General features: G+C 71.0%; 71 protein-coding genes and 5 pseudogenes (1 of these 76 running past the window's edge). 31 read left to right on the top strand and 45 right to left on the bottom strand.

The window, feature by feature from the left end; genetic code table 11:
- A protein-coding gene (locus tag ABZ887_RS26045) for an AbgT family transporter (protein WP_361293515.1) crosses the window boundary here: on the bottom strand, positions 1-1,494 show its 5' portion. 78 nt of this gene lie to the left of the window's left edge; the window shows 1,494 of its 1,572 coding nt (coding positions 1-1,494); the start codon lies at positions 1,492-1,494; its stop codon lies off the left edge, out of view.
- Positions 1,494-2,759: an amidohydrolase family protein gene (locus tag ABZ887_RS26040; protein WP_361293512.1), complete on the bottom strand. Its 1,266-nt coding sequence runs from the start codon at positions 2,757-2,759 to the stop codon at positions 1,494-1,496. Before ABZ887_RS26040 ends, ABZ887_RS26045 begins: the two co-directional genes overlap by 1 nt.
- A gap of 134 nt (positions 2,760-2,893) precedes the next feature.
- On the opposite strand from ABZ887_RS26040, the gene ABZ887_RS26035 reads away from it, so the two are divergent.
- Together ABZ887_RS26035 and ABZ887_RS26030 are read left to right on the top strand one after the other, a co-directional pair.
- Positions 2,894-3,985 carry an Lrp/AsnC family transcriptional regulator gene (locus tag ABZ887_RS26035; protein ID WP_361293509.1) on the top strand — a complete coding sequence of 364 codons (1,092 nt, stop codon included), beginning with the start codon at positions 2,894-2,896 and terminating at the stop codon, positions 3,983-3,985.
- 82 nt (positions 3,986-4,067) lie between these two features.
- Positions 4,068-4,877, top strand: coding sequence for a chitosanase (locus ABZ887_RS26030; RefSeq protein ID WP_361293506.1), 810 nt, complete (start codon positions 4,068-4,070; stop codon positions 4,875-4,877).
- On the opposite strand, the gene ABZ887_RS26025 is transcribed toward ABZ887_RS26030, so the two are convergent.
- The 17 genes from ABZ887_RS26025 to eccD form a co-directional block, all read right to left on the bottom strand.
- Entirely contained in the window at positions 4,862-6,241 is a 1,380-nt protein-coding gene (locus ABZ887_RS26025) for a nucleobase:cation symporter-2 family protein (RefSeq protein WP_361293503.1), read from the bottom strand. The two genes, ABZ887_RS26030 and ABZ887_RS26025, sit on opposite strands and share 16 nt — an antisense overlap.
- A gap of 256 nt (positions 6,242-6,497) precedes the next feature.
- The gene (locus ABZ887_RS26020; protein ID WP_361293500.1) at positions 6,498-7,874 is read right to left on the bottom strand and encodes an 8-oxoguanine deaminase; all 1,377 of its coding nucleotides are present in this window, start codon (positions 7,872-7,874) and stop codon (positions 6,498-6,500) included.
- Positions 7,875-7,994: 120 nt separating this feature from the next.
- Positions 7,995-8,897 carry a factor-independent urate hydroxylase gene (gene pucL, locus ABZ887_RS26015; RefSeq protein WP_361293497.1) on the bottom strand — a complete coding sequence of 301 codons (903 nt, stop codon included), beginning with the start codon at positions 8,895-8,897 and terminating at the stop codon, positions 7,995-7,997.
- A 4-nt stretch (positions 8,898-8,901) separates the two neighbouring features.
- A complete protein-coding gene (uraH, locus tag ABZ887_RS26010) occupies positions 8,902-9,306 on the bottom strand; it encodes a hydroxyisourate hydrolase (RefSeq protein WP_361293494.1) in 405 nt (134 codons plus the stop codon).
- A 4-nt stretch (positions 9,307-9,310) separates the two neighbouring features.
- Positions 9,311-9,823, bottom strand: coding sequence for a 2-oxo-4-hydroxy-4-carboxy-5-ureidoimidazoline decarboxylase (uraD, locus tag ABZ887_RS26005; RefSeq protein WP_361293491.1), 513 nt, complete (start codon positions 9,821-9,823; stop codon positions 9,311-9,313).
- Positions 9,824-9,959: 136 nt separating this feature from the next.
- A complete protein-coding gene (locus tag ABZ887_RS26000; RefSeq protein WP_361293488.1) occupies positions 9,960-10,328 on the bottom strand; it encodes a helix-turn-helix domain-containing protein in 369 nt (122 codons plus the stop codon).
- Complete coding sequence (locus ABZ887_RS25995) at positions 10,325-10,579, bottom strand: hypothetical protein (RefSeq protein ID WP_361293485.1); 255 nt, start codon at positions 10,577-10,579, stop codon at positions 10,325-10,327. The genes ABZ887_RS26000 and ABZ887_RS25995 overlap by 4 nt, the downstream gene beginning before the upstream one ends.
- 148 nt (positions 10,580-10,727) lie before the next feature.
- Entirely contained in the window at positions 10,728-12,014 is a 1,287-nt protein-coding gene (locus tag ABZ887_RS25990; RefSeq protein WP_361293482.1) for an RICIN domain-containing protein, read from the bottom strand.
- 34 nt (positions 12,015-12,048) lie between these two features.
- The gene (locus ABZ887_RS25985) at positions 12,049-39,903 is read right to left on the bottom strand and encodes a hypothetical protein (protein ID WP_361293479.1); all 27,855 of its coding nucleotides are present in this window, start codon (positions 39,901-39,903) and stop codon (positions 12,049-12,051) included.
- 18 nt (positions 39,904-39,921) lie between these two features.
- Positions 39,922-40,287, bottom strand: a complete 366-nt coding sequence (locus tag ABZ887_RS25980) for a hypothetical protein (protein ID WP_361293476.1) — start codon at positions 40,285-40,287, stop codon at positions 39,922-39,924.
- A 7-nt stretch (positions 40,288-40,294) separates the two neighbouring features.
- Complete coding sequence (locus ABZ887_RS25975; RefSeq protein WP_361293473.1) at positions 40,295-40,744, bottom strand: YbaB/EbfC family nucleoid-associated protein; 450 nt, start codon at positions 40,742-40,744, stop codon at positions 40,295-40,297.
- Positions 40,745-40,784: 40 nt separating this feature from the next.
- Positions 40,785-43,847 (bottom strand): AAWKG family protein, encoded by a 3,063-nt coding sequence (locus ABZ887_RS25970; RefSeq protein ID WP_361293470.1) that lies wholly within the window; start codon positions 43,845-43,847, stop codon positions 40,785-40,787.
- An 86-nt stretch (positions 43,848-43,933) separates the two neighbouring features.
- Positions 43,934-44,386 carry a type VII secretion system-associated protein gene (locus tag ABZ887_RS25965; protein ID WP_361293467.1) on the bottom strand — a complete coding sequence of 151 codons (453 nt, stop codon included), beginning with the start codon at positions 44,384-44,386 and terminating at the stop codon, positions 43,934-43,936.
- Positions 44,387-44,502: 116 nt separating this feature from the next.
- On the bottom strand, positions 44,503-44,826 hold the full coding sequence (locus ABZ887_RS25960) for a WXG100 family type VII secretion target (RefSeq protein WP_361293464.1): 324 nt from the start codon (positions 44,824-44,826) through the stop codon (positions 44,503-44,505).
- Positions 44,827-44,873: 47 nt separating this feature from the next.
- Entirely contained in the window at positions 44,874-45,212 is a 339-nt protein-coding gene (locus ABZ887_RS25955) for a hypothetical protein (RefSeq protein ID WP_033285066.1), read from the bottom strand.
- A 221-nt stretch (positions 45,213-45,433) separates the two neighbouring features.
- Complete coding sequence (eccB, locus tag ABZ887_RS25950; protein ID WP_361293461.1) at positions 45,434-47,014, bottom strand: type VII secretion protein EccB; 1,581 nt, start codon at positions 47,012-47,014, stop codon at positions 45,434-45,436.
- A 54-nt stretch (positions 47,015-47,068) separates the two neighbouring features.
- A complete protein-coding gene (gene eccD / locus ABZ887_RS25945) occupies positions 47,069-48,469 on the bottom strand; it encodes a type VII secretion integral membrane protein EccD (protein ID WP_361293458.1) in 1,401 nt (466 codons plus the stop codon).
- A gap of 346 nt (positions 48,470-48,815) precedes the next feature.
- Between eccD and eccCa the strand changes: the two genes are divergently transcribed.
- Positions 48,816-52,754: a type VII secretion protein EccCa gene (eccCa, locus tag ABZ887_RS25940; RefSeq protein ID WP_361293714.1), complete on the top strand. Its 3,939-nt coding sequence runs from the start codon at positions 48,816-48,818 to the stop codon at positions 52,752-52,754.
- Positions 52,755-53,028: 274 nt separating this feature from the next.
- Here the strand turns inward: eccCa and ABZ887_RS25935 are convergent, their stop codons facing one another.
- Together ABZ887_RS25935 and ABZ887_RS25930 are read right to left on the bottom strand one after the other, a co-directional pair.
- Positions 53,029-54,318 (bottom strand): S8 family serine peptidase, encoded by a 1,290-nt coding sequence (locus ABZ887_RS25935; RefSeq protein WP_361293455.1) that lies wholly within the window; start codon positions 54,316-54,318, stop codon positions 53,029-53,031.
- Positions 54,315-57,659 (bottom strand): right-handed parallel beta-helix repeat-containing protein, encoded by a 3,345-nt coding sequence (locus tag ABZ887_RS25930; RefSeq protein WP_361293452.1) that lies wholly within the window; start codon positions 57,657-57,659, stop codon positions 54,315-54,317. The genes ABZ887_RS25935 and ABZ887_RS25930 overlap by 4 nt, the downstream gene beginning before the upstream one ends.
- Positions 57,660-57,959: 300 nt before the next feature.
- Here ABZ887_RS25930 and ABZ887_RS25925 point away from each other — a divergent pair, with 300 nt between their 5' ends.
- A complete protein-coding gene (locus ABZ887_RS25925; RefSeq protein ID WP_361293449.1) occupies positions 57,960-59,138 on the top strand; it encodes a hypothetical protein in 1,179 nt (392 codons plus the stop codon).
- 16 nt (positions 59,139-59,154) lie between these two features.
- On the opposite strand, the gene polX is transcribed toward ABZ887_RS25925, so the two are convergent.
- Positions 59,155-60,894 (bottom strand): DNA polymerase/3'-5' exonuclease PolX, encoded by a 1,740-nt coding sequence (polX, locus tag ABZ887_RS25920; protein WP_361293446.1) that lies wholly within the window; start codon positions 60,892-60,894, stop codon positions 59,155-59,157.
- Positions 60,895-61,027: 133 nt separating this feature from the next.
- Between polX and ABZ887_RS25915 the strand changes: the two genes are divergently transcribed.
- The 4 genes and pseudogenes from ABZ887_RS25915 to ABZ887_RS25900 all read left to right on the top strand — a co-directional run bounded on the left by ABZ887_RS25915 (position 61,028) and on the right by ABZ887_RS25900 (position 63,969).
- Positions 61,028-61,885, top strand: coding sequence for a TIM barrel protein (locus ABZ887_RS25915; protein WP_361293443.1), 858 nt, complete (start codon positions 61,028-61,030; stop codon positions 61,883-61,885).
- A 139-nt stretch (positions 61,886-62,024) separates the two neighbouring features.
- Entirely contained in the window at positions 62,025-62,915 is an 891-nt protein-coding gene (locus tag ABZ887_RS25910; protein ID WP_361293440.1) for a 2-hydroxy-3-oxopropionate reductase, read from the top strand.
- 224 nt (positions 62,916-63,139) lie between these two features.
- Positions 63,140-63,364 (top strand): annotated as a pseudogene (locus ABZ887_RS25905) (catalase-related domain-containing protein); the annotation flags it as partial.
- Between the two features lie 362 nt (positions 63,365-63,726).
- Positions 63,727-63,969, top strand: coding sequence for a hypothetical protein (locus tag ABZ887_RS25900; protein WP_361293437.1), 243 nt, complete (start codon positions 63,727-63,729; stop codon positions 63,967-63,969).
- Between the two features lie 199 nt (positions 63,970-64,168).
- On the opposite strand, the gene gcl is transcribed toward ABZ887_RS25900, so the two are convergent.
- Entirely contained in the window at positions 64,169-65,953 is a 1,785-nt protein-coding gene (gene gcl, locus ABZ887_RS25895) for a glyoxylate carboligase (RefSeq protein ID WP_361293434.1), read from the bottom strand.
- A 208-nt stretch (positions 65,954-66,161) separates the two neighbouring features.
- On the opposite strand from gcl, the gene ABZ887_RS25890 reads away from it, so the two are divergent.
- A complete protein-coding gene (locus ABZ887_RS25890; RefSeq protein ID WP_361293431.1) occupies positions 66,162-66,833 on the top strand; it encodes a hypothetical protein in 672 nt (223 codons plus the stop codon).
- Positions 66,834-66,879: 46 nt separating this feature from the next.
- On the opposite strand, the gene ABZ887_RS25885 is transcribed toward ABZ887_RS25890, so the two are convergent.
- Both ABZ887_RS25885 and ABZ887_RS25880 read right to left on the bottom strand, forming a co-directional pair.
- A complete protein-coding gene (locus ABZ887_RS25885) occupies positions 66,880-68,502 on the bottom strand; it encodes an AMP-binding protein (protein WP_361293428.1) in 1,623 nt (540 codons plus the stop codon).
- Entirely contained in the window at positions 68,499-70,181 is a 1,683-nt protein-coding gene (locus ABZ887_RS25880) for an AMP-binding protein (RefSeq protein WP_361293425.1), read from the bottom strand. The genes ABZ887_RS25885 and ABZ887_RS25880 overlap by 4 nt, the downstream gene beginning before the upstream one ends.
- A gap of 128 nt (positions 70,182-70,309) precedes the next feature.
- On the opposite strand from ABZ887_RS25880, the gene ABZ887_RS25875 reads away from it, so the two are divergent.
- From ABZ887_RS25875 to ABZ887_RS25865, 3 genes are all read left to right on the top strand, one after another.
- A complete protein-coding gene (locus tag ABZ887_RS25875; protein WP_361293422.1) occupies positions 70,310-71,143 on the top strand; it encodes a helix-turn-helix transcriptional regulator in 834 nt (277 codons plus the stop codon).
- Positions 71,144-71,286: 143 nt separating this feature from the next.
- A complete protein-coding gene (locus tag ABZ887_RS25870) occupies positions 71,287-74,088 on the top strand; it encodes an AAA family ATPase (RefSeq protein WP_361293419.1) in 2,802 nt (933 codons plus the stop codon).
- A gap of 204 nt (positions 74,089-74,292) precedes the next feature.
- Positions 74,293-75,084 (top strand): serine protease, encoded by a 792-nt coding sequence (locus tag ABZ887_RS25865; protein ID WP_361293416.1) that lies wholly within the window; start codon positions 74,293-74,295, stop codon positions 75,082-75,084.
- A 103-nt stretch (positions 75,085-75,187) separates the two neighbouring features.
- On the opposite strand, the gene dmpI is transcribed toward ABZ887_RS25865, so the two are convergent.
- Complete coding sequence (dmpI, locus tag ABZ887_RS25860; RefSeq protein WP_361293413.1) at positions 75,188-75,370, bottom strand: 4-oxalocrotonate tautomerase DmpI; 183 nt, start codon at positions 75,368-75,370, stop codon at positions 75,188-75,190.
- Positions 75,371-75,474: 104 nt separating this feature from the next.
- Complete coding sequence (locus ABZ887_RS25855; protein ID WP_361293410.1) at positions 75,475-76,341, bottom strand: LysR family transcriptional regulator; 867 nt, start codon at positions 76,339-76,341, stop codon at positions 75,475-75,477.
- An 86-nt stretch (positions 76,342-76,427) separates the two neighbouring features.
- On the opposite strand from ABZ887_RS25855, the gene ABZ887_RS25850 reads away from it, so the two are divergent.
- The gene (locus ABZ887_RS25850; protein ID WP_361293407.1) at positions 76,428-77,075 is read left to right on the top strand and encodes a LysE family translocator; all 648 of its coding nucleotides are present in this window, start codon (positions 76,428-76,430) and stop codon (positions 77,073-77,075) included.
- Between the two features lie 4 nt (positions 77,076-77,079).
- Here ABZ887_RS25850 and ABZ887_RS25845 read toward each other — a convergent pair whose 3' ends face one another.
- On the bottom strand, positions 77,080-78,240 hold the full coding sequence (locus ABZ887_RS25845) for a winged helix DNA-binding domain-containing protein (protein WP_361293404.1): 1,161 nt from the start codon (positions 78,238-78,240) through the stop codon (positions 77,080-77,082).
- Between the two features lie 218 nt (positions 78,241-78,458).
- Here ABZ887_RS25845 and ABZ887_RS25840 point away from each other — a divergent pair, with 218 nt between their 5' ends.
- Complete coding sequence (locus ABZ887_RS25840) at positions 78,459-79,643, top strand: magnesium and cobalt transport protein CorA (RefSeq protein WP_361293401.1); 1,185 nt, start codon at positions 78,459-78,461, stop codon at positions 79,641-79,643.
- Positions 79,644-80,275: 632 nt separating this feature from the next.
- Here the strand turns inward: ABZ887_RS25840 and ABZ887_RS25835 are convergent.
- Positions 80,276-80,494 carry a hypothetical protein gene (locus ABZ887_RS25835; RefSeq protein WP_361293398.1) on the bottom strand — a complete coding sequence of 73 codons (219 nt, stop codon included), beginning with the start codon at positions 80,492-80,494 and terminating at the stop codon, positions 80,276-80,278.
- Here ABZ887_RS25835 and ABZ887_RS25830 point away from each other — a divergent pair.
- The 3 genes and pseudogenes from ABZ887_RS25830 to ABZ887_RS25820 form a co-directional block, all read left to right on the top strand.
- Positions 80,411-80,773: pseudogene (locus ABZ887_RS25830) on the top strand (hypothetical protein); the annotation flags it as partial. The gene ABZ887_RS25835 and the pseudogene ABZ887_RS25830 overlap by 84 nt on opposite strands.
- Before the next feature lie 235 nt (positions 80,774-81,008).
- Entirely contained in the window at positions 81,009-81,548 is a 540-nt protein-coding gene (locus tag ABZ887_RS25825) for a winged helix-turn-helix domain-containing protein (protein WP_361293395.1), read from the top strand.
- Positions 81,545-81,958, top strand: a complete 414-nt coding sequence (locus ABZ887_RS25820) for a transposase (RefSeq protein ID WP_361293392.1) — start codon at positions 81,545-81,547, stop codon at positions 81,956-81,958. The genes ABZ887_RS25825 and ABZ887_RS25820 overlap by 4 nt, the downstream gene beginning before the upstream one ends.
- Before the next feature lie 3 nt (positions 81,959-81,961).
- Here the strand turns inward: ABZ887_RS25820 and ABZ887_RS25815 are convergent, their stop codons facing one another.
- From ABZ887_RS25815 to ABZ887_RS25790, 6 genes are all read right to left on the bottom strand, one after another.
- The gene (locus tag ABZ887_RS25815) at positions 81,962-82,963 is read right to left on the bottom strand and encodes a hypothetical protein (RefSeq protein WP_361293389.1); all 1,002 of its coding nucleotides are present in this window, start codon (positions 82,961-82,963) and stop codon (positions 81,962-81,964) included.
- Between the two features lie 21 nt (positions 82,964-82,984).
- Positions 82,985-84,034 carry a recombinase family protein gene (locus tag ABZ887_RS25810; protein ID WP_361293387.1) on the bottom strand — a complete coding sequence of 350 codons (1,050 nt, stop codon included), beginning with the start codon at positions 84,032-84,034 and terminating at the stop codon, positions 82,985-82,987.
- 57 nt (positions 84,035-84,091) lie between these two features.
- Entirely contained in the window at positions 84,092-85,198 is a 1,107-nt protein-coding gene (locus tag ABZ887_RS25805; protein ID WP_361293384.1) for a site-specific integrase, read from the bottom strand.
- Complete coding sequence (locus ABZ887_RS25800; protein ID WP_361293381.1) at positions 85,131-86,591, bottom strand: hypothetical protein; 1,461 nt, start codon at positions 86,589-86,591, stop codon at positions 85,131-85,133. The genes ABZ887_RS25805 and ABZ887_RS25800 overlap by 68 nt, the downstream gene beginning before the upstream one ends.
- Positions 86,588-87,874, bottom strand: a complete 1,287-nt coding sequence (locus ABZ887_RS25795) for a site-specific integrase (protein ID WP_361293378.1) — start codon at positions 87,872-87,874, stop codon at positions 86,588-86,590. Before ABZ887_RS25795 ends, ABZ887_RS25800 begins: the two co-directional genes overlap by 4 nt.
- A gap of 123 nt (positions 87,875-87,997) precedes the next feature.
- Positions 87,998-88,159 carry a hypothetical protein gene (locus tag ABZ887_RS25790; RefSeq protein WP_361293375.1) on the bottom strand — a complete coding sequence of 54 codons (162 nt, stop codon included), beginning with the start codon at positions 88,157-88,159 and terminating at the stop codon, positions 87,998-88,000.
- Between the two features lie 186 nt (positions 88,160-88,345).
- On the opposite strand from ABZ887_RS25790, the gene ABZ887_RS25785 reads away from it, so the two are divergent.
- Positions 88,346-88,489: a hypothetical protein gene (locus ABZ887_RS25785; protein WP_361293372.1), complete on the top strand. Its 144-nt coding sequence runs from the start codon at positions 88,346-88,348 to the stop codon at positions 88,487-88,489.
- 23 nt (positions 88,490-88,512) lie between these two features.
- Here the strand turns inward: ABZ887_RS25785 and ABZ887_RS25780 are convergent, their stop codons facing one another.
- Entirely contained in the window at positions 88,513-89,022 is a 510-nt protein-coding gene (locus ABZ887_RS25780; RefSeq protein WP_361293369.1) for an SUKH-4 family immunity protein, read from the bottom strand.
- 131 nt (positions 89,023-89,153) lie between these two features.
- Positions 89,154-91,478 (bottom strand): FG-GAP-like repeat-containing protein, encoded by a 2,325-nt coding sequence (locus ABZ887_RS25775; protein WP_361293366.1) that lies wholly within the window; start codon positions 91,476-91,478, stop codon positions 89,154-89,156.
- A 667-nt stretch (positions 91,479-92,145) separates the two neighbouring features.
- Here ABZ887_RS25775 and ABZ887_RS25770 point away from each other — a divergent pair.
- From ABZ887_RS25770 to ABZ887_RS25755, 4 genes and pseudogenes are all read left to right on the top strand, one after another.
- Positions 92,146-92,343, top strand: a complete 198-nt coding sequence (locus tag ABZ887_RS25770) for a hypothetical protein (RefSeq protein ID WP_361293363.1) — start codon at positions 92,146-92,148, stop codon at positions 92,341-92,343.
- Positions 92,344-92,611: 268 nt separating this feature from the next.
- Complete coding sequence (locus ABZ887_RS25765) at positions 92,612-93,163, top strand: DUF308 domain-containing protein (RefSeq protein ID WP_361293360.1); 552 nt, start codon at positions 92,612-92,614, stop codon at positions 93,161-93,163.
- Between the two features lie 638 nt (positions 93,164-93,801).
- A complete protein-coding gene (locus ABZ887_RS25760) occupies positions 93,802-94,944 on the top strand; it encodes an AI-2E family transporter (RefSeq protein ID WP_361293357.1) in 1,143 nt (380 codons plus the stop codon).
- Between the two features lie 94 nt (positions 94,945-95,038).
- Positions 95,039-95,312 (top strand): annotated as a pseudogene (locus ABZ887_RS25755) (transposase); the annotation flags it as partial.
- Between the two features lie 341 nt (positions 95,313-95,653).
- Here the strand turns inward: ABZ887_RS25755 and ABZ887_RS25750 are convergent.
- Together ABZ887_RS25750 and ABZ887_RS25745 are read right to left on the bottom strand one after the other, a co-directional pair.
- Entirely contained in the window at positions 95,654-96,580 is a 927-nt protein-coding gene (locus ABZ887_RS25750) for an AraC family transcriptional regulator (protein WP_361293354.1), read from the bottom strand.
- A 395-nt stretch (positions 96,581-96,975) separates the two neighbouring features.
- Positions 96,976-97,764 carry an acetoacetate decarboxylase family protein gene (locus ABZ887_RS25745; RefSeq protein WP_361293351.1) on the bottom strand — a complete coding sequence of 263 codons (789 nt, stop codon included), beginning with the start codon at positions 97,762-97,764 and terminating at the stop codon, positions 96,976-96,978.
- 1,366 nt (positions 97,765-99,130) lie between these two features.
- On the opposite strand from ABZ887_RS25745, the gene poxB reads away from it, so the two are divergent.
- The 7 genes from poxB to ABZ887_RS25710 all read left to right on the top strand — a co-directional run bounded on the left by poxB (position 99,131) and on the right by ABZ887_RS25710 (position 107,227).
- On the top strand, positions 99,131-100,861 hold the full coding sequence (gene poxB / locus ABZ887_RS25740) for a ubiquinone-dependent pyruvate dehydrogenase (RefSeq protein WP_361293348.1): 1,731 nt from the start codon (positions 99,131-99,133) through the stop codon (positions 100,859-100,861).
- A 219-nt stretch (positions 100,862-101,080) separates the two neighbouring features.
- Positions 101,081-101,419 carry a hypothetical protein gene (locus ABZ887_RS25735; protein ID WP_361293345.1) on the top strand — a complete coding sequence of 113 codons (339 nt, stop codon included), beginning with the start codon at positions 101,081-101,083 and terminating at the stop codon, positions 101,417-101,419.
- Between the two features lie 178 nt (positions 101,420-101,597).
- A complete protein-coding gene (locus ABZ887_RS25730; RefSeq protein ID WP_361293342.1) occupies positions 101,598-101,804 on the top strand; it encodes a hypothetical protein in 207 nt (68 codons plus the stop codon).
- A 621-nt stretch (positions 101,805-102,425) separates the two neighbouring features.
- Positions 102,426-103,607: a helix-turn-helix domain-containing protein gene (locus tag ABZ887_RS25725; protein ID WP_361293339.1), complete on the top strand. Its 1,182-nt coding sequence runs from the start codon at positions 102,426-102,428 to the stop codon at positions 103,605-103,607.
- Between the two features lie 476 nt (positions 103,608-104,083).
- Positions 104,084-104,269, top strand: a complete 186-nt coding sequence (locus ABZ887_RS25720; RefSeq protein ID WP_361293336.1) for a hypothetical protein — start codon at positions 104,084-104,086, stop codon at positions 104,267-104,269.
- Positions 104,270-104,584: 315 nt separating this feature from the next.
- Positions 104,585-105,402 (top strand): IS5 family transposase gene (locus tag ABZ887_RS25715; RefSeq protein ID WP_361293333.1). Its coding sequence is split into 2 segments (ribosomal slippage): positions 104,585-104,933 and positions 104,933-105,402, totalling 819 coding nucleotides; the frame shifts between segments, so codons are not numbered across the junction.
- A gap of 679 nt (positions 105,403-106,081) precedes the next feature.
- On the top strand, positions 106,082-107,227 hold the full coding sequence (locus tag ABZ887_RS25710) for a helix-turn-helix domain-containing protein (protein WP_361293711.1): 1,146 nt from the start codon (positions 106,082-106,084) through the stop codon (positions 107,225-107,227).
- 201 nt (positions 107,228-107,428) lie between these two features.
- Here ABZ887_RS25710 and ABZ887_RS25705 read toward each other — a convergent pair whose 3' ends face one another.
- From ABZ887_RS25705 to ABZ887_RS25690, 4 genes are all read right to left on the bottom strand, one after another.
- Complete coding sequence (locus tag ABZ887_RS25705; protein ID WP_361293330.1) at positions 107,429-108,694, bottom strand: lanthionine synthetase C family protein; 1,266 nt, start codon at positions 108,692-108,694, stop codon at positions 107,429-107,431.
- Positions 108,691-111,393 (bottom strand): lantibiotic dehydratase, encoded by a 2,703-nt coding sequence (locus tag ABZ887_RS25700; RefSeq protein ID WP_361293327.1) that lies wholly within the window; start codon positions 111,391-111,393, stop codon positions 108,691-108,693. Before ABZ887_RS25700 ends, ABZ887_RS25705 begins: the two co-directional genes overlap by 4 nt.
- Positions 111,394-111,543: 150 nt before the next feature.
- Positions 111,544-111,777, bottom strand: a complete 234-nt coding sequence (locus tag ABZ887_RS25695; RefSeq protein ID WP_361293324.1) for a hypothetical protein — start codon at positions 111,775-111,777, stop codon at positions 111,544-111,546.
- Positions 111,750-111,872 (bottom strand): hypothetical protein, encoded by a 123-nt coding sequence (locus ABZ887_RS25690; protein WP_361293321.1) that lies wholly within the window; start codon positions 111,870-111,872, stop codon positions 111,750-111,752. Before ABZ887_RS25690 ends, ABZ887_RS25695 begins: the two co-directional genes overlap by 28 nt.
- A 1,005-nt stretch (positions 111,873-112,877) precedes the next feature.
- Here ABZ887_RS25690 and ABZ887_RS25685 point away from each other — a divergent pair.
- Together ABZ887_RS25685 and ABZ887_RS25680 are read left to right on the top strand one after the other, a co-directional pair.
- Positions 112,878-113,048: a hypothetical protein gene (locus ABZ887_RS25685; protein ID WP_361293318.1), complete on the top strand. Its 171-nt coding sequence runs from the start codon at positions 112,878-112,880 to the stop codon at positions 113,046-113,048.
- Between the two features lie 455 nt (positions 113,049-113,503).
- A pseudogene (locus ABZ887_RS25680) lies at positions 113,504-113,686 on the top strand (CorA family divalent cation transporter); the annotation flags it as partial.
- 518 nt (positions 113,687-114,204) lie between these two features.
- On the opposite strand, the gene ABZ887_RS25675 reads toward ABZ887_RS25680, so the two are convergent.
- Entirely contained in the window at positions 114,205-114,828 is a 624-nt protein-coding gene (locus ABZ887_RS25675) for a hypothetical protein (protein ID WP_361293315.1), read from the bottom strand.
- Positions 114,813-115,343 (bottom strand): annotated as a pseudogene (locus tag ABZ887_RS25670) (transcriptional regulator); the annotation flags it as partial. The pseudogene ABZ887_RS25670 and the gene ABZ887_RS25675, both read right to left, overlap by 16 nt.

The following is a 115,343-nucleotide window of genomic DNA, read 5'->3' as shown; positions in this document are numbered from 1 at the left end:
CACCAGGAACGGCACGGTGAAGATCGCCAGCCGGGAGATGAGGGTGCCGAGCCGGGCGTCGGGTTCGTAGCGGCGGAGCATCGCGAGGAGCAGGAAGACGTACGGGTTCATCGGCGTGATGATGCCGGTGGCCGAGTCGCCGATGCGGAACGCCGCCTGGCTGAGGGCCGGGCTCATGCCGAGCAGCATGAACGCCGGCACGAACACCGGCCCCACCAGCGACCACAGCGCCGACCCGGAGACGATGAACAGGTTCAGGCAGGCGGCGAGGAGCACGAACGCGACCAGCGCCCAGAAGCCCGTCAGGCCGATCGCGTCCAGACCGGCGGCCGCCTTCACCGCCAGCAGGATGCCCACGTTGGACCAGTTGAACAGGGCGATGACCTGGGAGGCCACGAACATCAGGACGATGTAGCCGGCCATGTTCTGCACGGAGCCGGTCATCGCGGTGACCACGCCCTCCGAGCCGCTGAGCGCCTTGACCGTGAAGCCGTAGGTCAGGCCCGCCAGCAGGAACGCCCCGAACAGCACCGGCACGATGCCGGTGAGCAGCGGGGAGGGCACCAGCGCCCCGCCGTCGCCGCGCAGCGGGGCGCCCTCGGGCAGCCACAGCGACAGCACCGCGGCCGTGTACGCGAGGACGACGAGCGCGGTGTACAGCAGGCCCCGGCGCTGGACGGGGGTGAGGGCCAGGTCCTGCTCCTCCTCCGGCTCGTCGGCGGAGGGCTCGTAGACGCCCAGGCGGGGCTCCAGGACACGGCTGATGAGGAACCCGCCCAGCAGACCGAGCACCAGGCTGCTGGAGGCGGTGAAGAAGTAGTTGACGAGAAGGTTCAGGTCGAGGCCCTTGGCCGCCGGCAGGACCGAGGCGGCCTGCTGGGTGATGCCGATGTAGAGGGCGTCCAGCGAGCCGATCGTGAACCCGGCCGCATAGCCCGCGCCGACACACGCGAAACCGCCGATCAGACCGGCCACCGGATGGCGGCCCGCGCTCTTGAAGACCACGGCGGCCAGCGGCGGCAGCACGATCGCGGCCACGTCGCTGATCATGTGCGCCTGGCAGGCGACCAGCGCGACCAGGTACGGCAGCAGCGCCCGGGGCGCACGGGCCAGGGTGGCCCGCATGACCGTCTCCAGGAGCCCGGCCTTCTCCGCGACCCCCACCGCCATGATCATGAGCAGGACGGCGGCGACGGGCGGGAAGGTCGCGAAGTTGGTGACGAGGTTCTCCGTCAGCCAGCGCACGCCCTCGCCGGTGAACAGCCCGGTGATCGGCTTGGTGTCGGTGGTGCCGGGGACGGTGACGTGCACGTCGCCGAGCGCGAGTGCCGTGGAGACCACGGCCAGCAGCAGGAAGAGGGCGGTGAACAGCAGGATCGGGTTGGGGAGCGCGTTGCCGACGCGTTCGATCAGCGCGAGCACCCGGTCGACGCCGCTGGGGCGCCGTCTGTCCGGGGACTCGCTCGGGGCGGGGAGGTCGGTGAGTGAGGACATCAGAGCCGCCCTTCCGGCGTTGCTGGCAGGAGATCCTTGCGTACGACGCCGTCCTGGACGACGCAGACGATGTTGGCGGGGTCGCCGAGGACGCCGATGTCCCGGAGCGGGTCCCCGTCGCAGACGACCAGGTCGGCGGTGCGGCCCTCGGTGAGGGTGCCCAGCCGGTCGGCGACGCCGAGGAGTTCGGCGGCGGTGCGGGTGCCGGCGACGATGGCGGCCATCGGGTCCATGCCGAGGTCCACCAGGTAGGAGAGCTCCATCAGGTTGACCCCGTGCGGGCCGACGGCCGCGTCCGTGCCGAGGGCGATCCGGGCACCGTACTCGATGGCCCGCGCGATGTTCTCCTTGGTGACTCCGGACCAGCGGGTCTTCTTCTGGTAGTGGTAGTCCGGCATCGTGTCCTTGTTGATGCCGGCGTAGACGGTGGACAGCGTCGGTACGACGAACACCCCGCGCTCGCCGGCCAGGTCGAGGGCGCGCTCGTCGAGACCGTAGCCGTGCTCGATGCTGGTGACGCCGCCGCGGATCGCGTTGAGGATGCCCGCGTTGCCCTGGGCGTGCGCGGCAACGGGCTTGCCGCCGTGCCGCCGGGCCTCGTCCACGACGGCCCGGATCTCCTCCTCGAGGAGTCCCTCGTCGTCGGGATCGTCATAGGGGCTGCCCATGCCGCCGGTGGCGCAGACCTTCACCAGGTCGGCGCCGTCACGCAGCACCCGGCGCACCGCGAGCCGGGCCGCCGCCGTGTCGTCGGCGATCTCGGACATCCCGGCGCTCAGGTCGGTCCCGTCGGGCAGCCGGACGTCGGCGTGGCCGCCGGTGTGGCTGATGATGCGTACGGCGGTGTGCAGCCGGGGTCCGACGACGCGGCCGCTCTCCACGGCCGTCCGGAAGCCCGCCGACAGGCCGCCGAGGTCACGGGCGGTGGTGATGCCGGCGTCCAGGGTCTGGCGCAGCCGGGTGACGGTGTCCAGAGTGACGAGGACCGGGTCGAGTTCGGCACGCCGCCCGGGATGCGCGGCATGTGCGTAGGCGAGGTGGACGTGACAGTCGAAGAAACCCGGCAGTACGGTTCGGCCACCGGCGTCGACGCTCCGCTCGTCGTCGGCGGCGGGCGGAGCGGTCGCCGCGGGACCGGCGTAGACGATGGAGCCCTGGGCATCGATGGTGACTACGGCGTCGTCCACCGGGGCGGCGCCGGTGCCGTCGATGAGGCGGGCGCCTTGGATCCGCAGAGCGGTCTGGGGGGCGTCGGTTTCCGTCATGGGATGCGGTCACTCCTCCTCTGTCGAGAACAGTCGGGGACGGGAGAAGGGAGTGTGGAATGCTGAGGAAAACCTGGTGTGACGATGCAGACTTCGCGCCGGATTCCCGCGCCGCGTGCAGAGAAGCGCCGCCCATGGGCGTGCAGGATCGTGCCGCCCCGGAGCTCGACGAGCTGGACCGGTGTGTCGTGCACGCCCTGCAGATCCATCCCCGGGCGCCGTGGACGCTCGTCGGCGAGGTGCTCGGGGTCAACCCGGTCACCGCGGCCCGGCGCTGGCAGCGGCTCCAGGAAGCGGGCCTGGCCTGGGTGACCGCCTACCCCCGGCTGTACGACCCGCGGATCGTGGTCACCGCGACCGTCGAGGTGGACGCCGAGCCGGGTGCCGCCGAGGACGTGGCGCAGGCCATCGCGCGGGACCCGGCGGTGCCCAACATCAAGCTCACGGCGGGCGGCCGGGACCTGGTGGCCGCGGTGCAGACCCGCAGCCTGGACGAGCTGGCCCGGCTCACCACCTCGCTCTTCCAGCGGACTCCGGAGGTGCGGGCGACCCGTACGCACGTCTCGACCGGCGTCTCGACGGAGGGCAGCCGGTGGCGGCTGCGCAGCCTGGACGAGGCCCAGGCGGCCCGCCTCGAAGCGGCGCTCCCGCCGTCCGGCCTGCCGGCGACCCCGGCCGAGTCGCGCTGGGACGAGCTGGACACCCGCCTGCTCGAACTCCTCAGCGTGGACGGCCGGATGTCGTTGCGCGACCTGGCGGCGGCCACCGGGACCAGTCTCACCACCCTGCGCCGCCGGGTGCAGTCGCTGCTCGCCTCCCGGCTCTGCCTGCGCTGCGACCTGGCGCGGCCGCTGTCGGGCTGGCCGCTGTCCGCGGTCTACTTCGCCTCGGTGCCGGGCCAGTACGTCGAGGAGACCAGCAGGGTGCTGGCCGGGGTGCGCGAGGTCCGCTCGTGCTCGATCTCGGCCGGGCCGTACAACCTGATGATCGACGTCTGGCTGCGCGATCTGCGCGACGTGCACGCGTTCGAGGCCCATCTCTCCCGCAAGCTGCCCCGGCTGACCGTCGCCGACCGCTCGGTGGTGCTGCGCACGGTCAAGCACATGGGCCGGCTGCTCGACCACGACGGCCGCTGCGTGGGGGTGGTCCCGCTGCAGCCGCCGTCGCTGAAGGACTCGGCACAGCTCCACTCGTTCGTCGCGCGTTCCCCCGCCGGCTCACAGTGACTTCCTACCGTCACCCCATCGCTTTCCCAAGTTGCCGCGCCAGTCTCAACATCGTTTGACAGCCCCCTGCTTGGGAGTACCTGTGCCGATCCCGCACCTCAGAGCCGCCCGCCGCACCCTGCTCGCCGCCGCGGGCGCCGCGTTGCTGACCTCGCGCCGGCCCTCGGCCGAGGCGGCGGACGCGACCGGGCTGGCCGACCCGGTCAAGAAGGACATCGCGATGCGGCTGGTGAGCAGCGCGGAGAACTCGTCCCTCGACTGGCAGGCGCAGTACAAGTACATCGAGGACATCGGGGACGGGCGCGGCTACACCGGCGGGATCATCGGCTTCTGCTCCGGTACGGGCGACATGCTGGCGCTGGTCGAGCTGTACACGGAGTGGGACGCGGACAACCCGCTGGCGAAGTATCTTCCCGCGCTGCGGGCGGTGAACGGCACCGCGAGCCACAAAGGCCTGGCCCCGGGCTTCCCCGCCGCCTGGCGGAAGGCGGCGAGGACGGCGGCCTTCCGCAGGGCGCAGCGCCACGAACGGGACCGCGTCTACTTCGACCCCGCCGTCGCGCGCGCCAAGAAGGACGGTCTCGGCACGCTCGGGCAGTTCGTCTACTACGACGCGATGGTCATGCACGGCCCCGGCGCCGGCACCCTCGCCTTCGGCGGCATCCGCGCCCGGGCCCGCAGGCACGCAGCGACCCCGGCGGACGGCGGCGGGCAGCGGGCGTACCTCGGCGCCTTCCTCGACGCCCGCGTGTGGGCGATGCGGCAGGAGGCCGCCCACCGGGACGTCAGCCGGGTCGAGACCGCCCAGCGGGTGTTCCTCAAGGCGGGCAACCTCGACCTGCACACCCCGCTCAAGTGGAAGGTGTACGGGGACAGTTACGAGATCGACTGAGGCGCGGCGAGGGGTACGGCGGCCTCCGTCGTGCCCCTGCCTGCCGCGCGCCGCCGGCCGAGGTGGTTGAAGACCAGGTTCAGCAGCACGGCCGCCACGCAGCCCGTCGAGATGCCCGAGTCGAGGACGATCCGGGCCGTCTCCGGGAAGGCGTGGTAGAAGTCCGGCGCGGTGATCGGGACGATGCCGACGGCGAGGGAGACGGCGAGGACCAGGATGTTCTCGTCCTTGTCGAGGCCCGCCCCGACCAGGGTCCGGATGCCGCTGGCCGCCACCGAGCCGAACAGCACCACCCCGGCGCCGCCGAGCACCGGGCGGGGTACGACGGCGATCAGCGAGGCGGCCGTCGGGCACAGCCCCATCAGCACCAGGAAGCCGCCGCCGGCCGCGACCACGAACCGGCTGCGGATCCGGGTCATCGCGACCAGGCCGATGTTCTGCGCGAAGGCGCTGCACATGAACCCGTTGAAGAGCGGGCTGATCGCCGAGCCGAGGGTGTCGGCGCGCAACCCCGCCGCGATCGTCCGCTCGTCGGCGGGCCGTTCGACGATCTCGCCCAGCGCCAGCATGTCCGCGGTGGACTCGGTCATCGAGACCACCATCACCACGCACATCGACACGATCGCGGCGACCTGGAACTGCGGGGCGCCGAAGTGGAAGGGCGTCGGGAAGCCGACGACGTCCGCGTCCGCGACCGGCCCGAAGTCCGTGACGCCGAACGGGATCGCGACGGCCGTGCCCGCGACCAGGCCGACGAGTACGGCGATCTGCTTGACGAAGCCGCGGGTGAACCGGCGCAGGAGGAGGACGATGACGAGCGTCGCGGCCGCCAGCCCGAGGTACTTCGCCGAACCGTAGTCGTCGGCCGTCGAGTCGGGGCCCTGCGCCCAGCCGAAGGCCACCGGGAGCAGCGAGACGCCGATGAGGGTGATGACCGTGCCGGTGACGACCGGCGGGAAGAACCGGACCGCCTTGCTGAAGAAGGGGGCGGCGAGGAAGCCGAGGAGGCCGGCGACGATCACCGCGCCGAAGATGACCGGCAGGGCGTCGGACTTGTCGTGGGTGGAGGCGGCTATCGCGGTCATCGGGGCGACCCCGGCGAAGGTGACGCCGTTGACGAAGGGCAGCCGGGCGCCGATCTTCCAGATGCCGAGGGTCTGGAGGAAGGTGGCGAGGCCCGCGGTGAAGAGGCAGGCGCCGGTGAGGAAGGTCAGTTCGGTGCCGGTGAGGCCGATGGCCGCGCCGACGATGAGGGGCGGGGCGACGACTCCGGCGTACATGACGGCCACGTGCTGGAGGCCCGTGGTGGCCATTTTCAGGGCGGGGAGTTTCTCGTCGACGGGGTGCACGGGATGCGCGGACACGGGCGGCTCCTCCGGTCGGTTGACACGTCGGCTCTGACGTGGGTTTCAGGGAGGTGGTGCGGCGGTCATGGGGGCACCTCCCGCTCGAGCGAAGCCGAGAGTGGGGGAGGGACCGAAGGACGGTGACCGTCCCGGGCGCGCGCAGGGCTGCGCACGCCCGGGAGACGGCCGCCGTGGGCCCCTTTCGGGGTCCACGGCCACCGGCCGGGAGCCGTCCCTCCCGACCGGAGCTCAGGTGACTTGCGGAGAAGCGGGGTTACCGCGCGGAGAGCTGCGCCAGCCGCTGGGCCTCGGCCCGGGTGGAGCGGGCGATCGTGTCCTCGTCGACGTGCAGCAGGCGGCCCGCCTCGACGATCTGCCGGCCGTTCACGAAGGAGGCGGTGACCGGGGCGGCCGCGCCGAGGACCAGGGCGGTCACCGGGTCGGCGATGGAGGCGTGGGCGAGGGTGTCCAGCTTCCAGAGGACCAGGTCGGCGAGCTTGCCGGGTTCGAGGGAGCCGATCTGGCTTGCGCGACCGAGGACCTGGGCGCCGCCGTACGTCCCGAGGCGCAGCGCCTGGCGGGCGGTGAGCGCGGCCTCCTTGTGCGCGCCGAGGCGGTTGATGAGGAGGGCGTTGCGCAGTTCGGTGTGGAGTTCGCCGGACTCGTTGGACGCGGTGCCGTCGACGCCGAGGCCGACCGGGACGCCGGCGGCGAGCATGTCGGGGACGCGGGCGATGCCTGCGGCGAGGCGGGCGTTGGAGGACGGGCAGTGGGCGACGCCGGTCTTCGTGCGGGCGAACGCGGCGATGTCGGAGTCGTTCATGTGGACGCAGTGCGCCATCCACACGTCCTCGCCGAGCCAGCCGGTGGACTCGAAGTAGTCGGTCGGGCCCATCCCGAACAGCTCCTTGCAGAACTGCTCCTCCTCGACGGTCTCCGAGCCGTGGGTGTGCAGCCGGACCCCGAGGCGGCGGGCCAACCGGGCGCCCTCGCGGAGGAGTTCGGTGGAGACGGAGAACGGCGAGCAGGGGGCGACGGCCACCTGGGTCATCGCGTCGAAGGAGGGGTCGTGGTGCTCCTCGACGGTGGCCTCGGTGGCGGTGAGGGCGCCTTCGAGGGTCTCGACGGCGAAGTCCGGGGGCAGGCCGCCGTCCTTCTCGCTGCGGTCCATGGAGCCGCGGGCGAGGGTGAAGCGGACGCCCGTCTCGCGGGCGGCGCGGATGATCGCGCCGGACAGGTCGCCCGAGTTCCTGGGGAAGACGTAGTGGTGGTCCATCGCGGTGGTCACGCCGCCCCGGGCCATCATCGCGAGCGAGCCCTGCGCGGCCGCGTACACCATGGGCTCGTCGATGCGCGCCCAGGTCGGGTACAGCGCGACCAGCCAGTCGAAGAGGTTGTGGTCGGTGGCCAGGCCCCGGGTGATCCACTGGTAGTAGTGGTGGTGGGTGTTGACCAGGCCGGGGGTCACCAGGTGGCCGGTGGCGTCGATCCGGCGTACGACGTTCTCCAGGCCCTCGGGGGCGCGGCCCGCGCCGAGCGACTCGATGCGGTTGCCGGCGACGACGACGTGCCCGTCGGCGTACTCGGTGTCGTGGGCGTCGACGGTCGCGATCGAACAGTTCTCGATGACGATGCGCTGGTCTGCTGCCATGGTTCGTCCTTTTCGCTCAGTGGACTTGTGATGTGGGCACGGCAGGACCCTGGAGATTTGAGTGCCGCGGCCGGGGAGCGGGAACCCCGCCGGCCGCGGGTGCCGAGGTGGGGAGTCTGGTCAGAGGTTGGTGAGGTCCACCGGGATCTTCGCCTCGCAGCCGTCCCGCAGGACGGTCGCCTCGATCAGGCCGTAGGGCCGGTCGGCGGCGTAGTACACGGCACCGTCCTCGGTGGCGTTCTTCAGCCCGAACGGCTCCAGATCCACCAGGAAGTGGTGCTTGTTCGGGAGCGAGAAGCGGACCTCGTCGATCTCGCCGCGGTTGTCGATGATCCGCGAACCCATCTGGTACAGGGTCTGCTGGAGCGAGAGGGAGTAGGTCTCGGCGAAGGCCTGGAGCATGTGCTTCCTCGTCTGCTCGTAGGACTCCTCCCAGTCGGGCGTCTCCCCTTCGTCGCCGGACCAGTTGAAGCGCCAGCGGGCGGATACCTGGGTGGCCAGGATGCGGTCGTACGCCTCGGGGAGGGTCGTGTACTTGTCCTTGACGTAGCCCCAGAACTCGGAGTCGGTCGAGTTCATCACGACCAGGTCCTTGAGTCCGGAGACGACCTCCCACTGCTCGCCGTCGTAGGTGATCTGGGCGAGCCGGGTCTCCTGGCCCTGGCGCACGAACGAATGCCCGGTGTCCGAGCCCTCGATACGCTCCCAGGCGTACTCCTCGATACGGATCCGGGCCGTCCTGATCGGTTCCTGGCTCGTCACGAAGTGCCGGGCGAGGTGGATGCCGAACTGCTCGGCGGACTCGATGCCGTGCTCCTTGGCGAAGGCGAACACCGTGTTCTTGGTGGTGTCGGTCGGCAGGACGTTGGCGTTGGAGCCGGAGTAGTGGACCTCGTCCATGTCGCCGGAGAGCGACACCGACACGTTGAGGTCCTTGATGTGGTGGGTGGCCCCGTCCCGCGTGATCTTCACGACCCGGTTCTCGGCCTTGCCGTACTGGTTCTGTCCAAGAATCGTAGGCATAGAGCTAGCTCCCTCGGTAAACGGAGTAGCCGAACGGGTTGAGCAGCAGCGGTACGTGGTAGTGCTCGCCCGGGACGACGGCGAACGTGATCGCCACCTCCGGGAAGAACACGGCCGGTCCGCTGTCCCGATTCGCGGGGGCGTCCTGCTGCGCATCGGCTTGCTTCTTCGCGGACTTCTCGAAATACGGCTCCACGGCGAAGTCGAGCCGTACGTGTGTGGTGCCCTCCGGCAGCGCCGGCAGGTCCTTGCACCGGCCGTCCGCGTCGGTGGCGGAACCGCCGAGCGCCTGCCAGTCCGCTTCCCGGCCGGCGCGGGCGGCGAGCTGGACGGCGACGCCTGCGGCGGGACGGCCGACGCTCGTGTCCAGGATGTGGGTGGACACGAAGGCGGTGGTGCTGGTGCTCATGGTGTCAGGCGTCCTCTTCGACGAGTCGGGCGAGCCGGATACGGTTGATCTTGCCCAGCTCGGTGCGGACGATCTCCCGCTCCGTCTCGGGCGGGTTGCCGATCCGCTCCTTGACCGCGTCCCGCATCTCCTCGCCGCTGCGGCCGGTGGCGCAGATCAGGAAGACATGGCCGAACCGCTCCTGGTAGGCCAGGTTGAGTTCGAGCATCTCCGCCTTGAGGCCGTCCGCGGCGCCGGCCATGCCGGACTGCTCCCGGGCCGAGGTGGGGTCGCCCGGCTTGGGACGGCCGATCGGCGGGTGCCCGGCCATGGCCTCGGCCAGGTCCGCCGTGCTCAGCTCGGCCATGGCGGCGTCGCTGGCGGAGTAGAGGGCCTGTGGGGTGGCGTAGGGGCGGGCGGCGAGCAGGCGCCGGCCCCATGCCGTGGAGGCGCACGCCTCGTGGAGGGCGGCGAGGGCCGCCTGCTCCTCCAGGTCGTTGAACCGGGCCAGGCCCGGGGGCGTGGAAGTCGACGTCACGGGAGCCTCCGTGGCCGTGGGCGGCCTTCGTGCTGAACGGGCTGCCGTTAGCTAACGCCCTGCAGAACCCGGCGTCAACACTTTGTTGAAAATTCCGCGTAACAACCCCCGGACGCACCCCGGCACACTCCGCGGGTCAGTTCTCCTTCTCGCGATTGAGGTAGTTGTAGACGGTGAAGCGGCTCACCCCGAGCGCGCTCGCCACGGTCTCCACGCCGTGCCGTACGGAGAAGGCGCCCCGCGCCTCCAGTATGCGCACGACCTCCTGCTTCGCCTTGCGGTCCAGGTCGGCCAGCGGCTTGCCCTGCTTGCGCTCCATGGCCGCCAGGATGTGATCGAGGGAGTCCGCGAGCTGCGGCAGCCGTACGGCGACCACGTCGACGCCCTCCCAGGCGAGCACGACGTCGTCGGGGCCGGCCTCGTCGGGCGGGAGCATCTCCCCGCCCATGGCGTCGACCAGCGGCTTCACGGCGGTGATGAGGGGCTCGTCCCCGTTTCCGGTCACTGGTCGCCACCCTCCCCCACCACGTTGACCTGGAGCGAGATCCGGGTGGCCCCGGCCTCCAGGGCCCTGCGCAGCAGCGCGTCCACGGCACCGAGCACGGCGTCGGAGCCGCCCTCCGCCGTGTTCCCGAACGGCCCGACGTCCACCGCGTCCAGCTCGGCCGCCTCGATGACCTCACGGGCGACCAGCGCGTGCGCAGGGGCCTCGTCGAGGTCGAAGGGCTCGGTGGTGAACTCTACTTTCAATCGCATTGCGCCCCCAGAAAACGCACCTCTGACCTGGGCTTCGGCCGACCGCCGCACAGCCGCGACACACCCCGGGCCAGTCAGTTCCACCGCGACGGAGCCGCTGCGTCCGCCACGAGCCGACCCTAACCGACCAGGGCGCCCCTCCGCCCGGTCAGCGGGTGCTCCACTTCTGGTTGTCCTGGCCGTTGCAGTCCCAGAGCTGGAGCCGGGTGCCGTTGCCGGTCTGCTCGTCCTTGACGTCCACACACTTGTTCGCCTGCGGATTGACCAGGTCGTTGCTGGAATTCAGGCGGAACTGCTGGGCCGGGTTGCCGCTGCACACCGCGAGCTGGATCACCGCGCCGTTCTGCGAGGAGCCCCAGGCGACGTCCATGCAGAGGCCCATCGAGCGGATCGTACCGTCCGAACGGAAGTCCCACTTCTGCCAGTTCTTGCCGTTGCAGTTCCAGATCTCCAGCGGCGAGCCGTCCGCGCCCTTGTGCCCCACCATCTCGATGCACCGGTTGGAGGCGTGGCTGTAGATGGTGGTGCCGGGCGCGCTGGTCACCGTGGCGGTGACCGTGGCCTTGGTGCCGGTGGTCTTCTTCTTGGAACTCCCGCCGGAGGACGCCTTCTTGGGTGCCTGCGCGGAGCTGCCCGCGACCACCCCGGCGCCCGCGCCCGCGGCCGCGGCCCCCGCACCCTTCTTCGCCGCGTTCTTCTTGCCGTCACCCGCCGGCCGCGAGGGCGACGCGGTCGGCGAGGAGGACGCCGGGTCCGGGGTGGCCGAACCGTAGGCGCCCGGACCGCCGTCCGTGGTCGCCCCGTTCAGTACGGTGCCGGCCTCGGCCGCCCGGTCCGACGTCCTCCCGTCCGAACCCGACCTGCCGAGCATGCCCGACACCAGGAACGGCACCCCGATCAACAGCGCCCCCGCGATCGCTGCTCCGGCCAGCAGCCCCCGTGAGGGACGGCCGAAGGCAGGGGCCGCCAGGACCTCCTCACCGGCTCCGCCCCCGGCCACGGCGCCGGCAGCCGTTTCGGCCTCGGTGTCGGCGTCGGCACGGCCGTCGGGTGCCGCTTCCGGGCTCGGGCCGGCGCCGGCCGCTGTCTCCGGGCCGGTGCCCGCGTCGGCACCTGCTGTCGTGGAGGCCCGCGCAGCCGGGGCCTGGGCCTCTGCCGGGGTCTCGGCCGCGGGCCGCGACCGGGCCGTGAGAGCCGCCTCCGCCCTCGCGGCGGTCTCCGTCTCACCGGGACCGGTCTCCGTCTCACCGGGACCGGTCTCCGACTCGCCGGGACCGGTCTCCGGCTCACCGCCGGCGGGCGGGGCCGCCGCTGCCGCGGCCTGGGCCGCCGGCGCACCGGCCCCGGGCGCGCTGCCCGCGGTGGGGTCCGGGGCCGCGCCCGGCTCCGTCTCGCCCGTCGTCGGCTGGTGCCGCGGGCTGTTCTTGCCGGACATGGTGTTCCTTCCGAAGTGATCGGGTGGCCACCGGTCAGTCGTCGTCCGCGGGGGGCGGAGCGACCGAGAACCGGTTGCCGTCGAAGTAGAGGGTCAGCGGGGCGCCGTCGGCCGGACCGAACCGGTGGGTGCGGTCGCCGGGGCCGAGCACCCGGACCGGTCGCCCGGTGTCCCGTGCGACCAGTGCCGCAAGGGTGGACACGTAGGAGGGGGTGTCGGGGCGGGCCAGCACCAGTGCGAGCCGTGCGGAGTCGTCCAGTCCGGCCTCGGCGACGGTCAGCGTGTCGTTCTGGAGGATCGCCTGGGCGCGCAGCGCCTCGGTGAGGGCACCGATGTGCGCCAGCGCGGCGGTCGCCAGCGCCACGTCCGGGCCCGGGAGCGCGGCGTCGTCGGGGGCCCCGTGCGCGGCCACGTCGGCCTGGGCCCAGGCGAGGAGCGCGCCGTGCGGGTCACGGGTACGGGTCCAGACCGGGGCGGTGCCGGAGGGAGCGAGCAACTCGGCCAGGGAACGGGCGAACGTCTCGGGGCGCTCCGCCCGTGACACGACGGTCCGACGACCCGCGGGCCCCTCGCCGCCCCGACCGTTCCCGCCGCTGTCGTCCTCGCCGTCGCCGTCCTCGTCGTCGCTGTCCGCGTCGTCTTCTTCCTCGCTGTTCTCGCCCCCGTCGTGGCCGTCCTCGGAATGCCTGTCGGTCCCGCCCCCGGCAACGGCCGCCTCGGTCCCCGGCTCCCGGGGCGCTTCCTCGTCCTCTTCCTCGGACTCCTCCAGCGGCTCCTGCGCCGGCTCCGCCGCCGGGCCGGCGCCGCCGCGTGCCCGGGTCGGGCGGGGGGTGCGGCGGGGCCAGCCGGCCGGGGTGGCGGCCAGGGAACCGGTGGGCAGCGGCACGGTGCCGTCGCCCGCCGCCGCCCGCCGCGCCTCCAGCAGGGCGACCACGTCGGCGAGGTCGTGCTGGGCGTTGCGCTGCCGGGCCGCCTGCGTGCCCTGCTCGGCGAGGGCCGCGTCGACCTCGCGTCCGAGGGCGTCCAGCGCCTCCTGGGCGGCGTCGCGCGCGGCGACCGCCCGGTCGTGCCGTGCGACGGCCGCGGCGAGTGCCGCGCGGGCCGTGCGGTCGGCCGTGGCCGCCGTCGCGGCCGTGTCCTGGGCGTGGGCCAGGGCCTCGGCCGCGGCGCGGGCCGCGTCCCGGGCCAGGGCGAGCCGGCGCGTGGTGTCCTCGGCGGCGTCCCGGGCGGTCTCGGCGGCGCGGTCGGCCGCCTCGGCCGCCGTCCGGGCCCGGTCCAGCGCCGTGCGCGCCCGGTTCCGGCGCGACTCGCGCCGGGCGAGGGACTCGCCCGAGGCGGCGCTGCCCGTGCTGGGGCGGCTCCCGCCCTGCGTTGCCGGGCCGGAAGCCCGCCGTACGGCCTGCTCCGCCTCCTCCAGGTCGGCCTCCGCGGTCCGGACCGCGTCGTTGGCTTCGGCGGCGGCACCGGCCGCGGCCGTGGCCCGCTCGGTCCGCTCGGCGAGATCGGCCGTCAACTCCGCCACCCGGGCGCGCCGTTCCCGGTCGGCGCGGTCGGCCGCGGTGACGGCGGTGTCGGCCACGGTGCCGGCGTCGGCAGCGGTGTCGGCCTCGGCGCGGGCGTCGGCCCGCTCCCGTTCCGCCTGTGCCACCGGCGGCAGGGCGTCGTCCCGCACGCGCTGGGCGTCTGGGATCCGTGCCTGGAGCAGAGCCTCGTGCGCGCGTGCCGCGTCCTCGGCCTGCCCGGCCTCCTCCAGCATGCGTATCTGAGCGCGTGCGGCCGTCCAGCCGTCGCCCCGGCCGTCCCGCTCGCCCTCGTCCCGGCCGTCGTCCTGGCCCCCGTCCTGGTCCTCGGCCGGTGTGAGGTCCGGGTCGCCGTCGGCGTCGAAGCGGCGGAACCGGACGCCGTCGCCGTCGCGCAGGGCCAGTTCGACCGGTCGGCGCAGGAGGGCGGCGGTGCCCGAGGCGGCGTACAGGGCGCGGGCGGTCTGCGCCGCGCTGCCGTCGACGGCCAGCCACAGCTGGACCATGCCGTCGTCGCCGTCCGGGCCCGCCCCGATGCCGTCCGCCAGCAGGGTCGGCAGGTCCCGCAGCGGCACGGTCCGCCAGTCCCGAAGCACGTCATCGGCGCGGTCGCCCGCCGCCCGCGCGTCCGCGGCCTCGCGGGCGAGGGAGGCGCCGTCGAACACTCCCGGGTCGGTACGGGGGCCGGTGACCCCGTAGCCGAGCAGATCGCGCTCCAGGGGCCGGATCCGCACGGTGCCGGACACGTACCGGACTCCGTTCGGGCCGTGCACGGTGATCAGCGCGTCCGCGAGGGTCTCGTGGCTGCGGGTGCCGCGGGAGTCCGCCGGGGTGGTGGTGTTGCCGTGCTTGAGCCAGTCCCGGCGGGCGCCGCTGACGGCGGCGCCCGTCCCGGACTGCTGCGGCTGGCGGGCCAGCACCGGCAGGGTGAAGCCGAGCAGCTGCCGGTTCGCGTCGTCGGCGCTGAAGCCGCCCTGCACCGAGAGGCTTCCGGTGAGTCCCGCCTGCGACGCGGAGCCCGCGCTCACCGTGCTGATCCGCAGCCGGTCCACCGTCACGTCGCCGGAGTCGGTCACCGGGCGCGGCCGGTACAGCTCCACGGTGAGCCGGGGCGGCGTGCCCGGACGGCCCTGGAACGGGTAGGCGCCCGGCATCACGGTGGTCACACCGGCCGGGCCGCGCGGATGGTCCAGCGAGATCGTGTCCGCCTGGACGAGTTCGCCGATCCGTACGGCGGTGGCGTCCGCGGAGTCCGAGGCGGTCAGCGACCGCCAGGAGTGGGTGAGGTCCGGGGCCACCTCGGCGAGCGCGGCGGCGAGTTCGGCACCCCCGTCGAAGCCGAACACCGGCGCGGGGCCGCCCGGCGTGAACCGCCGCCCGGTCACCGCGGGGCGCCGGTCGTGCCGTCCCACCGTCAGGGGCGCCCCGGTGGCGGGCGCGGGTTCGGCGGTCTCGCTGCCGGTGAAGCGCAGCGCGGCGGCGGCGTGCACGGTGGCGGTCCGGGCCGGCCGGCCCAGGAACAGATGCGTGATCCGGTCGGCGAGCGAGGTGTCCGCGTCGGTCAGGCTCAGCACACCGTGCTGGAGGACACTGCCGGGCAGGTCCAGCAGCCAGTCGGCGGTCGGGGTCGAGCGGACCTCGGCGACGATCCGGTACGGGACGCCCTCGAAGTCGGCGGCGTTGTCGGTGCGCAGCCAGTAGCGGTCCTCGGCGGCCCGGGTCACCCGCGCCGAGTTGCCGCGGGCCGTGTCCCCGCTGAGCAGGACGTTCGCCCGGTCGGTGCGGGGGCCGCCGGTGGGCCTCGGGATGCGCGACTGGAGCTGGACGAACCCCGAGTGCCGGACGCTGGTGGCGGTCCGGTCGGTCACCGAGGAGGGGGTGTGGCCGAGGAAGTGCTCGATCCCGGCGCCTGCCGCCGCCGGGAACCCGCGCAGCAGGCGCAGCGCGTGCTCGTCGGCGTCCGGTTCGGTCCGCAGCGTCACCTCGACCAGGCGGGCACCGCCGTGGCCGACGTGCCGGAACCGGAACCGCTGCACCCGGCCCGGTCCCCGCCCGGCCAGGGTGCGCAGCCCGGCCGTGGAGGTGAGGTCGGCGATCCTGGTCGCCACCCCCGGCAGATACGACGAGTGCCCCGGCCGGGTCGTGCCGGGGGCCTCGTCCTGCACCAGTCCGAGCAGCAGCCGCCGCAGTTCGTCGGGGCGCTGCACGGTCCGGGTGGCGTCGGTGAACTGGTCCATCGCCTGGACGCTGCCGAGGCCCACCTCGCGGGAGGCGACGAACCGGCGCGGCAGCGGCACCGAACCCGGCACCGGCGCGGGCACCGTGAGACCGGCCACCGGCGCGAACCAGGCGGCGTAGCGCCGGATCTGTGCCGGTGTGGCCAGGAACCGTACGGCGTCCGGCAGTTCCACGGCCACCGTCACGGTACGGCCCTCGCCCTGCCCGAACGCGTTGCCGACGGCGTTGCGGCGGCCCCGCCGGAACGTCACCAGCAGGAGGCCGTCGGCCGCGATGCGGTGCTGGGCGCCGCTCTCGGTGGCCGTACGGCTGACCACCGTCGAGGAGGCGAGCGCCCGGGACCGGTCGCCTCGGGAGGTACGGCTGTACCGGGCCGACGGGTTGAGGGTCGACGGCCGGTGCGCGGACGCCGTCGTGCCGCCGCCCTGCTGTTGCGCCGGGTCGTCGGCACGGCGGTGGTGCATGCCGCCGCCGTCGTCGTCGTTGCCGGCGGCCTGGTCGGAAGACGGGGTCTGCGCCGACGAGGTGTTGCGGACCGCGGTGAAACCGCCCGCCCACTGCGCGCTGCTGGAGACCCCCCGCTGCTGTCCGGCCCCGTCGCCGGCGCTCAGCCCGGTCTCGAAGTACTGCGAGATGTCGCCGGCCGCCCGCGGCCGCCGCAGGGCGCCCCGGATCTCCACCGACAGCACCTCGTCCGCGGCGAGCCCGGGCAGGGTGAGCCCCTCGATCACGTAGGCGCCCTTGAACACCTGGTGGCCGCGGGCCAGCAGGGCGGCGGGACTGCGGGCGGCGGTGAGCATCTCCGCGGCCACCGTGGTCGGGTCGGTGGCGGCGGCACCGGCCAGCGACTCGCCGACGGCCCGGCCGACGCGCGCCACCGGCGCCGGGGTGCGCGCGGCCACCGCGTCCCGTACGTCGTCCAGCAGGCCCCGGGCGGGATGCCCCGGGTAGGTGTTGCCGAGCACCGCACGGAACGCCTCGTCCAGCGCGGCCGACGCCCGGAACACCTCCACCATCGAGTCGTCCGGGAGCGGCGCCGAGTCCGGCAGCGGGGTGCCGTGCTCGTCGGTCAGGTCGAGCAGGGCGCGGTCGGCCGGGGTGGCGGCCCGCAGGGTGTGGGCCGCGGGCGCCGCCGGGGCGGGCTCGGCGGCGGGCAGCGTGCGGTGCGTCGGCACCGACAGCCGCAGCGTCCCCGGCACCCGGTCCGGCGGCGGCGGAGGCGGCGGGGCCGCCGGGTCGGCCGGCGGGGCACCGTGCGGCACGTACGGTTCGGTCACCGTCTCGTGCGCGAACCGCACCAGGGGCTGCTCCCCCGGCCCCTCGTACAGGTCCAGCGCCAGGTCGGCCGGCACCTCGAACACCTCGCTGCGCTGTCCGGCCCCGCTGCCGATGAAGAACTGGTCGTGCCCGACGGAGAGTTGCACGCTGTTGTCGTGCTGCACCTGGTGGCCGCGCACATGGTCGCCGGTGCCGCCCAGCGTCCACGCACCCCTGCGCACCGGCAGCCCGAACGAACCACCGCCGCCGTACGACACCCCGTACGACGATCCCCGCTGGTCGTTGCCGGCCGTCGACAGGGACGCCACGCCCATGCCCTGCACATCCGGCAGCACCCGGGTGTGCACGCTGCCGCCCGCCCCGCGCACCGCACTGAGCACCAGCCGCACCCGACGGCTCCCGGACAGCGTCGGGATCTCCAGGAAGAGCGGATGGCCGCCGTCGACCATGGCGTCCGTCGCGGCCCGCTGCCCCACCTGGGACCGGGCCTGTTCGAACCTGCGCAGATTGTTCAACTGGGCCTGTACCAGGGCCTCGTCGGGCAGCACCCGGTTGCGCGAGGTGGTGTCGGCGGGCAGGAAGCCCTCCCGGCGCAGCCAGTTCTCGGCATGCACGAAGAGCGGCTCGGCGCCCTCCACGCCCAACGGCGTCGTGGTGGTGCCGATCGCCTGCAGATGTTCCAACTCCGCGGGCAGCCGCCGCAGTTCCTCGGGCGATGGGGCGTGGCCGCGGGCGTCCTCGGCGGTCAGCAGCCGCAGATGCATCCCGCGCGGCCAGGCGTCAGGGGTGAAGGGCACCCGGCCACCGCCCGGCAGGTGCAGCACGAGCGCGTGCTGCACCTCGGCCGGCGCCAGCAGATGGCTCCGGTTGCTGCGCACCGCGTGCATCAGGGCCGCACTGCCGCTCTGCGCCAGCGACTCGTCCGTCCCCGCCTGGGCCGAGGCCCGCCCCAGCACACCGCCCCCGGGCCGCCGTACCGCGTCCGGGTGCCCCTCGGCGTGGTCGCCGGTGAGCGCCGGACCGAGGCTCCCGGACAGCGACAGCCCGCTGCTGAACCTCGACTGGGACTCGATCCTCACCACCTGGGTCAGATGGCTCTCCAGATTGATCTTCCCGGGGACACTGCGCCGCAGCGGATCCCCGACGGCCACCTCGGTCAGCAGCTGGAACATGCCGACCGCGCGCCCCGCCCCGTCGAGGAGCACCGGCGAGAAGACCCCCCGGTCCCGCTGCATCGGCAGAGTGCCCCGCAGCAGCGGCTCCGACAGGAACGTCTCCAGCTCCGCGAGGGAGTCCGCGTCCAGCGACCGCAGCCGCGCCCCGAAGTGCTCCAGCGCCTCCGCGAGCAGCCGTCCCGGCTCGGCCACCGTGTCCACGCCCCACACCGGAAGGTCGTCCAGGTCGGCGGCCTCCGGCAGCTCCCCCTCCTCGTCCCGCGCCAGATGCTGCGGGAACCAGAAGGTCACCGGCCCGTGCGACTGCGGCGCCCCCCAGGTGACCGGCGCGGCCAGCGCCGGGGTGTCCAGCCGCACCTCCCACTGGGCGGTGAAGTCGTACGGCTCCGACGGCTCGTTGCTGCGCTGCGCCGACGTCGTCTGCACCACCGTGGTCACCGACGACGTCGACGCGAGCTGGTTCAACGTCAGCGCGAGCGTCAGCGCGACGTCGACGCCGCGGACCGGGATCGCCCTGGTCACCGGGAACAGCCCGGTCCACGGCAGCAGCAGGGTGCGGACCGTGCCGGACGCCTCCGCCGACACCGACTCCTGGGTGCCGACGCCGCGCCGCTCCACCCGCACGTCCCGCTCGGCGCCCTCGGCCTGCCCGTACCGGGCCGCCGCCACCGGGTCCGCGAGGCGCAGCCGCAGATCCACCACCCGGTCCCGGCCGTTCACCCGCAGCGTGATCCGATGGCCCAGACTTCCACGCAGATACGGCAGGTTGAGCACCAGCTCCTCGGCGCTCGCCACGGTCCGCAACTGCTCCCGCACCGGGTGCGTGTCGGGCGCGTGCGCCAGCCCGAGCGCCGCCATGACCTGCTCGTGCAGCCCGTCCACGACCGCCGCCGACAGCGGTTCGAGGAACACCAGGCCTACGTTGCCGTCCAGTTGGGAGCCGTAGCCGAGAACGAACGTCGAGGAGGGCGGCGCGACGGGGGCCTTGGAGGCGGGCCAGGTGAGGGAGGTATCGGTGGGGATGGGGGTGGAGTCGGGGTCCTGCGTCTGACCACCTGTCAACTGGCCTGCGTGATCGTGGAGTTGCGGTCCGGCTGCCGTGACGTTCTCGATGGTGCGGAGGTAACGGCCGGGGATGCGGACCGGGCCTTGAGCGGTGTAGGCCATGAGGCCGGTGGTACGGACGGCCGTGCTGTTGGCGTGGTTGCGCAACAGGAAGTCGTTGTCGCGCTGCTCGTCGGGCAGGCCCAGGTAGTGCAGGGCCTCGTGCAGGAGGTCCGCGTCCGAGTGACCCAGGTCCAGGTGGAGTTGGTCGGCGCGGGCAGGCTTCGCCGTGTCGGTGAGGGTGATCGCCTCCGGGTGCGTCGGGTCGGCGATCAGGTTGAGCGTGACGTGAAGCTGGTCCCGTGAACCGGGCAGCTCCAGGCCCGAGTTGACGTGGGTGTCCAGCAAGCGCATGAGGCGTTCCTGGAGTCGGGCGGTGCGCTCCGGGTCCGTGGTGGTGACCGGGAGGTTGAGCGTGTAGTCGCGGACCCACTGGCCGTTGGGTGCCTGGATACGACGGATGCTCGTACGGACCAGGGTCGTCGCACCGCTGAGGACACCGGACCGGGGCGGGCTGGACTGGTCGGCGTGCGGATCGAACCGCTCGGTGGAGTGCACGGCGGGGCGAGCGTGCGGGCGCAGGCCGAACCAGGAGTCCTTGGGCGCAGGATCGGCGACATGCGACGCGGAGTGGTCGTCGTCGGCGCTGCGAGTGGGCGCGGGACGGTAACGGCCGCCCGGCATCAGGCTGTCGGCGTCCTCCGGACCCCGGGGCGCGTTCGACGGAGTGATCGTCACCGGGGTCGTACCGGCGCTCGCGTCGCTGGCGCTGTAGTGGTTGAGGCCCGTGTAGTGGACCTCCAGCGCGGGCGTGTTGGCGGCCGTCGGGCCGTAGCGCAGCACGATGCCCCGGGGGCCGCCGGTCGCGGTGGCTCCGGTGAGGGCGTCGGGCACCGGTTGGAAGACATGGATCGGGGTGCCGAGGGTGTCGGCGAGCAGCGGCAGCAGGGTGTCGCCGACCGGGTTCGCCCACTGGTCCGCCCAGTTGCCCACCACGGTGTCGAGGACCCCCGCCTCGCCCGGGGTGAGGGGGGCGGTGCTCCGGTGGTAGCCGGCGAGCAGCAGCGCCCGGCGCTCGGCAGGGGTCATGGCGGCGAGTGTCGGCAACCCGTTCACCGCACGGAGATACGCGAACATCCGCCGGTTGCTCGGTGCGCCGCCGGCCGGTGCGGGGGGTGCGCCCGGCACCGAGAGGGCTTGCAGATAGCGGGTCTGGAGGTCGACCGGGTCCAGGTCCTCGGCCTGGGTCACGCCCTGGATGCCGTAGTGGGTCAGTTGGCTGTCGACCCACGTGTCGGGGCGGTTGCGCACCTCGGTTGCGAACAAGTCGGCCAGGACACCGCGGAGTTGGCCGAGCACCTGGGGCGGGAGCGGGCGGCTGTCGTCGCGGGCCGCCGCGAGCCGGGCCAGCACCAGGTTCTGGAGGCCCTGCCGCGCGGCCCGGAGGTGACCGGAGCCCTGGTCGGTGGTCCCTGGGCGCTGCGCCACCGTCGTGAGGGTCTGGCGTACGGCGTTGGGCTGGGCAAGCCAGTTGTCGGTGCCCGCGTCGAGGGCCGGGTTCGCCCGCCGCAGGTGGGTGCGGACCAGGTCCGGCGCGCTGCCGATGACGGCGTAGAGGAGGCAGTTGCCGTCGCCGGGGGTCTGGATGGCGTTGCCGGTGGGGGTGACGTACGGGGAGAGCGGGTTGGCGGCCGGGCTGGCGGTGGTCCCGGTCCCAGTCCCGGTTCCGGTCGCGGTGGTGCCGGGGGGCGGGGGCGACTGGTCGAGCGGGGCCGCCTTGGCTTTGCCCTTGCCCTTCTCGGAACCCTTGCCCTTGTCGAGATTCTTCGCCTTGTCGAGGCCGGCGCTCGTGCTCGTCTGCTTGCCGGGCGCCGGCTTCTTGTTCTTGTCGGCCTTCTCGGGCTTGCCCGCTTTGCTGGTCTTATCTGTTTTCGCGCTGCTCGTACCGGACTTGCCCGGTCCGCTCTTCTTCGGCGGCTGCTTCGCCGGGGGCGGTGTGGGCGTGGATGTGGATGTGGCCGTAGTGGTGGCGGGCGCAGGCGTATGGGTCTGGCCGCCGGCCGGGAGGGGTGCGGTGCGGCCGTCGGGGGTCGGCCAGCGGGGCGGGGTGGTGGCGAAGGTGGTGCGCGGTGACTGCTCGGGGCTCGGGGCGCTGTCCTGGATGTCGACGGCCAGGTCCGCCAGTGCGTCGGTGGCCGAGGTCTGGTCGGCGGCTGCCTGCAACTGCGCGGTGACGGCCACGACGACCTGTCCGTTGCGCCGCGCGACCTCCTTCTCGGCCTCGGTCACCTCGTCCTGGGCGTCGGCCTCATCCTGCCTGGCGTCCCGCAGGTTGCCGGCCTGACGCACCACGTCCGCCGCATCCTGCTCCGCCTCCGCCACGGCCTCCTCATGGTTCTCCTGCTCCTCGGCGATCCGCGCCGGGCCGACCTTGACGATGTGCTGCGCCTTGGTCAACTCCACCCGCTCGGCGACGAGTTGAGCGGCAGTCTGCTGAATCGCACGGTCGGCGGCGGTGATCGCGGGGATCGTGGCCTGCACACGGGGGTCGTCGGCGACGTCGGCCGCCGGGTCGTGGGAGCGCGGGGTGCCGGGCGCGGCGGGAGCGGGGACAGGGGTCGGGGCGACACTCGACTGCCCACCCTTCGCCGCCTGTTGGGCGGCGGCACGCTCCGTGCGCACGGTGTGCTCGGCCTGCGTCAGCGCGGTCAGGGCCGTCTGGAGATCGTGGCGCCCCTTGGCCTCGTCCCGCACATGCTGCTGGATCACCGACGGCAGGGTGGCGACGGTCCGTTGGGCGTCCGCGTACTCCCGTCGCATCCGCGTGACCAACGCCTCGGCCGCGCGTTCGGCCTTCGCCGACACGGCGGCCTTCTGCGTCGCCCGCCGGTGGGCGTCGATCGCGTCCTTGACCGCGCGCTGCGCCTCCTGGTGGTCCTCCACGGCCGTGGTGTGCGCCCGGTTGGCCTGCTGGAGGGCGACGGTGAGGCGGGTCAGGAGTTGCGGGGTGTCGGCGAGGGTCTCGGCGGCGGTGTGCAGGAGTTCGGCCTGGGCGTCGAAGGCCGTCCACGCGGTGGCGAGGTCCGGGTCGTCGGTGATGAGGGCCCCGTCGGGGGTGAACTCCCAGCGCCGGATGCCCTGTTGGTCCCGGGTCATCAGCTCCAGCGGCCGGTTGCCCAGCACGGCGGCACGCGAGGCCGTGTACAGGGCCTGACCGAGCCGCTCGGCCTGCGGATCGTCGCCGAGGGCCACCCAGAGCTGGACGCCATCGCTGCCGGCCGGGATCGCCGAGTGCAGACGTTCGGGCAGGGTGTGCATCTCGGCGGTGGCCCAGTCGGGGACCAGCGCGGGCAGGTCGTGGAGGTTCGGCGGCAACTCCGCCGAGGTGAGCAGACCGTGTCCGAGGAGGTCGCGTTCCTCCACCCGGAGGGTGACCGTGCCGGTGACGTGCCGGGTGCCCTCGGGCCCCCTCACCAGCAGATGGGCATCGGCGTCGACGACGTAACTCCGCGTGCCGCGCGCCCCGTTGGCGGGCGCGGAGGTGCTGCCGGTCTTGAGCCAGTCGCGACGGCTGCCGGTGGTGGTGCCGCCGAAGGTGGAGGGCTGGGTCTGCCGCTGGGCGAGCGGCACGCTGATCCCGGCGATCTCGTGGTTGTCGTCGTCGCCGCTGAGGAGCTGCGTGTACGAGGTGGCGAGGGAGTGGTCGGCGCCGGCGGCCGTGCTCACCGTGTCGGTGGTGTTGTGGAGCTGGTCGAGGGTGACGTCGTCCGCCTGCGTGGAACGACGGGGGTTGTAGAGGGTGACCGCGATGGTCGGGGCCTGGTCGGGCGCGCCTTCGAAGGGGGCGGTGCCGGGCATCTTGCGGGTGAGGTCGGCGGCCAGCCGAGGGCGGTCCAGGGCGACTTGCCCGGCCTGGATCAACTGGCCGAGCCTGACCGCCTGTCCCTCCACCGACACGGAGGTGATCTGCGCGTGCCAGCCGCGTCCGCCACGCGGGGCCACGTCGTTGAGAGCCGTCCCCAGATGCGCCCAGCCGTCGAAGTGGAACGCCGGGGTCGGCCCCACCGGGTGGAACAGCTGCGCGTCGGCGAGATACGGGCCGGGGGCGGGGAGGCCGGCCGGCCGCACCCTGTTGCGCGGGTCGGTGCCGGAGACGGCGGACGGGGGGCTGACCCGGGCCGGGCCGCCGGGCGGGGTGGTCTCGGTGCCGGTGAAGCGCAGGGTCAGCCGGGTCCGGACGGTGCTGGTGCGCGGGTTGCCCCGCTCCAGCAGGGCCTGCGTCCAGCGGCGTACGTCGCCGTTCGCGTCGGCCCAGGCGATGACACCGTTCTGGATCAGACCGCCGATGACGTTCGGCGGCCAGTCGACGACCAGCGCCGAGCGGACGGACAGCTCGTAGTCGTACTCCAGGCCGTCGAAGTCGGCGCCGTTGTCGGTGCGCAGCCAGAACCGGTTGTCGGCGGTGGTCGCCCGGCGAGTGGAGACGCTGGTGGCCGACTGCGGGGTGAACACCGGCGCCGCGCGGTCGGTCTTGCTCGGGTCCGGGCCCTGGTTCGGTCGGAGGTATCGGGTCGTCAGGGTGACCGGGAGCTGTGTCTGGCGGACCGAGGCGCGGGTGGTGGTACGGCCGGCGGCCGTGTGCGACTGCCACTGTTCGAGGCCGGAACCCGGGGTCGAGGACCCCAGGACGCCCGCCAGGTTCTGGGTCCGCCGGGGCACGGCCGTGACCGTGAGCTCGACCAACCGCTCACCGCCGAAGCCGTGATGACGGAAGTGGAAGCGGGTCGTGGCCCGGCGCGGGGTGCCGTCCGGGCCGCGCCCGGGCAGCGAGCGCAACCCTGCGGGCGAGCTGAGCTGGGCCACCCGGCCGTGCACACCCTGCTGGTAACCGGGGTGCCCCGGGGTGACCGCGCCCGGCGCCTCGGCCTCCACCAGCGCGAGCAGCTCACGCCTGACCTGCCCGCGCCGCTCCCTCGGGTTGACCGGCCCCAGCGGGACCTGGCCGACGGTCGGCCCGGTCGTCGGGACGGGGGCCGCTGTGGGGCGGTCGTACTCGATGACGGAGAGGACTCCGCCGAGGCCCAGTTCGCGATTGCGGGTGTACGGCGCCGGGAGGGGTGCCGTCAGGGCCGGGGCGGGCGCGGGGGCGAGGCCCTGGACCGAGCCCATCCACCGTGCGTCGCGGGCGAGTTGGCCCTGGGTCATGAGGAACTGGAGGCCGTTCGGGACGTCGACCGCGAAGGTCACGGGGGCGACCGTGCCGGGCTCGCCGACGCCGTTGAGGAGCGTGCGGGAACCGGCGCGGACCGTGACCACATAGGTGACGTCGGCGACCACCCGGTGCAGGTCGCCGCTCTCGGTGGGCGTGCGGTTGACGCCCGTACTCGCGGCCAGGGTGTCGGCGGTGTCGGTACGGGAGACATGGCCGAGCCGTGCCGAGGGGTTGAAGAGGCCCTTGTACGACTTGCCCGCGGTCTGGCTGGTGGAGACCGAACCGTCCGACTCCGGGCCGGTGTTGCCCTGCCCGGCCGCGTTCGTGGGGCCCGCCGGCCGGCTCGGCGGATTCTGGGTGAGGACCCCGCTGCCGCCGAACTGATGTGACTTTCCGAGGGACTTGAGCTGCTGGGCGCTGTCGGTCGCGGAGACGCCGGTCTCCAGGTACTGCCGGGTGGTGTCCAGCAGGCGGGGCGTGTGGGCGATGGCCTGGATCTCCAGGGAGTACTGCCCGTCGGCGAGCGTCCCCGGCAGGCTGAGGCCCTCGACCACGTAGGAATTCTTGAACAGTTCGTGCCCGTGGGCGACCAGGCTGCCCGGCGTGATCGCGGCATGCCGGGTCTCGGCGGCACGGGTCGTGCTGTCCCTCAGCCCGTGTCCGGCGAGCGGGGAGATGCCGTCGCGCGCGGGGCGGGTGGGCGCGGGAGCCGGGGCCGTGCCGGTCGTCGCCGGGGCGGTGACCGGGAGGATCGGGCCGGTACCGGTGTCCGTGGTGGCGGTGGGCGTCGGCTGTGCCTGGCGGCGGATCTCGGCGGCGGCCCGCTGGAAGACCGACTCGATGGCGGCGGCCCCGCGCACGGTGTCGATCAGCGCGTCGTCCGGTATCCGCACCAGCTCCGGGCGCGGGACGCCGTTCGCGTCGGTGCCGTCGAGCCGGGCCATGTCCGTCGGGTTGGTGGGGCGCGGCGCCCCGTCGGCCGGTGCGGTGGGTGGGGTGGGGGTGGCCGAGGGCGCCTGGGTACGGCCGTGCGGCACGGCGAGGCGCAGCGAACCGGAGACCGTCGGGGGGTGGACGACGGGGGGTGCGGGGGCGGCTGGAGCCGTACCGGTAGCTGGGGCGGCAGGAGTCGTACCCGTGACGGCGGGTGCCGGGGCGCCCGGGGTGACGACCGGGGCCGGGGCCGAAGTCGAGGCCGGTGCCGGGGCCGGAGCCGCCGCCCGGTTGATGTTCTCCCCGAACCGCTCGGTGGGCCGGTCGCCGTCGTCCACGTACAGGTCCAGCGCCAGGTCCACCGGCACCTCGAACTCGTGGCTGTCCTGCCCGGTGGCGATGAAGAACTGGTCGTGCCCGGTCGCACCGCCCACGGTGTCGCCGTGCGTGATCTGCCGACCGTACTGGTAGTCGGCCCCGAAGCCGATCGACCCCCAGGTCCCGGTGGGCCCGCTGACGCTGCCCATCGGCCCGAACGCGCCGCCGTAGGACTCACCGCGCTGTTCGGCGTCGCTGCCCGCCATCTGGGCCAGGCCCATGACCTGGATGCCCGGCAGCACCAGGTTGTGGTTGCTGGCCTGCGTGGTGTCGCGGGTGGCGGTGAGGAGCAGTCTGATCCGGCGGACGCCGGTGTCGGTGCTGTTGGGCACCTCGAAGTGCAGGGCGTGCCCGCCGTCGACCATCGCGTCCGTGGCGGCGCGCAACCCGGTACGGGACCGGGCCTCGCGCAGTCGGCGCAGGTTGTTGAGCTGAGCGTGCAGCCGGATCTGGTGCTCGGGCTCGTGGTCCCGTACAGCCTGCTTGAGCCGGGCGCCGATCCCGGTGGGGCGCGCGGCCGTGGAGGCGGGCGGCAGGAAGCCCTCGCGGCGCAGCCACGCCTCGGCCTCGTCGAACAGAGCGTCCGTACCGGTCACGTCGAGCGGGGCGGTGCTCAGTCCGATGCCGTCCAACCGCTCCAGCGCGTCCGGGAGTTCGCGCGTCTCGGCGGCGGTCGGCGCATGTCCCGTGGCGTCCGCCTTGCTCAGGACCCGCAGGTCCATGCCGTGCGCCTGGGTCAGGGCCGGGGCCGCCGTCTCGGTGCCGTCCGGCCGGATCAGCGTGACCCTGTAGGTGACGCCGGAAGGGGTGAGCAGATGGCCCCGGTTGGTGCGGATGGCGTGCATCGTTCCGGCGGAACTGCTCGCGCTGTAGGTGTTGGTGACGGTCGCCTGTGTCTGCCCGCGCAGGCCCAGGCTGCCGCCGATGACGCTCGACGCGTCCGGGTGGCCCTCGCTGTGGTCCCCGGTGAGAGCGGCGGCGCCGCTGCCGCTGACCCCGATGCCGCTGGTGTACCTGGAGGACAGGTCGACCTTCGACGTGTTGACCAGGTGGCTCTCCAGGTTGATCTGCCCCGGAGTGCTCTGCCGCAGCGGCGTGCCGACGGTGGGCACGGTGACCAGGTGCAGCATGCCGACCGCATTGCCGCCGGCATCGGTGATCACGGGCGAGTAGATCCCGCCGTCCACCTGCATGGGCAGCGTCCCCCGCAGCACCTGCTCCGAGAGGAAGTCCGAGACCTGCCCCGCGGCGGTCTCGTCGAGATCCGCGCGGAAGGTCTGATGGACATGCTCGTACAGAGCGCGCGGGTCGATCACCGAGTCGACACCGTACAGCGGAAGATCGGCCACATCAGCCGGCGCGGGCAGCGAACCCGCCGCCGGATCGGCGGTCGTGAGATGCCGCGGGAACCAGATCGTGGTCGGACCGTGCGACGCCGGCCCGCTCCACCCGCCCGTCGCCGGGGCGGTGGCAGGCGCGGTGACCGCCGGGCCGTCCACGCGCACCCGCCAGTTGGTGGTGAACTCCACTGGATCGGAAGGCTCGTTGGACCGCTGGGCCGACGTCGTCTGCACGGCCTGCGTCACCGTCGTCGCATCGCTGGCCTGGTTGTGCGTGATGGCCGCCGTCAGCGAACCGTCGATGGCCCGCACCGCGGTCGGCGCCGTGATCGGCCAGGACCCGGTCCACGGCACCTGGAAGGTCCGGTACGTCCCCGACGGCTGACTGGAGAAGTTCTCCCGCGTCCCGAACCCGCGCCGCTCGACGTGCTTGTCCGGGTCCCGCGTGTCGAAACGCCCCTGCCGCAACGACTCCCGGGCCTCGGACAGCGTCAGTTGTACGTCGACGGTGTGATCGTTCCCGTCGACCCGCACCGTGATCCGGTAACCGCCGTTCGAGCGCAGATACGGCAGTTGAAGAGCAAGGCTGTCCCGGCTGAGCGCGTCCCGCACCTGGTCACGCACCGACTCCGGCGGGTTGTCCACGTCCAGCCCGAGCGCGTCGTACACCTGCCCGTGCAGCCCCTCGATCACCTCGTCGGAGAACGGCTCCGCGTAGACGAGCCCCACCGCGCCGTCCGGGACCGCGCCGTAGGAATTCACGTAGGTGGACGGGAGTTGGGTGCGCGCGGGCGGCGGAGCGGTCGGGGCCTGGGAAGCAGGCCAGGTGAGGGTCGTGTCCGCGGGGATGGGGGTGGAGTCGGGGTTCTCGATCGGGCCGTCCGCCAACTGGCCGGCGTGGTCGTGGAGTTGAGGACCGGCGGAGGTGACGTTCTCGATGGTCTCCAGGTACCGCCGGGGGATGTGGATGGGCGTGTGGGTGTCGGCCATGAGGCCGGTGGTGCGGACCGCCGTGCTGTTGGGGTGGTTGCGCAACAGGAAGTCGTTGTCGCGCTGCTCGTCGGGCAGACCGAGGTAGTGCAGGGCTTCGTGAAGGAGGTCCGCGTCCGAGTGGCCCAGGTCCAGGTGGAGTTGGTCGGCGCGGGCAGGCTTCGCCGTGTCGGTGAGGGTGATCGCCTCGGGGTGGGTCAGGTCGGCGATCAGGTTGAGGGTGACGTGGAGCTGGTCCCGTGAACCGGGCAGCTCCAGGCCCGAGTTGATGTGTGTATCCAGGAGACGGGTGATCCGGTCCTTGAACTGCTGGGTGAGAGCAGGGTCGTTGGTGGCGACCGGGAGGTTGAGCGTGTAGTCGCGGACCCACTGGCCGTTGGGCGCCTGGATACGACGGATGCTCGTACGGACCAAGGTCGTGGCACCGCTGAGCACACCGGGCCGGGGCGGGCTGGACTGATCGGCGTGCGGATCGAACCGCTCGGTGGAGTGCACGGCGGGACGGGCGTGCGTGCGCAGCCCGAACCAGGAGTCCTTGGGCGCCGGATCGGCGACATGCGACGCGGGCCGGTCGTCGTCGGCACTGCGAGTGGGCGCGGGACGGTAACGGCCGCCCGGCATCAGGCTGTCGGCGTCCTCCGGACCCCGGGGCGCGCTCGACGGAGTGATGGTTGTCGGGTCGACGACGAGGTGGCCGGCGTCCGTGGCGCTGTAGTGGTTCAGGCCGGTGTAGTGGACCTCGATGACCCGGGTCGCGGTGGCCGGTCCGATCAGGGTGACGGTGTTGGTGGTGGGCGTAGGGCCCGGCCGCAGTACCTCCACGGCAAGGCCCAGGGTGTCCGCGAGCAGCGGGAGGAACAACTCGCCCTGGTTGGTCTCATACATCTGCGCCCAGTTCCCAACGGCGCCGACCGCGTGGGCCAGTTCGGCGTCGGTGAACTGTACGGGGCTCACGGTGTAGCCGTGCCGGAGCAGCGTGCGGAGCTGTGTGTCGGAGAGGTCGTCCAGTGTGGGCAGCCGGCCGGTGTCGCGCAGATACGCGAACATGTCCCGGACGCTGGGCTCCGCCGGACCGGCTTCTTCGTCCTCGGTCAGCGCCCGGGTATAGCGCGCGTTCAGATCGTCCAGCTGCTCCGGTTCCGTCACCCCGTGGATGCTGTACTCCTGGAGGGCGGCGAGGAGTTGGGGCCGGGTCATGGGCTCCGTGTGGCCCTCGAACCACTGCGCGAGTGTCTGCCGCACCTGGCCCACCACCTCGCGCGGCAGGGGGCGGGCGCCGCGGGCCTCGAACAGTCGGGCGTCGGCGAGGTTGCGGAGCCGGTCCGCCGCGACGATCAGGTGGTGACCGGCCCGGGGCATCGGGGAGGTCCCCGGCACCCAGTGGGCGAACTCGGCCAGTCCGGCGCGGACTTGACTCGGCCGGCTGAGCCAGGCGTAGGTGTCGGGGGCCGCCTCGCGCAGTCCGGGGAGCGAGTCGCGGACGTGTTCCGGGTCGGTGCCGATGAAGGTGTACAGCATGCAGCGGCCGTCACCCCGGGTGTCGATCGCGATGCCTCGGGCCGGGCGGATCTGGAAGGAAGGGGGGAGGGACGGGATGTGATTGGTCTGGGGTGACGTGGGGGCGGTGTGGCTGGTGGGGGCGGTGGGGCTGACGCCGTCGGTGTCGTTCTGCGCGGGTGCCTTGCCCTTGCCCTTGGCGTCGCTCTTGGCCTTGGCCTCGGCCGGGGTGAGGGTGGCGGTGTCCGCCTCGTCATCGGTCGTGGTGGTGTTGCCGACCAGGACGTCGAACGCGCTCTCGTGGTCGGCGGTGGTGTCGCCGTCACCGGTCGGCGAGGTGTCCGAGGGCGGGTCGACGACGGTGGTCGTCGGGTCGACCGCAGTGGTCGTCGGATCAACGACGGTGGCCGTCGGATCGACCACAGTGGTCGTGGGATCGACAACAGTGGTCGTGGGATCGACAACAGTGGTCGTGGGATCGACCACAGTGACCGTCGGATCGACGACCGTGGTCGTCAGGCCGGCGTTCGGGTCCGCGGGGTCGTTGTCCCCGGGGTTCTCGTTCCCGGTGGTCGTGGTGTCGTGGCCGCCGGTGCTCGGGGTGTTGCCGGTCGAGGGCCCCGCCGTACGGGGGCGCCCGTAGCCCGGCCAGCGCGGGGCGACGGACGCCAGGGTCGAGCGTGAGGTGGGCAGCGCCGAGGGGCCCTCGGCAAGCACCGGGCCGGCCGCCAGGGTCAGACTCGTCTGCGCGTTCACCCGGCCGAGCGCGGCGGCGTCGCGCTCGCGCAGGGCGTTGTCGAGCCGCGTGTCGATCTCGTGGAGCGTCTGCTCCGCCTGCTCGTGCTTCTGGCGGGTGTCCTCGTGGACCCCGGCCGCGTCTTCGGCGAGTCCGCGCGCCGTGGTGGCGTCCGCGCGCGCCGTGGTGGCCGTGGCCCGCACCCCCGGAAGCCTCGTCCGCACCTCCCGCAGCGCCTGCTCGTCGCGCGCCAGGCGAGCCTCGGTCTCCCGCAGCGCACCCCGGTCCTGCCCGAGCCCGGCCCGCACCCCGCCGAGATCGCTCTCCAACGTGCCGACCTGCTCGGTGAGTCGGTCGATCCGCTGCGTGAGACCGGGGTCAACTGCGGGCGTGGGGGCGGGTGTCGTAGCCGTATCGGATGTGCCGGAGGCCTCCGACGCCGACGGCTGCGTGGCGGCAAGGGCGTTGAGGACCGTCAAATCCGTTCGTACGTTGGTGAGTTGGGCGCTGAGGCGGATCTCCTCGCGCTCCCCCGCCGCGACGGCGTCCTGGAGCGGGCCGATCGCGGCACGGGCCGTGGACACGTCGCCGATCAGCTTCGTCTCGCGGTCGACGAGGTCCTGGAGGCGCTGTTCGGCGAGGTCCGCCCGCTGCTCGGCGGTGGTCGCGGCCGTGTCGGTCCGGTGGGCGTCGGCCGCCGCGTCGGTGAGTGCGGTGGCCGCATCGTTCAGGGCGTCCTGCGCGTCGGGCCGCAGCCCCCGTTGCCGGCCCTCGTCGAGCAGCGCCGCCGCGTGCTGCTCCTCCGCCAGGTCGAACGCGGCGGCGGCGTTCTCGAAGTCCCGCCATGCCTGGTCCAGGGCCACGACACCCGTACCCGGCGCCGCGTCGTCCGTCCCCGTTCCCGTCCCCGTGCCCGGCGCCCTCGTGAGCGCCCCGTCCGGGTCGAGGGACCAGATGCGCAGCCCCTCGGGCCCCCGGGTGACCAGTTCCACCGGGTGGCCGTGGAGGCGGGCGACGCGGGAGGCGCCGTAGAGGGACAGGGCCAGGCGGGAGCCGTCGGGGTCGGGGCCGGTGGCGACCCAGAGCTGGTAGCCCTCGTCCGAGGTGTCGACGCCGGCGGCGAGGGCGGACCCTACGTCCCGCAGGGGGATCGTCGCCCAGTCCGCCGGCGCGGTGTCGGTGCCCGCGGTGAGCAGGGCGGGGAGGTCGTAGACGCGGGGTACCGGGCGGGGGTCGGTGATGCCGTGGCCGAGGGCGTCGCGCTCCTCGACGCGGATCGTGGCCGTACCGGTGACATGGCGGACGCCACGGGGGCCTGAGACCTCGATGTGGACGTCGGCCCGGACCTCGTAGCTGCGGGTGCCGCGGCCGCCGTCGGCGGGCAGGCTGGTACTGCCGGTCTTGAGCCAGTCGCGGCGGCCGCCGGAGACGGTGCTGCCGAAGTTGCTCGCGTCGACGGGGCGTTGGAGTACCGGTGGGGTCACGCCGAGGAGGTTGCGGTCGGGGTCGTCGGCGCTGAAGACGGACGGCAGGGAGAGTCCGCTCGTGGTGTCGCCGCCGGAGACCGTGCTGCTGTTCTCCGAGGTGATCCGGAGCCGGTCGATGGTGACGTCGCCGCCGTCGGTGACCGCCCTCGGGCGGTACAGCGAGACGGTGAGGGTGGGCCGTCCGCCGGGGGCGCCGGTGAGCGGGAAGGCGCCCGGCATCGTCGGGAGCAGGCCGCCGACCTGGCGGGGGGTGTCCAGTGAGAGGGTGCCGGCCTGGATGAGTTCGCCGAGCCGGATCGCCGCGTTCTCGTCGGAGGTCGAGGCCGGCAGGGAGCGCCAGCCGCTGCCGGTGGCCGGGGCCACCTGGTCGAGGGCGGTGTACAGCTGGCTCCAGCCGTCGAAGCCGTAGACCGGGACCGAGCCGGTCGGCTGGAACAGGTCCGTCTCGCGCAACGCCCAGGGGTCGTCGGGCAGTTGACGGGGGTCTACGCGGTGGAGCGCGGGCGGTTCGGGGGCGGGCAGGGTGCGCTCGGCGGTCTCGCTGCCGGTGAAGCGCAGGCTCACCCGGGCCGGTACCCGGACCTGGCCGGCGAACTCGCCGGTGAAGGTGCGGCCCAGCCAGGCAAGGGTCGACCCGTCGGTGTCGTCCCAGGCGATGACCCCGCGCTGCACCAGTGCGCCCAGGACGTTGGGCGGCCAGTCGGCGACCAGCGTGGAGCTGACCGTGGCGACCAGTTCGTAGTCCAGGTCGTCGAAGTCGGCGGCGCTGTCGGTGCGCAGCCAGTACCGGTCCTCGGCGGTGCGCCCCTGCTTGCCGACCTTGCTGGAGGCGGTGACCAGGTTGGCGGAGGGGCCGGTCCGGTCCGTGCGGTCGTCGGTGTGGGGGCGGGTGAAGCGGGCGATCGGATTGAAGGTGAAGCGGTGCTGGCGGCCGACCGAGGAGGAGAGCGAGCGGCCGTCCGCCGTGTGCGAACCCCATTGCTCTATACCGGACTTGTCGCTCGGCACCGCTGTGCCCCGCACCGCCTCGCGCTGTACGCGGGTGCTGGTGGGCCGCGCCGAGAACGTCACCTGGACGAGTGCCGAACCGCCGAACCGGTGGTGCCGGAAACTGTAGGTGGCCTGTCCGCCGCCGCGCCCGATCAGCGCCCGCTTCCCCGCGACACCGGTGTTCTCGGCGATCAGCGCGGCGACGCCGGGCAGGTAGGAGGCGTGGCCGGGGGTGGTGGCGCCGGGGGCGTACCGGTCCACCAACTCCCTTACCTCGTGCTGGAATCGGGCGCGCTGCTCGGACTGCGGGGTCGCTGTCGGGCCGGTTCCCGGGTCGGAGAGTTCGGTGACGGAGCTGACCGTGGCGAGGCCGAGGGTGCCGTCGCGGACGTAGCGTTCGGGCAGTGGCGGGCTGGTCTCGCCGACCGTCGACGGGGCCGGCAGCGGGGGTGTGACGGCGCCCATCCACCGTGCGTCGCGCCGGAGTTGACTCTCCGTCATGAGGAACTGGAGCCCGCGCGGCACGTCCACGGCGAGCCGGACGGTCTGTGCGCCCCCGTACCCGACGGTGTTGGCGAACACGTTGCGGTGTCCGGACCGTACGGTGATCACGTAGGTGACGTCGGCCGTGACCCGGTGCTGGAGGCCCGACTGGGTGGGCGTCCGGTTGGTGGCGGTGGTGCTGGTGAGGGTGTCGGGCCGGTCGGTCTTGCGGTCGTACTGGTAGCGGCCCGACGGGTTGAAGCGGGACGGCGTGGGGGCCGCGGCGGCGGGCTGCCCGTCCACGGGGGCGGGGGCCGGCGGGTTGTTCTGGGTGGCCGAGCCGCCGACGCCGAACTGGTGGGTCTTGCTGAGGCCCTTGGACTGCTGTGCCGTGTCGGCGGCGGAGATGCCGGTCTCCAGGTACTGGTTGACGCTCTGCGTCAGCCGGGGTGTGTGGGCGACGGCCTCGATCTCTATGGAGAGCTGGCCGTCGGCACCGAGCCCGGGCAGCGTCAGGCCCTCCACCACATAGGTGCCGCCGAAGATCTGGTGTCCCCGGCCGATCAGCGCACCGGGCGAGAGCGCGGTGGTCCGGGTCTCGGCGCTCACCGTGGTGGTGTCGCCGAACGGACTGCCGAACAGCGAGCTGCTCAGGAACTCCTTGACATCACCGACGAGCCGGGAGACGCGCCCGAGCGGGCCGGGCCGCTGGACCTGGTCGCTCTGCCCGTCCTGATCGGCGTCGACGGCGGAATTCCCGTCACCGGCACGGGTGTTGGTGGTCGTGTCGGCGCCGGTGTTCGTGCCGGCGCCGGTGACGATCTGCCGGAACGCGTCCTGGAGCGCCGCCGAACCCCGCACCACGTCGATCAGCGCGTCGTCCGGGATCCGGACCACGTCCGGGTGCGGGCGGGACACCCCGTCGTCGCCCGTGGTCGTCATGGCCAGCCGCTCGGTGTCCTGCGCCTGGACGGGTCGTACGGTGTACGGCGCATCGGTCGGCGCGGGCTCCGCGGCGTCCACGGTCCGCGCGTGCGGTACGGCCAGCCGGACCGTACCGGTGACGCCCGGCACCCCGCCGGCCTCCACATCGCCCTCGGGGCGCGGCCCGGGCATCGCGTCGCCGAACCGGGCCACCGGCTCCTGGCCCGGGCCCTCGTACAGGTCGAGCGTGATGCGGGCCGGTATCGCGAACTCGTGGGTGTCCTGCCCGCTGGCGATGAAGAACTGGTCGTGGCCGAGCGTGGTGCCGGTGGCGTTGCCGAGCGAGGCCTGGCCCACGTACTGGTAGTCGCCGGTGCCGGTCAGGGTCCAGGCGCCGCCGTTCGGAGTGGGTCCGGTGATCCCGGCGCCCGCGCCGAGGCCCCCGCCGTACGTGTTGCCGAGGCGCGCGGTGCCGCCGCCCCCGCCCTGCGCCAGGCCCATGACCTGGATGTCGGGCAGCACCCTGCGATGCTGCGGCGCGCCGCCCGCGAGGTGCTGGGCGCCCAGTTCCAGACGTACCCGGCGGCGGCCCGTGACCGAGGGGATCTCCAGGTACAGCGAGTGGCCGCCGTCCACCATGGAGTCGGTCGCGGCGCGCAGCCCGAGCGGGGATCCCAGCTCGCGCAGCCGCCGCAGATTGTTCAACTGGGCCTGTACGAGAGTCTCGTCGGGCAGCCGGCTCCGGCGCGGCGCGGACCCCGGGGGTGGCGGCGCGTCCCCCTCCGGCGGCGGTGCGGGCGGCAGGAAGCCCTGCTCCCGCAACCAGGTCTCCGCGTCCGTGAACAGCGTCTGGGTACCGTCCACGCCGAGCGGCGCGGTGGACTGCCCGATCGACTCCAGGGTCGCCAGCTCGTGCGGCAGCGCGCGGACCTCGTCCTCGGTCGGCGCGTGGCCGGTGGCGTCGTCGGCGCTGAGCACCCGCAGGTCGAGCGCGTGCGGCCAACTCTCGGGACGGTACGTCGACATGCTGCCGTCGGGCCGGATCAGCGTGAGGGTGTACTGGACGTCCGCCTCGGTCAGCAGGTGGCTGCGGTTGGTGCGCACCGCGTGCATGGTGCCCGCGGAGTTGCTGGTGCCGAACATGTTCTGCGCGGCGAGGGAGAGGGTGCCCTTGCCGTTGACGGTGCCGCCGAGGACGCCCGACGCGTTCGGGTGCCCCGGGCGGTGGTCGGCCGTCAGCGCCGGGCCGGCCGTGCCGCTGAGGTTCAGCCCGCTGTTGAACGTCGTGCTCTGGTCGTTCTTGACCACGTTGACGACATGGCTCTCAAGGTTGATCTTCTTGTCGATGCTCTTGGCCACCGGGGTGTTCCGGGTAACCCGCGCGTCCAGCCGCATCATGCCGACCGCGCGCCCGTGCGCGTCGGTGAGCACCGGCGAGTACAGCCCGCCCTCGACCTGCATCGGCAAGGTGCCCCGCAGGATCGGTTCGCCCAGGAACTCCGCGAGCTGGGCCGCCGAGGTCTCGTCCAGTTCGTCCTGGAAGTTGTCCACCGCGCCCTCGTACAACCGCCGCGGGTTCAGCACCGAGTCCACGCCGTAGATGGGCAGTTGCCGCAACTCGGCGGGCGGGGGCAGCGCCTGGCCGTGGTCCCGGTCGGCGTCCACGAGGTGCTGCGGGAACCAGACGGTGACCGTCCCGTGCTGCCGGGCCGGACTCCAGTCGTGCGCGGGATCGGGGTCCGCGACGACAACTGCCGTGTCGGTGCCCTCGGTCGCGTCCGTGACCGGGGGCGGCGCGTCCACGCGCACCTGCCAGTTGTCGGTGAAGTCGTAGGCGCGGGAAGGCTCGTTGCTGCGCTGGGCGCTGGTGGTCTGCACGACCTGGGTGACGGTGGAGGAACCGTCCGCCTGGTTGTGCGTGAAGGTCCCACCGAGCGCGATGTCCACCCCGCGGACCGGACCGGCCGCCCCCACCGGCACCGACAGGGTCCACGGCACCGGAAGCGTCGAGAACGTGCCGGACGGCTGCGCGGAGACGATCTCCCGGGTGCCCTGCCCGCGCCGCTCCACATGCTTGTCGGGATCACTCGTGTCGAGTGCGCCCTGCCGCACCGACGGCCGCCGGTCGCCGAGCGTCAGCCGTACGTCCACGTACCGGTCGACGCCGTCCACGTCGAGCACGATCCGGTGACCGCCGAGGCTGCGCAGATACGGCATGTTCTGCGTGAGCTGCTGCTCCGAGAGCACGTCCCGCAACTGCGCGTGCACGGGGTCGTCCGGACCCGGGTCGGTCCTGCCGAGCGCGGCGAGCACCTGCCGGTGCAGCCCGTCGACCAGGTCCGGCGAGAACGGCTCCATCACGACCAGCCCCACCTGACCGTCGTGCCGCTGCCCGTACCCGCCGAGGTAGGAGGTACGGCGCCCACCGCCGGCCACTACCTCGGTCGGCGTGGTGGTGTCCCCCTCCGGGGTGGTCAGGGTGACCACCGGGACCGACAGGACCGCCGGGACCACGGGGACGGCCTCGGTCTCGGCCTCCGTCTCCGTCTCGGCCGGATCGGTGTGCGCGGTGGAGGTGGTGGACGTGGTGGCCACCGGGGTCGGCGCGGTGTGGGTCGTATCGGCCGTGTCGGTCGTACCGGTGGTGTCGGTGGTGGCCTTGACCGGGGCCGGCGGGTCGGCGCCGGGCGCTCCCGGCGCGCTCTTGGCCGGTCCCCGTCGGCCGCCGCCGGTACCGGTGCCGGTGCTCCGGGGGTCGTCGGCGGGGTCGCCGACCAGGGTGCCGATCAGTGCGAGGTGACGGGGGCGCAGCCCGCCGGAGGTGTACGCCGGGTCCGTGGTGGGTGTGAACCGGGTCGGGTCGCCCATGAGGCTGGCCGTGCCGCCGCGGTGCGGGGCGGCCGAGTCGAAACCGCTCTCGTCGCGCAGGCCGAGCTGGTGGCCGATCTCGTGGGCCAGGTCCGAGTCGGAGATGTCGGCCGGCCACGAGTGGTGCGTGGCCGGGGTCCCGTCCGCCGGGTCGGTGAGCGTGACGTCGAGGTGCGCCGTCTCACCGGGCGCGGCCGGCACGACGGTGACGCGCAGCAGGCTCCCGTCCTCCAGCCGGTGCCCCGGGGTGTTGAACACCCGCTGCACACCGTCCGTCAGCCGCTGCTGGACACCGCCGACCTGCGGCCCCAGGCCCGGGTTCCCGGTGAGCCGGTAGGTGACGGTGAGATCGGTGACCGGCTCACCCCCGTGCTCGAAACGCCGTACGGCGAAACCGGCCCGCACGACGTACTGCGTCCGCACACCGTCCGCCCCGACCGGCCGGGACACCGGGTCGACCCAGGTGTGACTCCGCTCCGACGGCGTCGCCCCGGCCCGCGCGTCCGCGTAACTGCCCGGCACCGGGGTGGTGTTGGGCGTCGCGGAGGGGGTGAGGACGACGGGTTCCAGGGTGGGTGTGGGAGTCGGGGTCGGTGTGGGCGTGTTGTCCGGCGCCGGGTCGGACGAGAGCTCCGAGGAGGTGTGCACGGGCGTCGGCGCCGGCGTACTGGAGGGGACAGTCTCCGGCGCGGGATCGCTGTCCGGGGTCGAACTGGTCGTGGGGGGCGCGCTGTCGCTGGTGGTGGTTACGGGTGTGGGGAGGTCGGTGCCGGTGTGCGTGCTGCTCGGGAGGGGAGTGGGATCGGTGGTGGTCGTGTCGGTACTGGAGTCGGTGTTCGTGGTCGTGTCCGTGCCGGTGTCGCTGTCGACGCCGGACTCGGTGCTCGGGGAGGCGTCGGTGCCGTGCGTGGTGCCATTGCCGTTGCCGTCAGACGTCGTGCCGTCCTCCGGGCGCCCCTGTGTCGTGGTACGGGGATTCCCACCGGAGTTCGAGGACGTACCGGAACCGGCCGTCGGGCTACCCGAGTTGGTACCGCTCTGGGCGGGCACACCGGACCCGGTCGTGTTCGTACCCGTGCCCGGCGGCACGACGCCGGTGGTGGGCCCACTCGCGACCGGAACGTCCGGCGAAGGAGCCGGAGTCGCCGTGTCCGAGGTGTCGCCCTGCTGAACTGTCTCTACGGGCGCGGGAGTTCCCGACTCGGTGGTGTGCGGGGTGGGATCGTCCGTGTCGGTCTGCTGCGGTGTCCTCGCGGGCGTGCTCGACGACGAACCGCCCCCGCCGGACGTACTCGTCGCCCCGTGCGGAATGTTGCTCTGGAGGTCTCCCCCGTCGACCTTCACCTCGTCGAAGTGGGTGTCGAGGTCGGGGACATCCGTGTCGAGGTCGGTGGAGCGGGGCGGCGGGGTGCTCGTGGAGGTGCGTTGCGGGGTGTTGACCGTCGACGAACTGCCGTTGTTCGAGGTCGTGTTGACGGCGCCGGGGTTCGGCGTCGTCGTCGAGTCGTCGTCCGTGGTGGACGAGTTCGGCGATGTGCTGGTCTTCGAGGGGCCGGTGTCCGTGTCGGAGTCGGTGGTGGACTCGTCCGGGAGGTCCGCCGTGCCCAGGGTGTTCACCGGCACCGGGGTGTTGAAGTTGAACTTGTTGCCCAACGCGCCCGCGCCCTGGCCGAGGTGGCGTTCGCTGATCGAGCTGAGGCCGCTGCCCAGGAAGGTGTCGAGGGGGTCGATGGGGAAGCCGAAGGCGGACGCCATGGCGAGTTCGGCGAGGGTCTCCGCGCCGCCCTCGGTGAGGAAGTGCTCGGCGTCCTCGCCGAGTTCGTGCGTCAGCTTGGAGCCGAAGGACTTCGGTGTGGGCGTCGGGGTCGGGGTCGGCGTGATGTGCGGGGTCGGCGTGGGTGTGGTCTTCGGGTTCGGCGTGGGGGTCGGCTTCGGGTTCGGCTTGGTGTTGACGTCGGGGTTGTCGAACTTCTGGTTGAACTTCTTCCCGTTGCCGGGGACGTCCTTGAACGGGTTGTGGCTGCCGAAGATGTTCTTGAGGTTGTTCTTCAGACCCTTGCCGAGGTCGGTGAGCAGTCCGTGGAACAGGCCGGCGAACGCGCCGAACGCGCCGTCCTGGAGGATCTGCGACCAGTCGAAGCTGTTGGGGCGGCGGCCCTTGGGCGCGCCGATCATCATGGCCAGCCGTACCGCGAAGGTGGTGAACGCCTCCTCGATCGCCTCGGTGAGGCTGGGCATGAGGTGCGTCTTCTTCATCAGCCAGTCGAGCAGCGTCAGAATGGCGACCCGGCTGCGGGCCTTCGCCACCGCGGCCTGGCTGGAGGCGGACCCCCCGGTGAACGCGGACAGCACCGCGATGACCATCAACTCGATGAGCAGCCGCACCAGTTCGGCGATGATCTGCCACTTCGACTCCATGATGTCCATGGAGGACTTGGTGCGGGACTGTCCGATGCTGTCGAGCTGGTCGGCGAAGTCCTTCAGGTAGTTGACGCCGCCGCTGTCGAGGAACATGTGCATCGCCCGCACATAGTTGTTCCCGACCTGCGGCGGCAGCGCGCGCCCCACCCCACCGGCGGTCTGCTCGATCAGGTCCGAGAGGTCACGCATACGCCGGCCCAGCCGCTCGTACGGCTTGCCGTTGGCGTAGGCCATGTCCTCGTCGGCCTGGAGCATTCTTTCGCCGATGAGCACGAACAACAGGTTGTTCAGCTGGGGCGACGCGTGGATGGTCATCAGGGGCGGTCCGCCGCGTCAGTGCTTTCCGTTGTGCGAACCGGTGTTGGTGTCGCCCGTGTCGATGCTGGAGTCGTGGATGGCGTCCAGGACGCCGCTCTGGGTGCCGAGCACGCTCTTGAGGTTGGTGAGGGTGCCGTCGCCGATGCTGACGATGGCCTCGGAGAGGGACGAGCCGGTCGTGACGGAGCCCTCCCGCTGTTCCTTCTCCTGCGGCAGCATCTGCTTGGCGTAACTGTCGTCGTGTCCGGGCCACTTGGAGGTGGCCGACACATCGGTGATGAACTCGCTGATCATCTCGTTGGCCAGCCGGCTGATCTGCTCGATCTGCCGGGTGCCGGCGATGAGCGCCGGCGGGCTGGCGGAGTAGGCGTTCTCCGACATCGTCTTCTCAGTCCTCCGGGTCTTCGCTGATCTCGTCGCGGAGCCGGCCGGCCCCACGCCGTCGGCCGCTCTTGGGGCCCTCCAGCACTCCGGGCCCGAAGATCTTGTTCCAGTCCACGTCGAAGCCCGTGATCTCGGGTGCCTCGGGGTTGGCCTTGGTGAACGGCTCGAAGGTGGCCATGACATGGCGGGCCATCCGGGCCCGGGCCTCCTGCACCGCCTCCAGCACGCTCGCGGCGAGCTGACCTGCGGGCATCGTACGGTACTTGTCGTCGAGGAAGGTCAAAGCGCGCAGGTCGCCCTGTGCGCTGACGGTCACCTCGACGGAGCGGTCCGCGGAGCGCACCGTGCTCTCGGCGTGGGCGAGTTCGCCCTCGGCGCGGGCCACCGCGGCCTCGGTGGCCTCCAGTTCGGCCATCGCCTTGGCCAGCCGCTGCTCGATCGACTCGCTGCTCATCGGGCGCCTCGCACGCGGTCCCGGACGGAACGTCCCGTGTTCATCGGCCGATCACCGCCGGCGAACCGCCCTCGTCGGTGCCCCAGACGTCCTCGTCCTCGGTGAGCCATGCGTCCCGGGCCCGGTCGCCGCTCTCCGTGGAACGGCCGTTCTGGCCCGCGCCGTTGCTGCCGGGGCCGCCCACCGGGTAGGGGGCGCTGGACGTGGTGGGCCGGGTGTAGACGACGTCCTCGTCCTCGTCCACGGAGGTCGCCCGGTTGGTCCGGCCGCGCCGGGCGGAGCCGCCCGCCGGGTCGGTGAGGACGGCCCGGGTGCGCTCGGTGTTGCCGCCCTGGCCGCCGCCCGCGCCTCCCATACCGCCGCCCATGCCTCCCATGCCGCCCATCCCCATCGGGTTGAGCGGGGTGCCGCCCGACGCGCTCTGCTCGCCGGTGGAGGCGGCGGCGACGGTGCTGGTGTCGAGGGCGTCGGAGCGCAGCGCGCCGCCGGTGTAGGGGGTGCTGTCGTAGTCGTCGTAGCCGCTGTCGAGGCTCGAATCCAGGCCGCCGCCGGACGTGTTGAGGCTGCCGCCGCCGAGTCCGCCGCTGTTGAGGCCGGTGGTGTTCAGGCCGCTGGTGTCGAGGCTGCTGCCGTTGTTCAGGCCGCTCGTGTCGATGGTACTGCCGTTGAGATTGCTGGTGTCGATCGAGGACGAGGGGAGGCCGCTGCCGTCGATGTCGGTGGTGGTCGTGTGGCCGGACGGGTCGGTGGTGGTGAGCTGGCCGGTGTCCGGGTTGAGGGTCTGGACGGAGCCGTCCGGGAACTTCGTGGTGAGCGTGCCGTCGTTGTTGAGCGTGGTGGTGGAGCCGTCCGGGTTGGTGAAGGAGTCGCCCGGGTTGAGGTGCGTGGTGGTGACGTTGCCGGAGGGGTCGGTGACGGAGACCTGACCGGTGTCCGGGTTGAGGGTCTCGGTGGAGCCGTCCGGGAAGTGGGTGGTCAGCGAGCCGTCCGAGTTGAGCTGGGCCGTCGAGCCGTCCGGGGTGGTGAAGGAGCCGGCGGTCGGGTTGAGCTGCGACAGCGAGGTGCTGCCGTCCGGGTTGAGCGTGCTGACCTGGCCGGTGGTCGGGTCGAGGGTCTGGCTCGTGCCGTCCGGGAACTTCGTGGTGAGGGTGCCGTCGCTGTTCAGGGTGGTGGTCGAGCCGTCCGGGTTGGTGATGGTGCCACCCGCGTTGAGCTGCGAGACCGAGGTGGTGCCGTCCGGGTTGGTGGTGGTGACCAGGCCGGTCGACGGGTCGATGGTCTGGGTGGAGCCGTCCGGGAACGTCGTGGTGAGCGTGCCGTCGCCGTTGAGCTGGGTGGTGCCCCCGGTCGGGGAGTTGAGCGTGGTCGAGCCGTTCTTGTCGTTGTTGTTCAGGAGCGAGGGGTTCAGCACGCTACTGGCGAGGTTGCCTAGGTCGTTGCCGGTCGAACCGTCGTTGTTCAGAAGGCTGTTGTTGTTGAGGTCGTCGAGCCCGCTGCCGACGTTGTTGAGGCTGTTGCCGAGATCGTCGTTCAGGTTGTTGAGGCTCGAATTCAGGCCGTCGCCGATGTTGTTGAGGCTGTCGTTCAGGTTGGTGTTGAGGTTCGTGCCGAGGTTGTTGAGGCCGTCGCCGAGGTTGTTGAGGTTGTCGTTCAGGCCGTCGTTGAGGTTGTTGAGGTTGTCCCCGAGATTGTTGAGGTTGTCGTTCAGGCCGTCGTTGAGGTTGTTCAGGCCGTCGCCGAGGTTGTTGAGGTTGTCCCCGAGGTTGTTCAGGCTGTTGTTGAGGTTGTCGCTGTTCTCCTTCGCCTCCTCCTCGGCGATCTCGTTCTCCTCCTTCTGGAGGACCTCGGAGAGCGTCTCGTTGTTCTTGTTCTTGACCTCTTGGGCGAAGGCGTCCTCGACATCGGCCCAGGCGTTCTTCACGGCGCTGAGCGCGTCGATGGACGGCTGCTTGAGCTTGGCGTCCGCGTGGTCCGACCAGCTCTTGACGGCGGCGTCGGCGACCTTCTGCCAGGTGGTCTTCTGGGTGAGGTCGCCGTAGTCGGGGACGTTCTGCTTGAAGTTGGCGTCGGTGGAGTAGGTCGTGCCGCCGCCGCCCTCGGTGACGTAGGTCTCCTCAAGCACGTGGTTGATGTTGTTGTTGATGACCCACTGACTGATCCCGTCGAGGATCTTCTTCACGTGGTAGTGCGGGTCGTGCTGGCCGTCGGAGGCCCAGTCGGTCCACGCGGCCTGGAGCGCGGTGACCGCGTCCTTCAGCGCCTTCTGCGCGGCGGCCAGCGCGTCGCTCAGCTTCGACTGCGGGACGGTGCCGCCGAGGGTGGTGTTGGTCGCCGTGAAGTCCCGGCCGCCCAACTGTGAGACATAGCCGTCGTAGTTGGTCTTCAGCTCGTTCAGCAGGTGCCAGAAGAGGCTGGCCGCCTTGCCCTTCCAGGCCGCCTGGTCCTCGCCGAGCGAGGTCATCCACTGGTTGACGATGTCCGAGTGGTCCTTGAAGAACTGCACGACCCGGTCGAAGGACTGCCCGGTGCGCTCGAAGGAGAGCATGTCGACGGCGTTGTCGTCGGTGACCGACAGTCCGCTGTAGGAGAAGCCCTGCGTCGAGTACGGCGAGGACAGCAGATGGTCGAGGACCAGCTTGCTGCCCGAGATGTACTGCGCCATCGGCCCGGAGTCCCACTGGACATGGGAGTACGAGCCCTCGAACGCGCCGCCGCCGGTGATCTCGCCGCCGCTCCAGAGGGTGGCGCGGCCGTTCCCGTCGACGGTGACGCCGATCATCACGATCCGCGCCTTCTTCATGTCCACGCTGCTGTGCGCGCCGTCTCCGCCGGCGTCGTAGAAGGCCAGGTCGTAGTCCTCGCCCGAGTTGACCTGCCAGCCGCCGATCGCCGAGTAGTCGGCCGCGGTCACCGCCCGGATGTCCATGCCCTGGATGTCCATCCGGAACAGTTTGAGGTCGCTGAAGTCGTCGCTGGACGAGCTGCTCAGCTTGTTGAACAGCGTCGACCGGGGCGGGATCGTGTAACCGGTGAAGTCGGTGACGGCCTGGGCGAAGTAGTCGTCCGGGTCGTAGCCGGCGGTCCCGGTGGTGCTGTCGGCCATGGGGCGGAACTCCGCTGCGGAGGAGGGGCGGGGACGGGGTGGGGGGCGCCTGGTTCAGAGGGGAGCGGGCGGACCTCGCATGGACCTCAGGAGTTCGTGGAGCCGGAGCCGCTCATGTCGCCGTCGACGGTGTCGAAGATGTCCAGCAGCTTCTCGCCGTCGATCGCGTCGAGGCTGTCGCCCTGGTTCTTCAGCAGGGTGGTGATCGTCTCGTCCAGCGCGTCGTCGATGTCGTCGAAGAGCGTCTTGTGGTCCGTGAGGATCTTGTCGAGCCCCTTCGCCTGGGTCTTGAGCGCCTCCACCAGCGTGGAGCCGCCGACCGGGTCCTTGCTGTCGCCGCCGTTCATCAGGCCGATGCGCAGGATCTTGGCGAGGCCCGCGGCGGAGCCGGCACCGGTCTCGGCGAGCAGGTTCTTCAGGGACCGGACGCCCGCCGGACTGTCCTTGCGGATGGCCAGCAGATCGCTGATGAAGTCGGCGACGTCGGTGTTCTTGAAGTTCTTCAGCGCGGTCGAGTCGAGGTGGGTCAGATCAGCCATGGGTGCCTCCGCGGGCGGATCGCGCCGGCCCGGGGTACGGCGCGGCGACGGAACGGGAAGGAGCCTGGACCGCACCGGCCGCGAGGAGGCCGGCCGGTGCGGTGGAGCCGAGCGGCTCAGCGGCCGATGGTGACCTCGGACCACATCTGGCTGAGAGAGTTCTCGCTGTACTTGTAGCTGTTGGAGATCTCGTTGAGGAGCTGCGAGTGCGAGGTCAGCAGCGTCTCCATGTTCTGGACCGCGCCGTCCCAGGCCGCCTGCTTCTGGCGGTAGGTGTCGGCGTCGTTGCCGTACCAGGTCTTGGACAGCTCGCTGAGTTCGGCTTCGAGGTTGGAGAGTGTCTGCGCGATCGCCTTGGTCTGCGCCACCATGTCGTCCGCGGCGTTCGCCATGTGGTTGTAGCTGACGTAGATGACACCGTCGGACAGGTTGTCTGCCACAGCTTGCCTCTCTTACGCGATGGGGGGATTCGTGCGTCGATGCGAGGTCAGCCGGCGAGCTGGTCGAAGGCCGACTGGGCCGCGTTGTACGCCTGGTTGATGGAGTCGTTCGAGGAACCCTGGGTCTTGTTGTGTTCCACGAGGCTCTGGTTCAGCCGGTCGATGACGTCCTCGAGGTTCTTGAGGATGACGTTGCACTGGCCGTCCCACTGCGCGAGGAGCTGGCCGTACTGGCCGCCGTCGCTGCCCTGGTAGCCGCTGCCCAGGGTGGAACGGGTGCTGTCGACGTCCTGACGGATCTTCACGATGCCGCTGAAGGCGCTCTCCAGGGCCTGGATTCCGTTCCGGGTCGAGCCTTCGCTTGACTGCTGGCCATCTCCAGCCATCGTCCCACCTTTCATGAGTCGATCTACAGTCCGAGTACAACTGAGACTAAGTTGACGGAAGTTGCGGCGGCAACGAACTGAGGAAGATCTGAGGTTGCCGTCGGGTACCCGTCAAATGGTTTTACTGCTAGGCAACTTGACCGGAACACGCGACTCCGTGGATTCCGGTTCTGGATCCGTTCCAGTTTGGCGTGAACACGATCCCGATCGGCGAGAATTCTTCAGTTCCCCGCAGTGGAGAGCGAGTTGGATCTCACACCCGACTGCGGTGCCCCGGCCCCACCGCCCGCCGGAACCTGCCCGGCGATCGCGGCCGGACCCGAACCGGTCCCGCCGGGGCCGGATGCGCCGATCCCGCACTGCGCCGCCGCGCCCGGCGCCCCCGCCGCCCCGCCCGGGTCCGACGCGGCGGCCCGGGCGCTCAGCACCGGTCCGGTCGGCAGCATCGACAGCAGTGTGGACGGCACCTTGACCGGGGTCGCACCGTCGTAGCCGAGGGCGGCGAGCGCGTTGGAGTCCGGGATGCGGTACTTCACTCCGTCGTCGCCGACCAGGAACGTGGTGTCGCCGACCGTCTCACCCGCCGCGCCCAACGCCCGGACCAGCGTGCCGTGTCCGGGCCTGGCCACCACCCGGTCCACCGGCACGCAGGCCGCGGTCAGCGCCGTCGGGTCGGCCTGCGCCACCGGGGACAGCGCGGTCTCGGCGACCCGTACCGAGGTCACCCGCACCTGCCCGCCGGCCGGGTCGACCTGGGCGCACACCGACTCCCCCGCCGCGAGCGCCAGCGCGCTGGGCGGACTGTCCGGCAGCCCGGCGACCGAGGGGTCCGTCCCCGCCGTTCCCGGTGCCTGGTGGGCCCGCAGGTCGGAGACGTCGATCGTGACGACGTTCGGCGCCCCGCCGTCGTAGGCCTCCTTGCGGGTGTCCGGATCGCCGAGGAGCAGCGCCGACTGGGTGTCGGTCACCGGGTGCAGGCCGTCCTTCTGGAGGAGGTACTCCTGGTTCCCGGAGCCCGCGACGACGCGGAAGACCTGCCCGATCCTGGTGGCCCGGCCGCCGAGTTCGGGTCCTGCCGTGCCGCGCCCGTCGACCTTCGGGGTGGCCAGGTCGGGGCCGGCCACCAGGGCGTCCAGGAAGGCCGCCGACACCGGGCGGGGCGTCACGGGCGCGTAGCCGAGGGACTCCGCCGCGCCCGAGTCCTCGTCCAGCTCCAGCCGGCTGCCCTGCCACACCAGGTAGGTGTGCTTGTCAGGGCCCTTCACCACCAGCGCCGACTTCGCGCCGACCGGGGCCGTCTCCACCGGGGCGCCCGGCACGAGGGTGGTCTGCGAGCCGGTGCCCGTCGAGCAGACCTCCCACGGCGAGGACTCCAACTCCCCTGTCGACGGTACGGAGTCGGGGGCTCCGGTGATGCCGACCGGCCGGCCGACCGGGGTGCCCGCGAGCGAGGCCGGGCCGACCGAGGTGGTCTTCAGGTCGGAGCCGCCGATCAGCACGGCCGAAGCGTAGTTGCGCACCGGGCGCAGCCTGCCGTCGGCGTACAGGTAGCGGGCGCCGGTGTCCTTGTTGACGATCAGGGTGTCGCCGCTGCGCCAGGCGTCGTTGCCGCCCGGCTTGAGCAGCCCGAACACCAGCGCCCCGCCGCAGAACAGCACACCGACGATCACCCCCACCAGGGCGCCCCGGCTGGTACGGCCCAGCGGGCTCTCCGGTGCGTCCGGGTCGGCCAGCAGCATGCCCGAGGTCAGGCGGCCCATCATGAACGTGTGCGCTTGCACCTGGTCGCGCTTCGACCGCACGCTTTCCTCCTGCTCGGTCGTTCGGGTTCTGGTCGGGTCGGCCCTCGCGGGCGGTCAGCCGAAGATGCCGCGGAGGGTGCCGAACACGCCCAGCAGCCACAGGGTCAGCGGGAACAGGGCGATCGCCAGCAGGGAGTGCAGGATCTCCGCCGCGCGGCCCCAGTACGGGACCATGCGCCGTCCCGGTACGGTCCACACCGCGACCGTGAGCGCCGCCGCCACCGCGAGCAGTCCGGCGACCAGCAGGGTCCGCTCGGTGCCGGACAGGCTCAGCCCCCAGCCGAACGCCAGGAGCAACAGGCCCCACGCGCCCGGGAGTACGAGCACCAGCCGCTGAGCCGTGTTGACCAGGCCCCGGCCGTGCAGGAGCAGGAGCAGCGACAGGACCAGCGCGACCAGCAGCGCGGGCAGGCTCGGGCGGCGGGCCAGGGCGACCAGACAGGCCGAGGAGAGGACGCCCGTCGCGCCGTACAGCGCGGTCATCCACTCGCCGGCCAGCTCGGTGCGGACCGTCACGTCAGTGCCCCGGTAGGGCTCGATGCCCTCCTGCAACTGCTCCGGTGTGGTCGGCAGCGGCGGCATCCGCATCCCGGCGAACTTGAACGACAGCGAGGGCACCAGGCCCCCGAGCAGCACGGTCAGCGCGGCGATCACCCCGGCCGCCGCCGCCACGCGCACGTCGAACACGGTCATCAGAACGCCGCCCACCGCCGTCGCGAACGCCACCAGCGCCGACGCCAGGAACAGGGGCGTACGCGCCGCGGAGGCCGCGAGAGCCAGGACCGCGCCGCCCGCCCAGGCCGCCGCCGCCCCCAACAGCCTTGCCCCCAGCACCTGGTGGGCCTGCGGACCGCTCAGCTCACCGCCCGGCACCAGCCAGCCCGCGAGCGCGAGCGCCGGTGACGCCAGCAGGCCCAGGACCACACCGGTCGCCGGATCGTCCACGGCCCGGCTCGCGGACGCGGCCCCGGCCAGGAGCAACAGGCCCGTGCCCACGGCGGTGGCCGCGCGCAGCGACGCCGGGGTGCCCGGCAGGGCCAGCAGGACCAGTCCGGCCAGTACCGCGACCGCGACCAGGCCGCGGAGCAGTCGCCGCGCCGCCTCCGGGCTCCAGCCGTGCAGCCGGTCCCGGGTGACGGCGGCGATGCCGTCGACCAGGTCGTCGAGGCGGACTTCCGGCAACGCCTCGGTGCGCGGCCGGAGATGGAGCGTCTCACCGTCGGTCAGGTCGAGGGAGGCGAGGGTCGCCTCCTCGTCGAGCGGCCGGCCGCCGAGGCGCTGGAGTATCCAGCCGTCGTGTTCGAGACCGGCCTCCTCGGCCTCCTCCCCCGCGTACCGCAGCACCGTGGGCAGCAGGTCGGCGACCGGCACGTCGGACGGCACGGCGAGGTCGATGGTGCGGGCCGGGGCCCGCACGGTCAGATGGCACAGTCCGGTCACGGAAGAGTCGGTCATACCGGGGCTCACGTCTCCTGGACATCGAAACGGGGGCACGCGGCGCGGCGTGCGGGGTGGGGGGAGAACAGGGTGGCGGGGTGGGGGCAACGGGGTGCTGGTGATGAGGGGGGTGACATGGACGTGCAGAGTTGACGGGGTGCACACTACTGACACTCCCTACGACGTGTGTCAATGGGAGCCCCCCCCCACGAACGGTGTAGACAGCATCCTCCACCGTGAAAGTGCCGAGGCCTGATCCGGTGCACGCCCCCCACGTACCGCCGCGGTGCGCGAAGTCCGTTAGGAGCCCCAAGCGTTGAGCGTGGTCCTGTTCCGCCGTCCGGCCCGCCGTCGCGGACCCGACATGCCCGCCGGCGAGTTGGTCCTCCAGGAGCCGCCGACTCTCATGGAGACCGTCCCGGACACGTCCGCGGTGTGGACGTATCTGCCGATGGCGATGATGTCGGTCTCGATGATGATGATGTTCATGCGGTCGGGCGGTCAGTCCAGCGGCATCTTCATGTACCTCGCGCTCGGCATGATGGTGATGGCCGCCGGCGCGATGATGGTCGGTCAGGTGATGCGCAAGGCAGGCGACCGCAAGCAGCGGCTGCGCGGTGAACGCCGGGACTATCTGCGCTACTTGGCGCAGAGCCGGCGTACCGTGCAGCGGGCCGTGGTCGAGCAGCAGCTCGCGCTGGCCTGGCGGCATCCCGAGCCCCGGGTGCTGCGCACCATGGTCCGCACCACTCGGCTGTGGGAACGCCGGGTCAAGGACGACGACTTCGGCGAAGTGCGGATCGCGGTCGGCGACCAGCAGCTCGCCATGCGGCTGACTCCCGTCTCCAGCAAGCCCGTCGAGGACCTCGAACCGCTGTGCGCGCACGCGTTGCGCCGTTTCATCCGCGCCTACAGCACCGTTCCCGGCCAGCCCATCGCGCTGTATCTGCGGTCCTGGTCACGGGTGTTGGTCCGCGGCGACCGGGACGCGAGCCGCGGGATGCTTCGCGCAGCGCTGGCCCAACTGGTCCTGTTCCACCCGCCGGAGGAGCTGTGGATCGCGGTCTGCGCCGCCGACGAGGTGCGCGCGGAGTGGGAGTGGGTGAAGTGGCTGCCGCACAATCACCACCCCCAGGAGACGGACGGCGCGGGGCCGTTGCGCATGGTGGCCTCGGCCTTCACCGATCTGGAGGACCAGCTCGGCAGCGAGTTCTCCGAGCGGCCCGCGTTTGACCCGGACGCGGTGCCCGGCCGGGACGAGCCGCTGGTGGTGGTCGTGGTGGACGGCGCGGCCATCCCCTCCGGCCACCGCTTCGACGGGCCCGGCTACCGCAACGCGATCGTGCTCGACCTGTCCGACTCGCTCACCTGGCGGCCCGGCCGCACCACGCTGCGTCTGGATGTGACCCCGGACACGGTCGCGCTGGTGCGCACCGACCGCAGCCGCAAGGAGCAGACCACGGTCCTGGGCCGCCCCGACCGGGTGGGTCCGGTGGCCGCCGAGTCGCTGGCCCGGCTGATCGCGCCGTACCGGATGAGTCTCTCCTCCGACGCGGTCGAACCGCTGTCGAACGACACCGAGTTGACGACCCTGCTCGGCATCGCCGACCTGCACCGGCTGGATCCCGACACGCTGTGGCGGCGGCACACCGGCTCCGGCCGGCTGCGCGTGCCCGTCGCGGTGGGCGCGGACGGGCGGCCGGTGGAGCTGGACATCAAGGAGTCCGCGCAGGGCGGCATGGGCCCGCACGGGATGCTGATCGGCGCGACCGGTTCCGGCAAGTCGGAGCTGCTGCGCACCCTGGTCCTCGGTCTCGCGCTCACGAACTCCTCCGAGACACTGAACTTCGTCCTGGTGGACTTCAAGGGCGGCGCGACCTTCCTCGGCCTCGACGAACTCCCGCACACCTCCGCCGTCATCACCAACCTCGCCGACGAGGCCGCCCTGGTGGAGCGCATGCAGGACGCGCTGCACGGAGAACTCATTCGCCGCCAGGAGCTGTTGAGGTCGGCCGGCAACTACACCTCGGCGCTGGAGTACGAGAAGGCGCGGGCCGGCGGCGTCGATCTCGCCCCGCTGCCCAGCCTGTTCGTCGTCGTCGACGAGTTCAGCGAACTCCTCGCCTCGCACCGGGAGTTCATGGAGCTGTTCGTGATGATCGGCCGCCTCGGCCGGTCGCTGGGCGTGCACCTGCTGCTGGCCTCGCAGCGCCTGGACGAGGGCCGTATGCACCAGCTGGAGTCGCACCTGTCGTACCGGATAGGTCTGCGCACGTTCTCCGCGATGGAGTCCCGGGGTGTCCTCGGTGTCCCCGACGCGTACGAACTGCCCTCCCAGCCGGGCAGCGGCTACCTCAAGAGCGGCATCGAGGCCCTCACCCGCTTCCGTGCCGCCTACGTCTCCGGCCCGTACCGCAGGCGCGGCGGTGCGGTCGCGCAGGCCCGGGTCGCCACCCAGGTGGTGCCCTGGTCGACCGGGTACATCGTGCCGCGTGCTCCGGCACCGGTCGCGATCGCGGCCCCGGAACCCGAGGCGGAGGAGAGCACCGAGAGCCTGCTCGCGGTGGCGCTCGACCGGCTGCGCGACTCCGGGCCGCCCGCGCACCGCGTGTGGCTGCCACCGCTGGACACCGCCTCCCCGCTCGACACCCTGCTCGGCGGTCTCGCCGAAGACCCGGACCGCGGTCTGACCGCGCACCGCTGGAACGGTGCCGGGAAGCTGCGGGTGCCGGTCGGTCTCGTCGACAAGCCGTTCGACCAGCGCCGCGACCCGCTCGTCGTGGACCTGGCCGGGGCGGGCGGCCATGTCGCCGTCGCGGGTGGTTCACAGAGCGGCAAGTCGACGGTGCTGCGCAGCCTCATCATGGCTCTCGCACTCACCCACACCCCGCGCGAAGTGCAGTTCTACTGCCTGGACTTCGGCGGCGGCACGCTCTCCCAGCTCACCGGGCTGCCGCACGTCGGCGGGGTCGCGGCCCGCCTCGACACCGAGCGCATCAGCCGCACGGTCGCCGAGGTCACCGCCGTCCTCACCCAGCGCGAGCAGTTCTTCCTGGACCACGGCATCGACTCGATGTCCACCTACCGGCGCCGCCGCGCGGCCGGGGAGTTCCCCGACGAGCCGCACGGCGACATCTTCCTGGTGGTCGACGGCTGGTCGGCGGTCCGGCAGAACTTCGACCAGTACATCCCGACGTTCAACCAGATCGCGACCAGCGGACTCAACTACGGCATCCACCTGATCGTCGCGACCGCCCGCTGGCTGGAGCTCACCGCCCCGGTCCGCGACCAGTCCGCGACCCGGCTGGAGCTGCGGCTCGGCGACACGATGGACTCCGTCGTCGACATCCGCAAGGCGAGCGCGGTGCCCCAGGTCCCGGGCCGTGGTCTGACCGTCGAGACGAAACTCCACTTCCTGTCCGCACTGCCCCGCGGCGACGGTTCCACCGACCCCGAGACGCTCAGCGAGGGCGTCGCGGACCTGGTGGACCGGATCGCGTCGGCCTGGCACGGGCCGCGCGCGCCGCAGGTGCGGATGCTCCCGCACCGGCTGCCCGCGGCCGAACTCGCCGAGCCGGAACTCGGCGACGGCCAGAGCCTGAAGCTGGCGCTCGGCCAGGACGAGGAGACCCTGGGCACCGTCTGGCACGACTTCTCCCGCACCCCGCACCTGGTCGCCGTCGGCGACACGGAGAGCGGCAAGACCAACCTGCTCCGGCTGGTCGCGGACTCCGTCGTCGCCCGCTACACCCCGGCCGAGGCCCGCATCCTGGTCGTCGACTACCGCCGCGGCCTGGTCGACGCGGTCCCCGAGGAGTACCGCCTCGGCCACGCGGTCGCCCTGGAGGCCCTCAAGCAACTGGTCGGCGGCTCGGCGAAGGCCCTGCGCACCCGTGTCCCGGGCCAGGAGATCACCCCGGCCCGCATGCGGCAGGCCGACTGGTGGACGGGCCCCCGCCTGTTCGTCCTCGTCGACGACTACGACATGGTCGGCGGCGGCACGGTCATGGACCACCCCTTCGCCCCGCTCTTCGAACACCTCGCCCTGGGGCACGAGTTGGGCCTGCACGTGGTGGTAGCCCGCTCGGCGACGGGCGCGGGCCGCGGCCTGAACGACCAGCTCCTGCGCCGCCTCGACGAGGTCAACACCCCCGGCGTCCTGATGTCCTGCTCCCCGTCCGAGGGCTACGTCTTCGGCAACGTCAAGCCCCGGGTCCTCCCCCCTGGCCGGGCCCTCCACATCGTCCGCCGAAAGCCGTCGCTGATCCAGACGGCGTTGGCGGCGGGGGCGGAGGAGGCATAACAGGCAGGCGGAGCCGACCGAAGCGGGGCCACACGGGCTCCGCCCCGGTCACTCGGCTCTCCGTGGCAGCACTGGCGGCCGACTCTCCGTAGCAGCCCCGGCGGCCGGCTCGCCGGGGCACCTCGGGCACCCGGGCCTCAGCAGCTCCAGGTCCCCCGGCCGTCCGCCCCGCCCACGCCGCGAATCCCCGTCGGCAAAGCCAGCCAACAGCCGTGCGCAGGGCGCTCGTTCGACGCCCCGCGGTCCGCGTGTGCGACCCGGGAGCATCCGGCGGTCAGCCCTCCGTGGGTCCAGGCCCCCCGACCCCCGCCGTGACCGCCGTAGCCGTATCAGGCATGCTGCCCGGAGCCTCCGGGCCTTCCGGTGCCGCCGCGCCGCCCGGCCTCGACGGGCGCCAGCCCAGTCGGCGGCCCCGCGGCAGAACCAGACCCAGCCACACCACCGCGATGATCACGGCGAGGCCCGCCGACGCGGGCCACAGGGCACGGCGGAGAGGTCCGGCGGCCTTGTCGGCCGGGAGGTGGACCGGGGAGGCGGGGGCGGCGACGGCCGGTGCCGAAGCGCCGGTCAGGACCGACGTGACGGCCGCGTACGGGTCGAGGCGGGGTACGTCGGCCGGGTACGCGGAGCTGCGCAGCAGGCTCGCGGTCTGGGCGGCCGTCAGGTCCGGGTGGACGGAGCGCACCAGCGCTGCCGCCCCGGCCACGAATCCGGCGGCCAGCGACGCCCCGGAGCCGATGTAGTGGCCGTTCTTCGCGGGGCCGATGCCGACCACCCCGTCACCAGGGGCCGCGATCACCGCACTGTCGGTGGTGTACGCGCCGGTCGGCCGCTTGCCGTCCACGTCGACGTCGAGGACGGAGAGCACTCCGTCGTCGGCGGCCGGGTAGTAGTCGCGGGCGGGCGGGCTGTCCGTCGCCGAGGTCGCCGTCGCCGGGGTGTCCGGTACGGCGGCGGCGATCACCAGGACGTCCTTCTTCGCGGCCAGCGCGACGGCCGAGCGCAGCGTGGGGGTGTCGGCCGCGAGCGCAGCCGACACCGTCACCACCTTCGCCCCGCCGTCCACGGCGGCCCGGATGCCGTCCGCGACCCGCTCGGCGGTGACCGCCCCGCGCGCGTCGCTGCCGCGCACCGCGAGGATCCGCGCCTGCTGTGCCACCCCCGCGAACCGCACCCCGTCCGCTACGGCCGCGCCGATCAGCCCTGCCACGAAGGTGCCGTGTCCCACGCAGTCGGTCCCGGCGTCGCCGACCGCCGTGACCCGGCCCTTGAGCGCGGGCGCGGAGTCCGAGACCCCGGTGTCGACCACGCCGACGGTCACCCCGGCGCCCGAGGCGAACGGCCAGGTCCGGGTGAGCTGCAGCGAGACCTGTTCCCACGGCAGGTCGGTGGCGCGGACCGACGATCCCGCCGTACAGGCCGCGCCGGAGTCCAACCGCGTGGAAAGGACGGGGAGTCGGACCGTGTTCCCGGCCGCCGCGGCGGACCCGGCGCCGAGCGCACTCGCGGAAGTGGTCAGCAGCAGCGCCAGAGCGGCGGCGACCTTGCCGTGTGGAGTCGTCATGCCCGGGCCGCCCCGCTGGAGGAGGGAGAGGTGGGTACCGGATCCGCGAGGTCCTCCGGGAGGAGCAGGCGCAGATCGTCGAGGCTGGGGACGGCCAGTCGGCTGAGCCGGCCCGCCTGGCGGGTCATCATCCGCTCCAGCACCTGACGAGCGGTGCGCGCGTTGCCGAAGGACCGGTCGCGGGGCAGCGCGTCGAAGTGCTGCCGCAGTACCGGGCCGAGCCCGGCCGCACACTCGTAACCGAGCTGTACGGCGTGCTCGCGGACGATGGTGACGAGTTCGTCGGAGGAGTAGTCGGCGAACTCCACCCGGCGCGAGAAGCGGGAGGACAGGCCCGGGTTGGAGGCGAGGAACGTCTCCATCTCCTGGGTGTAGCCCGCGACGATGACGACCACCTTGTCTCGGTGGTCCTCCATCAGCTTCAGCAGGGTGTCCACGGCCTCCCGGCCGAAGTCGGAGCCGGATGCCTCGCGCGGAGTGAGGGTGTACGCCTCGTCGATGAACAGGACGCCACCCAGGGCTCGTTCGAAGACATCCCAGGTCAACTGCGCGGTGTGGCCGACGTATCGGCCGACGAGGTCGGCGCGGGACACTTCGACGAGCTGGCCGCGCGGCAACACGCCCAGGGAGGCGAGGAGTTCGCCGTAGAGACGGGCCACGGTGGTCTTGCCGGTGCCGGGCGGGCCGGTGAAGACGAGGTGGTGGCTGAGGCGGGGCACGGGGAGTCCGGCGGCCTCGCGCTGCTTGGCCGTGGACACCAGGTTGACGAGGTCGGTGACGTCCCGCTTGACCGCGTGGAGTCCGACCAGTGCGTCCAGCCTGCTGAGCGCGTCGTCGCCGGGGTCGACGGCGTTCGGGCCGTCGGCGGCCTGGCGGGCGGCCTCCTCGCTGATGTCCTGCGGCAGCAGCAGCGAGAGGTCCTGCTCGGTGACGTCGGTGAGCGCGGACAGCCGTACGGCCTGCCGGTCCACCATCTCCTCGAACACCTGCCGTGCGGCACGGCCGTTGCCGAACCCGGCGTCCTTCGGCATGCGCTCGAAGTGCACCGCGAGCGCGTGGCGGGTCTCGTCGGCGAGCGCGTACTGGTGGCGTACGCACATGCTCTCCATGATCTCCACCAGCTCGGGCACGGAGTAGTTCTCGAACTCGACGGTCCGTGAGAAGCGGGACCCCAGACCGGGGTTGGAGCCGAGGAAGCTGCGCATCTCGTCGGAGTAGCCCGCCACCACGACCACCACGTCCTCGCGGTGGTCCTCCATCAGCTTCAGCAGCGTGTCCACGGCCTCGCGCCCGAAGTCGGCGCCGGAGCCACGGGAGTCGGAGGTGAGGGTGTACGCCTCGTCGACGAACAGGACACCGCCCAGGGCCCGTTCGAAGGCCTCCGTGGTCTTGATGGCGGTGCCGCCGATGACCTGGGCGACCAGGTCGGCGCGGGAGACCTCGACGAGGTGTCCGGAGCGCAGGGCGCCCAGCTCGGCGAGGATCGTGCCGTAGAGGCGGGCCACCGTGGTCTTGCCGGTGCCGGGCGGGCCCGCGAAGACCAGGTGGCGGCTCATCGGCGGTGCGGACATGCCAAGTTGGGCGCGGCGCGCGGCCAGCTGGGTGAGGTTGACGAGGGTGCGGACCTGTTCCTTGACGTTGTCGAGGCCGATCAGGCCTTCCAGTGCGGCCATCGGTCCGTCCGGGCGGCCAGGGCCCTCCGACTCCGGTACGGTGCCCGCCGGATCGGTGCCCTCGGCCTCGCCGAAGCCCCAGGCGTCGCGGGACTCGTTGCCGGTGCTGGTGAGGTTCTCCACCGCGAGCCGACCGCCGGCCTTGGCCTGCACGAGGCCGCCGCCCTTGTTGTCGCGGACCGTGCAGCCCACGACCGAGACCGGTGCCTCCGACTCGACGCGGATGCCGTCACGGTCGTTGCCGGCCGCCTCACAGCCGTTCAGGGAGGCCCGGCCGCCGTCGCGAACCAGGAAGCCATGTTCGGCACAGGCGGCGGTCCGCACCCGGTTCGCCGTCAACTCGCCGCCGGTGTCCACGAGTACACCGCAGCCGCCGGCCGAGACCAGCTCGCCGTCGCGGAGCGCGGCCGTGCCCTCGCCACCGATCTCCAGTCCCGCGCCGCCGGGGCTGTTGACCCGGAATCCGGCGAGATAGACGTTACCGCCGGCCGCGATCTCCGCGCCCACGCCGCCCGGTGCCTCCACCGTGCAGTCCTCGACCCGGCCGCGTCCGCCGTCGCGCACCGAGACCCCGGAGCCGCCCGCGCCGGTGATCCGGGCGCGCCGCACCAGCGGGTTGGCGTTGCCGCGGATCACCACACCGGCGCCCTTGACGTCGATGATCTCCACGCGCTCCAGCTCGGCCGCCGCGTCCTCTTCGAGCAGGACGCCGTCCGATTCGCCGTCCCGGACGGTCAGCGAGGTCAGCGTGGGCGAGGAGGCACCGGCCACCCGCAGCGCCGCCGTCTGGGCGCCGGTCAGCCAGCAGTCCTCGTAGGTGCCGCGCGAACGGTCCGTCACCAGCAGGCCGTTGCCCGTGGTGCGGGCTGTGCGGCAGCGGCGCAGCACCGGGTCGCTGCCGTGCGAGACGATGATGCCCGGGCCGCTGGCGCCGGTGACCCGCACCTCCTCCAGCTCGCAGCGGGCGGCGCTGGTCACATGCACACCGATGGAGGTGTCACGGATCACGGTCCGCAGCACCCGGATCGCGCTGCGCTCCTCAAGTGCCAGTGACGGCTTGTCCGTCGAGGCGAGATCACAGTCTTCCACGGAGCCCTGCGCGTCGCCGTTGGCGAGCACGCCGTTGCCGCGCGCGTCCCGGATCGTGCAGCCGCGCAGGGTGGCCCGGCCGCGCTCGCCGATCACCACACCGCTGGTGCCGAGGTGTTCGAGGGTGCAGGACTCCAGCGAACTCTCGGTCGGCGACGTGACGACGACCCCGGCGCCGGTGCGGTTGGAGACCCGGCACTCACGCATCGCCAACGAGCCGGAGTTGCGGGCCAGTACGGTCGTCCACGAGGCGCCGGACAGATCGCAGCCCTGCATCGCGACCTGCCCGTGCGAGGCGTCCACAGCGGGCAGTTCCTCGTCGTGCCCCTGTACCACCAGGTCGGTGAGCATCACCGCGTCCGCCCGGAGCGAGATGACGGTTCCCTTGCGGGGGGCCAACCGGACGGTGCCGCGCGACTGTTCGGCGACGATGGTCACCCGGGTGGTGACGACGAGGTTCTCCTCGTACGTCCCCGGGCGCACACTCAGCACCGCCCCGCCGCGCGCCCTGGCCAGGGCCTCTCCGATCGTCCGGGCGTCCCCGGTGCCCTCCGGACAGACCGTCAGTACCTGGCGCACTCAGCTGACCTCCTCGTGTCGGCACCCGTCGGGCGGCCACCCCATCATGCCGTCTCCGTACGCGCGTTCCCACTCCGGTCCGGCCTGCGGAACGGCCGCGGAGGGGCCGGGCACCCGGTACGGCACGGGAAGCCGTACTGCGAATTATGGGCCGTTGCGCAACACCCGTACCAGCACGACGAGTTACCCGTGACGATTGTTAACGCCCGGGGAACGAACCGCCGTTGGCATCCGTGCGTGAATAGGATTGCCCACTCTGGTGTACGACGGACTACTGGACGGATGAGGCGGACAGGGCGGATGACAGACGGGACCGGACCGACCGCAAGGACGAAGGCGGCCAGAACCCCGGCGGCGGAGCCCGCGACGGCCGGCGCCACGGCCGGGGAGGCGACGGCGGCGGGCCCGGCGGAAACGGCCCCGGTGGCCACGGGAGCGGCGGCGGCGAGCCCCGCGGCACCGGATCCGGCGAAGGAGAGCACACCCGGCCGGGAGCCCGGATCCCGGCCGGGGGCGCCGAGGACGCCGGGGGCCGTCTCCGCGGAGTCCGTGGCGGAGGAGGAACCGAGCCCTGCGGCGGCCCCGACGGCGGAGGCCGCCCTCGCGGGGCCCGGCGGCGGGGATTCCCCTTCCGCGCGCGCGGAAGGCGCGGAGGCCGAGGCCCCCGCCCAGGCGCTCGCCCAGGCGCTCGCCCAGGCGCTCGCCGCGAGCGTCCCCGAGGGGGACGGGTCCGCCCCCGGCGACGGCGCGGCGGCCGTGTCCGTTGGCCGTCCCGGCCGCCCGTTGCTGGCCGGGGCGGCGGTGCTCGGCGCGCTGCTGATCACTGTACCGGTGCTGTTGATGAGCCGGGACCGGGCGCCGGAGGGCCACGACCGGGTCGTCGCCGACCAGGCGGGCACCGTCCTCGGCGGCGACGCGACGCAGGGGCCCGGAGCCGGGTACGCCTCCTCCGCTCCCTCCGCTCCCGCCCCCTCCGTCACACCGAAGCCGACCACGCACCGCCCCTCCCCCGCGAAGACGGTCGCGGCGCATCCGGCGGCGAAGCCGACGACGGCCGCGACGAAGAAGTCCGCCGCGCCGGCGAAGACGAAGACGCCCACGCCGACGAGCAAGTCCGGGACGAAGTCGACCCCGAAGTCCACCCTTCCGTCGGACGTCCTCGTCACGGCCACCCGGGTGCTCAGGGCGGGCCAGTCCATCGAGGCGAAGAAGGCCCGGCTGCGCATGCAGAGCGACGGCAACCTCGTCGTGTACGACGAGCACAACAAGGCCCGTTGGGCCACCATGACCTTCGGTTCGAACTACCAGGCGGTCTTCCAGGCGGACGGAAACCTCGTCGTCTACACATCCGACAGCCGTCCCGTCTGGGCCAGCCAGACCTCCGGCCACGACGGCGCGGTCCTCAGGGTCCAGGGCGACGGCAACGTGGTGATCTACACCGGATCGACCCCGGTCTGGGCCACCAACACCCAGCACTGACGGCGCCCTCCCCGGCTCAGCCGCTCTTGCGCAGGAACCCCCGCAGCCGCCGCTCCGGCCAGGTGTTGATCACGTCGTCCTTGGTGAGCCAGCCGCGCTGGGCGGTGCCGATGCCGTAGCGCATGTTGGCGAGGTGCGGGACGGCGTGGGCGTCGCTGTTGACGGCGAACTTCACGCCGTGCCGGCGGGCCCGCAGGATGTCCTCGTCGCGCAGGTCGAGGCGGTGCGGGTGGGCGTTGATCTCCAGGGCCGTGCCGGTGCGGGCGCAGGCGGCGAAGACCGCGTCGAGGTCGGCGTCGATGCCGGGCCGTTTGCCGATGAGGCGGGTGGTGGGGTGGCCGATGACGTTGACGTACGGGTTCTCGCAGGCCCGCACGAGCCGCCGGGTCAGCTGCTCGCGGCTCTGCCTGAAGTGCGAGTGCACGGAAGCCACGCACAGGTCGAAGCCGGCGAGGAAGTCGTCCGGCCAGTCCACCTCGCCCTCGGGGCCGATGTTCAGCTCGGTGCCGTGCAGCAGCCGCAGCCCGCCGCGCCGGCCCTTGACGGGATACGCGCCGTCCAGCTCGCGCACCTGCTCCCGCTGGGCCAGCATCCGCTCGTCGGTCATGCGCTGCATCGCCAGGTCGGGCGCGTGGTCGGTGACCGCGTAGTAGGCGTAGCCGCGCGCGGCGGCCGCCTCGGCCATCTCCTCCAGCGGGGCGAGCCCGTCCGTGAGGTCGGTGTGGGTGTGCAGGTCACCACGGAGGTCGGCCTCGGTGACCAGCTCGGGCAGTTCGTCGCGCAGCCCGGCCTCGATCTCCCCGCGGTCCTCGCGCAGCGTCGGCGGGATCCACGGCAGGCCGAGCCGGGCGTACACCTCCTCCTCGGTCCCGGAGACGATCTTCTCGCCGCTCTCGACGTCGAAGAGCCCGTACTCGGAGAGCTTGAGCTTCTGGTGCACCGCGATCTCCCGGGTGCGGATGTTGTGGGCCTTCGAGCCGGTGAAGTACTGGAGGGCCGCGCCCCAGGAGTCCGGCGGTACGACGCGCAGGTCGACGTTGAGACCCTTGCCGGTGCGCACGGACGTCTTGGTGCCGCCCTGCCCGATGACCTCGGTGACGTACGGCAGCCCGGTGAACGCCCGCATGAGCGGCGCGGAGTCCTCCGCCGCGGCGAGGATGTCGATGTCACCGATGGTCTCGCGCATCCGGCGCAGTGAGCCGGCGTACGTGCACCGCTCGCAGCCGGTCACCGCGGAGAGCGCTCCGACGATGTCCTCGGCCAGCTCCATGGCCACGTCGATCTGCACCCGCCCGCCGGAGGACCGGAGCAGTTCGATGCCGTGGAGGATGTTCTCCTCCGTCTTCGGGCCGAAGCCCTTGAGGTCGCGCAGCCGTTCGTCGCGGATGGCGGCGGCGAGTTCGTCCACCGACGAGACGCCCAGCTCCTCGTAGACCGCCATGGCCTTCTTCGGGCCGAGGGTGGGGACGGCCGTCAGCCGCCGGACCCCGTCCGGGATCTTCGCCCGCAGCTCCTCGACGGCGGCCACCTTGCCGCTGTCGAAGTACTCGCGGACCTTCTGGGCGATCGACTTCCCGACGTTGGGGATCTCCTGCAGCCCCTTGAGGTCGAGGGTGGAGACATCCGCGTGGTGGCCGCCGAGGGACCGGGCGGCCTTCTCGTAGACCCGCGCCTTGAACGCGTCTCCGCCGGTGATCGAGATCAGGTCCGCGTACTCCTGGAGCAGTGCGGCCACCTCGTCGTTGGACCGAGCCATGCCTTCAGGGTAGGGCGCCGGTTCCGCGCGGGCGCTCTTGACAGCTCTCCCCCGCCACAGGCAGTCTTCCATTAAGCAGAAATCAACTTCCGCAATACAGAAATTCAGCCAACGGAAGGGAGCGCCGGCCCCCATGCCAGGTTTTGGATCGAGCACAGCCGCAGAGCAGCGCTTCAACGTCAACCTGTCGATCCTCTTCACGGAACTCCCGCTCCTGGAGCGCCCGGCGGCCGCCGCCGCGGCCGGCTTCTCGGCGGTCGAGCTGTGGTGGCCCTGGGTCGACTCCCCCACCCCCGAGCGCTCCGAGCTCGACGCGCTGAAGAAGGCGATCGAGGACGCGGGCGTCCGGCTGACCGGCCTGAACTTCTACGCCGGACAGCTCCCCGGCCCCGACCGGGGCGCCCTGTCGCTCCCCGGCGCGGAGTCGGAGAGGTTCCGCGCCAACATCGACGTCGCGGCCGGCTTCGCCCGGTCGCTCGGCTGCACGGCCCTCAACGCGCTGTACGGCAACCGTGTCGACGGCGTGGACCCCGCCGAGCAGGACGCCCTGGCGCTGGAGAACCTGGCGCTCGCGGCGCGCGCGGCCCACCGGATCGGCGCGGTGCTGCTGGTCGAGGCGCTGAACAAGCCCGAGTCGCCGCGGTATCCGCTGGTGTCGGCGCCGGCCGCCGTCGAGGTCGTCGACAGGGTCAACGAGGCCACCGGGCTCGGCAACGCGCGCTTCCTCATGGACCTCTACCACCTGTCCATGAACGGCGAGGACCTGCCGTCGGTGATCGAGCGGTACACGCCGAAGACGGGCCACGTCCAGATCGCCGACAACCCGGGCCGCGGCGCCCCGGGCACCGGTTCACTCCCCCTCGGCGACCTCCTCGACCAGCTGCGGAAGGCCGGTTACGACGGCTGGGTGGGCCTGGAGTACAAGGCGGGCGACCGCCCGAGCGCCGACGCCTTCGGCTGGCTGCCGGTGGAACAGCGCGCCGCCCGCTGAGGTGACCGCCCCTGGGCGGCTGCCGCCCCCAGACCCCCGCTTCGGCCTGAACGGCCTCGTCCTCAAACGCCGGACGGGCTGCTTTGGGAGACGCCCGCCCAGCAGCAGACGTATCACAGCAGTCAGAGAGGTACCCCCTATGAGCACACTCCCCAGGATCGCCTGGATAGGCCTCGGCATCATGGGCTCCCCCATGTCCGAGAACCTGGTCAAGGCGGGTTACGACGTCACCGGCTTCACGCTGGAGCAGGACAAGCTGGACCGGCTGGCCGCCGCCGGTGGCACCGCGGCCGCCTCGATCGCCGAGGCCGTGCGGGGCGCCGACGTGGTCATCACGATGGTGCCCGCGTCACCGCAGGTCGAGGCCATCGCCTACGGCCCGGACGGCATCCTCGACAACGCCGGGTCCGGCACTCTCCTCATCGACATGTCGTCCATCACCCCGCAGACCTCCGTCGACCTGGCGAAGGCGGCGCGGGACAAGGGCATCCGCGTGCTCGACGCGCCCGTCTCCGGCGGTGAGGCCGGGGCCGTCGAGGCCGTGCTCTCCATCATGGTCGGCGGCGAGCAGGCCGACTTCGACAGCGCGAAGCCGATCTTCGAGGCGCTGGGCCGGACCATCGTGCTGTGCGGTCCGCACGGCTCCGGGCAGACCGTGAAGGCCGCCAACCAGCTGATCGTCGCCGTGAACATCCAGGCGTGCGCCGAGGCCGTGGTCTTCCTGGAGAAGTCCGGCGTGGACCTGGCGGCCGCGCTGGACGTCCTGAACGGCGGCCTGGCCGGCTCGACCGTACTGACGCGGAAGAAGGACAACTTCCTGAACCGCGACTTCAGGCCGGGCTTCCGGATCGACCTGCACCACAAGGACATGGGCATCGTGACGGACGCGGCCCGCAACGTCGGCGCCGCCCTTCCGGTCGGGGCCGTGGTGGCACAGCTGGTCGCCTCCCTGCGCGCGCAGGGCGACGGCGGCCTGGACCACTCCGCGCTGCTGCGCTCGGTGGAGCGCCTGTCCGGCGCCCAGACCTGAGCCGACCCCCGGGACTTCCGGGCGGCACCGGCGCCGACAACTGTCCTGTCGCGCCCAGGCGCCGGCGCCGCCCGGAAACCACGATGACCTCGCCGGGAGCGGCACCCCGGTGTTCTTCGGTCCCTTCACCGGCCGTCAGGAGCTGGACACCGTCCGGGACTCGCGGGCACACCCCCGAGACCACGCGCCGGGTGCCGGTCGTCGTGGCGGCGATCGAGCGGGGCGAGGACGACGGCTTCCCGCGGGCCGGCGAGGTGCGCCGACCGCTGTCCGAGGAGGAGCGGCGGCGCCTGGCCACCAGCATCGCCGGCGGCCTCTCCCGGGCCTCCCGGGTCTCGCGGGTCTCCCGCGACGACGTGATCGAGAAGAACCCGACCCATTTCCACGCCGCCGACCCGGAGTACGGCAGGCGCGTGGCGGAGGCGGTCCGCGCCCTGCGCGAGGACTGACCCCACAGACGGCCCGCGGCGGCCGACCGGCCCGGATGAGGGGTGGCCGGTCGGTGTCGGTACGCGGGCGGGGCGAGGACCGCGGCGGCGTGCGAGCCGGTGCGGTGGTGAAGGAACCGGGCGCTCTTCCCGACCAGAGGGAAGCACCCCCTGTTCCGTCGCAGCCGCCGCGGTCCCAGCCACCCTCCCCGAGCCCCGTCCGGCGGCGCGAACGTCCTGTCGCGCCCAGCCTCGCGCCGTCGGACGGCCACACCGGGGAGAGCCTCACGGACTCCCTGAGCGCCGGACAGCGCCGGACGCGGAACCGCCCGCGTCCGGCGCTTCGGCGTGCGTTTCCGCCTCCGCCGCAGGAGCCTTGAGGCATGACAGCACATCCACCGACGGAGTTTCCGCACATCGTCGTGCACGCGCCGGCCCTGGACGGCTCCCGGCGGGTCACCGAGGGCGACGTGACCCTCGGGATCGCCTCCCACCTCGACGACGTGATCGAGATCCTGCGGATGGCCGACCTGGACCGGATCGAGGTCGAGGAGAGCGACCTCATCGAGTGGCAGGGCGGCGGCCCGGACGACTGGCCGGGACTGACCGAGCACCCCGAAAGATGATGTACCGGGACGAACACACAGGCCGATCCTCAAATAAAGCTCTGAACCTTGTTCAGGATGCTTCAACCGCCGTAGTCGGCGGGCATATTCACGTCACACGGTGCCCGCCGGCACGGGGGCGGCGGGCACCGAGTCACCGACAGCACGAAGTGGGCGACCCGTCCTCCCGGACGGGCCGCCCGCTCTCGTTCGCGCCGGCTCAGACCTTCAGCGTCCTGATCGAGGTCGGGGCGTGTCCCGGCTCGGTGGCGATCTCCTCGAACTCGACGACGTCGGAGATGTCGTTGGTGGTCGACATGGAGATGTTGGTGACCCGTTCCAGGATCGCCTCCACGACGACCGGCACCTGGTGCTCGGCGGCCAGCTTCTTGGCCTCCTCGAAGGCGGCGCCCAGCTCCGTCGGGTCCGTCACCCGGATCGCCTTGCAGCCCAGGCCCTCCGCGACCTTGACGTGGTCGACGCCGTAGACGCCCAGCTCGGGCGAGTTGATGTTCTCGAACTCCAGCTTGACCTGGAAGTCGATGTCGAACGCCCGCTGCGCCTGCCGGATCAGGCCCAGGTAGGAGTTGTTGACGAGGACGTGGACGTAGGGGATCTTGTGCTGCGCGCCGACCGCCAGCTCCTCGATCATGAACTGGAAGTCGTAGTCGCCGGAGAGGGCGACGACGGACGCCTCCGGGTCGGCCTTGGCGACGCCCAGCGCGGCCGGGACCGTCCAGCCGAGGGGGCCCGCCTGGCCGCAGTTGATCCAGTGCCGGGGCCTGAAGACGTGCAGCATCTGGGCGCCGGCGATCTGCGAGAGGCCGATCGTGGAGACGTACCGGGTCTCCGGGCCGAACGCCTTGTTCATCTCCTCGTAGACGCGCTGCGGCTTGATCGGGATGTCGTCGAAGTGCGTACGGCGCTGGAGGGTCGCCTTCTTCTCCTGTGCCGCGGCGGCCCAGGCGGAGCGGTCGGGCAGCCCGCCGGTCGTCTTCAGCTCCAGCGCCACCTCGACGAACAGCTCCAGGGCCGCCCGGGCGTCGGACGCGATGCCGTAGTCGGGGGCGAAGATCCGGCCGATCTGGGTGGGCTCGATGTCGACGTGGACGAAGGTGCGGCCGGCCGTGTAGACGTCCAGTTTTCCGGTGTGGCGGTTGGCCCAGCGGTTGCCGATACCGAGGACGAAGTCGGACTCCAGGAAGGTCGCGTTACCGTAGCGGTGCGAGGTCTGCAGGCCCACCAGGCCGGCGTTCAGCTCGTGGTCGTCGGGGAGGACGCCCCAGCCCATCAGGGTCGGAACGACCGGAGTGCCCGTCAACTCGGCGAACTCGACGAGGAGTTCGGCGGCATCCGCGTTGATGACCCCGCCGCCGGCGACGATCAGCGGGCGCTCGGACGCGTTCAGCATCCCGATCGCCTTCTCGATCTGGGCGCGGGTGGCGGCCGGCTTGTAGACCGGGAGCGGTGCGTAGGTCTCCGGGTCGAACTCGATCTCGGTGAGCTGCACGTCGATCGGCAGGTCGATCAGGACCGGGCCCGGGCGGCCGGAGCGCATCAGGTGGAAGGCCTGCTGGAAGACGCCCGGGACCTGGGCCGCCTCCAGCACGGTGACCGCCATCTTCGTGACCGGCCTGGCGATCGAGGCGATGTCGACGGCCTGGAAGTCCTCCTTGTGGATCACCGCGGTCGGGGCCTGGCCGGTGATGCAGAGGATCGGGACGGAGTCGCCGGTGGCCGAGTACAGGCCGGTGATCATGTCGGTGCCGGCCGGGCCGGAGGTGCCGATGCAGACGCCGATGTTGCCGGGGTGCGTACGGGTGTAGCCCTCGGCCATGTGCGAGGCACCCTCGACGTGACGGGCGAGGGTGTGATGGATGCCGCCGGAGGCCTTGAGCGCCGCATAGAAGGGGTTGATCGCCGCGCCGGGCACACCGAACGCATCGGTGACTCCCTCGCGCCTGAGGATCTCAACTGCCGCGCGGGCAGCGGTCATACGAGCCATCGAGAACTCCTGCTTTCGGCTGTCGGATGCCTGCTCCCGTCGCGCCCCGCGGTGAGCATCGCCCTCAATTTTCCGTATTACGGAAACTAACTTCTGCTATCTGAAATCAATGTAGGTGTGGGGGCGAACGTCGTCAAGGGACGGACAACCCGGCCCCGGCAGGAGCACCATGGGACGGCTGAACCGACGCGACGCCTGAGGTGGGGCCATGTCCGAGAGCGTGCCGGTGCGCTGTCCGGCCTGTCGGCGCGAGCACGTCTACACCGCGCCGTCCTACCCCTGCGCCTGCGGCGCGCCGGTCACCCCGAGCCTCGACGACAGGGCCGGGCCGACGCCGGTGGCGCACCGCGCCTGGGACGCCGACTGGGTGACGGTGTGCTGCGGCTCCTGTGGCCGCCGGGACCAGTGGCCGCAGCCGGAGCTGGGCTGCCCGTGCGGGGCGGTGCTGCGTATCGCGGTCGCCGGCCCGGGGTCCGCGCCCCCGCCGGCCCCCGAGCCGCGGCCCGCCTTCCATCCCGTGACGATCCGCACCGCCCGCGACGCGGTCACCGCGGCCGCGTTCTATCTGCGCTGGCTCGGCTACCGGGACATCCGCCGCGCCGACCAGCGGCCGCCGTCCGGGATCGGGCTCGCCGCCCGGGGGCTCGTGGCCCACGTCGACCCGACCGTGCAGCCGGCCTCGCTGCGGGACGTGGAGTGCCTGTGGCTGACGGCGATGACGGAGGACTCGGGGTGCGTGTACTTCTCCCTTGCGGGGTACGCCGAGGAGGCGCGGGAGCGGGCCGACGCGTTGGGGGTGCCCCTGTTTGTCCTGGACTTCACGGGGACGCCTCAGCCGGTGAACAGGCCCGCCGATGAGCTGCGTGGCCCAGGTAGGTGAGTGCCTGCGGGCCCGGTGGGGGCTGGTCGCGCAGTTCCCCGCGCCCCTACGGGGCGCTGTAAGTCTCCCTCAGTTCGATCTTGCGGACCTTTCCCGAGACCGTCATCGGGAAGTCGGTCAGGATCTGGAGTCGGCTCGGCACCTTGTAGTGGGCCAGGCGGCCCTCGCAGAAGGTGCGCAGGTCCTCCAGGGTCGGCGGGTCGGCCGGGTCGTGCGGGATGACGCAGGCCAGGACCTCCTCGCCGTACCTCTCGTGCGGTACCCCGACCACCTGGACGTCCCGGATCTTGGGGTGGGCGTAGAGGAACTCCTCGATCTCGCGCGGGTAGATGTTCTCGCCGCCCCGGATGATCATGTCCTTGATGCGGCCGACGATCTCGACGTACCCGTCCTCCCGCATCATCGCCAGGTCGCCGGTGTGCATCCAGCGCCCGGGGTCGACGGCCTCCGCGGTCTTCTCGGGCTCGTTCCAGTAGCCGAGCATCACGCTGTAGCCACGGGTGCACAACTCACCCGCCGTGCCTCGGGGTTGGGTGACCCCGGTGGCCGGGTCGACGACCTTGACCTCCAGGTGCGGCAGCACCCGGCCGACCGTGCCGGTGCGGTGTTCCAGGTCGTCCTCGATCCGGGTCTGGAGCGAGACCGGGGACGTCTCCGTCATGCCGTAGCAGATGGAGACCTCCGCCATGTGCATCTCGGCGACGACCCGCTTCATCACCTCGACCGGACAGGGCGAGCCCGCCATGATGCCGGTGCGCAGCGACGACAGGTCGTACGACGCGAAGTCGGCGAGGTTCAGTTCGGCGATGAACATCGTCGGGACGCCGTACAGCGAGGTGCAGCGCTCCTGCTGGACCGCCTCCAGGGTGGCCTTCGGCTCGAAGGACGGGGCCGGGATGACCATGCAGGCGCCGTGCGAGGTGGCGGCCAGGTTGCCCATCACCATGCCGAAGCAGTGGTAGAAGGGCACCGGGATGCAGATCCGGTCCTGCTCGGTGTAGGCGATCGACTCACCCACGAAGTACCCGTTGTTGAGGATGTTGTGGTGGGAGAGGGTGGCCCCCTTCGGGAAGCCGGTCGTGCCCGAGGTGTACTGGATGTTGATGGGGTCGTCGCAGGACAACTCTGCTGCGCGGGCTGCCAGTTCGGGAGCCCTGTCGGCCGTTCCGCGCGCGGTCAGCGCGTCCCAGCTCGGGTCCCCGATGTACACGGTCTCCCGCAGCTCGGGGCACCTGCCCCGCACTTCCTCGACCATCGCCCGGTAGTCGCTGGTCTTGTGCCGGAGCGAGGCGAACAGCAGGGAGATTCCGGCCTGGTCGAGGACGTACTCGACCTCGTGGGTGCGGTAGGCCGGGTTGATGTTGACCATGATCGCGCCGATCCGGGCGGTGGCGTACTGCACCAGCACCCATTCGGCGCAGTTGACCGCCCAGATGCCCACCCGGTCGCCCTTGGCGACCCCGCTCGCGAGCAGCGCGCAGGCCAACCGGTCGATGTCGGCGGCGAATTCGGCGTAGGTCCAGCGTCTGCCGGTCGGTACGTCCACCAGCGCCTCGCGGTCCGGCCAGGCCGCGACCGCGCGGTCCAGGTTGGCCCCGATGGTGTCGCCGAGCAGCGTGGTGCCGCTCGTGCCGTGCGTGTAAGACCCTTGTGCGTACGACGAGCTCACCGGAAGTCCTCCTCGCGGTATTCGTCGGCCGAGCCGGCGGCCGTGGCCTCGCGCAGCTCGATCCGCCGGATCTTCCCGGAGATCGTCTTGGGCAACGGCGCGAACTCCAGCCGCCGGATCCGCTTGTAGGGCGCGAGGACCTGCCGGGAGTGCTCGAACAGCACCTTCGCCGTGTCCGGGCCCGCCTCCCAGCCCGCCGCGAGCACGATGTACGCCTTGGGCACGGCGAGGCGCAGGTCGTCCGGCGCCGGGACGACGGCCGCCTCGGCCACCGCCTCGTGCTCCAGCAGCGCGCTCTCCAGCTCGAACGGGCTGATCTTGTAGTCGGACGCCTTGAACACGTCGTCCGCGCGGCCGACGTAGGTGATGTAGCCGTCCTCGTCGCGGGAGCCGATGTCGCCGGTGCGGTAGTAGCCGCCGGCCATCGCCTCCGCCGTACGGTCGGCGTCGCCGTGGTAGCCGGTCATCAGACCGACCGGCAGCGCCGACAGGTCGAGGGCGATCTCGCCCTCCGCCGCGCCGGGAGCGCCGCTGACCGGGTCCAGGAGCTCCACCCGGTACCCGGGGCTGGGGCGGCCCATCGACCCCGTCTTCAGCGGCTGGCCGGGGCTGTTGGAGACCTGCACGGCCGTCTCCGTCTGCCCGAACCCGTCCCGGATCGTGACGTGCCACGCCCGCCGGACCTGCTCGATCACCTCCGGGTTGAGCGGCTCGCCCGCCGCCACCACCTCGCGCGGCGGCGTCCGCAGCTGCGTCAGGTCGGCCTGGATGAGCATCCGCCACACCGTCGGCGGGGCGCAGAAGGACGTCACGCCGTGCCGGTCCATCTCGGCCATCAGCCGCCCCGCGTCGAAGCGGCTGTAGTTGTGGATGAAGACGGTCGCCTCCGCGTTCCAGGGCGCGAAGAGGTTCGACCAGGCGTGCTTCGCCCAGCCCGGCGAGGAGATGTTGAGGTGCACGTCACCGGGTTCGAGGCCGATCCAGTACATGGTGGCCAGGTGCCCGATCGGGTACGAGGTGTGGGTGTGCTCGACCAGCTTGGGGTGGGCGGTGGTGCCCGAGGTGAAGTAGAGCATCAGCGGGTCGTCGGCCAGGGTGGGCCCGTCGGGCACGAAGTCGGCGGAGGCGGTGTACGCGTCCTCGTACGGCTCCCAGGTGCCGGCCTCCGCCGGCGGCAGGCCGCCGACCGTGATCCGGGTGTACTCACCGGGCACCTCGGCGAACTTGGCGGCGTCCTCCGCCCGCACGACCACGTGTTTCACCCGGCCCCGGTCGACCCGGTCCCGCAGGTCGGCCGGGCCGAGCAGCGGGGTCGCCGGGATGACCACGGCGCGCAGCTTCATCGCGGCCAGGGCGGTCTCCCACAGCTCGGCCTGGTTGCCGAGCATGACCAGGATGCGGTCCTCCGGCTGGACGCCTCGCGCGCGCAGGTGGTTGGCGATCCGGTCGGAGCGCTCGGACAGCTCGGCGAAGGACAGCTTCGTCTCGCCGCCGTCCTCCTCGACGATGTGCAGGGCGGTGCGGTCGTTGCCCTCGGCGATGACGTCGAACCAGTCCAGCGCCCAGTTGAAGTGGTCCGGACGCGGCCAGGCGAATCCCTCGTAGGCGGTGGCGTAGTCCGTACGGTGTTCCAGCAGGAAGTCCCGTGCCCTGCGGAAGTCCTCCGTCGCACTCGTCATACGCGTCTCCTTCAGTACCGGACCATTGCCGGGCGGCTCTCTGGCATCGTGTAATCCGTGATGCAGGTCTCACTACCCCCGAACGGGGGTGTGGACAGCACAAGACCGGGGTCGAAGGGGCAGGACAGGTGGCAGCAGAGGTCGCGGGGGCGGTGGAGATTCGCGGTGCGCTGTCCAGACTCCGGCGCACCACCGGGCTGCCGATCGCCTTCGGCGGGCTGGTCGAGGCCGGCCGGACACAGGTCCGGATCAGCGAGCTGACCGGCACCAACACGGCGTCGCTGCGCTCGCTCGCGGTCACCTCCGGGAACGGCCTGGGCGGCAAGGCGGTCGCCCTGGCCCGTCCCTGCGCGGTCGTCGACTATTCGGCCTCCCTGCAGATCAGCCACGAGTACGACATCCCGGTGGCGGCCGAGGGTCTCCGCTCGGTGCTCGCGGTGCCGGTGGTGGTACGGCGCCGGGTGCGGGGCGTGCTGTACGGCGCGCTGCGCACCGCCCAGCCGCTGGGCGACCGCACGCTGGGCGCGGCGGTGGCGGCGGCCCGGGACGTGGAGCAGGCGCTGGTCGTCCAGGACGAGGCCAGGGGGCTGCTGGCGGCGGCGCGGCCGGCACCCGCCGTCGTACCGGATCCGGGGGCCGCCTGGGAGCAGGTGCGGGAGGCGCATGCCGCGCTGCGGGCCCTGGCGCCGCGCATCACCGACCCGCGACTGCGCGCCGAACTGCTCGCGGCCTGCGGCCTGTTGACCACCCCGGCGCCGGCGGCCGAAGCGGTGCTGGCGCCCCGGGAGCTGGATGTGCTGACGTGGGTGGCGGCCGGGGCGACCAACGCGGCGGTGGCCGAGCGGCTGGGGCTGCGGCCCGAGACGGTCAAGGGCTACCTGCGCTCGGCGATGCGGAAGCTGGGCGCGCACACCCGAGGGGAGGCGGTGTCGGCGGCTCGTCGGACGGGGTTGTTGCCATAGCGGAGGGGACCCATTCCATTCATGCGGACGCGCTGTGAATTTCCATATGCCAAGCCCCTGTTATTTCCCTCACCATGTCGTCCGGCCGGATTTCGGGGTTCATTGCCTAGAATTTGGTTTGGACACGACACACGAGGGGAGCGGTGACCGTGCGACGGGACTTCCAGGAGCCTGCCAGAATCCGCCCCGACCTGGTCATCGGCCGGGCGGAGCTGGTCGCGGCCGCCAGGGAGCAGCTCGCCTCGGGCGGCAGCGTCCTCCTGCACGGGCCTGCCGGAATAGGTAAATCGACCGTCCTGCGGGCGCTGGACGCGGAATACGCCGGCACCGCCCGCACCGTGTTGCGCTGCTCGGCGACCGAGTCCGAATCCCACCTTCCCTTCCTCGCCCTCGCCGACCTCTTCGGCCTGGTCCTCGACGACGTCTCCCCCCATCTGCCCGGCGCCCAGCGCACCGCCCTGGAGTCGGCGCTCACCGGCCGCGGCGAGTCCACCCTCCAGCGCGACGGCCTGGCCCTGCGCCTCGCGGTGCTGTCCGCGCTGCGCGTGCTGGCCGCCGAGGGGCCCGTCCTGATCGTCGCCGACGACCTCCAGTGGCTGGATCCGGCCAGCGCCGAACTCCTCGGCTTCGCCGCCCGGCGGCTCGGCGGCACCCCGGTCCAACTGCTCTGCGCGGTCCGCACGGAGGGCCAGGAGTACGACCGCCACCTACGCGCGTCGCCCCCGGACACCGTCGCCGTCCGCCTCGGCCCGCTCACCCGCGGGCAGGTCTCCGAGCTCCTCGACCACCGCGGCCACACCGGGCTGACCCGTTCCACGGTCCGGGAGATCCACCGCACCAGCGGTGGCAACCCGCTGTTCGCCCTCGAGCTCGGCCGCGCCCTCTCCGAGAACCCGACCCCGCCCCGCCCGGGCGAGCCGCTGCCGGTGCCGACCTCGCTGCGGGCCCTCGTGCTCAGCCGCCTCGACATGCTCTCCGTCGAGGCCCGCCGCACCCTGCTGGTGGCCAGCGCGGGCGCCCGACCCACCCAGGCCCTGCTGCACGCGGCCGGCCGGGAGAACGCCGAGGCCGAATGCGCCCAGGCGGCCGAACTGGGGCTGCTGGCGACCGAGCCGGAGGGTCCCGCCGTACGCTTCGCGCACCCCCTCATCTCCGCCGCGCTGTACGCGGAGGCGCCCGCACAGGAGCGCCGGGCCGCGCACGCGGCGCTGTCCACGGCCGCCTCCGACCCGATCGAGCGGGCCCGGCACCTGGCCCTGGCCACCACCGGCACCGACCCGGAGGTCGCCGACCGGCTCGCCGAGGCCGCGACCGAGGCCCGGGACCGGGGCGCGCCCTCGGTGGCCGCGCAGATCGGCCTGCTCGCCGCCCGGCACACCCCCGCCGACCACACCCCCTCCCCGGACGAGCGGCGGCTCCAGGCGGCGGAGGACGCGACCGGCGCGGGCGAGATCGACCTCGCCCAGGACATCGCCCGCGAGGTGCTCACCCACGCCACCCGCCCGGCCGACCGGGTGCGGGCCTGGATCCTGGTGATCGACTCCGCCGGCCACACCATGACCGAGGTCGACGCGGCCTTCCCGCACGCCCTCGCCGACGCCGGCGACGACCCGCGGCTGCTCGGCAAGGTCCACTACCAGCTGGCCTGGCGGGCCCTGATCGTGGGCGGCGACTTCACCGAGGCCCGGCAGGCGGCGGCGCACTCCGCCGACCTCGCGGCCGAGGGCGGCGACCGGCGCACCGAACTCCTCGCGCTGTCCCTGCAGGCCCAGGTCGAGACCCTGATGGGCCATCCGGCGGCACCCGCCACCATCAAGCGCGCCCTGAAGGAGCCGCAGGACCCGATGGTGGCCTGCCATCACAACGGGGCGGGCAGCGCCCGGTTCCGCTGGCTGGTGATGGGCGACCAGCTGGCCGAGGCACGCGCCACCGTGACCGCGCTGCTGCGCGAGGTGCGCCGGCGCGGGCAGGTGGAGAGCGAGGTGCACTTCCTGCGCGGCCTCGCCGAGACCGAGCTGCGCTCCGGGCACTGCGGCCGGGCCCTCGATCTGGCCCGGGAGGGTCTGCACCTCGCCCACGACTCCGGGATCGGCGAGACCGCCTCCGCGATGCTCACCTCGCTGGCCGAGGCGTCGGGCGGCGACGTGGACCGGGGCCTGGCGCTGGCCCGGGAGGCGGTCGAGCACGCCGAGCAGGACGGCGACACGATGTACCTGTCCCGGGCCCTGGGCGCACTCGGATACGCCCAGTTGGTGGCCGGCGACCCGGCGGGCACCGTCCGCTCGCTGCGCCGGGTGCGGGAGCTGGAGCAGAGCCTCGGCATCACCGACCCGGCACGGGGCCGCTGGCAGGGGGACCTGGCCGAGGCACTCGTCCGGGTGGGTGAACCGGCCGAGGCGCAGGACGTCATCGACGTCACCCGGGAACACGCGCTGCGGCTCGGCCGGGAGAGTGTTCTCGCCGTACTCGACCGGGCGGAGGCCCTGGTCCGCGCGGCGCACGGGGAACACGACGCGGCCGTCGCCCAGCTGACCTCGGCTCAGGACCGGTTCGCCAAACTGGGCTGCGGCCTGGAGGAGGCCCGGGCCGCGTTCGCGCTCGCCTCGCTGCGCGACCGGCGCTCCCCGACGGCGTTCGACGAGGCCACCCGGCTGTTCCGGCGGTGCCGGGCGCTGCCGTGGCTGCGCCAGGTGGACGAGGCCGTCTCGGCGCCGGAGCCGCCGGTGGAGACGCCGGCCGAGCCGGCCGTCCTGGACGGGCTGGCCGCGATGGAGCGTCAGGTGGCCGCGCTGGTCATGGAGGGCGCCACCAACCGGGAGATCGCCGCCCGGCTGTTCGTCAGCGTCAAGACGGTCGAGGCGACACTGACCCGGGTCTACCGCAAGCTGGGCATCCGATCGCGCGTGGACATAGTCCGTTTGGCCGCAGGGCGGCGCGCGAAGTGAGAGCGCTCCCGGTTAACTGAGGCGGACCGAGGGTTTTCCCTCCCCCATCCCCCTAGGGGGTTCCCTCATTGGGAGGGTGGGGTTCCGGGTCCTAGCTTATGGATGTGCCGCTCGCCCGGGCATACGGGGGTCGGTCCCGCGACCCCCGTGCTGCACCCCCCACACCCGCGCGACCCCCACCGGCAACCCCCACTGAGGAGACTCATGTTCGGGCACCACCGCGCAAGAAAGACCGCCGCAGTCCTGGTGGCCGCCGCCGCAGCCGCGGCGACCGCGCTGATCGCGTCCCCCACCGCGTCAGCCGCCCCCCAGCCGATCGTCGGCGGCACCACGACCACCACGACCGCGTACCCGTTCATGATGCAGATCACGGACGCGTCCGGCAGCCAGTTCTGCGGCGGCACCCTGGTGTCGGCCACCAAGGTGGTGACCGCCGCGCACTGTATGGAGGGCGAGTCCACCAGCAGCGTCCGCGTGGTCGGCGGCCGCACGAACCTGAACGGCACCAACGGCACGGTGAGCCGGGTCAGCAAGATCTGGATCAACCCGGACTACACGGACGCCACCAACGGCGACGACGTCTCCGTCCTGACGCTGTCGACGGCGATGTCGTACACCCCGGCGTCGTACGTGACGTCCTCCCAGACGAGCGTGTACGCGGCCGGCACCACGGCCCGCATCCTCGGCTGGGGCACCACCTCGGAGAACGGCAGCTCCTCCAACACGCTGCGGACCGCGACCGTCCCGATCGTGTCCGACACCAGCTGCAAGAGCTCCTACGGTTCGGACTTCGTCCAGACCGACATGGTTTGCGCCGGATACACGTCCGGCGGCGTAGACACCTGCCAGGGCGACAGCGGCGGTCCCCTGCTCATCGGGGGCGTCCTGGCAGGGATCACTTCCTGGGGAGAGGGGTGCGCGGAGGCCGGTTACCCGGGTGTCTACACCCGGCTGACCACCTTCTCGAACCTGGTGACCACGCAGGTCAACTCGTAACCAGAAGATCTCCTGAGCATCCCTCAGGTGAGTGACCAGGGGGCGTTGCGGGCTACCACGAGCAGCCCGCAGCGCCCCCTATCCATGTCCCGGCCCGGCCTGGCTACTTGTCGGCGGTGAGTGTGCCCGCCACGCCCCAGCTGTCGGCCGGGACCTCGTGGATCCAGACCTGCACGGTCTCGGCGGGGATCTTGTACGCGTCGACGAACGCGTCGGTGACCCGCCTGACGAGGTCCCGCTTGAGCTCGGGGTCGCGGGGTCCCTGCTGGATGGTGACGATCGGCATCACTGAACTCCTTCGAGTGGGTGTCCCGTTCGGGGTCCTGTTCGGTGGGTCCAGTCCATCGCGCCGGACGTCCGCGACCAAGAAGCAGATCCCGACCGCAGCGATCAGCTTTCGTGATCGTCGCAGGCCAGGATCAGGGTGGCCAGGTGCGGGGAGGGTGCGACGGCGGGCACGGCGAGGCCCGTCGGCAGGGCCAGACCCGGAGCCCGGAACGGCACGAAGGCCACCCGGGGGCTGTGCAGCACGCGCGCGTGGGAGGCGTACACGACCGTCCAGAGCGGGCGGGTGCCGATGCTGGCGAGGGTGTCCTGGAGGGAGCCGGGCGACGGTCCGGGCAGCGGCTCGAAGCCGGCGTCGCGGCAGGCACCGACGACCAGGTCGACGAGGGCCGGGTTGGTGCGGCGCTCGGTGAGGGCGAGGGGCAGGCCGGCCAGCTCGTCGACGCCGATCTCGGTACGGCCGGCGAGGGGGTGGCCGGCGGGGAGGGCGGCCACCAGGGGGTCGGCCCACAGCGGATGGACCCGTACCCCGGGCACGGGCTCGACGGCCCGGACGAAGGCGGCGTCCAGGCCGCCGCCCGCGACCCGGGCCAGCCTTTCGGCGGCCGGCAGCGAGAAGAGCTCGACGGGCACGTCCGGCGCCCGGCGCGCGAACGCGGCCAGTACGCGGTCCAGGTGCACGCCGAGTCCCGTACTGGTGCCGATCCGCAGCCCGGCCGGCGGGGCGACCGCGGCCCGGGCCCGCTCGGCCGCCGCCAGCACCGCCCGCGCCTCGGGCAGCAGCCGCTCCCCCGCGCCGGTGAGCCGGACCCGGCGCGGCGAGCGGTCGAACAGCTCGGCACCCAGCTCCCGTTCAAGGCGCTGTATCTGCTGGCTGACCGCCGACTGCACGATGTGCAGCCGGTCGGCGGCCCGCCCGAAGTGCAGCTCCTCGGCGACGGCCACGAAGTAGCTGAGCTGCCGCAGTTCCATGGCCCCGACTCTAGAGCGCTGTCGGAGTGGGCTGTTTCAATGGGCTCCGTACGGGTGTCGCGGGAGGGGTGGTGCAGGTGCTGCACATGGTGTCGACGGACCGGGTCCTGGCGTTCGCGGCGATGTCACTGCTGGTCATCGCGATCCCGGGGCCGAGCGTGCTGTTCGTGATCGGCCGGGCGCTCGCCCATGGCCGCCGCACCGCCGTGGCCACCGCGGTCGGCAACGTCTTCGGCTCGTATCTGCTGGTGGTGGCGGTCGCGGTCGGCATCGGCTCGCTGGTGGAGCGGTCGGTGACGGTGTACTTGACGGTCAAGCTGCTGGGCGCGGCCTACCTGGTGTACCTGGGCGTCCAGGCCTTCCGGCACCGGAAGGAACTGACGGCCGCCGCGGTCCGGCGGGCCCCGGAGGGCGAACCGCGCGGCGATCTGCGCACGGTCCTGGACGGCGCGCTGGTGGGTGCCACCAACCCCAAGGGCGTGGTCTTCTTCGCCGCCGTCCTCCCCCAGTTCGTCGACCACTCGGCGGGCCATCTCCCCGTTCAGATGCTGCTGCTCGGCCTGGTCCCGATCTCCATCGGCCTGGTCACGGACACGTTGTGGGGCCTGACGGCGTCAGCGGCCCGCACCTGGTTCGCCCGGTCCGACCGCCGCCTGTCCCTGATCGGCGGCGCGGGCGGTGTCACGATGATCGGGCTGGGCGTGACCGTGGCGGTGACGGGCCGGGCGGACTGAACGCTCACCGGCCGATTCGGGGTAGCACGGCTCCGAAACGGATGTCGTAGGACGCACCCGGATACAGGGTGGCCAGCATCCGTTCGCCTTCCGCCAGGATCGCGTCCCGCTCCGCCGCGAGGCTCCTTTCCCCCTCTCCCTCCCGCTGCCCGAAGGTCTCGATGACCAGGGCGTCCTCCGTCAGCTTCCACACACCGGCGAGGAAACCGTCGACGAGCAGGGTGCGGTACGCCTGGTTGCCCTGCCAGGCGCGGCCCCGCAGCTCGGGCGGGACGACGCGGGTGCGGTCGGCGTGGGAGAGGAGAAGGTTGTCGAACTCGGGGAGGAAGCGGGGCGGGGCCGGGGTCGCGGGGTCGGGGCGGGGCGCGTCGGGCAGGTCGAAGAGCTCGACGCCGCCCTCGTCCCGGAAGGTGAGGAGGCGGGGCCGCAGCCGCTCGAAGGCGTCGCGGAGCCGGGTCAGTCCGGCCCAGGTCTGCATGTCCTTGACGGAGGCCGGGCCGAAGGCGGCGAGGTAGCGCAGGACCGTGGCATCCGTGGCGTCGACGGCATCCGTGGCGTCGGCGGCCGACGCCGACTCGACGGGGCGGCCGAGCCAGTGCTCGGCGGTGGTGAGGGCGACCTGCCCGGACTGCCCCCACAGTCCGCGCGGGGTGACCTGGACGAGGGGCAGGGTGCAGCGGGCGGCGACGGCGAGGGACTGCGGGTCGGCGTCGGGCCACTCGGCGCGCAGCGCCTCGCGCAGCCCGGCCATGGTGCGCGGCTCGGCCTCGACCAGGTCCCGGGCGAGCGCGGCGAGCCGGTCGAGGTCGACCCCGGCCAGGCCCTTGCGGAAGGCGGTCAGCTCCCGGGTCCTGGCGGGCTGGACGAGCGGGCGCAGGGTGAGCGCGTCGGCGGCGGTGTGGGTGTGGATGGTGGAGCGCAGGGTGACGATCCGGACCACGTCCCGGTCGGCCATCAGCCCGGAGAGCTGCTCGGGGGCGAAGCCGTCGAGGCGGGCGGCGAGGGCGTAGTAAGGAGGCTTGACGTTCTGCGCCTGGAGGCCGACGAGGTGGGCCACGGCCTCCTTCGCCGACCGGGACGAGCGGCGCAGCAGGAGCTGACGGTCGAGGGTGGCACGGTTGAGGGCGCGGGTGCCGAGGACCGGGGCGGGCGGCTGCTTCGTCATGCCGGGCACGCTAGCGCCGAATGAGGACAGCTTCTGTCCTCATCTCTCACCGAATCCCGTCCTCGATTCCCTCCGCCGGGCGCGTATGCCCCGTATATCCTGCTCCGAGACTCACCGATCACGCGTAATCACCTGGACCACGCGGATCACACCGATTACACAGATCACGCAGATCATGCAGATCACGCCGATGCAGGATCCACCGAGAGGCGGCCGCGATGTCCGAGCGACGCCCCAGCCCGGCCGCGAAGAACTCCGGTAACGGCAGGAACGGCCGCGGCGGCAGAAGGTCCGTCTGGCGCCGTGCCCTGCCTGCGGAGCATGACGACACGGCCGGGCGGCCGGAGCCCGGATCCGCGCCGGTCGGGGAGTCCACCGCGCCGCCCAGCATCGTGGAGGCGGCGCTGTACCAGGACGGGGTGCGCGTCTCGACGCCGACGACGCTCGCCGAGACGTACCGCGAACTGCGCGACACGCCCTCGGGCATGGCCTGGATCGGCCTGGCCCGCCCCACCTCGGACGAACTCCTCTCCCTGGCCGCCGAGTTCGACCTGCACCCGCTCGCGGTCGAGGACGCGATGGAGGCCCACCAGCGCCCGAAGCTGGAGCGGTACGGCGACACGCTCTTCGTGGTGCTGCGCGCCGCCCGCTATCTGGACGCGCCGGAGGAGGTCGACTTCGCCGAGCTGCACGTGTTCGTCGGCCCCGACTTCGTGATCACGGTGCGGCACGGCGCGGCCCCGGACCTCTCGGCGGTCCGCCGCCGCATGGAGGACTCCCCCGACCTCCTCAAGCTCGGCCCGGAGGCGGTCCTCTACGCGATACTCGACGCGGTGGTCGACGGCTACGCCCCGGTCGTGGAGGGCGTCCAGAACGACATCGACGAGATCGAGACGGAGGTCTTCCGCGGCGACCCGTCGGTGTCCCGCCGTATCTACGAACTCTCCCGCGAGATGGTCGAGTTCCAGCGCGCCACGCGCCCCCTCGTCGGCATGCTGCACGGCCTGATGGCCGGCTTCACCAAGTACGAGACCGACGAGGAACTCCAGCGCTACCTCCGGGACGTCGCCGACCACGTCACCCACATCAGCGAACGCGTCGACGGCTTCCGCCAGGCCCTCACGGAAATCCTCACGGTCAACGCGACCCTGGTAACCCAGCAACAGAACGCGGAGATGCGGGCGTTGGCGGAGGCGGGCTTCGAACAGAACGAGGAGATCAAGAAGATCTCGAGCTGGGCGGCGATTCTGTTTGCTCCCACACTCGTCGGGACTATCTACGGCATGAACTTCCGGGAGATGCCCGAGCTGCACTGGGGGTTCGGATACCCCTTCGCGATCGGCCTGATGGGGGTTGTATGTGCCAGTTTGTACGTGATTTTCAAGCGGCGGGACTGGCTCTAGTCCCTCGCGCTACTCTCAAGTCCCCGTTCACACTTTGCTCTCGCATCTGCTGCAGATTGGCTCAGGATCGGCCTTGGGGAGTCCCTGGGGAGAAGTGATGCGGATGACCTCCTCACCCTTCCAGAATCACGCCTCTGAGCTGGCACTTTGCGGATCCGTCAACGCTGGGGAGAATCCGGGGAGAATCGAACGCCACTCCCCGCCGTCCGCCTAGCGCGACGGGCCCGGCACGTCTCCCCGTCCCCCGATTCCCGCCGAGGCGACCACCCCTGCGACACACAACAGAGAGTGACGCGAGGACGCAGCCCCGCGCCCGCACTGTGAGGCGGGTGGCTCCGAATCGGTCCTTGGCTCCTTCTCCACTTGATGTGTCATCGGAAAGATGTCGGCAGGAGGAGAGCCCAATATATTTGCAGGCCAGAGGGCATTTGGAGCCACGCTGGACGGTCCTTCGGACGCCCGGAGCGTCAGGGCCGAAGCCTGCGCCAGCTTCCGCCCCCACGGCCCGGCGAGTGGTGACCACGTCCGCCATCTCGCCCTTCACGAGCGTCACCACCGATTGACGTACGGCCGGGCAAGGCAGTAGCGCTGCCCTGACTCTGCCTTGCCGACACCGGCCTCCACCTTCGTTACTACCGGCCGCGGAGCGAGGCGCCCACCACCCCCGTGCCCTGCGGTAGGCATCGCCGCTCGGCAGCTGCGACCAGGCCGACAACTGCCATAACAAGCGCACGACGGCTGCGGAGGGGTGTGGCGCAGTATGCCGGGGTCGGCTCCACCAGGAAGTTCTCCCGCTCCTGGACGAGGAGGACCTGGTCGACCCGCCCCGTGCGGTCCTTGACCCAGCTCACGTCCACGCTAAAAAAAGGGGTGGCGAACTTGCAGGTCCGAGCCCCGTTCACCGGGGCAAGCCGGTTTCCAAGATGCACGACCTGTCCGACGCGAACGGACTGCCCCTACACGTCGGATCCAGCGAACGGCTCGGCCGCCACAGGTGAGTCATCGAACGCACCATGTCCTGATTGACGGGCTACCGTCGTCCCAGCCACCGCTATGAGCGGAAATCTGGCAACTACCTGGCCGTTCTCGGAATCGCAGCCGCTCTCTGTTGCCACAAACTGACCATGTAGGACACGGTCCAAGTCCACGACCTTCACCTGGTGTTGCGCCGACCTTCGGAGAAGAGTGCGTGTGACTGGTGCGCGTGGGCGGGGAGATTCGGAGGGTGCACGTCAGTGACGGCCCCCGTGGGCGATTTGAAGTCCAGATCCGAGCATCCGCCGTAGCAGTCGCTACTGAACTTGATCGAGTGATGTCGGGAGGGTTCTCCTGACAGCGGCTGCTGGCGCCGGTAGCTCCTGGGGAGTGAGATTTGCGCAGGGTGGTGGGCTGACCGACACCGAGAGGGCCGCGCGGGAGCGGATCCGGTTGCAGGCCGTCGTCCGCTTCGAGGCCGGGGAGAAGAACCGAGAGGTCGCCGCTGCGCTGCGGGTGAGCGAGCGGTCGGTGGAGCGGTGGCGCCGAGCCTGGCGCGAGCGCGGCCGGGTCGGGGTCCTGTCGCAAGGCTCTCCGGGACGGTCCCGACTCAGCGCAACGCAGGTCGCCAGGCTGGAGCGGGAGTTGGAGCGTGGCCCGTTGATCCACGGCTGGGCGGACCAGCGATGGACGCTGGCGCGGGTCAAGACGTTGATCGGCCGGCTGTTCCACGTCTCCTACACCGTCGAGGGCACGTGGCGGCTGCTGAAGCGGCATGGCTGGAGTTGGCAGCAGCCGGCCCGGCGCGCCATCGAGCGGGACGACGATGCGGTCGAGGTGTGGAAGAAGGAGACCTGGCCGCGGGTAAGAGGACCGCGGCGGAGCGCAGTGCTTGGATCGTCTTCGAGGACGAGGCCGGGCAGTCGATGACTCCGCCGCGTGCCAGGACCTGGGGCCGGATCGGGCAGACCCCGGTGGTGAGGGTGCGGGGCCAGGGCTCCGGGCGGGTGTCGATGGCAGGCATGGCCTGCTTCAAGCCGGGCCGGCGGTCCCGGCTCATCTATGCGATCCGCGAGTATCGGGGCCGCAAGGATGAGCCGAAGGGCTTCGGATGGCGGGACTTCCGCGACCTGGTCGTCCGCGCTCGAATCCAGCTTGGGGGCCCGATCGTGCTGGTCTGGGACAACGTCCGCCTCCACCTGACCGCTGGCATGAAGGCATTCATCGAGGCGAATGCCTCGTGGCTGACCGTGTTCCAACTGCCGGCTTACGCCCCTGCCCTCAATCCGACCGAGATGGCGTGTTCTCAGTGCAGGTCCTGTGGGATTCCGTCGGCATGATGCTCATGTTCCTTCCGCGGTGTCTGTTTGTTGGAGCTGGGTCCAGCGGCGGCGGTTGTGGTGGCCTGCGGGTAGCCGGTGCAGTGCACGTAGCCGTTCCACCTCGTCCGGGCCTGCTGTGATGATCCAGCGGTGTGGCGGGCGGGTGTCCTGCCGCCCATTGACCCAGCCGCGTTGGAGCCATCCGAACAGGGTGGCCACCGGCATTCCGATCTCGCCTGCGAGCGTGGCGAGCCACCATTCGCCGGGCTGGAGGACCTGGTCTGCGGGCCGTGTCTGGGTTCGGGTGGTGCGGAGTTGGTGCCGCTGGAGCAGTTGCAGTATCTCGCCGGTGTGGAACCGTTCCTTGCGGTGCGGCGGGCGCAGGCCCTCAGCGGCGAGTTGGTCGGCGATGGCGTTCGCGGTCAGTCCCGCACCGGCCAGGGTGCGCAGTCGTTCCACCAGGAGCGGGTAGTAGGAGAGGTGGTCCAGGCGGGCCACCGGGCGCAGCAGGTCTGCGGTGCTCTCGCTGCCGCCTGCCCAGGTCAGGACGGCGTGTACTTTCTCGCTGGTTCCCTGGGCGGTGACTTGGACCTGTTCGACCACGCAGCGCAGGAGTCGTTTGCGGTCGGTGTGGGTGGTGGACGGTGCCCGCCAGAGTTCGGGGATGTCGCGTGCGAGGACGCGAATGGCGGCCAGGTCGGCCGCGCTCAGACGCACTGGGCGGGCCTGGACGAAGTGCTGGTAGTCCTCGCTGAGTTTCTGGTGGGCGGCGAGGGCTTCTTCCCAGTCCTTCTCCAACTGCCGTACCACCAGACGGTTTTCGGGCTCGGCGAGCTGATACTGGCGCCGGGCCCGGTCACAGGCCAGCTCGGTGCGCTCCAGGCGTTGCCGCCAGATGCGGTCTACTTCCAGGCGGTGCTGTTCGACCTGCTCGGCAGCGTTCACGGACAGTTCGAGTGCGGCCGGGGCCAGCGCCGCAAGGACCTGCTCAACCACGTAGGCGTCCAGGAAGGCCCCGGCCATCTGCTGGCACCGCTCCACCCCTTAGGTGAGGTGCTGGCGCAGGCAGACGTAGCGGTGCACCAGGCCGCTCTTGGTGTTCTCGTAGTTCACGCCCATGCGGCGGTGGCAGATCCCGCACATCACCAGGCCGGTCAGCAGTGCGGGCCCCTCCCGTGGGGCTCCCAGGCTCTCGGCCCGCGCGCGATTGGCCTGCATCCGGGCGAGGTTGCGCTCGTACTGTGCGACGGTGATGTAGGCGGGCAGCAGGCCGGGAATCGTCACCAGCCACTGCTCGGCCGCGATGCGGACCTTGCCGGACTGGGGATGGCCGGGAAGCCTGCGGGACGGGTCGATGCGGGAGCGCCCATAGGCGTAGATCCCGGCATAGGCCGGATTGCGCAGCATGTTCTGGATGCCGGTCTGGTGCGGACGGCGCCAGACGACCTCGCCCTTGGCCGCACCCGTGCGTTCCCGCATCCCTATCTGCACCTGGTGCTCGGTCAAAAACCGCAGCACCGTATGCACCGTCCCGAGCTGTTCGAAGAGGTGGAAGACCAGGTGGACGACACTCTGCACCTGCTCGTCCGGGTCGAACACCGCCTCGCCGGAGGGCCTGCGGACATAGCCGGCCGGCAGCGGCACGGCCAGCTCGCCCCGCGCGGCCTTCGCCAGCCGGCCCGACGCCATCCGCTGCTTGATCAGATGCAGTTCGACCTCTCTCATGGTGCCCTTCAGGCCCAACAGCAATCGGTCGTTGTACTCATTGGGATCGTAGACCCCGTCGGTGTCCGCCAGCAGGGTCCGTGCCAGGCTGCATAACTCGATCAACTGGTGCCAGTCCCGCCCCGCCCGCGCCAGCCGGGACATCTCGATGCCGAGCACCAGCCCCACATGCCCCATCGTGATCTCGGTGACCAGTCGCTGGAAGCCCGGCCGATCCTGCGCACCCGCCGCGGACCGGCCCAGATCCTCGTCGATCACCAGCACCCGACTCCGCGCCCACCCCAGCGCCACCGCCCGCTCCACCAGGCCGTACTGCAGCCGCGTCGACTCGCCATGGTCGACAACCTGCTGCCTGGACGACTGCCGCACATATTCTCTGAACTTTCGAGACTGCGCGATCGCCTGGGTCCAGCGGCCAGTTCGCGGTCACGATGGTTCGTTCGTCGGGTGTCGCGTGGTGGTGACATGACGGCCGGCGATGCGCGAGAAGCCGGGCATCCCAAGGTCGATCCTGGTGCGCTGAGTGGCGATCTGCTCGACCTGGGCGAGCTTCTGCTCGGCTCCAGCGAGGCTGACGCGCAGTCCCTCGACTTCGCCGCGCCAGCCTTCGCGTTCGGCCTCGGCGATGCGGGCGAGCAGGTTGTCGCGTACTTCGGCCAGTCGGTGACGCTGGGCGGGATCAGGTCGCAGAAGCGCGCATCGGACACAAGCGTGCTCATGAATGCAGGTGGTGCCGAAGGCTCGTCCGCAGGTGCCGTGGGCGACCTTGCGGCGCTCGAAGTGGCCCAGGAAGTCGTCCCATTCCTCGTCGGTGGGAGTGCGGTACTCCTCGCCGGGGCGCGTTGCCCGGCGGCGGGCGATGAACGCCCGGTGTCCGTTGATGACCTCCTCAGGGTAGACGGCCTTGTAGCCCATAGTCGTCGTGATCGCCTTGTGTCCGGCCACGAGCTGGGCAATGTGCGGGGGCATGCCGTTGAGGATGGCGTCCGTAATGAAGATCCTCCGGAAATCGTGCGGCGTGTAGTTCAGCGGACGGTTGCTGCCGTCGGTGAGGCCAGTGGCCGCGAGAGTCGCGTTCAGCAAGGCCCTGACGGTGTGGATGGTGATGGGACGGTTCTCGATGCCGTGCCGCTGCTGGAACAAGAGCGGCATCGGCGGGTTCCAGACGCGTTCGTGGATGTCGTAGGACACCACGAGCGGCAGCATGGGCCTGCTGCCGCGGACCCGGCTGATGATCGCGCTGAGCACGTCCGCCAGTTCGGGACTGATGACCAGGAGCCGCTCGGCGTCGGTCTTGGACGGGGCGATCTGCAACAGGGGCACGAGCTCGCCGGTGGTTGGCAGCCGGTATTGCACCAGGCTGTGGTGGCTGAGTTCGGCGAGTTCCTCGATGCGGATGCCGGTGTGCCGCAGGACTTCAACCGCGGCCCAGCTCCAAAAGGCCCGGTGCTCTTCCAGGGTGAGATCACGGCGTTTGCCGGTGCCGGGGTCTTCGGCCCAGGTCTTGGCCGCGTGGGTGTGCTTGCTTAGCACCGCGCGCCGACAGCAGGGTCTGGCCGCCAGCGGTGAACAGCTGCCCAGGCGCGGTCTGTTGGGCAGCAGTGAGCCGTTCGGCCGCCGCTTTGCGTGCAGTGTCGGCGGCGGTGACTAGGGCCGGCAGCGCCGGGAGACGCTCACGGGTCCGCTGATCCATCCGGGACTTGCGATGCGCATGGACCTTGCGGCGTGACATCTCCGAGTCACGGATCGGGCAGGGAGCCGCCCATGGTCCCCAGGTGGGCGGGTCCTCCATCGCCCACTGGGCGATGTCGAGGTAGAAGGCGCGGACCATCGACATGTAGTTCATGCCGAGGTCCGCGCGAGGTACCTCGGTCTGTGAGGTGGTGCCGTCCGGGCTGGTGACGGTGACCCTTTTGCGGGCGACGCGCCGCTTCCATGCCGCAGCGACGTCGGGCTCCAGGCGGAGCGAGGAGATGCCGGGATGGTGCATCTCCAGGTCCTTCCAGAACATCTGGCCCAGGCCGAAGGACATCGAGCGCAAGGTCGCGTAGTCGAGCGCGGGCTGGCGCTCACGCAGGTAGGCGACCAGGAGATCTCGGATGGGACGGCAGGCCAGGTCGTAGCGGTCGATGAGGCCCTCGATGCCGACCTGGCCCTGAGTGGCAAAGGCCCGCACCGTTCGTGGGGCGGTGGCGGGGAACACGCCGAGCGCGTGCAGCATCTGGTAGAAGTACAGGCTTGTGTCGCGCCGTCCCCGCGCCGCCATGATGTGGACGACCTGGAGGCAGTCGCCGACGGCGATGTCGGCGACCGTGCCGCCCTTGGCCGCCAGCAGACCGGCGATCCTCCGCAGTGCGGCCTCCTTGGTGTGGGTGTTGCCCGGATCCTCCTGCGCCAAGGCCGAGAGCTTCGTGAAGCCGTCCGGGTCGCGGCCGCGGGCCATCTCCGCGATCAGGTTCTTGATGCTGCCGGGCGTGAACATCCAGGCCAGGCTCGGGCGGATCACGTCGGCGGCCAGCAGCGGCAGCAGTCCGCGACCGAGCTGGATGAACTCGCCCCAGGGCGCTTGGCCGGTCCACTCGCGGCCGCGAAGGACGCGGCAGGCTGTCTGCCGCCAGGCGACGTTGCCTGCTTCCTCAGCGCCGTTGGCCAGCCACCGGGCCTGCCAGGTGTCGCCTGGCTGGCCCTCCAGCCAGTCCAGCACCTTGATCAGCCCGGCCTCGCGGCCCTCCTGGTTGCGTGCGCTCTCCGAGATGAACGGCGGGGCGAGGAGTCGTTCGTGGATCCTCGCGCGGCTGTGCCGGGTAGCTGGCCAGGTCGGCTCTGGTGGCCGGGGAGGGAACCGCTCCAACAGCGTGGCCACCTCGGGTGCGGACGGCACCGCGGACCGGGGCGCGGTCGCTGCGGGAGTCGGCCGGCCGCTCACGACGTACCCTCCCCGAACAGGATGTTCAACGACTCGGCCCGGTAGACAGGCATGGTCCCTCCGTCATGGCCGGGCTCCGCCTCGCCTCTGGAGCGGCGCAGGTGGTGGGCCAGAACGGAGGCGATCACGTCTTCTGGAACGGGCGAAAGGTAGAGCTGAGTGATGGTCAACTGAGCGTGTCCGAGGACCCATTGGACGTCGGTGAGCGGCATCTTCGGGTCCCGTGCCATGCGGTAGGCCGCGGTGTGACGTAGGTCGTGCAAGCCCCAGTTCACGCCGAGCGCGGCGTTGACTCGCTGGAACATCCGGTAGGCGGCCGGGTAGGCCAGCGGCCGGAACGGGCGCCGCAGGGTCCACCACAGAGGCTCGTCCGCGCCGGTGGGTACGAGTCCTTCCATCTGGGCCTGATAAAGCCGCAGCCAGACAAACGCATCCGGCGAAGCTGGCAGCGGCTGTAGGACTCTCGTGCCCTTGCGGATGACCGTGATCAGCTGCTGGCCGGGGTCAGCGTCGGACCACCCGGAGCTCAGCAGCTCCGACGCGCGGGCGCCGGTGGAGACGTAGAAGGCGACCAGGGCCCGGTCCCGATGCGAAGGCAGGCGCGCGAAGAGGTCGTTGAAGTGGTCGTCCGGGATCCTGCGGGGTGCTCGGGTGGCGACCTTGGGGCGATAGAGGCCGCTCCGCTCGGCGCGATAGGGATCCATCGGGTTGTGGTGAGCGTGGGCCCGTCCGCTCCGGCGCCCCCGAACCAGCGGGAACGGGTTGATGATCGGGCCGGAGCCCGCGTCGCGGTGGAAGTCGTAGAAGCACCGCAGGACGGTCTCGCTGTGCACACGTGTTGTCGGCGCGTATTTCCTGCCGGGCGACCTCTTGCCCGTCACCGGATTGGTCGCTCCCGGAACTCGGTCCCCGACGGGTGCCACACTCGCGGTCGCTTCTTGACCTCGGTGCCGCCAGTGGACTCGGTCCGGCTTGTCTGCGATCTGCATCCAGCGGCAGAAGTCTCGGGCCTCGACCCGGGTGGCCTGGTCCCACTCGACCTTCGCCGCCCACAGGAACCGGAACCAGCGTAGTAACGCCAGCACGTACGACCGCTGTGTCGTCTCCGGCCGACCGATCGCCTGCAGGTCCTTGAGGAACTCGGTGACCGAGACGATGACCGCACCGCCTGGGTCCAGTAATCGGTACGGCTCCCAGGGATCGCCTGTCTCCTCCATCGAGCCCACCATCGGAACCGTCAGCACCGCGAGGTCCCGGGGCTCCCTTCCATCCCATCCAGTCATGGGCAGGGACCGTAGACTCGCAGACACACATGTCCCCTGAACTGCAGAAACCCGCCCGGTAGTTCAGTCAACAGGTACACGACCGCCAGACCGTCACGGTGGCGACCCTGCACCTTGCCCGACTCATGCTCGTGCAGCAGCACCGCCGTCACCCCCGCCCGCTGCCGCGGCGGGCGGGTTCGCCAGCACCCGGCTCATCAGCACGCTCAGTAACTGCACCGCCGACCGACGGTTCAGCTCCGGCAGCACCTCCCACCGCGTCGCTTCCGGCTGGCCTTCCTCCATCTGGGGAGCACGCTCCCGCCGTCGCCGTCCACGACGCGTCACCTTCGTCCAGGTCACGAGCCTTCAGGCGGTCGACCAGCTCGACCAGCCGCAACAGGCCCTCACCGCTGATAATCCGCGCGTCCACACTCCGTTGTCCATCGCACCCTGCACTGTGACAAGCAGACTGAGGGTATCTGGGCGCTGGTGAAGCGCGACCTGGGCAACCTGGCCGCTGCGGACCTCAGCGAGATCACCAGAGCCGTGAAACGTCGGCTCAAGAAGATCCAGTACCGCCCTGACCTTGTCGACGGCTGCATCGCTGCCACCGGCCTGAGCCTGGACGGCTGACCAACGCGGGGGACTGGTCCGGATCACGCATCCCAGTCCGCATAGTCTCCGATCGCCACGTCGTCGCAGAAGGTCTCCCAGAACCCGTTGTCCGCGAGAGCGGTCCCGTCGATGCCGGAGACGAGCTCGCGCAGTTCTTCCGCCACCTCCTCAAACCCCTCCTCGTCGTCCTCCGCATAGAACGGGAAGCGTGCGATCACGGCCGCGATGCATCGGCTGAAGGAGTCGAGGTCGCGGTTCACGTGATGGGTCGTCGATGACTCGACATGGGGGATCTGCACCACGTGACCACTGGCCACATCGATGGCGATACGTCCGAACAGGCCACTCGTCGCGATGGCGACCAGCCCCCGTTCACCGATCCCCCCGAAGTACACCGGCTCGCTCAGTGGCCGGTACTCGTATCCGATCAACCCGCCGGGGATACCGGTCTCCCTGAGATCGACAGCGATCTGGGTGGGCACCTCGGATGGCGTCTCGACGGCAATCAAGACGAACTCGGGCTTCGGCAACTGCGGCAGGGGCTGGCTCACGGGAAGATCCTCTCCCGATGGACTGCCCGGCAACACCCACAGGCCCGCGAGGCGCGCAACTCCCGCCTGGCAGCCGACCCCGACATCACCTATTCAAGTTCAGTACCCATGGACGGTTACGGCGCATGTGCTCAAAGCTTCATTCCGTATGCGCCCACAGTGAGCCAGGCGTAGACCGCGCCGTCCGAATTGACCGCAATGTAGTCGTCCCGGCCGTCGCCGCTCACATCGGCGAACGTGATCAGGTCACCCAATCCCGCTTCGCCTATTCCGTTGGCGATACGGCCCCACGCGGCCCATTGGGCTGTGCCGGTGTTCAGCCAGGCATCTACCGAGCCATCGGGGTTGAGACAAAGGTAGTCGGTCCGGCCGTCGGCATTGAGGTCTTTGAATATGACCCCGCTGCTCGTCCGCCCCACCCCCGCCGCGATCTGCCCGATCTCCTGCCAGTGGGTCGTGCCGGTGTTCAGCCAGGCGTCCACCGAGCCGTTGTCGTAGACGACCAGATAGTCGGTCTTCCCGTCGCCGTTGTAGTCGGCGAAGCGGATCCGGCTCGCCGGCTGTCCGACGCCCGACGCCATCTCCCCGAGGGAAGTCCACACCGTCGTCCCGGTGTTGAGCCAGACATCCACCGATCCGTTGTCGTTGAGCACCAGATAGTCGGCCTTGCCGTCGCCGTTGAAGTCGGCGAAGCGCACCTTGGCGGCAGGCTGGCCCACGCCCGGCGCGACCTGCCCCAGCGCCGTCCAGTCCGAGGTGCCGGTGTTGAGCCACACATCGACCGAACCGTCGTCGTGCAGCACCCAGTAGTCGACCCGGCCGTCTCCGTCGTAGTCGGCGAAGCGGATCCGGCCCGCCGGTTCACCGACGCCCGACGCGATCTGCCCGATCGCACTCCACCCGTTCGTGCCGGTCTGACAGCCCGGTGCCGGCGGTCCGGCGGCTCCGTTGTCCCCGGGCGATCCGGCGACCGGAGGGACCAGCCAGTGCTCTGCGGCGGCGAATACGACACCGTTGATGAGGTTATCGGCTATTTCGGCGTAACCCGCGTCGTTGGGGTGCAGGTCGTCGGCCAGGTCGTCGGTCTGGTCGACCGTGCCCATCCCGATGGGCCAGACCTTCTGCCCGTTCTCATAGCGTTCCGTCTCCAGTTCGAAGACCTGGGCGTTGAAGTCGTTGATCCGGGCCTGGACGGCCGGATCCTTGGCCGGCACCAGCATCGACACCAGCACGGTCACGCCCGGATCGTCCGCGAGGATCCGGCCGACGAGCGCGTCCAGCCGCTGCGGTGCGGAGTCCACCTGGTAGTTCTGGTTCATGTCGTTGGTACCGGCGTGAAGGACTACCAGCGTCGGGCGGTAGCTCGCCAAGGCCCGGTCGGTGATGCCCGCGATCTGGTCGATCCGCCAGCCGGGATAGCCCTCGCTGTGGCTGTACGGCGCCGAGCTGTCACCGGACACGACCGATCCGACGAACGTGGGGATCTCCCCTTCACCGTTCATCAGATCCCAGAGCCGGGCCCGGTAACTCGCGCTGGTGGAACTGCCGTAGCCGTAGGTGATCGAGTCGCTGAGCGGCAGCATCACGACGTCGTTGGGTGGAGCGGTCACCTGGTGGTTGCCGCGCAACGAGTCGAAGATCGGACGCCAGATGTTCTGCAGGAACGAGTTGAACCAGGTGGTCGCCTTTGTGAGGATCGAGTTGCCCAGCCGTGCGAGGATCGGCCGCACCACGGTCCATACTTGCGTCCACCAACCTCGCACCATAGATCCATCTTTGAAGGCATTGAAGAGGTTCCCCGAGAGAACGTTGATTCCCGCGAGGAGTGCGGCCGCGAAGTACTTCACCCAATTGTGGATGGGTAGATCCTGACCCGGATCATTCAGAAGGTCGTAGAAGTAATTTCCCGCAATGCTGCCGGCAGCTACGGACAGGGCGTTGCACACCGTAAACGCGGCGGGGCCCGCTGCGCCCAGGGTGGTAACGCAGACCGTCATCAGGGCCAGCCGAACGCCTATCCCGATGAGCGTGGACCAGAACGCCGCACCGAACGTAGGCAACAGCGCCGCATAGTCCGACTGCTTGATGTCGAACACCAGGGACCCGCCGCTCAGGGTGATCCTGCCGTGGAAGGAAATCTGCGGCAGCTGCGGTCCCGGACTATCCCCAGCGTGCGTCTTGTACGTGTCCCAGTACGCGGCCCCGAGGTCGATGACGCCGGAACCGTAGGGCTTGACGAAGTCGTCGAGGGCTTGTCCGAGCGCCGCCTGGTCCAAGGCGGAGGCGTCGAGGGTGACCGTCAGGTCGCCGGCGTCGGCGGCCGCCGAGATCGGCCTCCCGGCGATGGTCGTGGCGGCCACCGGGCGGGATGCGGCAAGGGCCGGCCGCGGCAGAGCGGCAAGTGGCAGGAGGACGACGACCGCGATGGTGAGAGCGATCGCCCGGAAGAGTCGCATGCCTCATGGTCAGGACTTCGACGGGCCCTGGACCAGGTGCCCGAGCACAAGATGCCGGGAGCACGTTTGTAGCCGTGGACGCCGAACGCAGCAAGGCCCGGCCGTCAGATGACGGGTGACCAGGTGGCACAGGCGCAGCCGCGCACTCCCCCGGGCAGCAGGCGGGGTGTGAGCCCTGTGCGGTGAGCCCTGTACCGACGGTCCCCTCGTGGCCGCCCGCGGGTTCGGGCGGCCGGCAACTGCCCCCCGGATGACGAGCCTCAGCACTTGTCGATTCAGCACGTTCCGGCCTGCACCGGACCCGCCCTATCCTCACGCCAAGCCTGAGCAGCATAAAGGAGGCCCTGCGCGGCTGGGTCCGCCAGGCCGAGACCGGCCGCGGCGAGCGCGATGACCGGCTGACCAGCACCGAGCAGGACGAACTCAAGCAACTCCGTAAAGAGGTAGCGGAATTGAGGAGCGCGAACGCAATCCTCAAAGCCGCCTCGGTGTTTTCCGCCCAGGAGATCGACCGTCCCTGGACGAGGCCGAGCAGGTGATCGACCACCTGCGTGACAGGGGCCTCGGGGTCGATCCCGTCTGCCGGATTCTGGAGCTGTCGCCGTCCACCCATTTCGCCCGCAAGAAGCGGCCGAAGCCGGCCCGCCGGCTCCGCGACTAGCAGCTCATGCCGCTGATCGAGCAGGTTCATGGCGAGTCGGACGACACCTACGACCGCCGCCATGACCAGCGGTACAAGGAACAGTACGAGGGTCCGAGCCACACTCTCGCCCGCAGGACCTGGTGGCCGACGATCCGTCCGACGTTCAGCGGAGCGGTGCCGAACAGCGCGGTGCGCTCATCCAGCCCGGGCACCACCTCATGAGCACCAAGCAGTCACCCGCCTCCCCCTCAGAGCCCGCCAGAACGGCTTCCTCGACCACCCTTTCGCGCGGTGCTCCGGCCGACACCCGCCACGGGATCTTCTCCGGCACCGTGATCAGCGTCTGGTGCGGCTCAGGCTTGGACACGGGCTTTCCTCCGGATGCTCGTCCGCCAGCGCGATAGAGCGCGCTTGTTCCTTGTGCCTGGGCACAAGGAGACGGACATTTTTCGGGAGACCGCCCAGTGGCAGTGCCGATAGCTTCCACGGCGTGAACAAGAGCCCCGTCGCCCGCTTGGGCGGTTCCTGGATATGGCATCTGCTGTACGGCCTGATCTCGATCGTCACCGGCGCCGTCGCCGTGGCCTGGCCCGGCCCCACGCTGATCGTGCTCGCGGTGGTCTTCGGCGCCCAGCTGGTCACCACCGGTGTGTTCCGCCTGGTGGGATCGGCCAGCATGGAGGACACGGGCACCGCCCGCGCGCTGACAGCGGTTCTGGGCGTGGTCAGCCTGCTGCTCGGGCTGTACGCGATCCGGCACGTCCTGATCACTGTGCTCGCACTGGGTCTGCTGCTCGGCATCTACTGGATGGTGGACGGGTTCACCGCTGTCTTCGCGGCCTTCGACCATTTCGGCCTGCCCGGGCGGGGGTGGAGCATCTTCATCGGCCTGCTCAACGTCATGGCCGGCCTGACATTGCTGACCTGGCCGGGGTTGTCGTTGCTGACACTCTCGCTGCTCGCCGGGCTCTGGTTGATCATGCTCGGTGCCATGCAACTCGGTCTGGCACACCGGATCCGGGTCACCACACGGCCTGCCTGAGCTCTGTCCGTAAACACAGACCGCAGTCCGCCGATGACAACAGTGATGACCAATGGGCGCTCAACGACCACGGTTCGGTGGACGTGTGGCTCAACACCGGTTCTACGAAGTCGACTCCGCTCGGCCAAGTCGCCCCAGGTCGGGGACGACTTGGCCGACATCAACGCAGACGGCTCGGTCGAGGTGTTGCTCAACACCAGAACACCGTGGTGGTCGGTCAGCGCAAGATCGCCGATGGGTTCGGGGGCGCTGGCCATGGCGGCCCCATCACGTTGTAGTCGACGGCCGCGAACAGCGTCTCAGCCTGACGTTCAACGTCGCACGTCACTCGACCTGCTGGGGTCGCCGGTTTCTCGTAGCACGTGACGCGACCGTCCTCCGCGCGTCGAGATGTCGAGTAACGGAGCGTGAAGGAACGGCCGCCGAGGATGAGTTTCCCCACTGATATCGCATAGAGCGCGACAGCGTCATGTTCGGCGGGTTTTTCGACGGAGACAACGGCGCCGGACTCGGCGCCGGCCCGCCAGACCGGGCGTACCGGCATCGTCGTGAGGAACGAGTCCGTCCCCGGGCACGAGCCAGGCGATACCGCGCCGTTCGGGCCGTGGGGGTTTCGATGTGGGCTGAGAGGGGTTCGCATGCAGACAGACGGGCGACGAATATCCGAGGCACCCGCCGGCGGCGATCAAAACGGTCAGAGGACCGGCCGGGCGCCGGTGTCACGACTGACCGTGTTCGGCTGGGCCGTCGCAGCGGCAGGGGGCGTCACGGCGGTTGCCGTGGCCGCCATGACGCTGTACAGCGTACGTTCGGTACTGATCAAGGCAGTCATCGGGCTGTTCCTCGCCGTCAGCCTGGATCCGCCGGTATGCTGGATGGTCGGGCGCGGAGTCCGACGCGGTCGCGCGGTCGCGATCATCTTCCTCACAACGCTCGTCCTGGCTGCTCTGTTCCTGTGGGTGTTTCTTCCCCCGCTGCTGAGCCAGGGCACTGGCCTCACCTCCGACTTCCCCGGCTACCTGGCGCGTCTGCGCAGGCAGTCGCCGGCCCTCGCCCGGTTGGACGACCGCGTCCACCTGCTGGAGCACGTCACGGCAGGGGCCAGGACAATGCTCGATGGAGCCGGACACAACGCCTGGACGTATGGGCAGCAGGCGATGGGCGCCATATCCTCGGCCCTGCTCGTGGGCGTACTGACCATCTATTTCATGATCGACCTGCCCCGGATACGGAAGGGGCTGGTCGCCGCCTTCCCGCAACGGCACCGCCGCAAGGCCGACGACGCCGTCGCCGTCGTCGCCGACAAGGTCGGCTCATACATGATCGGAAATTTCGCCATCTCGGCGATCGCCGGAGTCGCCACGTTCATCGCTCTGACTGCCCTGCAAGTGCCGTTCGCGGTTCCGCTGGCGGTCTTCGTCGCACTGACCGACCTGCTCCCGATGATCGGGGCGACACTTGGCGCCGTGGTCTGCATCGTCGCAGCCCTGGCCACCACCGACCTGTGGCCGAACACCATCGTCGTCGCACTGTTCTTCGTCGTCTACCAGCAACTGGAGAACTACCTCATCGCACCGAGGGTGTTGCGCAACGCGGTGCAGATGTCGGCCCTCGCCGTGCTGCTCGCGGCGCTCATCGGCGGAACGCTACTTGGACTCATCGGCGCACTGATGGCGATCCCCGTCGCCGCTGCCATCAAGGCGATCACTGTCCCGGCGCTGCGAACCCGTCGGCAGGACAGCCTCACGACGACACACGAAACCCCCGGCCCAAGGTCATGACGTACTGGTGCCGTGTCCTACGTGGTGAGGCGGACGGTGACCCGGTACAGGGCGGGGAACGTGGAGTTGGATCGTGCCGGACGGACCGTGAGGGATCGCAATACCGCTGATCCCACCGGCAGGGGTACGGCCGCAGGGCGGCGGAACTCAGGACACACCTGATGAGACGCTGTTCGCGGCGATTGTCTACGTCCTGGTGAGCGGTTGCGCCTGGCGGGCGTTGCCGCCGTGCTTCGGGATTCGGGATATCGAAGTCGACCGCTCACCGCCGGTTCCTGATCTGGTCCAGAGCCGGCGTCTGGGGCCGCCTGCACGAGGCCGGCCTGCACCGTCTCGACGATGCCGGCCTCATCGATGTCACCCGTGTGACCGGATTTTGTGCTGCTCAAGCTTGGTGTGGGGATGGGGAGGGCGGGGTCCGGGCCCCCGGATGCGGCGCGCTGGAGATGTACAACGGCACGGGCGTCGGTGAGGCCGGAGGAGGTCAGAGAGTGCGGCCCGGAGTCGAGCACGGACTCACACCAGCCGCCCGGTGGCTCGTGTTCCTCAGTCGACCACTGTGTGTCCACAGCCCAGACCGGCAGCCCGTGTCCAGTCGAAGGAGCGGGTCGTGAGGACGCCGCAGGGTCCCGAGCCTGCCGCGTCGGCCACCCTCAAGAGAGACTGTGCTTGTTCCGGACCAGCGTTGCCTCTGGCACACCGGCCTGGATCATCGCTCCTTCCTGCGGTACTGGCCCGGTGTCATCCCGGTATGGACGCGGAACCGTCGGGTGAAGTGGCTCTGGTCGCTGTAGCCGACGGCGGCCGCGACCTCGGCCAGTGGCAGCTCAGTGGAACGAAGCAGGCGGGCGGCGTGGTCGACGCGGACGCGTTCGACGTATCGGACCGGCGTCTGGCCGGTCGCGTCGCGGAACGCGCGGGCGAAGTGGTGCCGGCTCAGGCCGGCGACGATGGCCAGGTCGTCCAGTGACAGGGCCGCTGCCGGGTTCTCGCGTATGTACTCGAGCGCGCGGTGGACACCGCGCGGGCTCAGGCCGGGTCCGGAGGTACGCGGCTCGTCGAGACCTGCGTAGCCGCGCAGCAGGTGCGCCGCCATCGCTGTTGCCAGGGATTCCACTATCAGCCGCTGTGCCGGGTGGTCGGGAGTGCGAAGTTCGGCAACCGCCAGTTCCCCGAGACCGGCGAGCACCGGGTCCGCGGCGCGCATCACGTTCGTGATGGTCACCCGTCCCGGCCGGGTCCGGTACACCTCGGCGGCCGCTGTGTCGATCAGTGCAGGAGGCAGGGCGAAGCGCACATGGGAGGGAAGCAGGCCGTCCCACGATGTCACCTCGCCCCGGGGGACGACGATCGAGTCTCCCGGTATGGAGGGCCCTTCGATCGCTTCTCCGCAGCGGTGCTGTCGCACGTGCGGGGAGAGCTCTCGGGAAGTGGTGACGACGATGTGGTCCCGTGGCATGGTCGTCACGTCGTCGGCCGCGAAGGCGCCGAACTGGTCCACCTCGAACTCCCCGGCCCACAGCCATCGTGACGACGTGGCCAGCAGGGGTGCGCACGCCAGTGGCCTTCGACCGGTTGTCTCATGGTCGGACTGCTCGTCCTTCTCGAACTCGCGCACCACATGCTCTCTGTCCACGCGCGTTGCCCGGCTGTCCGGCTTCGTCGAGAAATAGTAAGCCGTTGCTGCCGGGCACCGTCCGGCGGCCGACCACGACCGGGCGCAGGCCGCTGTCCGGGGGCGCCCCGGCGGACAACCCCGCGGGTGGTGCAGGCGCCTGGAACGTTGCCCGCACCGGCCTGTGGCACGCCCATCAGTCCCGGCCGCACGCGACTCTGTTCGAACGGACTCGCCGCCGTGCCACTCGCACCGCCCGATGACCTGGCGGGACGCGTCGCGGAGTCGCCGATGCCTAACCGCGCGACCTCGCGGGCGCTGTCCCAGCAGTCGCTGCCGATGACCACGGTCGTCGCCTCCGGCGGGGTCGGCGGCCGAACAGTTCGAACGCCAGGACCCGGCAGGGCATCAGGTACTCAGCCGAGAGTGCGCAGGTCGGTGACTGTGTACGACAGTTCGAATCGGAAGCCTGCGCCGGTCCGGACCGGCGCCAGGTCGTACAGTTCCTCGCCCGGGACGTCGGGGAACTCAAGTTCACTGGTGCCCGTCCATGCGTGCGCGACTCTCGGGTCGTCGAACAGGGCCATGACCAGTTCGTGGACGGCGGGCTTGTCCTGGTGCTCCGCGGCCAGTTGCGGGAAATGCCGCAGATTCACCGTGGGTCGGCCGGCCAGCGCTCTCGGGTCGGCCACGGGTTCGGTGAGGGTCACCAGCAGGTTGGCCAGGCGGTACCCGGCGGTGGAGACCGTGGCGGCGAACCTGCCGCCGGGCCCGAGCGCGGGGGCGGCCTGGTTGGGCACGGTGAACGTCCTGGTCTGGTGAACGCTGCCGATCTTCTTCGGGAAGCCCTGGATCCAGCCGCGGGCCAGAGCGTGGTCGTTGTCGACATAGATGTACGGGCACCAGGAGACCGGAGTGCCCTGCCAGTGGGCATCGAGCAGCACGAAGAACTCGCGGTACTGACTGCGGACGGGGTCCAGGTACTCGTCCTGCGATCCGGAGTACTGCCAGTCGATGAACAGGACGGTGCCGTGCCCGTTGGACGACGGGTCGGGGGTCAGGCCCTCGGGAAGGGCGGCCGCGGCGGCCGCGGGGTCGGTCCAGAACTCGGCCCCGACGACGGTGCCGGCGTAGTGCCACGGCGGCTTCGGCGCGAGGTTCGCAATTCCGCGCGGAGACAGCGGGACGGTGTAGCCCTGCAGCATCGGTCGATCTCCTCCTAGCTATGGGAACGTGGTCAACCCGCCGTCGGCTTCGGCGGTCGAGCGCCGGACGCTGATGACAGGCGGGATAGTCGTGGACGGAAGTTGAAGGGGCGTCACATAGCGCGCCTGGTGGATGCTGGCGACCGTTCGGCCTGCGGCCGAGAAGGCCGCTGGGCGCACGCCAGGTGCGCAGCGGCTGCGGGGTGCAACTCGTCAGGCACCCCCGGACAGGTCGCTCCGGGCTTCGGGCTTCGGGCTTCGTGGCGGCCGCACGCAGCCTGCAGCCCTTGTCAGGATGGCGTGCCCAGTGTGTGGTGGAAATCCCTCGTGGACGACATCGGCCTGAGTCCTCACGCCCGTGCCCTCGATCGACACGTCGGCCGGCCCTAGCGCGTTGCCGACCAGGAGCTTCGCGAAGGTGCCGCCGAAGCAGCGATCGATGGCGATCGCCGGGCCGGCGGCCCCCGGTCGTCATGGTGGGGCGGGCCGTGACCTAGCCCATGCCGGCTGCTGTGGCCCGGGGCTCACGGAGCGATGGTGTGCCGCTCTTGCCCGGGTCGAGGCCGAGGCCGCCTGCCGCGACGATCCCGCCCCGGCCGCTGCCGCCCGACCTGGTGCTTCCGGTCGGTCATGCCAACCACCTGCCCTGGACAGCAGACAACGACTGGTGAAGCATCCATGGCGTCATCCTGGCAACGTGGCCGTTGTGAGCGTGCCCAAGATCCAGCGGCGGGTTTGGGTACCCGCACCACGCTCTCCCCGCACCACGCTCTTTCCGGACCGAGGGGCTGACCCGTCTGTCGCCGAAGGACCGGGGCGGGGACCGCATGCTGGTGCCTCGCGCGCCACCGGTCGGCCAGGTTGTGCGCCTGCACCATCGCAGGCCACATCGTTGTGCCACCACCCACAAGGACCCCGGCCATGCTGAGGCTCGTCATCTCCGACGAGGCTTTGAGGACGGCAGGCGCGACCAACTGATCTCGCAGAACGATCCAGGTGCCGAGCGTGCCGATCCACTCGCCGCGCTGCGGGAGACCTCACCCGTACGACATCACCTCCGAGCCCCCCATAGATCCCGGACGTGCCCGTCCGGTCCTCGGCCCGCGGGGCCGTTCAGCGTGTTCGCATCGAGGGCTGTGCCGCCGCCTCCGGCTACCGGCACGCCATGAACACCGTCACGACCTCGAACCATGGGACATCAACTGGTTCCGCGGCGCCTCACCGTCGACCGCGCGATCCGGCCCACCGGGAAACGGGACATCCGGCCGCCGAAGCCATTGAACACCTGAGCGGCCCTTACCATCACTGAGAGGCACAGCATGCTGACAGATTGCCCGTCGCTGCCGTCGCGGCGAGAGGACACGGTGTGACTTCCGTCGCCCATGCGGTCGTCGCGCACTTGCAGGCAAGTGGCGTCCGCCGCGTGTACGGGCTGCCGGGCGAGTCGCTGAGCGGCTTCACCGATGCGCTGCGCCGCGCTGGTGACATTCGGTGGGTGCATGTCCGGCACGAGGAGACCGCGGCGTTGGCCGCAGCCGCCGAGGCGGCACTGACCGGGCAACTCGCCGTCTGCGCGGCCAGTTGCGGGCCCGGAAACACCCACCTGGTCAACGGCCTGTACGACGCGGCGCGCAGCCGCGTACCCGTTCTTGTGATCGCCGCGCACATCCCGAGCGAGGAGATAGGCAGCCAGTATTTCCAGGAGACGCACCCGCAGGAACTCTTCCGGGAGACCGCCGTCTACTGCGAACTGATCGGCAACGCTGCCCAACTGCCCCGGGTCCTGTCGATCGCCATGCGAACCGCGGTGAACAAGGAAGGGCCTGCCGTCGTGATCGTCCCGGGCGACATCCTGCTCGCCGACGCAGCGGACCGGGAGCCGGCGACACCCGTGCTCCGCTCGGCGTCCGTCATCCGACCAGTACACGATGAGCTGGCCGCTGCCGCGGCCACGCTGAACTCTGCGGGACGCGTCACGATCCTGGCCGGTGCCGGGTGCGCGGGGGCACACGGAGAACTCGTGGAGGCGGCGCGCGTTCTGAAGGCGCCGGTCGTCCACACGTTGCGCGGCAAGGAACACGTCGAGTACGACAATGCGTACGACGTGGGGATGACCGGTCTGCTCGGGTTCTCGTCGGGCTACCGCGCGATGGAGAGCTGCGACGCACTCCTCGTGCTCGGCGCCGATTTCCCCTACCGGGACTTCTATCCACCAGGTGTACCGGTCGTCCAGGTCGACATCCGCGGGGAGCAGATCGGCCGCCGGATTGCGGTCCGGCACTCACTGGCCGGGACCGTGAAGGACACCCTCTGCGCCCTGCTTCCGCTCCTGAGTACCAAAAGGAGCAGCCACCTGCGCCGGATGCGCGACCACTACGCCAGAACCCGGCGCGAACTCGCCCGCCTGGCCGCTGCCGACCACGACCGTGCGCCGCTCCACCCGCAGTGCGTCGCGACCACGGTCGACGAAGAGGCCAGCGGCGACGCCGTCTTCATCCCCGACGGCGGCTCGCCGATCATCTGGGCGGCCCGGCAGCTGAAGATGAACGGCAGACGCCGGCTCATCGGCTCGTTCAACCACGGGACGGTGGCCAACGCGATCCCGCATGCCATCGGCGCCCAGTCGGCCTGCCCCGGCCGCCAGGTGATCGCACTGTCAGGAGACGGCGGCATCGCCGTGCTGCTCGGCGACCTCATCACACTCCGCCAGCACGATCTCCCGGTCAAGATCGTCGTGTTCGACAACGAGGCGCTCGCCTTCGCCGAACAGGCGATGGCAGCAGACGACATCCCACCGTTCGGTACCAAGCTCTCGAACCCCGATTTCGCCGCGGTCGCCCGCGCCATGGGTATCCACGGCATTCGTGTCGAGCATCCGAGCGGGCTGCGCCCGGCCCTGCGTGAAGCGTTCGACCATCCGGGACCCGCCCTCGTCGACGTACGGACCGCCCAGCAGAAACTCTCCGTCCCGCCATACGTCACGCGCGGCCGGGGCAAAGGCAAGAGCCTGTTCGAGGGCCGTCTGATCCTCTCCGGACGTGGCGACGAACTCATGGATCCCGCCCAGGAGAACATCATGCACCGGGTACTTTCCTGAGCCCCGTACCGCACGGTCAACGGCGCGGCACGCGGAAACACGGTACCGTTCCCGCACCACCCGCACGGTGGGGCACCGTGCCCGACGCGGACCTGCGCAACGCCGTCGCCCCGCGTACCGTCGCGTTTGTCACCTGTGTTCTCCTCCTGTAGTTAGTTCTCCTTCATCCTGTCCTTCGTCGGCGCCTCGCATCAGCCGGCCCTCCACCGAACGCCGGTCGTGATCGCCGCCCCGGTCGGCATGGCCATCACGGTCGCGGCGCGGCTCGACACGCTGCTCGGCCACCCGCTGACGGCGACTGCTGTCACCGAAGCAGCACCAGCGGCACAGCGAGTCGGGTACCGGCGGGTCGCCGCGACGCTCGTGATCGGCCCGGCACCACGGACCGACACCGTGCCGGTCGCCGGCACAGGCGGTCCCGCCGTTGCCGAGGGCGTCTCGGACGTCCTGACCCGGGCCAGCACCGCCTTGTACCGGCAGCCCCACATCAACACCTCGTACCGCCACAGCCCGGCGACGGGCGCGGCCTCACCTCCTTACTACGCGGTGACCGGCTGAATCATCGACGACTACCTTGCAGCGTCAGTCCTCACGGTCGCCAAGGGTGCATGCCCGGAGACACTCCGCCGCCGCGGCATACGGATAAAGTCCATGGCCCTCTACGCGCCGCTGTCCGGCCTTGGCGGCGCCGTCATCCTCGACTCAGCACTCGGCGCCCTGCGCGGGTGTCACGATCATGCGGGACGTCGTCTACTTCCCCGACGCCGCAACCGAAACGCCCCTCCTCGTACTCACCCTGTGGGCCATCTGCGGCGTCCTCGTCGTGCTGGCCCTCGGACGCACCGGGCGGTCCGGCGAACCGGAACACCTGCCAGGGCTCTTCCCACTGCCGTGGACCGGACGCGGCGATCCGGCCACCGGCAGCGCGCCGCCGTACACCTGATCCGGTGCGGCAACCCAGTGCGGCACACCGGCAACACGCGAGGTCGACCAGAGTGTCGAACCGGTGATCGTCACGACAGCGCAGGCTGTCCGGCCAGTACGAGCGGGACGATGACGCACCGCCGGGTACCGTCGGCGACGGCGGGTGAGCCCGCCAACGGCAGGCAGGGAAGTCTCCGAACCGGACACAGCCGTGGGCGCCCGGCTTCTGCGACCTCGGCGGGCAGTACCCCAGGCGACAGACCTCGCTTTGAGATCGTTTCGGCGACCAGGTGAGCGGCGGCGAGCGGCAAGTCCCGCCCATCGAGGAACGGCGCCCCTCCGATGCCGCCCCTGCTTCCGGGCGGTGTCGGGAAGTTCAAGTTCTCCAGTCCGCGACACCGAGCGCCTCCCACGGCTGATACGCGATCCGGCTGCTGTGTTCCGCTGTGTTTCGCGAGCCGGTGCCGACCGAGAGCGCCCCCGTCCGATGCCGCGGCCAGGCCCAGGGCGGGAAGGTCCAGCCGGGAGCAATTACCGGCGAAGCGGAGCAGGACCGTTCTATAGCGGCACCTGCCTGGCTCCTTAGATTGGCCCGCGATCACGTCAACGGCCACAGAGCCGACTTCTGGAGAGGAACAGCGTGCACGACCTGTCCCGCCCCGTTGCCGAGTCCTCAACCGCCCGCCGGGTCCGCCGCATCATTCAGTGCCTTGACGCGGACATGGTCGCCCGGCAGGTGGCACCTGTGTTCCCGGCAGCTCCGGCCGGCCGCCTTGGCGACGACAGCGACCAGGCGGTCTCCTGGGAGAACCTGATCCGCCGGAGCGCCGAACTGATCAGCCACTGGATGGCGAGCGGAATCCAACCCGGCCAGTACACGCTGTCCGAGTTGTACGAGGCCGCCCGCGCCGTCGCCGGGAGCGGCCTGGCGGCCGAGGACGCCTTCCGTGTCTGTTCCGCGACGGCACGAGCCCTGTGGGGCGTCCTGCTGAGGTCCGTGCCGGCCGAGGACTGGGGCTGCCTTCCGCCGCACATGGATGTTCTGTGGGCTTTTCTGGACATTGCCTCAAGAACGATCAAGCGGGCCTTCGACGACCACCGAGAGCTGCTGTCCTCCAGCGACAACTACCGGGCGGGCACGCTGTTCGTCCGGATCTGTGACCGCTCTCCGGCCACGATCGAGGATCACGACCGGGCCGACCGGCTGGGGTTCAGGTTCGCCGAGTTCTACAGCCCGTTCGTGGTGGCGATGGTCGGTGGTTCGGCCGCCTCGCACTCCTACCTGGCGGCTCGGTTGCGCGCCACGGGGGCTCTCGCTTACGCCGAAGGACATCGCGTCGCCGGACTCACCGGCCCGGACTTCGACTGGCGCACCTTTCTGGACGGCCACTCGGTCAGCCTCGCCACGTATCCCCCGACCAGACAGGACAGTCTCGCGGAAGCCGTCAGCGAGCTGCATGACCTGGTCACGCTCGCGGCAAGATCGGGATATAGGGGCCAGATCCACCCGGAGGATTTCCTCGCCGAGATGTTCCTCACGAATTCCCCCCGACTGGCCGAGCGCATCCTGGAACGGGTCTTCGGCCGCCTGGAAGACCAGGACGACTCAGGGGTGTTGTCGGCGACTTTGACATGCCTCGCCGCCAACGTATTCGACCGGGCGGCGACAGCCTCCGCCCTACCCGTCCACCGCAACACCCTGCTGTACCGCATCAACCGGATAGAGAAACTGTCCGGCCTTGACCTCGACCGACATACCCACCGCGAACTGGTCCGGCTCGCCGCCATCTGGAAGGACGGCCGCATCAGCCAGTTCGGGTAGGAATCGTGGCCGCGCGCATAAATGGGGAAGCGAACTTGCGAGGCTCCGTCGGATGCCTATGCGCACAACGTCCCTACCCTAGCCAAAGAGCTCCTGGCAAGATCATGCTGCTGACGACTCGGTGCGCCCCGAGGACGTCTCCAGCTGCGAGAACCGGTTTGCACCAGGCGTTGTCAAGGGCATCAGGCACAGTGGATCGTATGAACTTGGTGACCGCGCACGACTACGCCTGGATCCGCACCTCGCCGCTCTTCCGCCATGCTATGGAGAGCTGATACGCCCCTCCCCTCGTAGCGTGAGGACCGCGACTGCAGGGGAAGTTGGAAATCATCGCGGAGAATCGACGAAAATCCGATTCGGAGTTCCGCGACCAGTCGCCCCGAAGGCATCTTGCACGCTAGGCGCAACACACATATCACAATCATGAATCATAGACCTGCCAAATCTGAAAGGTTGGGGGTAGGATGTCGCACTCAATGACTGTCAAGGCAATGGCCACATTTGCCACTTTGGCCTCGTCGCTCATTCTTTCGTCGTCGCCGTCTTTTGCCAGCGAGTGCTACGGCGGATGCCATGACCTCGATAACATCCCGAATTCCGCCGTCGAGGTGGTGGCGACCGCGCACAACATGCACGCCGACCTCGTCACCGAGCAGCGGTAGTCGGCCCCGTTGCACCAGGTGAGCTGGCCACTGATACGGCAGCCGTGGATTGGTTTATCCGGGCTCTCGTTGCTGCTGTTCAGCGGCTTGAGTGGGGTGGCTGCGGGAACGAGGGTGGCTGCCTTGATCGTGACGTGGTGTGACGCAACATCAGAACGAGGCGGCCGCTTCGGTCAGGGCGGTTGCAAGTTCCGGGGGCGTGCGGTTGGTCGGGTTGTGACCGGGTGGGGCACATGACAGAGCAGGCGGGGGCTTCGTGATCATTGTGGTGTCTAAAGACCGTGTCCTACGTGGTGAGGCGGACGTTGACCCGGTATGGGGCGGGGAACGTGGCGCTGGATCGTGCCGGACGGACTCTGGGAGATCGCCGAGCCGCTGATTCCGGAGCAACGGACACGGCCGCAGGGCGGCGGGACGGCCAATGCGCCTGATGAGGCGCTGTTCGCGGCCATCATCTACGTGCTGGTCAGCGGCTGCGCGTGGCGAGCCCTGCCGCCCTGCTTCGGCGTCTCGAAGTCCACCGCCCACCGCCGCTTCCTGATCTGGTCCAGAGCCGGCGTCTGGGGCCGCCTGCACGAAGCGGTCCTGCACCGCCTCGACGACGCCGGCCTCATCGACGTCACCCGCGTCGTCCTGGACACCGCCCACGTCAGGGCTAAAAAAGGGGCGAACACACAGGTCCGAGCCCCGTGGACCGCGGCAAACCGGGTTCCAAGATGCACATCCTGTCGGACGCGAACGGACTGCCCCTCCTCGTCGGCCTCTCGGCCGGCAACACCCACGACAGCGAAGGGCTGAAGCCCATGGTGGCGGGTCACCAATCGAGACACGACCCTCATCGCGGCCGCTACTTCAAGCCCCAGCGCCTGCACGCGGACAAGGCGTATGACCGGTCCGATCTGCGGAAATGGTTACGCGGCAAGCGCATTGGAGTCCGGATCGCCCGCAGAGGCATCGAGTCCAGCGAACGATTGTGCCGTCGCAGGTGGGTGATCGAGAGGACGATGTCGTGGCTGTCCGGCTACCGCAGACTCAGCCCCCGTTACGAGCGTCATCCCCGCAACTACCTGGCATTTCTCGGGCTCGCCGCGGCTATCTGCTGCTACAAGCGCCTCGTCCGCCTCACCACGTAGGACACGGTCTAAGCCCAATGATCACGAGGTGGCCCGTGCCTGCCGCTGTGTCTTCTCCCATTCCCGCCGTACTGATGAAGCTGAGGCCGCTGGACACCGACCGGTTCGCCGACCTGCGCCCCTGCTTCGACTCGGCGCCCGACCCGCACACGGCGGGGCCTGTGGTACTCACTCACAGCGATCCTGGTGGTGTGTTCCTGCGCGGTCGTCTCGGGAGCGAGGAGCACCGATGAACTCGTCGAGTGGGGCGGCGTGCTTCGAACGCGCTCCTTTACAGTGATCGGGATCCGCCGCCACCTGCTCAGATGACGGCGCGCGACGGCGCTGGCCACGACCGGCGGTGTGCTGGGGGCTGTTGACGGTGACGCCCTGGACCGGGCGGTCAGCGCCTACCTGGCCGACCGGCACCGCACCGCCACCGACCCCGCCCAGACACCACTGCCCTCCGGGTCCGGGTGGGCGCGCGATCGCGGTCGACGGCGAAGCACTCGAGATGGCCGTCCAGAACTTGCGTCGGCGTACCGGAACGAGCCGGGAACGTCGGCCGGTCTGCCTGACTGACAGAGTCGACGGCAAGAAGCGTCCAAACACCGCATGATGCCTCTAGATCGTCTCCGGAGAGCGTCCTACTTTCGGGAGTCACTTCAGTAGATCGGTATGCCGCACCGAACGGGTGACGATGAACGATTTGACTACCGCCGCGTTGTGCCGCGAGCTTCTCCGCGACCTCGACCGGCTGGCCGAGAAGACCGTTGACCGGGTCCGGGCCGAGGTCCCGGCATTTCGTGTCCGTGTCTCCCGTCAGGAGCACTGGGAATCAGCCCGGCAATGCCTGGCCGCTGCACTCGCGCACATCGGCGGCTGGTCTCAGGGCTCCGCACAAGCACCGACAACCATGACCACCCCTCGGATCGCGCAAGGGTTTGCCCTCGCAGACCTGTTGCGGGCGCTCCGGCTCGGCGCCACCGTCGTCTGGGGCGAGTTGGCCGCCCTCGCCGGCACCAGCCCGGCGTCGCAGTCCGTTTTATTGGCTGCCACATGTCGGTGCTGGGAACTGCTGGACGTGTACTCGCGCGCGGTGGAGCAGGCATACGGCGAATCCGCCCGCATGGCCGCCAGCCGTCGCGACGGCAACCGGGCCTGCCTGCTTGACACGGTGATCTCGGGCGATCCGAGGCTGTCGGCCTTCTGGGACGCCGCATCCGCGCTCGACCTCCCGCGGTCGGCCCGTTTCGTCGTTGCGCAACTGACTGTCGCGACCGATCCCGAGCGGACCATTCGTACGCTTCGGGCGGTCGAGTCGGCATGGTTCCAGCCCGGGGCGACCGGGTGGACGGGGTTGATCGCCCTTCGCGCAGCCGTCGATCCCGAGGCCCTGACCGCGGTGTTGGCCAAGCTGGCCGCCACGGCCGGCCTGAGCAGCGAGTTCACCACCATTTCCGATACGCCGCAGGCGCGCGGCGAGGCCCGGGTGGCCGCGGCGGCGGCCGGACCGTCCCGGCCGCTGGTGCGCTACGATCTCGACCGCGTCGCCGTCATGGTGGCAAGCGCCCCCGAAGCGGCCGCGGTATCCATGCGGGCTACTCTCGGCCCCGTCCTCGCGTTGCCGCCGGAAAGGGCCGACCCGATCATCGGGACGGTACGGCAATGGCTTGCCAGTAACCAGTCCACTGCGGTGACAGCCGCAATGATGCAATGCCACCGCAATACGGTCATCTATCGCCTGCGGCGTTTCCAGGAGCTGTCCGGACATCTCTTCTCCGACAGGGCCTGGCTCACCCAGGTCATCCTGGCCCTCGAAGCGCACGCCCAGGCTCTCGTCTGACCGACGCGACGCCCCAGTTGATGGCGTCGAAGAACGCCCGGTTGTCGACCGAGACGACATGAGTGTCCGTCTTGACCTGGCCGATGCCAACTGGACCTGCTCAAGCCGCTACCGGCCGCAAGCGCCGGATGCCCGCCCTCTGCGAGCCTGCCGACCCGTCCCCGGCTCCCGCTGGGGGCCGGAGAGCAGGAGGCGGATGGCCTACGACAGCATCAGTGCCGCGTCCCAGGCCAGTTTCTCGGTGACCGGACCAGCTCCACGAAGCGCGAGGGCAACACCGGCCGCGCCTTCGAGAAAGCCTGCCCGATCCGGCGGCGTGGTCCGTACCCCGAAGCGGCTGCCGAAATCGGCGAAGGTGCCGAGGTGGTCGTGAAGCCCCGACGTCCGGAAGCTCACGGGTGAGGCGGCGTCCCGCGCAACGAGGTTGACGATGTGCAGGACGCCTGCTGATCCGTGACACAGGGACGGGTCCCGGATTCCGGTCGTCTCCCACGGGCGGGACAGGGCCGCACCGAGTGTCGTCAACCCTGCGTGCTCCCAAGCAGGTTCGCCGTACGCGTGGGCGGCCAGTTGTAACGCTCTGGCGATACCGGGAGCCCCATAGCACCAGGCCACGCGGCTCGGCGACAACTCGTGGACGGATCCGCGTTCCTCACACTCAAGCGGGATCACGGTGGGCCAGAACGGCCCGTAGTCGTCCTCGCCGCGCCGGTTCAGCAACCACTCGGCGATCCGCGCGGCCGCGGCACGTTGCCCCGCGACCTCGACGCCGCGCAGCGAGGAGAGGGCCAGTAGCGCCAAGGGACCCGCTATGCCGTGTGCCAGGCCCGGGTTGAGATGCCCGCGCGGCGCCGCCACCGGGTCGGCCAGGACAGCCGGCTCAGGAGTCCACCACCCGGGCACGGCCCGGTCGGCCGGCGTTACCGGCTCCGTGAGCCGCACCAGGTAACGCAACGTGTGCTCCAGCGTCGGGCGCCGGGCTGGGTCCGCGAGCAGTAGCCGCGCGAGTCCGGCCAGTCCGTAGCAGACGTCGAAGTGGCGCATCGGAACGCCGGCGCGGCCCGCGGCCAGCCGCTCGTCCTCGCTTTCCAGCAGCCTTTGGGCGGCCCGGACGGTCGCGTCGCCGGCCGAGCGGAGCAGCTTCGCATAGTCGCCGGGAGCCCGGGCGGCCAGGAAGCCGGCGAGCCCTACCGAGGGGAGCCCGAGCAACAGGCCGCCGTCGGCGCGCGGCCTGGCCTGGACGGCACGAACTATCAGCCGGTGTGCGATTTCCCGGCCTATCGGGTCGCCGCTCCCGGCGAACACCAGCGCGACTCCGCTGTATCCGTCGAAGAGCGAAGCGGACTGGACCGTCCGGCCAGGTGCGGACACGGTGAAGTCCGTCTCGGCCAGGCAGGCACAGATGTGCTCGCCCCAGGCGGAGTCCGTCCGGCCGGGGGAAGGACTGTGCTTCGAGGGCCGGGTCATCGGGCTGCCGCGGCGCGGGCTCGCTGCGCGCGGAGCGCACCGGCGGCAATCGCACGGGCGAGGTGCTCGGCGTCCGGATCGGTTCCGAGCCGGCGGTTGCAGTGCATGTGGAGCAGGGCGGCAAGCGCGGTGTCGCGGTCTTCGAGGGCCAGCCGATGCCCGAACTCGGTGAGGCAGCAGGCCCATTCCTGTGCGACCGCGTCGGCGGGTGAGGGCTCGCCGAGGTGGATCGTGGCCAGCGCCGCGGCCCGATACGGTGCGAACAGACGACGCGCGGCGTGATCGTCCGGGACGTGTGACAGCAGCCATTGCTCGCCATCGGCGCGGAAATGCCGAACGAGCGCGACAAGATCACGCGCGACCGAAACAGCGTCGTCGGTACCGCGCAGGCGCTGCAGCACCAGCAGGCTGTCCGCGGTGAAGACGCGTTCGGCGAGCGACATCAGCGCCGGACCGCCGTAGCGCCCGGCCTCGGGATCGTAGGGCTCCAGGGTCATCGGGCCGGCCAGGCCGGCCGTCATCAGCCGAGCGTTCAGGTCGTGCAAAGACGGCAACTGGTCCGGGGCGTGCAGCCGGATGCGCAACTCGGGCCGGCCCAGCGAATCGGTGTAGCGAACGAAGAACCATCGGTCGGCGCCCACGGCCGCGGCCCAGGGCAGCAGATGGTCTCGGAGGACCGCCCGTTGTCGTGGGACATCGCACGGGATCCGTGCATACAGCCACTCTCCGCCCGGCAGCGCGGATGAGACTTCGGCGGCCAGCGGAGTGCGGGAAAGACCCGGTCGTGGGGGGCGTCGGGCGCGCAGCGACAGGACCAGCTCGCTCTCGAACGCGCCGCCCGGCCCGCGCAGCCAGCCCTCGGTGAGGTCGGGCATCGGTTCGGCGTACACGTCCACGGTCCCGGAACGGACCGCCGAGCGCAGCAGGCCACGGTGGACCGGCGAGTCCAGGTCGAGCCCGATGCGATGGTCGGCGTGTGTGAGCCGTACGTGCCGAGGCACCCGCAACCGCGACCGCCATGCGGCGATCGCGTCGTCGTCGCCCACGTCCTCGGTGCGGGCACGCCACCGGGCCGGGCTCAGCACCGTACGGCCGTAGCGCACCGCCGGCAGGAACGGCGCTTCCGAAAGACTGCCCCAACTCCAGCCCTTGAAGGTGTGCACACCCATCAGCGTGACGTCGCGCAGCAGCCGGACGACGCGTGGCGCATGCCCCTCCGTGTTGAGCACATGCGGTATGACGGGATCGATCTCCCGGCCCAGCCGCAGCGAGTACAGGCGCAGCCGCTCGGCGTCGGCGACCAGCGCGACATCCGCCAGTCGCACGTCGCCCGGCGACGTGGGCGGCAGTCCGAGCGGCAGGCCCATGGCCAGCGTCCGTTCCGATTGCAGCAGGTTGCCGTAGCGCGCGGGAGCCACCGCATGGACGAGTTCGACCCCGTCCTCAGGCAGGAGGGCCCGCAGGGCGTCGCCGAAGCCGGGCAGGTGAGCGAACCGTCCCAGGGAGGCGCCTGCCTGCTGGGACCCGGTCAGCGGGGAGACGATCAACTCGAAGTCGCCGCCGTCCCGGGCGACGAGCGTGCAGAAGAAGTCGATGGACCGGGGTGGGACACCCGCGGGCCGATGCAGGCGGTCGACTGTGCCATCGTCCAGGACCACGTCCCGACCGTCGTGCAGGAGTGACTCGACCAGCAGCCGCGACAGCTCGGCGCGGCGGTCCACGTCGTCGGCCTCGGGCTTGGCGAAACGGGCGTCGTAACCTTCGGGAAAGCCGAGCCCGGTGTCCGGATCGATCACCCGGAGCAACGGGACAGCCCGGCCCGAACCGTATCGGTCGAGGAAGCGTGCGTGGAAGTTTGCCATCGCTCGCGACCGCGACGTGTGTGGCGCGGCCACGCGCTGCAGAACACTGGCTGCGAGCTCGGCCTCACGCGCGACTTCGTACGGAAGCGTCACGTCGAGATCAAGGGCGAGATCGACCTGGACGGCCTCGTGGTCACCGGCGAGCCGCCGGACCTCGGCGAGCGTGGCCGGTGACGGAGCGTCCGCGTAGGACTCGAAGGCATCCCGAGCAGCCTTGACGAGTTCATGGTCGGGCAGTTCCTCCAGCGATCGTGCGCGACGAAGCGAGGTCAGCAGGAAGCCCGCACCGACCAGGTCGCCGATCAGACCGATGAGACGTTCGCGTGGCGCCCCCGGGAATTCCGCGAGCAGGCGTTCGGTCAGCGAGGCGACGCCCACGGGTTCCGCGGTGTGCGCCAGGACCGCCACAACCAAGGGAGTAAGCCGCACAGTGCGCCGGACCACACGCGAACCGCCCGTCCCGAAAGGCTGCACGGCAAGGCCGCCCTCCCTGTACACCAGGTCGTCCGCCACCACTGTGCACTGCTCCAGAAGGCCGAGGTCGCTCTCGAGCTCGGTGACGAGTGCGGCCAGCCAACCGTGGTCGATGCGGACGTGACGCTGGTGCCCGCCACCCAGTCTGACGGCCGGCTCCGCACCGAACGACCCCAGGGCCACGCCGGCCATCAAGCCGAACGGCGTGGCCCGCCCGGCCATCCGAAGGAGGTAGCGAGTCAGCGACTCACGTGCCCGATCAGCGCGTCGCGCCGACAGGTCCCTGGTCAGCGCCTGGCCCAGAGACGGGCTCGCCAGGTCGACCGCCTCGACGAACGGCGCCGGAAGATCCCGTACGTCCACCGGTGCGGTCCTGGTACGAGCGGCCTCGTGGCGAGGCAGAGCGGCGGCCCTGACGACGAACTGCCCGGTACAGGTGAAAACGACATTCACGAAGATCCTCAGGGTCGAGGTCGGCCGGGTGGTGTCCTCAGGCCCGGCTGGGCGGCGCGGTCAGCAGTTGGCGCGGCATGTCACCAAAGTGGGCAGGGCTTCGTCGTCCGCTGCGATCGACCCGCTCTCCATTTCCTCGATCTCCACGTCGAACAGCGCGTTCAGTTCCTCTACCGGCATGGCAGGAGCTCCTTCAGGTAACTCGGTCTCGTCGATCGGGCTCTGGCCGGCCGGGATGCGGTGCGCACCCCGGCCGGCCAGGGAAGTCAGCAGATCGTGAACGTCGTCGGGCATCGCAGCGTGATGAAGCCCTCCTCCCCTTCGGTGGGTGCGGTCTCCATTTCCTCGATGTCCACGTCGAACAAGGCTTCCAGTTCCGCGACCGGCATGGTGAAGCTCCTCTTTGCGGTGGTTGGGATGATCTCCACTATGTGGATCGGGCCAGCCGGTGACCATGTGCCGCCGCACAAGATCCAGGCACGTCTTCGCGCGGACTGGCCGCGGCGACGCGAGGCAGGCCGCCGAAAGGGCGGTTTCAACCGAGCCATCCAAACGACCGGCTCGATGCCCTCGTACAGCACAGGCGTGATCGCGGACTGCCATCCCGACGAGCGGCTTTCCCCTCCACCAACGCGTCCGGGAAACCATCCGCAAGTCCCGCGGTGACGATGCCATGCGCTACCGCTACCCCTGGGGCATCCAGCACCTGACCATCTCGTACGACCGCAGGGAAGCCTCATCCGCCGCGTACAACTCAGTCACGCCGAACGGGACGTCGATTCCGTCCACCTCGTCAACGTCACCGCACGCAGGAAGCAAAGACCATCACGTGGGAGAGCTTGGCCGAGATCCCCCTCGGGACGGCGCACCGGTCACCGACATCCGGGCGCCCGGCATGAACTCGACCATGGAGCGCTGCGTGCAGACCTGCCGCCGCGAGATCATCGCCCGACCTCGATCTGGAACCGGGCCCACCTGCTCGGCGAGTTCGAGTCCACCCGCAACCAGCACCGGCCTCACCTCACCGTACACAGCGCAGCTCCCCCTATACGCCTCCGGAAGTTGACCCGTCACCTCCTCAATCGAACGCCAAGCATCAGTCGACAAATAGAACCTGGTCTCACCAAAGCAATCTTGAATCAAAGGTCTGGCGTCTGCTCCATGGTGTTGTACATCAGCTGATTCGCCGTCTGAGACATGGAGACAAAATACTCTGGAAGATTTCCGGCCGCTCCGTACACCGATGCGATCAAGTGCCCTCTCGCAGGTTCCGTGAACAAGTTGCCGAACCCATCAGGATCCACCGATGGATCCACCCGTCCGGTTCGAATATCACTCTTTGTCAGCAGAGCCACGCCCCCCGGTGGCGCGGCATCCTTCCCGCCGAATCGGCCGTGGCGATCCCCGTCGATCCGGACTCCACCACCGAACCACTGCCCCTCAAGCTCGACGCCGGTACTGCGCCGGAAAACTACGACACCGGCGACCACGTCAACCTCACCGCCAACGGCTACCTCGCAGCCACAGGCACTCTCGACCTGACAGCCCTCGGACCCGACAACTGACAAAGAGAGACGCGGCGGGGTGCCCGGACATAGACCGCCCGGACACCCTGCCCCCGCACAAGGGCGCAGTGACGCCCAACCACCGCTCCCTGCCCACGCTCGGGTACTTCGTCGAGTCCACCGGTCGCATTCGGGACAATTGAAAGGAGCGCCCGTTATGCGTTGCACCGGAGTAGTCGCTACGGCCGTCGCAGCACTGACTCTCCTGCCACTCTCGGCCACGAGGTGCGACCGGAGCACATGGTCGGCGGACCTTCTTCACCACGCCGCCACGATCATCCCCCTGCCCCCTCTGGGGAGAATCTGGGGAGTATGAGCGGCGCCATGGAGCGCGTGGGGAGAATCGACTACGTAACCGGGCGAGCGTGTGAAAGGCCCAGAAAGACGGATCGACCCAGGCCAGAGAGGTTCCCAGCAATATCACCGCAGGTCAGCGCTACCAGGTAGACAACTTCAAGAAGATCTCGAGCTGGGCGGCGATTCTGTTTGCTCCCACACTCGTCGGGACTATTTACGGCATGAACTTCCGGGAGATGCCCGAGCTGCACTGGGGGTTCGGATACCCCTTCGCGATCGGCTTGATGGGGGTTGTATGTGCCAGTTTGTACGTGATTTTCAAGCGGCGGGACTGGCTTTAGCGGGAGCACTCGCCCGCGCGGAGCTTCCGCTGTTTGCTCTCGCACCTCCCCAAAGCGGGGCCCCGACCGGCTCTGGGGAGCCTCTGGGGAGAATCGAATACCACTCCCACCGCGCAGGGCGCGTGGATCCGTACACCGAACTTGACTGCCTGGACCATCGCCGGACGGGTAAAGGATCTCGCGTTCGACCAGCCGCTTGAGCTTCAGCCGGACGCTGTTGACGTTGCTGGGCGCGATCTCCAGATCCATCCCCTCGCAGACCGCCCGTGCCCGCAGCGGAGCCTCGGCCGCGGCGAACTCCGCAATGATCTGCCGGAAGGCCGCGGTCCAACAGCCTCGTGGCCGGCGGCGTCGGCGGGGACGGATCAGGCTGCCCGCCGAAGCGCAGTTCGCGGTACGGATTGTCGACGATCACGTAGAAGCCGTACCGCTCGGCGAGCTCAGTGCCTGTCCCTTCGGTGCCGAGAGGCCACGGGCCAGGGCCGTCAGCCCGCTCCGTTCCTCATCAGGGCCTGCGGTCATGCGTTGCCTCCAGGTCCTGAGAGGAGTCGTTCGGCTCGTCGCGCGAACAGGTGCGCTCCACGTGCGGTGGAGTGCGTGTGGGCCCGTTGGGCGGCGGCCCGGACCGCGGTGAGGGGGGCACCGCGGGCCTGCAACAGGCGCGCCTTCAGCAGCAGGAGCAGCCCTTCGGCATAACGCTGGCCGTAGTCCCAGATTGCCTGGTCGGCTCGGTCGAGGGCGGCTTCGGCCCGGTCGGGCGATCCGGCTGCCAGCCACATCTCGGCGATCAGTGCGTAGTGGTAGGTGATACCCCATTGCGGCGGATCGAGCAGGTGGGCGGCCAGGAGCTCCTCGGCCTCGGCCGCGGCGCCGGCCGGATCCTCGCCGGTGAGGGCCCGCGCCCAGCACCAGTTCTGCCGGATGTAGTGGTCCCTCTGGGTGCGGAGACGGTCGAGGCCTGCGGCGGCCCACCGTTCACCGGCTCGCCGTGCCGTTTCGGCGTCCCCGGCCATGGAAGCGATCATGGTCGTGTAGTAGACCCGGACCGTGGCCGCGTACGGGTCCCCCGGGGTGTCCCAGGTGTTGACGAAGGCCAGCGCCGCGTCGACGTCACCGTGCAGGGCGGTCATGACCGCCCGCATGAAGGGCCCTTCCCTGATGGTGCTGCCGTCCCGCCGGAGCGGCGTCTCCTCGTCCGGGCGACGGTGCCGGCGGCAGCGGTGACATCCGCCTCGGTGAAGGACCGGTACGCCTCACCGATGTTGCCGACGTCCCACTGATGCATGCCCCAGGCCAGCTGACCGTAGCGCTGCACGACCGGATCGGAAGAAACCTGACCGAGCTCGTGCATGCGGCGGGACAACTGCCCGCGGCCGCTCTTGATGGAGGTGTGGGCACCGATCAGGCGGATGAAGAGGAAGTCGGCGGCCTCCGCCTCCCGGCCGAGGGTGCGGGCCAGGTATTCGGCGCGCTCCAGCAGATCGAAGGTCGAGGCGTCGTACCCTGCCTCTCGTCTGACGACGATGGCGAGCAGCGTGAGGGCGGAGAACTCCAGCTCCATGAGCCCTGAAGCCCGGGTGACCTGTACGGCGGAGCGCAGCTGCCGGTTGGCGGACTCGAAGGCGAGTTTGGCCGCCGCGCGGCGCCCGGCGCGGAT

This window comes from Streptomyces sp. NPDC047061, assembly GCF_040643955.1.
Taxonomy (GTDB): domain Bacteria; phylum Actinomycetota; class Actinomycetes; order Streptomycetales; family Streptomycetaceae; genus Streptomyces.
The sequence above is the reverse complement of the archived record's forward strand: the minus strand, read 5'-3'. Positions and strand labels throughout refer to the sequence as shown.

Excerpts from the sequence above, each read along its gene's own strand:
- ABZ887_RS26040 (WP_361293512.1), bottom strand. The coding sequence starts at position 2,759 with ATGACGGAAACCGACGCCCCCCAGACCGCTCTGCGGATCCAAGGCGCC.
- ABZ887_RS26035 (WP_361293509.1), top strand. The coding sequence starts at position 2,894 with ATGGGCGTGCAGGATCGTGCCGCCCCGGAGCTCGACGAGCTGGACCGG.
- ABZ887_RS26020 (WP_361293500.1), bottom strand. The coding sequence starts at position 7,874 with ATGGCAGCAGACCAGCGCATCGTCATCGAGAACTGTTCGATCGCGACC.
- pucL (WP_361293497.1), bottom strand. The coding sequence starts at position 8,897 with ATGCCTACGATTCTTGGACAGAACCAGTACGGCAAGGCCGAGAACCGG.
- uraH (WP_361293494.1), bottom strand. The coding sequence starts at position 9,306 with ATGAGCACCAGCACCACCGCCTTCGTGTCCACCCACATCCTGGACACG.
- ABZ887_RS25995 (WP_361293485.1), bottom strand. The coding sequence starts at position 10,579 with ATGCGATTGAAAGTAGAGTTCACCACCGAGCCCTTCGACCTCGACGAG.
- ABZ887_RS25990 (WP_361293482.1), bottom strand. The coding sequence starts at position 12,014 with ATGTCCGGCAAGAACAGCCCGCGGCACCAGCCGACGACGGGCGAGACG.
- ABZ887_RS25985 (WP_361293479.1), bottom strand. The coding sequence starts at position 39,903 with ATGACCATCCACGCGTCGCCCCAGCTGAACAACCTGTTGTTCGTGCTC.
- ABZ887_RS25980 (WP_361293476.1), bottom strand. The coding sequence starts at position 40,287 with ATGTCGGAGAACGCCTACTCCGCCAGCCCGCCGGCGCTCATCGCCGGC.
- ABZ887_RS25975 (WP_361293473.1), bottom strand. The coding sequence starts at position 40,744 with ATGAGCAGCGAGTCGATCGAGCAGCGGCTGGCCAAGGCGATGGCCGAA.
- ABZ887_RS25970 (WP_361293470.1), bottom strand. The coding sequence starts at position 43,847 with ATGGCCGACAGCACCACCGGGACCGCCGGCTACGACCCGGACGACTAC.
- ABZ887_RS25965 (WP_361293467.1), bottom strand. The coding sequence starts at position 44,386 with ATGGCTGATCTGACCCACCTCGACTCGACCGCGCTGAAGAACTTCAAG.
- ABZ887_RS25955 (WP_033285066.1), bottom strand. The coding sequence starts at position 45,212 with ATGGCTGGAGATGGCCAGCAGTCAAGCGAAGGCTCGACCCGGAACGGA.
- eccD (WP_361293458.1), bottom strand. The coding sequence starts at position 48,469 with ATGACCGACTCTTCCGTGACCGGACTGTGCCATCTGACCGTGCGGGCC.
- eccCa (WP_361293714.1), top strand. The coding sequence starts at position 48,816 with ATGCCCGCCGGCGAGTTGGTCCTCCAGGAGCCGCCGACTCTCATGGAG.
- ABZ887_RS25935 (WP_361293455.1), bottom strand. The coding sequence starts at position 54,318 with ATGACGACTCCACACGGCAAGGTCGCCGCCGCTCTGGCGCTGCTGCTG.
- ABZ887_RS25925 (WP_361293449.1), top strand. The coding sequence starts at position 57,960 with ATGACAGACGGGACCGGACCGACCGCAAGGACGAAGGCGGCCAGAACC.
- polX (WP_361293446.1), bottom strand. The coding sequence starts at position 60,894 with ATGGCTCGGTCCAACGACGAGGTGGCCGCACTGCTCCAGGAGTACGCG.
- ABZ887_RS25915 (WP_361293443.1), top strand. The coding sequence starts at position 61,028 with ATGCCAGGTTTTGGATCGAGCACAGCCGCAGAGCAGCGCTTCAACGTC.
- ABZ887_RS25910 (WP_361293440.1), top strand. The coding sequence starts at position 62,025 with ATGAGCACACTCCCCAGGATCGCCTGGATAGGCCTCGGCATCATGGGC.
- ABZ887_RS25900 (WP_361293437.1), top strand. The coding sequence starts at position 63,727 with ATGACAGCACATCCACCGACGGAGTTTCCGCACATCGTCGTGCACGCG.
- gcl (WP_361293434.1), bottom strand. The coding sequence starts at position 65,953 with ATGGCTCGTATGACCGCTGCCCGCGCGGCAGTTGAGATCCTCAGGCGC.
- ABZ887_RS25890 (WP_361293431.1), top strand. The coding sequence starts at position 66,162 with ATGTCCGAGAGCGTGCCGGTGCGCTGTCCGGCCTGTCGGCGCGAGCAC.
- ABZ887_RS25880 (WP_361293425.1), bottom strand. The coding sequence starts at position 70,181 with ATGACGAGTGCGACGGAGGACTTCCGCAGGGCACGGGACTTCCTGCTG.
- ABZ887_RS25865 (WP_361293416.1), top strand. The coding sequence starts at position 74,293 with ATGTTCGGGCACCACCGCGCAAGAAAGACCGCCGCAGTCCTGGTGGCC.
- dmpI (WP_361293413.1), bottom strand. The coding sequence starts at position 75,370 with ATGCCGATCGTCACCATCCAGCAGGGACCCCGCGACCCCGAGCTCAAG.
- ABZ887_RS25855 (WP_361293410.1), bottom strand. The coding sequence starts at position 76,341 with ATGGAACTGCGGCAGCTCAGCTACTTCGTGGCCGTCGCCGAGGAGCTG.
- ABZ887_RS25850 (WP_361293407.1), top strand. The coding sequence starts at position 76,428 with ATGGTGTCGACGGACCGGGTCCTGGCGTTCGCGGCGATGTCACTGCTG.
- ABZ887_RS25845 (WP_361293404.1), bottom strand. The coding sequence starts at position 78,240 with ATGACGAAGCAGCCGCCCGCCCCGGTCCTCGGCACCCGCGCCCTCAAC.
- ABZ887_RS25840 (WP_361293401.1), top strand. The coding sequence starts at position 78,459 with ATGTCCGAGCGACGCCCCAGCCCGGCCGCGAAGAACTCCGGTAACGGC.
- ABZ887_RS25820 (WP_361293392.1), top strand. The coding sequence starts at position 81,545 with ATGACTCCGCCGCGTGCCAGGACCTGGGGCCGGATCGGGCAGACCCCG.
- ABZ887_RS25815 (WP_361293389.1), bottom strand. The coding sequence starts at position 82,963 with ATGGCCGGGGCCTTCCTGGACGCCTACGTGGTTGAGCAGGTCCTTGCG.
- ABZ887_RS25795 (WP_361293378.1), bottom strand. The coding sequence starts at position 87,874 with ATGACTGGATGGGATGGAAGGGAGCCCCGGGACCTCGCGGTGCTGACG.
- ABZ887_RS25790 (WP_361293375.1), bottom strand. The coding sequence starts at position 88,159 with ATGGAGGAAGGCCAGCCGGAAGCGACGCGGTGGGAGGTGCTGCCGGAG.
- ABZ887_RS25775 (WP_361293366.1), bottom strand. The coding sequence starts at position 91,478 with ATGCGACTCTTCCGGGCGATCGCTCTCACCATCGCGGTCGTCGTCCTC.
- ABZ887_RS25770 (WP_361293363.1), top strand. The coding sequence starts at position 92,146 with ATGCCGCTGATCGAGCAGGTTCATGGCGAGTCGGACGACACCTACGAC.
- ABZ887_RS25760 (WP_361293357.1), top strand. The coding sequence starts at position 93,802 with ATGCAGACAGACGGGCGACGAATATCCGAGGCACCCGCCGGCGGCGAT.
- ABZ887_RS25745 (WP_361293351.1), bottom strand. The coding sequence starts at position 97,764 with ATGCTGCAGGGCTACACCGTCCCGCTGTCTCCGCGCGGAATTGCGAAC.
- ABZ887_RS25730 (WP_361293342.1), top strand. The coding sequence starts at position 101,598 with ATGCGGGACGTCGTCTACTTCCCCGACGCCGCAACCGAAACGCCCCTC.
- ABZ887_RS25720 (WP_361293336.1), top strand. The coding sequence starts at position 104,084 with ATGACTGTCAAGGCAATGGCCACATTTGCCACTTTGGCCTCGTCGCTC.
- ABZ887_RS25710 (WP_361293711.1), top strand. The coding sequence starts at position 106,082 with ATGAACGATTTGACTACCGCCGCGTTGTGCCGCGAGCTTCTCCGCGAC.
- ABZ887_RS25705 (WP_361293330.1), bottom strand. The coding sequence starts at position 108,694 with ATGACCCGGCCCTCGAAGCACAGTCCTTCCCCCGGCCGGACGGACTCC.
- ABZ887_RS25695 (WP_361293324.1), bottom strand. The coding sequence starts at position 111,777 with ATGCCCGACGACGTTCACGATCTGCTGACTTCCCTGGCCGGCCGGGGT.
- ABZ887_RS25690 (WP_361293321.1), bottom strand. The coding sequence starts at position 111,872 with ATGCCGGTCGCGGAACTGGAAGCCTTGTTCGACGTGGACATCGAGGAA.
- ABZ887_RS25675 (WP_361293315.1), bottom strand. The coding sequence starts at position 114,828 with ATGCGGGCGGTCATGACCGCCCTGCACGGTGACGTCGACGCGGCGCTG.